At 53.6% G+C, this 115,343-nt stretch carries 98 protein-coding genes (1 of these 98 running past the window's edge); 45 read left to right on the top strand and 53 right to left on the bottom strand.

The genetic code is table 11. The features are described from left to right. Nucleotides 1–310, bottom strand: the 5' end (the start) of a protein-coding gene (rpsB, locus tag AYI87_RS05475; RefSeq protein ID WP_011866432.1) for a 30S ribosomal protein S2. The gene continues 419 nt to the left of window position 1, outside the view; 310 of the gene's 729 nt are visible here — the first part of the coding sequence; its start codon is at nt 308–310; the stop codon falls past the left edge of the window. Nucleotides 311–544: 234 nt separating this feature from the next. Between rpsB and map the strand changes: the two genes are divergently transcribed. The 4 genes from map to AYI87_RS05455 all read left to right on the top strand — a co-directional run bounded on the left by map (nt 545) and on the right by AYI87_RS05455 (nt 5,457). Beyond that, the gene (map, locus tag AYI87_RS05470; protein ID WP_260865088.1) at nt 545–1,387 is read left to right on the top strand and encodes a type I methionyl aminopeptidase; all 843 of its coding nucleotides are present in this window, start codon (nt 545–547) and stop codon (nt 1,385–1,387) included. Nucleotides 1,388–1,468: 81 nt separating this feature from the next. Then, nucleotides 1,469–4,042 (top strand): bifunctional uridylyltransferase/uridylyl-removing protein GlnD, encoded by a 2,574-nt coding sequence (gene glnD / locus AYI87_RS05465; RefSeq protein WP_144200296.1) that lies wholly within the window; start codon nt 1,469–1,471, stop codon nt 4,040–4,042. Nucleotides 4,043–4,077: 35 nt separating this feature from the next. After that, nucleotides 4,078–4,902, top strand: coding sequence for a 2,3,4,5-tetrahydropyridine-2,6-dicarboxylate N-succinyltransferase (gene dapD, locus AYI87_RS05460; protein WP_144200295.1), 825 nt, complete (start codon nt 4,078–4,080; stop codon nt 4,900–4,902). Nucleotides 4,903–5,112: 210 nt separating this feature from the next. Beyond that, complete coding sequence (locus tag AYI87_RS05455; protein ID WP_144200294.1) at nt 5,113–5,457, top strand: DUF3718 domain-containing protein; 345 nt, start codon at nt 5,113–5,115, stop codon at nt 5,455–5,457. 110 nt (nt 5,458–5,567) lie between these two features. Here the strand turns inward: AYI87_RS05455 and purU are convergent, their stop codons facing one another. From purU to AYI87_RS05430, 5 genes are all read right to left on the bottom strand, one after another. After that, a complete protein-coding gene (gene purU / locus AYI87_RS05450) occupies nt 5,568–6,401 on the bottom strand; it encodes a formyltetrahydrofolate deformylase (RefSeq protein ID WP_144200293.1) in 834 nt (277 codons plus the stop codon). A gap of 33 nt (nt 6,402–6,434) precedes the next feature. Then, nucleotides 6,435–7,907 (bottom strand): PTS transporter subunit EIIC, encoded by a 1,473-nt coding sequence (locus AYI87_RS05445; RefSeq protein WP_144200292.1) that lies wholly within the window; start codon nt 7,905–7,907, stop codon nt 6,435–6,437. Then, nucleotides 7,859–8,323, bottom strand: coding sequence for a flavodoxin (locus tag AYI87_RS05440; protein WP_144200290.1), 465 nt, complete (start codon nt 8,321–8,323; stop codon nt 7,859–7,861). Before AYI87_RS05440 ends, AYI87_RS05445 begins: the two co-directional genes overlap by 49 nt. A 383-nt stretch (nt 8,324–8,706) precedes the next feature. Further along, complete coding sequence (gene truC, locus AYI87_RS05435; RefSeq protein WP_144200767.1) at nt 8,707–9,528, bottom strand: tRNA pseudouridine(65) synthase TruC; 822 nt, start codon at nt 9,526–9,528, stop codon at nt 8,707–8,709. Nucleotides 9,529–9,538: 10 nt separating this feature from the next. Continuing rightward, on the bottom strand, nt 9,539–9,856 hold the full coding sequence (locus AYI87_RS05430) for a YqcC family protein (RefSeq protein ID WP_144200288.1): 318 nt from the start codon (nt 9,854–9,856) through the stop codon (nt 9,539–9,541). 135 nt (nt 9,857–9,991) lie between these two features. Here AYI87_RS05430 and AYI87_RS05425 point away from each other — a divergent pair, with 135 nt between their 5' ends. Then, nucleotides 9,992–11,005, top strand: a complete 1,014-nt coding sequence (locus AYI87_RS05425; RefSeq protein ID WP_144200286.1) for a DUF3549 family protein — start codon at nt 9,992–9,994, stop codon at nt 11,003–11,005. Further along, nucleotides 11,002–11,391 carry a DUF3301 domain-containing protein gene (locus AYI87_RS05420; RefSeq protein ID WP_144200284.1) on the top strand — a complete coding sequence of 130 codons (390 nt, stop codon included), beginning with the start codon at nt 11,002–11,004 and terminating at the stop codon, nt 11,389–11,391. Before AYI87_RS05425 ends, AYI87_RS05420 begins: the two co-directional genes overlap by 4 nt. 1,852 nt (nt 11,392–13,243) lie before the next feature. Here the strand turns inward: AYI87_RS05420 and AYI87_RS05415 are convergent. Beyond that, nucleotides 13,244–13,543 carry a DUF962 domain-containing protein gene (locus AYI87_RS05415; protein ID WP_011866444.1) on the bottom strand — a complete coding sequence of 100 codons (300 nt, stop codon included), beginning with the start codon at nt 13,541–13,543 and terminating at the stop codon, nt 13,244–13,246. Beyond that, complete coding sequence (locus AYI87_RS05410) at nt 13,536–14,186, bottom strand: GNAT family N-acetyltransferase (RefSeq protein ID WP_011866445.1); 651 nt, start codon at nt 14,184–14,186, stop codon at nt 13,536–13,538. The genes AYI87_RS05415 and AYI87_RS05410 overlap by 8 nt, the downstream gene beginning before the upstream one ends. Nucleotides 14,187–14,326: 140 nt before the next feature. Here AYI87_RS05410 and AYI87_RS05405 point away from each other — a divergent pair, with 140 nt between their 5' ends. Next, nucleotides 14,327–14,557: a DUF2789 domain-containing protein gene (locus AYI87_RS05405; RefSeq protein WP_144200282.1), complete on the top strand. Its 231-nt coding sequence runs from the start codon at nt 14,327–14,329 to the stop codon at nt 14,555–14,557. An 89-nt stretch (nt 14,558–14,646) separates the two neighbouring features. Here the strand turns inward: AYI87_RS05405 and AYI87_RS05400 are convergent, their stop codons facing one another. Next, nucleotides 14,647–15,018 (bottom strand): DUF3192 domain-containing protein, encoded by a 372-nt coding sequence (locus AYI87_RS05400; protein WP_144200280.1) that lies wholly within the window; start codon nt 15,016–15,018, stop codon nt 14,647–14,649. 148 nt (nt 15,019–15,166) lie between these two features. On the opposite strand from AYI87_RS05400, the gene AYI87_RS05395 reads away from it, so the two are divergent. Both AYI87_RS05395 and AYI87_RS05390 read left to right on the top strand, forming a co-directional pair. After that, nucleotides 15,167–15,502 (top strand): hypothetical protein, encoded by a 336-nt coding sequence (locus tag AYI87_RS05395; RefSeq protein ID WP_260865087.1) that lies wholly within the window; start codon nt 15,167–15,169, stop codon nt 15,500–15,502. Continuing rightward, entirely contained in the window at nt 15,502–16,275 is a 774-nt protein-coding gene (locus AYI87_RS05390) for a Zn-ribbon-containing protein (protein WP_144200276.1), read from the top strand. The genes AYI87_RS05395 and AYI87_RS05390 overlap by 1 nt, the downstream gene beginning before the upstream one ends. Before the next feature lie 54 nt (nt 16,276–16,329). Here the strand turns inward: AYI87_RS05390 and syd are convergent, their stop codons facing one another. Beyond that, nucleotides 16,330–16,992, bottom strand: a complete 663-nt coding sequence (gene syd, locus AYI87_RS05385; RefSeq protein WP_144200274.1) for a SecY-interacting protein — start codon at nt 16,990–16,992, stop codon at nt 16,330–16,332. Nucleotides 16,993–17,052: 60 nt separating this feature from the next. Here syd and queF point away from each other — a divergent pair, with 60 nt between their 5' ends. Together queF and AYI87_RS05375 are read left to right on the top strand one after the other, a co-directional pair. Continuing rightward, nucleotides 17,053–17,910, top strand: a complete 858-nt coding sequence (queF, locus tag AYI87_RS05380; protein ID WP_186300561.1) for an NADPH-dependent 7-cyano-7-deazaguanine reductase QueF — start codon at nt 17,053–17,055, stop codon at nt 17,908–17,910. A gap of 321 nt (nt 17,911–18,231) precedes the next feature. Then, nucleotides 18,232–19,422: an alginate export family protein gene (locus AYI87_RS05375; protein ID WP_144200270.1), complete on the top strand. Its 1,191-nt coding sequence runs from the start codon at nt 18,232–18,234 to the stop codon at nt 19,420–19,422. A gap of 186 nt (nt 19,423–19,608) precedes the next feature. Here the strand turns inward: AYI87_RS05375 and AYI87_RS05370 are convergent, their stop codons facing one another. From AYI87_RS05370 to fusA, 8 genes are all read right to left on the bottom strand, one after another. Next, complete coding sequence (locus AYI87_RS05370) at nt 19,609–20,505, bottom strand: 4'-phosphopantetheinyl transferase family protein (RefSeq protein ID WP_260865086.1); 897 nt, start codon at nt 20,503–20,505, stop codon at nt 19,609–19,611. A gap of 182 nt (nt 20,506–20,687) precedes the next feature. After that, entirely contained in the window at nt 20,688–21,968 is a 1,281-nt protein-coding gene (locus AYI87_RS05365) for a porin (protein ID WP_144200268.1), read from the bottom strand. Nucleotides 21,969–22,011: 43 nt separating this feature from the next. Beyond that, nucleotides 22,012–22,695, bottom strand: coding sequence for an ABC transporter ATP-binding protein (locus AYI87_RS05360; protein ID WP_144200266.1), 684 nt, complete (start codon nt 22,693–22,695; stop codon nt 22,012–22,014). Nucleotides 22,696–22,716: 21 nt separating this feature from the next. Beyond that, complete coding sequence (locus AYI87_RS05355; protein ID WP_222116768.1) at nt 22,717–23,982, bottom strand: ABC transporter permease; 1,266 nt, start codon at nt 23,980–23,982, stop codon at nt 22,717–22,719. Further along, nucleotides 23,969–25,201: an ABC transporter permease gene (locus AYI87_RS05350; RefSeq protein ID WP_144200264.1), complete on the bottom strand. Its 1,233-nt coding sequence runs from the start codon at nt 25,199–25,201 to the stop codon at nt 23,969–23,971. Before AYI87_RS05350 ends, AYI87_RS05355 begins: the two co-directional genes overlap by 14 nt. A gap of 53 nt (nt 25,202–25,254) precedes the next feature. Then, nucleotides 25,255–26,097: an outer membrane lipoprotein-sorting protein gene (locus AYI87_RS05345; protein ID WP_144200262.1), complete on the bottom strand. Its 843-nt coding sequence runs from the start codon at nt 26,095–26,097 to the stop codon at nt 25,255–25,257. A 136-nt stretch (nt 26,098–26,233) separates the two neighbouring features. Further along, nucleotides 26,234–26,593: a cupin domain-containing protein gene (locus AYI87_RS05340; RefSeq protein WP_144200260.1), complete on the bottom strand. Its 360-nt coding sequence runs from the start codon at nt 26,591–26,593 to the stop codon at nt 26,234–26,236. A gap of 241 nt (nt 26,594–26,834) precedes the next feature. Then, entirely contained in the window at nt 26,835–28,883 is a 2,049-nt protein-coding gene (fusA, locus tag AYI87_RS05335; RefSeq protein WP_144200258.1) for an elongation factor G, read from the bottom strand. Between the two features lie 412 nt (nt 28,884–29,295). On the opposite strand from fusA, the gene AYI87_RS05330 reads away from it, so the two are divergent. From AYI87_RS05330 to pfaD, 5 genes are all read left to right on the top strand, one after another. Further along, nucleotides 29,296–30,150, top strand: coding sequence for a helix-turn-helix domain-containing protein (locus AYI87_RS05330; protein WP_144200256.1), 855 nt, complete (start codon nt 29,296–29,298; stop codon nt 30,148–30,150). After that, on the top strand, nt 30,150–38,018 hold the full coding sequence (locus tag AYI87_RS05325; RefSeq protein ID WP_144200255.1) for a type I polyketide synthase: 7,869 nt from the start codon (nt 30,150–30,152) through the stop codon (nt 38,016–38,018). The genes AYI87_RS05330 and AYI87_RS05325 overlap by 1 nt, the downstream gene beginning before the upstream one ends. After that, a complete protein-coding gene (locus AYI87_RS05320) occupies nt 38,015–40,150 on the top strand; it encodes a PfaB family protein (protein ID WP_144200253.1) in 2,136 nt (711 codons plus the stop codon). The genes AYI87_RS05325 and AYI87_RS05320 overlap by 4 nt, the downstream gene beginning before the upstream one ends. Continuing rightward, nucleotides 40,150–45,936: a beta-ketoacyl synthase N-terminal-like domain-containing protein gene (locus AYI87_RS05315; RefSeq protein WP_144200251.1), complete on the top strand. Its 5,787-nt coding sequence runs from the start codon at nt 40,150–40,152 to the stop codon at nt 45,934–45,936. The genes AYI87_RS05320 and AYI87_RS05315 overlap by 1 nt, the downstream gene beginning before the upstream one ends. A gap of 122 nt (nt 45,937–46,058) precedes the next feature. Then, nucleotides 46,059–47,696, top strand: coding sequence for an eicosapentaenoate synthase subunit PfaD (gene pfaD / locus AYI87_RS05310; protein ID WP_144200249.1), 1,638 nt, complete (start codon nt 46,059–46,061; stop codon nt 47,694–47,696). Nucleotides 47,697–47,798: 102 nt separating this feature from the next. Here the strand turns inward: pfaD and AYI87_RS05305 are convergent, their stop codons facing one another. Continuing rightward, entirely contained in the window at nt 47,799–50,147 is a 2,349-nt protein-coding gene (locus AYI87_RS05305) for a penicillin acylase family protein (RefSeq protein ID WP_144200247.1), read from the bottom strand. Nucleotides 50,148–50,316: 169 nt separating this feature from the next. Here AYI87_RS05305 and AYI87_RS21395 point away from each other — a divergent pair, with 169 nt between their 5' ends. The 3 genes from AYI87_RS21395 (at nt 50,317) to AYI87_RS21390 (ending at nt 52,033) form a co-directional block, all read left to right on the top strand. Continuing rightward, nucleotides 50,317–50,568 (top strand): hypothetical protein, encoded by a 252-nt coding sequence (locus tag AYI87_RS21395; RefSeq protein ID WP_144200245.1) that lies wholly within the window; start codon nt 50,317–50,319, stop codon nt 50,566–50,568. A gap of 329 nt (nt 50,569–50,897) precedes the next feature. Further along, nucleotides 50,898–51,653, top strand: a complete 756-nt coding sequence (locus AYI87_RS05295) for a substrate-binding periplasmic protein (RefSeq protein WP_144200243.1) — start codon at nt 50,898–50,900, stop codon at nt 51,651–51,653. A gap of 248 nt (nt 51,654–51,901) precedes the next feature. After that, a complete protein-coding gene (locus AYI87_RS21390; RefSeq protein WP_260865085.1) occupies nt 51,902–52,033 on the top strand; it encodes a hypothetical protein in 132 nt (43 codons plus the stop codon). An 86-nt stretch (nt 52,034–52,119) separates the two neighbouring features. On the opposite strand, the gene AYI87_RS05290 is transcribed toward AYI87_RS21390, so the two are convergent. Beyond that, nucleotides 52,120–52,707 (bottom strand): hypothetical protein, encoded by a 588-nt coding sequence (locus AYI87_RS05290; protein WP_144200241.1) that lies wholly within the window; start codon nt 52,705–52,707, stop codon nt 52,120–52,122. A gap of 411 nt (nt 52,708–53,118) precedes the next feature. On the opposite strand from AYI87_RS05290, the gene AYI87_RS05285 reads away from it, so the two are divergent. Further along, on the top strand, nt 53,119–53,925 hold the full coding sequence (locus AYI87_RS05285; protein ID WP_144200240.1) for a molybdate ABC transporter substrate-binding protein: 807 nt from the start codon (nt 53,119–53,121) through the stop codon (nt 53,923–53,925). Between the two features lie 123 nt (nt 53,926–54,048). Here the strand turns inward: AYI87_RS05285 and AYI87_RS05280 are convergent, their stop codons facing one another. After that, nucleotides 54,049–55,386 (bottom strand): M20 family metallopeptidase, encoded by a 1,338-nt coding sequence (locus AYI87_RS05280; RefSeq protein ID WP_144200238.1) that lies wholly within the window; start codon nt 55,384–55,386, stop codon nt 54,049–54,051. A 223-nt stretch (nt 55,387–55,609) separates the two neighbouring features. Here AYI87_RS05280 and AYI87_RS21385 point away from each other — a divergent pair, with 223 nt between their 5' ends. After that, nucleotides 55,610–55,849, top strand: coding sequence for a hypothetical protein (locus AYI87_RS21385; protein ID WP_260865084.1), 240 nt, complete (start codon nt 55,610–55,612; stop codon nt 55,847–55,849). Next, nucleotides 55,846–56,424 carry a sulfotransferase domain-containing protein gene (locus AYI87_RS05275; protein WP_260865083.1) on the top strand — a complete coding sequence of 193 codons (579 nt, stop codon included), beginning with the start codon at nt 55,846–55,848 and terminating at the stop codon, nt 56,422–56,424. Before AYI87_RS21385 ends, AYI87_RS05275 begins: the two co-directional genes overlap by 4 nt. Nucleotides 56,425–56,492: 68 nt before the next feature. Here AYI87_RS05275 and AYI87_RS05270 read toward each other — a convergent pair whose 3' ends face one another. The 4 genes from AYI87_RS05270 to AYI87_RS05255 form a co-directional block, all read right to left on the bottom strand. After that, nucleotides 56,493–58,937: a TonB-dependent receptor gene (locus tag AYI87_RS05270; protein WP_144200236.1), complete on the bottom strand. Its 2,445-nt coding sequence runs from the start codon at nt 58,935–58,937 to the stop codon at nt 56,493–56,495. Nucleotides 58,938–59,233: 296 nt separating this feature from the next. Beyond that, nucleotides 59,234–59,764: an outer membrane beta-barrel protein gene (locus AYI87_RS05265; protein WP_144200234.1), complete on the bottom strand. Its 531-nt coding sequence runs from the start codon at nt 59,762–59,764 to the stop codon at nt 59,234–59,236. Nucleotides 59,765–60,010: 246 nt separating this feature from the next. Next, the gene (locus tag AYI87_RS05260; protein WP_144200232.1) at nt 60,011–60,781 is read right to left on the bottom strand and encodes a cytochrome b/b6 domain-containing protein; all 771 of its coding nucleotides are present in this window, start codon (nt 60,779–60,781) and stop codon (nt 60,011–60,013) included. Between the two features lie 190 nt (nt 60,782–60,971). After that, on the bottom strand, nt 60,972–61,976 hold the full coding sequence (locus AYI87_RS05255; RefSeq protein WP_260865082.1) for a choice-of-anchor H family protein: 1,005 nt from the start codon (nt 61,974–61,976) through the stop codon (nt 60,972–60,974). 261 nt (nt 61,977–62,237) lie between these two features. Here AYI87_RS05255 and AYI87_RS05250 point away from each other — a divergent pair, with 261 nt between their 5' ends. Genes AYI87_RS05250 through AYI87_RS05240 form a run of 3 tightly spaced genes read left to right on the top strand, consistent with a single transcriptional unit; the run spans nt 62,238 to nt 64,688 of the window. Next, nucleotides 62,238–62,555, top strand: coding sequence for a PepSY domain-containing protein (locus AYI87_RS05250; RefSeq protein ID WP_186300560.1), 318 nt, complete (start codon nt 62,238–62,240; stop codon nt 62,553–62,555). A 22-nt stretch (nt 62,556–62,577) separates the two neighbouring features. Continuing rightward, nucleotides 62,578–63,258: a response regulator transcription factor gene (locus AYI87_RS05245; RefSeq protein WP_144200230.1), complete on the top strand. Its 681-nt coding sequence runs from the start codon at nt 62,578–62,580 to the stop codon at nt 63,256–63,258. Nucleotides 63,259–63,275: 17 nt separating this feature from the next. Next, nucleotides 63,276–64,688 carry an ATP-binding protein gene (locus AYI87_RS05240; protein WP_144200228.1) on the top strand — a complete coding sequence of 471 codons (1,413 nt, stop codon included), beginning with the start codon at nt 63,276–63,278 and terminating at the stop codon, nt 64,686–64,688. A gap of 44 nt (nt 64,689–64,732) precedes the next feature. Here the strand turns inward: AYI87_RS05240 and AYI87_RS05235 are convergent, their stop codons facing one another. Then, complete coding sequence (locus AYI87_RS05235; RefSeq protein WP_144200226.1) at nt 64,733–66,034, bottom strand: diguanylate cyclase domain-containing protein; 1,302 nt, start codon at nt 66,032–66,034, stop codon at nt 64,733–64,735. Nucleotides 66,035–66,333: 299 nt separating this feature from the next. Between AYI87_RS05235 and AYI87_RS05230 the strand changes: the two genes are divergently transcribed. Then, complete coding sequence (locus AYI87_RS05230; RefSeq protein ID WP_144200224.1) at nt 66,334–67,767, top strand: DUF3300 domain-containing protein; 1,434 nt, start codon at nt 66,334–66,336, stop codon at nt 67,765–67,767. A gap of 142 nt (nt 67,768–67,909) precedes the next feature. Here the strand turns inward: AYI87_RS05230 and AYI87_RS05225 are convergent, their stop codons facing one another. Next, nucleotides 67,910–68,422 carry a YgjV family protein gene (locus AYI87_RS05225; protein ID WP_144200222.1) on the bottom strand — a complete coding sequence of 171 codons (513 nt, stop codon included), beginning with the start codon at nt 68,420–68,422 and terminating at the stop codon, nt 67,910–67,912. A gap of 194 nt (nt 68,423–68,616) precedes the next feature. Further along, nucleotides 68,617–69,195: a Crp/Fnr family transcriptional regulator gene (locus AYI87_RS05220; protein WP_144200220.1), complete on the bottom strand. Its 579-nt coding sequence runs from the start codon at nt 69,193–69,195 to the stop codon at nt 68,617–68,619. Nucleotides 69,196–69,387: 192 nt separating this feature from the next. Here AYI87_RS05220 and AYI87_RS05215 point away from each other — a divergent pair, with 192 nt between their 5' ends. Further along, on the top strand, nt 69,388–69,738 hold the full coding sequence (locus AYI87_RS05215; protein ID WP_144200218.1) for a putative quinol monooxygenase: 351 nt from the start codon (nt 69,388–69,390) through the stop codon (nt 69,736–69,738). An 84-nt stretch (nt 69,739–69,822) separates the two neighbouring features. Here AYI87_RS05215 and AYI87_RS05210 read toward each other — a convergent pair whose 3' ends face one another. The 8 genes from AYI87_RS05210 to AYI87_RS05175 all read right to left on the bottom strand — a co-directional run bounded on the left by AYI87_RS05210 (nt 69,823) and on the right by AYI87_RS05175 (nt 78,319). Then, nucleotides 69,823–70,890, bottom strand: coding sequence for a M43 family zinc metalloprotease (locus tag AYI87_RS05210; protein WP_144200216.1), 1,068 nt, complete (start codon nt 70,888–70,890; stop codon nt 69,823–69,825). A 559-nt stretch (nt 70,891–71,449) separates the two neighbouring features. Then, nucleotides 71,450–72,220: a hypothetical protein gene (locus tag AYI87_RS05205; RefSeq protein WP_144200214.1), complete on the bottom strand. Its 771-nt coding sequence runs from the start codon at nt 72,218–72,220 to the stop codon at nt 71,450–71,452. Between the two features lie 147 nt (nt 72,221–72,367). After that, nucleotides 72,368–73,585 carry an NADH:ubiquinone reductase (Na(+)-transporting) subunit F gene (gene nqrF / locus AYI87_RS05200; protein ID WP_144200212.1) on the bottom strand — a complete coding sequence of 406 codons (1,218 nt, stop codon included), beginning with the start codon at nt 73,583–73,585 and terminating at the stop codon, nt 72,368–72,370. A 41-nt stretch (nt 73,586–73,626) separates the two neighbouring features. Further along, nucleotides 73,627–74,235: an NADH:ubiquinone reductase (Na(+)-transporting) subunit E gene (nqrE, locus tag AYI87_RS05195; RefSeq protein ID WP_011866502.1), complete on the bottom strand. Its 609-nt coding sequence runs from the start codon at nt 74,233–74,235 to the stop codon at nt 73,627–73,629. Nucleotides 74,236–74,239: 4 nt separating this feature from the next. Then, a complete protein-coding gene (locus AYI87_RS05190; RefSeq protein ID WP_011866503.1) occupies nt 74,240–74,863 on the bottom strand; it encodes an NADH:ubiquinone reductase (Na(+)-transporting) subunit D in 624 nt (207 codons plus the stop codon). A 1-nt stretch (nt 74,864) separates the two neighbouring features. Continuing rightward, complete coding sequence (locus AYI87_RS05185; RefSeq protein ID WP_144200210.1) at nt 74,865–75,635, bottom strand: Na(+)-translocating NADH-quinone reductase subunit C; 771 nt, start codon at nt 75,633–75,635, stop codon at nt 74,865–74,867. A gap of 108 nt (nt 75,636–75,743) precedes the next feature. After that, nucleotides 75,744–76,958 carry an NADH:ubiquinone reductase (Na(+)-transporting) subunit B gene (locus AYI87_RS05180; protein ID WP_144200209.1) on the bottom strand — a complete coding sequence of 405 codons (1,215 nt, stop codon included), beginning with the start codon at nt 76,956–76,958 and terminating at the stop codon, nt 75,744–75,746. Next, nucleotides 76,958–78,319, bottom strand: a complete 1,362-nt coding sequence (locus AYI87_RS05175; RefSeq protein ID WP_144200208.1) for a Na(+)-translocating NADH-quinone reductase subunit A — start codon at nt 78,317–78,319, stop codon at nt 76,958–76,960. Before AYI87_RS05175 ends, AYI87_RS05180 begins: the two co-directional genes overlap by 1 nt. Before the next feature lie 470 nt (nt 78,320–78,789). Between AYI87_RS05175 and AYI87_RS05170 the strand changes: the two genes are divergently transcribed. The 4 genes from AYI87_RS05170 (at nt 78,790) to AYI87_RS05155 (ending at nt 83,499) form a co-directional block, all read left to right on the top strand. Then, nucleotides 78,790–80,079: an O-acetylhomoserine aminocarboxypropyltransferase/cysteine synthase family protein gene (locus tag AYI87_RS05170; protein ID WP_144200207.1), complete on the top strand. Its 1,290-nt coding sequence runs from the start codon at nt 78,790–78,792 to the stop codon at nt 80,077–80,079. Nucleotides 80,080–80,392: 313 nt separating this feature from the next. Next, complete coding sequence (locus tag AYI87_RS05165) at nt 80,393–81,181, top strand: AraC family transcriptional regulator (protein WP_144200206.1); 789 nt, start codon at nt 80,393–80,395, stop codon at nt 81,179–81,181. 112 nt (nt 81,182–81,293) lie between these two features. Next, nucleotides 81,294–82,202 (top strand): alpha/beta hydrolase, encoded by a 909-nt coding sequence (locus AYI87_RS05160; protein WP_144200205.1) that lies wholly within the window; start codon nt 81,294–81,296, stop codon nt 82,200–82,202. 184 nt (nt 82,203–82,386) lie between these two features. Then, nucleotides 82,387–83,499 (top strand): HD domain-containing phosphohydrolase, encoded by a 1,113-nt coding sequence (locus tag AYI87_RS05155; RefSeq protein ID WP_144200204.1) that lies wholly within the window; start codon nt 82,387–82,389, stop codon nt 83,497–83,499. 147 nt (nt 83,500–83,646) lie between these two features. On the opposite strand, the gene AYI87_RS05150 is transcribed toward AYI87_RS05155, so the two are convergent. Continuing rightward, a complete protein-coding gene (locus tag AYI87_RS05150; protein WP_144200757.1) occupies nt 83,647–84,375 on the bottom strand; it encodes a DUF599 domain-containing protein in 729 nt (242 codons plus the stop codon). A 529-nt stretch (nt 84,376–84,904) separates the two neighbouring features. Between AYI87_RS05150 and AYI87_RS05145 the strand changes: the two genes are divergently transcribed. From AYI87_RS05145 to rsmS, 4 genes are all read left to right on the top strand, one after another. Then, nucleotides 84,905–86,449, top strand: coding sequence for a S41 family peptidase (locus AYI87_RS05145; RefSeq protein WP_144200203.1), 1,545 nt, complete (start codon nt 84,905–84,907; stop codon nt 86,447–86,449). 5 nt (nt 86,450–86,454) lie between these two features. After that, nucleotides 86,455–86,859 carry a hypothetical protein gene (locus AYI87_RS05140; protein WP_260865081.1) on the top strand — a complete coding sequence of 135 codons (405 nt, stop codon included), beginning with the start codon at nt 86,455–86,457 and terminating at the stop codon, nt 86,857–86,859. 279 nt (nt 86,860–87,138) lie between these two features. Continuing rightward, entirely contained in the window at nt 87,139–89,532 is a 2,394-nt protein-coding gene (locus tag AYI87_RS05135; protein WP_144200202.1) for a TonB-dependent receptor plug domain-containing protein, read from the top strand. Nucleotides 89,533–89,673: 141 nt separating this feature from the next. Next, complete coding sequence (rsmS, locus tag AYI87_RS05130) at nt 89,674–89,859, top strand: pleiotropic regulatory protein RsmS (protein WP_144200201.1); 186 nt, start codon at nt 89,674–89,676, stop codon at nt 89,857–89,859. A gap of 182 nt (nt 89,860–90,041) precedes the next feature. Here the strand turns inward: rsmS and AYI87_RS05125 are convergent, their stop codons facing one another. After that, nucleotides 90,042–91,883 (bottom strand): S8 family serine peptidase, encoded by a 1,842-nt coding sequence (locus tag AYI87_RS05125; RefSeq protein WP_144200200.1) that lies wholly within the window; start codon nt 91,881–91,883, stop codon nt 90,042–90,044. Nucleotides 91,884–92,238: 355 nt separating this feature from the next. Between AYI87_RS05125 and AYI87_RS05120 the strand changes: the two genes are divergently transcribed. The 3 genes from AYI87_RS05120 to AYI87_RS05110 all read left to right on the top strand — a co-directional run bounded on the left by AYI87_RS05120 (nt 92,239) and on the right by AYI87_RS05110 (nt 93,859). After that, a complete protein-coding gene (locus tag AYI87_RS05120; protein ID WP_144200198.1) occupies nt 92,239–92,487 on the top strand; it encodes a hypothetical protein in 249 nt (82 codons plus the stop codon). Nucleotides 92,488–92,568: 81 nt separating this feature from the next. Then, complete coding sequence (locus AYI87_RS05115) at nt 92,569–93,276, top strand: tRNA (adenine(22)-N(1))-methyltransferase (RefSeq protein WP_260865080.1); 708 nt, start codon at nt 92,569–92,571, stop codon at nt 93,274–93,276. A gap of 46 nt (nt 93,277–93,322) precedes the next feature. Next, nucleotides 93,323–93,859: an NUDIX domain-containing protein gene (locus tag AYI87_RS05110; protein ID WP_144200196.1), complete on the top strand. Its 537-nt coding sequence runs from the start codon at nt 93,323–93,325 to the stop codon at nt 93,857–93,859. Between the two features lie 95 nt (nt 93,860–93,954). Here AYI87_RS05110 and AYI87_RS05105 read toward each other — a convergent pair whose 3' ends face one another. The 3 genes from AYI87_RS05105 to AYI87_RS05095 all read right to left on the bottom strand — a co-directional run bounded on the left by AYI87_RS05105 (nt 93,955) and on the right by AYI87_RS05095 (nt 96,709). Then, nucleotides 93,955–94,869 (bottom strand): pseudouridine-5'-phosphate glycosidase, encoded by a 915-nt coding sequence (locus tag AYI87_RS05105; protein ID WP_033537497.1) that lies wholly within the window; start codon nt 94,867–94,869, stop codon nt 93,955–93,957. Beyond that, complete coding sequence (locus tag AYI87_RS05100) at nt 94,863–95,954, bottom strand: PfkB family carbohydrate kinase (protein ID WP_144200194.1); 1,092 nt, start codon at nt 95,952–95,954, stop codon at nt 94,863–94,865. The genes AYI87_RS05105 and AYI87_RS05100 overlap by 7 nt, the downstream gene beginning before the upstream one ends. Before the next feature lie 302 nt (nt 95,955–96,256). Next, nucleotides 96,257–96,709 carry a YaiI/YqxD family protein gene (locus AYI87_RS05095; RefSeq protein ID WP_144200192.1) on the bottom strand — a complete coding sequence of 151 codons (453 nt, stop codon included), beginning with the start codon at nt 96,707–96,709 and terminating at the stop codon, nt 96,257–96,259. Between the two features lie 173 nt (nt 96,710–96,882). Between AYI87_RS05095 and AYI87_RS05090 the strand changes: the two genes are divergently transcribed. Together AYI87_RS05090 and AYI87_RS05085 are read left to right on the top strand one after the other, a co-directional pair. After that, complete coding sequence (locus AYI87_RS05090) at nt 96,883–97,581, top strand: DUF2461 domain-containing protein (protein WP_144200190.1); 699 nt, start codon at nt 96,883–96,885, stop codon at nt 97,579–97,581. A 12-nt stretch (nt 97,582–97,593) separates the two neighbouring features. Continuing rightward, nucleotides 97,594–98,463, top strand: coding sequence for an SPFH domain-containing protein (locus AYI87_RS05085; RefSeq protein ID WP_260865079.1), 870 nt, complete (start codon nt 97,594–97,596; stop codon nt 98,461–98,463). Between the two features lie 123 nt (nt 98,464–98,586). Here AYI87_RS05085 and AYI87_RS05080 read toward each other — a convergent pair whose 3' ends face one another. Beyond that, nucleotides 98,587–99,177 (bottom strand): TetR/AcrR family transcriptional regulator, encoded by a 591-nt coding sequence (locus tag AYI87_RS05080; protein WP_144200188.1) that lies wholly within the window; start codon nt 99,175–99,177, stop codon nt 98,587–98,589. Between the two features lie 160 nt (nt 99,178–99,337). On the opposite strand from AYI87_RS05080, the gene AYI87_RS05075 reads away from it, so the two are divergent. Continuing rightward, nucleotides 99,338–99,973 (top strand): glutathione S-transferase, encoded by a 636-nt coding sequence (locus tag AYI87_RS05075; RefSeq protein WP_144200186.1) that lies wholly within the window; start codon nt 99,338–99,340, stop codon nt 99,971–99,973. A 154-nt stretch (nt 99,974–100,127) separates the two neighbouring features. On the opposite strand, the gene AYI87_RS05070 is transcribed toward AYI87_RS05075, so the two are convergent. From AYI87_RS05070 to AYI87_RS05035, 8 genes are all read right to left on the bottom strand, one after another. Next, on the bottom strand, nt 100,128–100,556 hold the full coding sequence (locus AYI87_RS05070; protein WP_260865078.1) for a hypothetical protein: 429 nt from the start codon (nt 100,554–100,556) through the stop codon (nt 100,128–100,130). A gap of 11 nt (nt 100,557–100,567) precedes the next feature. Beyond that, nucleotides 100,568–101,419, bottom strand: a complete 852-nt coding sequence (locus AYI87_RS05065; protein ID WP_144200182.1) for a hypothetical protein — start codon at nt 101,417–101,419, stop codon at nt 100,568–100,570. A gap of 745 nt (nt 101,420–102,164) precedes the next feature. Continuing rightward, on the bottom strand, nt 102,165–102,551 hold the full coding sequence (locus AYI87_RS05060) for a carboxymuconolactone decarboxylase family protein (protein WP_144200180.1): 387 nt from the start codon (nt 102,549–102,551) through the stop codon (nt 102,165–102,167). A 290-nt stretch (nt 102,552–102,841) separates the two neighbouring features. Next, nucleotides 102,842–103,702, bottom strand: coding sequence for a patatin family protein (locus AYI87_RS05055; protein WP_186300572.1), 861 nt, complete (start codon nt 103,700–103,702; stop codon nt 102,842–102,844). A 102-nt stretch (nt 103,703–103,804) separates the two neighbouring features. Continuing rightward, complete coding sequence (locus AYI87_RS05050) at nt 103,805–104,281, bottom strand: MarR family winged helix-turn-helix transcriptional regulator (protein ID WP_144200176.1); 477 nt, start codon at nt 104,279–104,281, stop codon at nt 103,805–103,807. A gap of 258 nt (nt 104,282–104,539) precedes the next feature. Continuing rightward, nucleotides 104,540–105,328, bottom strand: a complete 789-nt coding sequence (locus AYI87_RS05045; protein WP_144200174.1) for a helix-turn-helix domain-containing protein — start codon at nt 105,326–105,328, stop codon at nt 104,540–104,542. Nucleotides 105,329–105,366: 38 nt separating this feature from the next. Further along, nucleotides 105,367–105,810, bottom strand: a complete 444-nt coding sequence (locus tag AYI87_RS05040; protein WP_144200172.1) for a carboxymuconolactone decarboxylase family protein — start codon at nt 105,808–105,810, stop codon at nt 105,367–105,369. Nucleotides 105,811–105,977: 167 nt separating this feature from the next. Next, nucleotides 105,978–106,193: a hypothetical protein gene (locus AYI87_RS05035; protein ID WP_144200170.1), complete on the bottom strand. Its 216-nt coding sequence runs from the start codon at nt 106,191–106,193 to the stop codon at nt 105,978–105,980. Nucleotides 106,194–106,199: 6 nt separating this feature from the next. Here AYI87_RS05035 and AYI87_RS05030 point away from each other — a divergent pair, with 6 nt between their 5' ends. Together AYI87_RS05030 and AYI87_RS21185 are read left to right on the top strand one after the other, a co-directional pair. After that, on the top strand, nt 106,200–107,639 hold the full coding sequence (locus AYI87_RS05030; protein WP_144200168.1) for an RsmB/NOP family class I SAM-dependent RNA methyltransferase: 1,440 nt from the start codon (nt 106,200–106,202) through the stop codon (nt 107,637–107,639). A gap of 341 nt (nt 107,640–107,980) precedes the next feature. Continuing rightward, nucleotides 107,981–108,151, top strand: coding sequence for a hypothetical protein (locus AYI87_RS21185; protein ID WP_186300559.1), 171 nt, complete (start codon nt 107,981–107,983; stop codon nt 108,149–108,151). A gap of 88 nt (nt 108,152–108,239) precedes the next feature. On the opposite strand, the gene AYI87_RS05025 is transcribed toward AYI87_RS21185, so the two are convergent. Then, nucleotides 108,240–108,773, bottom strand: coding sequence for a YfaZ family outer membrane protein (locus AYI87_RS05025; RefSeq protein ID WP_144200166.1), 534 nt, complete (start codon nt 108,771–108,773; stop codon nt 108,240–108,242). A 300-nt stretch (nt 108,774–109,073) separates the two neighbouring features. On the opposite strand from AYI87_RS05025, the gene AYI87_RS05020 reads away from it, so the two are divergent. Continuing rightward, on the top strand, nt 109,074–109,562 hold the full coding sequence (locus AYI87_RS05020; protein WP_144200164.1) for a glutathione peroxidase: 489 nt from the start codon (nt 109,074–109,076) through the stop codon (nt 109,560–109,562). 893 nt (nt 109,563–110,455) lie between these two features. Here the strand turns inward: AYI87_RS05020 and AYI87_RS05015 are convergent. Next, nucleotides 110,456–112,276, bottom strand: a complete 1,821-nt coding sequence (locus tag AYI87_RS05015) for a M1 family metallopeptidase (RefSeq protein ID WP_144200162.1) — start codon at nt 112,274–112,276, stop codon at nt 110,456–110,458. A gap of 251 nt (nt 112,277–112,527) precedes the next feature. On the opposite strand from AYI87_RS05015, the gene AYI87_RS05010 reads away from it, so the two are divergent. Continuing rightward, nucleotides 112,528–113,400, top strand: coding sequence for a collagenase (locus tag AYI87_RS05010; RefSeq protein WP_409928963.1), 873 nt, complete (start codon nt 112,528–112,530; stop codon nt 113,398–113,400). Nucleotides 113,401–113,411: 11 nt separating this feature from the next. Here AYI87_RS05010 and AYI87_RS05005 read toward each other — a convergent pair whose 3' ends face one another. Next, the gene (locus AYI87_RS05005) at nt 113,412–114,344 is read right to left on the bottom strand and encodes an alpha/beta hydrolase (RefSeq protein ID WP_144200160.1); all 933 of its coding nucleotides are present in this window, start codon (nt 114,342–114,344) and stop codon (nt 113,412–113,414) included. Between the last annotated feature and the right edge of the window lie 999 nt (nt 114,345–115,343).

Here is a 115,343-nt window from a genome sequence, read left to right as displayed (position 1 = left end):
AGTTAGTCAGCATGCCGCCCAACCAACGGTTGTCAACGTAGTATTGATCACAAGAAATAGCAGCTTCTTTGATCGCTTCGCTTGCAGCGCGCTTAGTACCAACGAAAAGTACTTTACCTTTCTTAGATGCTACGTTGCTGATGAACGCTAGTGCTTCATTGAACATAGGCACAGTGTGCTCTAGGTTAATGATGTGTACACCGTTACGAGCGCCGAAGATGAAAGGCTTCATCTTAGGGTTCCAGTAACGAGTTTGGTGACCGAAGTGAACACCGGCCTGAAGCATGTCGCGCATTGAAACTGTAGTCATTTTTTTACCTTAAAAAATTGGGGGTTAGACCTCCACGCATCCCATATCTCCGACCTAAATAGGCACCCCGAAGAACGTGTCGATACGTGTGTGATTTAGTATTTAGTCATAGCCATGTATAATGGCCGCCACATTCGCTCAAAGATGGGGTCATAATGAACCTCATCGGCAAGAGTCAAACATAACGGCGCGCTTTATACCATAATATCGGCGCCAACACAAATTTTTAGCGCCTTGAGGCGCCCCAAATTCGACTACCGACACAACAGAGAAAGCTTAATGAGTATAGTGATAAAAACAGCCGAAGAGATCGAAAAAATGCGCGCGGCAGGCAAGCTGGCCGCCGAGGTATTAGAGATGATTGCCCCCCATGTTAAGGCCGGGGTAACCACAAACGAACTCAATGATATCTGTGCAAAATATACCGAAGAGCAAGGCGCAATTTCGGCCCCGCTGGATTACCATGGCTTTCCTAAATCTATCTGTACTTCCATCAACGAAGTGATCTGCCACGGCATTCCAAGCGATCGCGCCCTGAAAGATGGCGACATTATCAATATCGACATCACAGTGATCAAAGATGGTTACCATGGCGACACCTCTAAGATGTTCCTTATCGGTGATGTTAGCGCCAAAGATAAGCGCCTGTGCCGCGTGGCTCAGGAGAGCCTGTATGAGGCGATCAAGAAGGTGCGTCCAGGCATGAAACTGGGCGAGATCGGCACCATCATCGAGAAATATATCAAGAGCAAGAAAACCGGCTTGGAAAAATACAGTATCGTCACCGACTACTGTGGCCACGGCATCGGCGCTGGCTTCCACGAGGAGCCACAGGTGATGCACTACAAGAACAATGACAAGACGCTACTGCGTCCTGGCATGTGTTTCACCATAGAGCCGATGATCAACGCCGGTCGTCACACCAGCGTACTGGACAAAGACGACAACTGGACTGTGACCACCTCTGACGGTAAAAACTCGGCTCAGTGGGAACACACTTTGCTGATCACCCCAACGGGTGTAGAGGTGCTGACCCTGCGCGAAGAAGAAAACTTCCCCCGCATCATCAACCACTAATCGCACACGCAGCTAAATTGTGGTTTACTCCCATAGCAGGCCATCCGGCCTGCTATGCTCGCTCTGAGGTTAAGGACTGCAATGAACACTGCGCTAACAGCTAAGAACGCCCTAAAACAACAAAATCAAGAACTCCTAGAACGTTTCAGCGCCGGCGAATCTGTGACCGCCCTGGTCAGCCAACGCTGCCGTTTCGTCGATGAACTCCTTATTGCCCAGTGGCAAGCCCATCAGCTCGATACCACGCCCGTGGCGCTAATCGCCGTCGGCGGCTATGGTCGGGGGGAACTGCATCCCCAATCCGATGTGGACCTGCTGTTTCTTATCCAAGGGTCGCTCGAATCCAACGACGAAGCTAAACTCAGTCAGTTTATCGCCTTCCTCTGGGATGCTGGCCTCGAGGTGGGTCACAGCGTCAGAACAATTGATGAGACCATAGCTCAGGGCAAGGCCGACATCACCATCGCCACCAACCTGCTGGAAGCCAGATTACTCTGCGGCCCCCAGGCGATGTTTAATACTCTGTATGACAAGGTGCGTGAAGGCGATTTCTGGCCCGCCAGCGACTTCTTTGTCGCCAAGCGCGATGAGCAGGTGACGCGCCATGCCAAGGCCAGCGCCTTCGATCTCGAGCCTAATCTCAAATCCTGCCCGGGCGGTCTGAGAGACATTCAGACCATTACCTGGGTCGCGATGCGCTACTTCGATGCCAGCTGCGCCGAAGAGCTGGTCGCCCACGGCTTTCTGGAGCAGGATGAACTCGAGGAGCTGCTGGAGTGTCAGGGTTATCTGTGGCAGCTGCGCTTTGCCCTGCACCTGATCTCGGGGCGCGACGAGAACCGCCTGCTGTTCGACCTACAGCGTCAGGTGGCGGAGCTGCTCGGCTACAAGGATGAGACCCAACTTGCCGTCGAGCAGATGATGAAGCGCTACTATCGCACGGTGCGCCGGGTGATGGAGCTCAACCAGATGCTATTGCAACTCTTTAAGCGCGCCACCCTGGGCCACACCAAGGAGCTGGAGATCCAGCCCATAGACGAGGATTACCAACGCCGCGGCAGCTTTATCGAATCCCTGCAGGCGGATCTGTTCCATGACCCGGTAGAGATCATGCGCCTCTTCCTGCACACGGCGCGCAACTCTAACATCAAGGGGATCTACGCCCCTACCCTGCGCAGCCTAAGGCGCGCCCGTCGCGCCCAGCAGACGCCGCTGATGGAAAATGAGGACTGCCGCAAGGTGTTCCTGGAGATCTTGCGACACCCAAGGGGCATAGCCTCTCTCTCCCTGATGCACCGCCACGGCATACTGTCGGCCTACCTGCCTGCCTGGCGCAACATCGAGGGGCAGATGCAGTTCGACCTCTTCCACGCCTACACGGTCGACGAGCATACCCACAGACTGCTGCTCAACATCGACAGATTCTCACAGACGGAGCAAAAGGATGAGTTCCCCTTAGGCTCCATACTGATCAATCAGCTGCCGAAGAAGGGGCTGCTGGTGCTTGCGGCCATCTTCCACGATATCGGCAAGGGACGCGGCGGCGATCACAGTAAACTCGGCGCCGTGGATGCCCAAGAGTTTTGCGATCTGCACGGCCTCAACAAGCATGATGGTCGCCTGGTGAGCTGGTTAGTGGAAAACCACCTGGTGATGTCGGTCACCGCCCAGCGCCGGGATATCTCGGATCCCGATGTGGTGGCCGAGTTTGCCGACAGGGTGCGCGACGCCGTGCATCTTAGCTACCTCTACTGCCTCACGGTCGCCGATATCTGCGCCACCAACGAGAAGACCTGGAACAACTGGAAGGGCTCGCTGCTGCGGGATCTCTACTTCTCCACCCAAAGGGTGCTTGCCCGGGGCAAGGAGAAGCCGGTGGATATTCGCGCCCGCGTGCGCGAGCATCAAGGCAAGGCGAAGAAGGAGCTGCTGCGCCGCGGGATCAAGGAGAAGAGTCTTGATACCCTGTGGCAGCGATTCAAGGCCGACTATTTCCTGCGTCATCAGCCCAATCAGGTGGCCTGGCACGCCGAGGCGATACTCAAACACAAGCACGATGAGGCCTTGGTGTTGATCTCCAAGCACACCACCCGCGGCGGCACCGAGCTGTTTGTCTACAGTCAGGATAAGCCTAAGCTGTTTGCCACAGTGATGGCCGTACTGGATAACAAGAATATCAATGTCCATGACGCCAGCATCATGACCTCAAAAGATGGCTACGCACTGGATTCTTTTGTCATTTTAGAGCAAGATGGCAGCCCGGTGTCGCAGATCTCCCGCATCCAGGGGATCAAGAAGGCACTGGTGAAAGCCTTAAGCAATGACACGGCGAAATTGCCGAAATTTAAGAAGCTGCCGCGTAAGATGAAACCTTTCAGGGTACCGACCCTGGTAAGCTTCCTGCCGGCGCGCAAACAAGGCACCAGCATGATGGAGCTGATCGCCCTGGACAGCCCAGGATTATTGGCCAAGGTGGGTGACATCTTCTATCGTTGTGAGATCACCCTGTTAGCGGCGAAGATCACCACCATAGGCGAGCGCGCCGAAGATTTCTTTATGTTGCAGACACAAGATGGGCAGCAACTGAACGAGACACAACAAGAGGCGCTCAGTGAAGCACTGGTCAAGGCGCTCGATACGCAAAACCAAGTTTAATCAACAGACAAATTTATGATAATTGGGAGACGTTAATGGAGGCTTTACGCCAACGTATAGAAGCAGCTTTTGAAGCTCGCGCAGAAATCACCCCTACCACGGTCGAGCCGAGTGTTCGCGCCGACGTTGAGAAAGCCATCGCCATGCTAGACACAGGTGAAGCGCGCGTCGCCGAGAAGATCGACGGCCAATGGCATGTACATCAGTGGCTAAAGAAAGCCGTATTACTCTCTTTCCGCATCTTCGACAACCAGGTGATCGACGGCGCGGAAACCAAATTCTTCGACAAAGTACCGATGAAATTTGCCGACTATGACGAGGCACGTTTCAAGCAGGAAGCGATCCGCGTGGTACCACCTGCCGCGGTGCGTAAAGGCTCTTTCATCGGCAAGAACACAGTGCTCATGCCGTCTTACGTTAACCTCGGCGCCTATGTCGACGAAGGTACCATGGTAGACACCTGGGCGACCGTAGGTTCTTGCGCCCAGATTGGTAAGAACGTGCACCTTTCAGGCGGTGTCGGCATCGGCGGCGTGTTAGAGCCGCTGCAGGCGGGCCCTACCATCATCGAAGACAACTGCTTCATCGGTGCGCGCTCAGAGATCGTCGAAGGCGTAGTGGTCGAAGAAGGCAGTGTTATCTCTATGGGGGTATACATAGGCCAGAGCACCCGCATCTATGACCGTGAAACCGGCGAGATCCACTATGGCCGTGTGCCAGCGGGTTCGGTTGTCGTATCAGGTACCCTGCCCTCTCAGTGTGGCAAGTATAACTTATATGCCGCCATCATAGTGAAGAAGGTCGATGCCAAGACCCGCGGCAAGGTAGGTATCAACGAGTTACTACGCATCGTCGATTAATCCCTGTCACACCCCAATCTTAAAAAGCCAGGTATTCACCTGGCTTTTTTACCTCTAAAGGGATATCCAGACATATTCTGTTACTCCCAGACATAGCCTGATCCACTCCTCACATACCGATACATTTCGCGACAAATAGCTAACAGCTTTTCGCTAAATAAAGGGCTTTACTCATAGTCGATCCCAACAGAAATATGCTAGGAGCACAAAATGAGAAAGTTACTAACGATTGCCGCCATCGCATTAGCCCCACTGGCTTTTTCTTCTCAAGCCGCCATGTCGCCTCAGATGGAAAAAACCTTAGTTGCCGTATGCAAAGCCGGCGCAAGCAACAGCATTATTGAATTTAACGGTACGATGAAAGAGTATCGCATCAACAAACAGCGCGTCTTCCCACGCCTAGTTTGCAATGATCAGAGCTTCCATCAATTCGCCCTGAGCAAAGGCGCCGATCGCACTGCCGCTAAGATTGAACGCTACAGCTTAGGTACAGTGACTATTAAAGATCTCGCCATGAACTATGGTGACGAAGAGACTTTAGCCGTTAACTTCTAAGTTAATAAGCTTGGGCATTAAGCTGACCTGCAGCTTAAAAACCAATAAAAAAGAGCCTATAGGCTCTTTTTTATTGGTCATGGAAAAATGGAGTGCTCCATAATTGCAAGCTAGAAGACCACAGTCTTATTACCGTAGACGATCACCTCTTCCTGCAACACCAATTGCAACGCCTTACTCAGCACACTCTTCTCCACATCCCGGCCACACCTGGCCAGCTCCTCGGCGCTGTAACTGTGATCCACAGGGATCACATCTTGCTTGATAATTGGCCCTTCATCCAGGCAGTTGTTTACAAAGTGGGCCGTGGCGCCAATGATCTTCACCCCACGCTCCCACGCCTGACGATAGGGCGAGGCGCCGATGAAGGCTGGCAAAAACGAGTGATGGATATTGATGATACGGCTTGGATATTGCTCAACAAACTCTGGGGTCAGCACCCGCATAAATTTCGCCAGCACAAGATAATCAGGGTCATGTTGCGCAATCACGGCTAACATCTCCTGCTCATGCTCATGACGCGTCTTACCCTCATGAGAGACACAATAGAAAGGCACCTCAAACTTATCGGCAAGCGGCTTGAGGGTGTCGTAGTTACCGACGATAGCGGCGATCTCCACATCCAGGCCACCATAATAGGCCTTCATCAGAATATCCCCGAGGCAATGGGCCTCCTTGGTCACCATCACCACCACACGCTTCTTGCCCTTGACCACCAGCTTACGATGACGCTGTTCAGGCAGCACCTCATCGATATCGGCCAAGAACTTTGCCTCATCGAACACCCCCTCCAATTCGGTGCGCATGAAGAACCGCCCCTGAGCATTGTCGACAAATTCACTATTCTTAACGATATTGAGCCCGTGGGCATAACAGACACCCGTGATCTTAGTGATAAGTCCTGGTGCGTCGGCACAATCTGTGATTAATACTCTCTGTTGCATCTTCTCTACCTCTAAATGTCTAACCTTTCAATTTCACGATTTGTGCCTATCTAGATAGCGCTGCAATAAGCGCCTGATACTCTCCGCTTTCGTGCCATAAACCAACTGAACGCCGTTGCCAACCAATACCACGCCCTTGGCGCCCAGCTTGTTGAGCTGGGGCTTATCCACCAGCTCGGCATGTTTCACGCTGATACGCAGTCGCGTCAGGCAGGCGGTTAACTCATTGATATTATCCTGTCCGCCCAACGCGGTGATCATAGAGATCAGCCCGGCCCGCTGGCCGCTGCCCGCCTCCATGCGTCCCGGCGTCTTGAGGTTAAACGCCAAGATGGCGCCGCGAAACACCAGATAATAGATAACCGCCGTGATGGGGCCAAGGATCAAAAACCATTCTACATTTCTGGACTGTCCCAGCAATAGACTGAAATCGACTAAGCCATGGGAAAACACTACGCTATGGTGGATATCGAGCGAAATCGTCACTGCATAGGCGATCCCCGTCATCAGGGCATGCAGAATAAACAGCAGCGGGGCGACAAACATGAAGGCAAATTCGATGGGCTCGGTGACCCCGGTCAGCCAACAGGCAGTAGCTGCCGACAGCATGATCCCGGCGACCCGGTTGCGCTCATGTTTATCGGCACAGCGCCAAATAGCCAGCGCGGCCGCCGGCAGGCCCCACATCTTTATTAGATAACCACCAGCCAGATTACCTGCCTGTGGGTCGCCGGCCAGATAGCGGGCCACTTCGCCTCTGACCCATTCATCGCCATTGAAATACTGCCCCATCTCAAGGTAAAAGGGCGCATTCCAGATATGATGCAGCCCAAGCGGGATCAGTAAGCGTTCCACCATGCCATATACGGCAAAGGCCGAGGCGGGCTCCTGATAGACGGCCCAGTTAGAGATCTGCTCGATCCATATGGATAGCAAAGGCCACAGGAGCAGAAACAGGTAGGCCAGCAAGATAGCCATTGGCAGCATTAATAGTGGCGCCGAGCGGCGCCCTTCGAAGAAGGAAAATACCGCCGGCAGGCGTATACGCTCGCTGTGCTTAACCGCCAGACAAGTGAACGCCCCTACCATCATGCCACCGGCAATGCCTGTGTCTATGGTGGCCTGCCCCAAGATCATCTCGGTCGGCAAATGATAGATCTTCGCCAGCGCCGACAGGCTAGAGAAGAAGACCCCATAGCCGAAAACCGCACTGAAGGCGGCGATCCCCTGATCTCGACAGAAACCTATGGCGATGGTGACCGCAAACAGCATGGGCATCATGGAAAAAACCAGGTTACCCACGGTCCACATGAGTGTGGCGAGATCCGCCGAAATAAAAGGAATGGGGTTGGTCGCCAGGCCAATCATTACCCCCGCCGCGGGCAAGATGGCGATAGGCAACAGCAGGGCCTGGCTCAGCCGCTGGGCAAACTTAAACCATTGACGACTGATCCGGCTCAGTCGGCCGCGTGGTCGTTGATAAGTTGGGTCCATTGGGTTAACCATGCTTTTGCTTCTACTTCCGGCTCCATCGTCTCACAGGCATCTATCTTAAGCAGTTCGCCTATGCGCGTGCCGCCAAGCTCAGTTAACAACTCATCGAAACGTATACCGGCAAAACAGAAGGTCTCGTAGCTCGAGTCCCCCAACGCTACAACACCATATTCCAATTTTGGCAGGTAAGGCGCCTCACCTCTGAGGGTCTCAAACCAGGGGCTGATATCATCGGGCAGATCGCCCTGCCCCGTGGTAGAGGTGACCACCAGCAGCAACTCATCCTCGGGCGGTACGAAGCCGTTGAGGGTCTCTGGCGTCATCAGAGTGACCTGGATATCTTTGGCCATCAGCTCTTCTTGCAGGGTCTCGGCAACAAACTGTGCATTGCCATAGACAGTTCCATATACCAGATTCACTTTTCTCATGTTTTACTTAGCCCTTAGCGCATTAATTACTTATACTCTAAACATACTTTATTGAAAGCTTGATAGCTACACTAGGTTATTGAGTTTCAAGGATCAATTCGATGCGACACTCGAGCCGACAGAAACATCTAAAGCATGTTCACCGCAGCGCGCATATCAGGCGCATGTGTTATTTCAGAACCGTTCAGTCCCTCTCGCTCAACCCGCATCCCCCATCAGAAATTGACCTCCCCGAAGAGAGGCTATCGCCCCTCACAGCGATTAAATCGGCCTGCGCGCTGGTCAAGTAACGCCTAAAGCCCGGACCTTAAGGTATCGAGTCACGGGCCGGTTGGGTTAGGCGACAAGAATGTCTCTAGGTGTCTGCGATTATACTTGAGCCGTTAAGCCTCACAGATAAGAAACGCATCTTCTCCACTCAGCTGCTTATCATCCCAACCCAGCAGTTCAAATAGCGATAACCATTCGGCCTCTAGCTCAGTCTCCACCGCAATTCGCTTGCCGCTTCGTGGATGATTGAACTCGAGTTTCTTGGCGATCAGCCATAAACGATTGATACCACTATACACGCGCATGAAACGGTTCTGCTTGCCGTCACCATGGGTGGTATCACCAATGATGGGATGGCGCAGATGGGCCATATGCCGACGCAACTGATGCTTGCGCCCCGTATGGGGAGTTAGCTGAACCAAGGCATAGCGACTGGTGGCATAGCGGCCAGAAGGATAAGGGATCTCACAATTGAGTAAGGGCTGATAACTGGTCTGCGCCTCCTGCGCCGCCTTATTGGGGTCGACATTCTTGTCACCCAGCTCATCGAGCTCCTGCTTCAAAGGGTAATCCAGCAGCCCGGGCTCGTGCATGTTCCCCCTGACCAGGGCAACATAATGCTTTTGCACCGACTTGCTGGCGAACTGTTCACACAACTGATTCGCCATCTCACTGCTCTTGGCAAACAGCAGTACACCCGAAGTCGGCCTGTCGAGACGGTGGACGGGAAACACGTGACAGCCCACCAAATCCCGCGTCATCTGCATGGCGAAATATTTTTCCCGCCGCGCCAGATAACTGCGGTGCACCAGCAGACCAGCGGGCTTATGGATGGCGACAAGATCGTCATCTTCATAGAGAATCTCGATTGTCGGTGCCGCTTCTACGGCAAGGCTGTCATCGTCTCCAGCTAGTTGCTCGTTAAGATTTTCCATGGTTTCAGGGTTATTTAGATCCACTCAAATGCTCATCTAATTGATTAATAATGGTGATTAATACTCGCATCTCGCCCCGACCCTGCCACACATACTCAGCCATGGGGCCTAAAGCTATCTGACTGGGTAGCGTGCCATTGACCGCAATGATCTCGCCCATCTTGGGCAGAAAGATAAACTGTAGCCACTGCTCAAAGGCCATGGACTCGCAGGCAAAGGGGGTCGGGTCGGCCATCGCCTCCGCTGAAGGCGGCTGGTCTTGCCACAGTTGCAGTCGTTTCAATTCGGCTTCGATAAGCCTTAGCTGTTTTTCGGTATAGAGAGACACACTTTCCTCAATGATATCTTTCGCCGTGGCGCCTAGGCCTGCGAGCTAATTCGGCCGAAATTGTACCATCTCACCTGACTTCTCCCTATAATAAGCGCCATTTAATCTGTTCCCTGTAAGTAAAACGGCATTCAAATGACTGAAATTACGACCCTGACTCAATTTCTCACCACTGCTAATACCCAGTTCCAGGTCTATGATCTCGGCCGCCGGGTACAGCATATCGACATGATGGCCTTCTCCCAAATTGAGGCCCTCCAAGCGCCTTATCCTTCGCCAATACAGGGTCATGCGCAATTTGCCATCGTATTCTGGGACAAGTCTAACCAACACTTCATCTGGTTCCTCAAGTTACCTCTGGATGAACGCGGCCTGCTCTCGCCGGCGCCGAGAACACAGTTTATCCGCATGGTGATTGAGGCCCTGGGCAGCGACCCGACCCAGGCGCTCTCACAAGATCAGCAGGACAAGCTCGCCAACCACCCCTTCGCCTTTAAACCGAGTGCGGAGAAACTGGCGCTGTTCAACGCCTTGGTGCGTAAACAGCTGGGCCTACCCGCCTCGGCGCAATATGAATTTGCCTATCAATACCTATCGGGACAAGTTTCATCTGAGCGTTGGCAAGATGTGGGGTTACAGGGATTAGCGGATATCTGCGTGCGCAGCGCGGCGCTCGACCACTGTGAGCAGCTGCTTAACGCCTTTGAACACAGCGCGGACGAAGTCAAGATAGCCCTGTGCCAACAGCTGGAGCACATCACACTCGAGGCGCCTTTAGCCGAGCGGCTGTTAAGCGCGTTTTATCAGGCCAGTCCCGAACAGAGACTCTACTATCTGCGCGCCCTAGCCTCAGCGCCAGCCCTTACACAGCAAGCGATACAGTACCTGGATGAGCAAGATGCGCTGGATGACAACGCCTTGATCACCATAGCGGGCCGAAATTGGACCGCATTAAAAGACGATCGGACTCGCAAGATCTATCTCGAGGCCTTAGCAAAACAACCCCAGGGCTTCTTTAACCAGATCTTTGCTGATATTGTGGCAATTCCAGCGATACGAACTCAACTCTTGATGGCATTAAGAGACAGCGAGCGCAGCCAAGCCCTCGCCAATGCCATAGGTGGACTCTTTAGGGTGACCAAAGCATGATGACAGACTTTTTAATGATCGCCGCGCTGGTGATCATTGCCGCCTTCTTCTGGCAATTACGCCAGATGGCCGAGCTGAGCCGGGTATTTGCCAGCAGTGAATGCAAGAAACAGCGAGTGCAGCTCCTGGCTATCGCCATGGAATCGGCTAGGCCCAGCGTGGGGGGCACTAGCGGACTGACTTGGAAAGCCAAGTTCTTGATGGAGTTCAGCACAGACGGTATCAATCAATACCGCGCCCATATCTGGATGCATGGTAAGAAGATAGAGAAGATTCATTGGCCTATCTTTCCCGAACCCGAATGGTTGCAAGCCCCAGAGGCAAAAGGTTCGGTCGGCGGCAGTTGTGGCAGTCGCGGCGGTTGTAACTCTGGTGGCTGCAAATAAGCCATCAAGCACGCATCGACGGCTACCTCGCATTCCAATGCTTACTCACGTTATTGCTCAACAGGCAGCCATGCCTAACTCAAGGCACCTGCTATTACAACAGAGCTATTGTTCTAAAACCCAGATAAAGAAAAAGCGCGGCTCAATTAAGAGTCGCGCCTTCTATCTTTTCGCTAAGCAATCCAGCTATTTTAGTGCTCCCTGCTCCATCCTTGCGAATTTATGCTCCTTGCATCTTCCTTGGTCCATCTATTCCTTGTACCTTTTAGCACTTCCATACTAAGGTACTGTCCCTGAGCTTGGTCATCCATTTACCAAGTTTGCTTAATCCCTAAGCATGTCCAGTCTCTTCCTTGGGATTCCTTTCCTACACTCCTTGTCATCTGCCATCCTAGACAGAAATCCATCATCCGTGAGTGTTTGGCCTTCCCTAGTTGTCGACTCTTCCGTGAGTTGCCATCCTTGTACCATCCTTGCCATCATCATCCTGATAATGTGTAGGTCATCCTGACCTTTCCTTGCACATTCATCCTTGAACACTGTTAATTCTAGCGACCCTGTCGCCCATTAACAGGGATGGAAAAAATTCTGCTTAAAGAGTCACATTATTGCCATCTTATAAAAAACCCATAACCACATGAATTTAATGACAAATAAATACTGTTACAGATATAGATAGCATGTGATCAGCTTTATCTCGCACATCAATGTAAGAGATGTCTCACACGGCGGCGGGCACTTTCTGTGAGCTAAGGCCAACTCCAGTAAAACCTTACAGTCAGTGCTCCCAGATCTCTAGATTCGATAGCTAAAAAATAGGCTAAAAAAATTGAGCAAAAAAAGAAAAGGCGCACTATAAGTGCGCCTTTCTATACTCTTGTGTTAGCTATCCTGCTATCGCCGTGCTCCCTGCATCATCCTGATCACATCAGCGTCCTGCCGTCTCCAATTCCTGAGACATCCTGTCTTATTCTTCCCTGGGTGGTCGACTCATTCAACCACGCTCCCACATCCTATGGGCTCCAACGCTTCCTGCCACTATCCTTTAATGCTTACTCTTACCTGTTCCCTGTTCCCTGGTAAGCAATTCCTTGATAAACAGTCCTTGGTTTCACCCACAATCCGTTGAGTGACAATCACTCAAGTCCATTTTGCGTTAATCCCTACCGCCTATTGTCCTAAAGCATCCTGCTCTCATTCCTGATGGTAAGATTCTCGCGTCCTCGACAATCTTGCTATCCTTAGCTTGGCTTTCCTTCGCCTTAGCTATTCCTTAGCTATCCTTTACCATCCGCATTGATTAAGTAAGCTTCTTAACTTGAGTTCAGTATACTTAGCGCAGCGCCAGAATGTACGCCATCAGAAACAATTGTAAATCGATTAAATTTCAACCACCGACAAAGTTTGGGTTAACTTATTGAACATTAATGACATTCAAATATCCGCAGGAAAAAACAGGTGTGATTTCAGGAGAAAGGCTCACATGTTTGTAAGCGATCTCTCACAAGCTACCTAGCAAATTGTGAGTCGCCTCATTCTTAGCTAAGTTTATTAACCGCTGCGCTCGTCATTCATTGCTTGCAAGTCAAAGGTTCAATAAGCCGAGGCCTAGCCGACTCTGAAAGCTAATGGTCAGCTAAGCAATTAATAGCTAGGCCAGATTTATTAGATAAAAATTATTAGGTGAGAAATTATTAGGTGAGAAATTATTAGGTGAGAAATTATTAGCTGAGAAGCTATCAAGTGGGAGCTTATCAAACGATTATCGGCTAAATCTCTAGTAACTAGGCTCTTAATAACCGAGACCATAGTGTGTAGGCGCTCAATATCCAGATAACTAGTGGTTATGCCATCATCGACGGCCCGTTAGCCACTGAGCCAACATAACCCAGTCGGCAAAGAAGCTGTATAAGGGGTACTCGAAGGTTGCGGGCCGGTTTCGCTCAAACACGAAATGCCCTATCCAGGCTGCGCCATAACCCAGAACAGGCAGCAGCCAGAGCAGCCAATACTTGGCTAGCACTATGGCCACCACCAGGAGCGCGATCACCGACAGGCTACCCACATAGTGCAGGGCGCGGCATCTGGGATCCCTATGTTGCGACAGATAGAAGGGATAGAAGTCTTTGAAGTTGGTGTAGCGCTTACTCAATCTCAGGGCTCCGATAGAACAGCAGCTCGCCCGGCACCCCGCCTATGACGAGGCGTTCGATGGGCGCAAAATCCATGGAGGAAAACAGATGGGCATGATCATCTTGGGTCACATAAACCCCCACCCCTTCGAGCTCTGGTTGCTCGTCACACCAGCTCATCACAGCCTGGATCAAACGTCTACCTAACCCCTTATGCTGCTCGATCGGTGTGACTGCAATGAACTGCAATATGCCGCATTGAGTGCTGGGTAGATGCTCTAGAATCGAAGATTCTTTCTTCATCAGTGCCTGGGTCGATTGCCAGCCGGCGCTCAGCAACATCTTCAGGCGCCAATGCCAGTATCTGGCCTCCCCCAATGGCACCTGCTGGGTCACGATACAGGCCAAGCCAATCAGACGCTCCTCCTCAAATAGGCCGATCAATGCCTGCTCCTCTTGCCACAGGGTGTGCAACTCCTCGCGAATGGCACCGCGTAGCTTCTGCTCATATTGCGCCTTGTCTCCCTTATGCAGGGCAGCAATAAAGAAGGGGTCGTCATGGTAGGCGTTATAGAGAATCGAGGCGGCGACGCGTAGGTCTTCGGCGGTTAAATAGACAGCTTTATAGGTTTCGTTAACAGGTGGGGTAGCTGTTGTCATCATTGCTGTTATTCCTTGATCCAGATCAACATGGTCCAATGTAACAAGCTTGTAAAAAAGTGCAAACTTTAATCGATTCGAAACTTTATCAATTTATCGCATACTAAATAGAAGCACCTCATCATCAACAAGCGAGGGATAAGATGGACATCACACAACCGGATCTAGCCACCCTATTTGACCAACTCGGCCTGCCGAGTGAACCCGATGCCGTTGAGGCTTTCATCAAGCAGCATTCCATCGCCGCGGAGATCCATATCGCCGAGGCCCCCTTTTGGACCCAGGCCCAGAGGCACTTTTTAGCCGAAGCCTTAGCAGAAGATGCCATGTGGACAGAGGTGATCGACCATCTCGACGCCCAGCTTCGTTCCTAGAGGCGAGGCTTACACACAAAAGACTTACGAATGGCTCAAACGAAAAAGGCAAGCCGAGTTGGCTTGCCTTTTGGCGAAAGATTATCACATTACATGTTGTGGTAGGCCTTCTCCCCCCACCCCACGACGCGATTATCTGTGATCACGATAGGCGTACATTCATCCTTGGTGGTGGTGCCATCTTCCCGCGTACGCTGGGTACGATAGTAGAGTACGTTGATCGTCTTGTCTTGCTTGGTATAGGCCTCGTTAAAATCGGCGGTGCCCATAAGTGTCATCACCTGATCGCGCGTCATCCCCAAAGATAACTTAGACAGGTTCACACGATTTTGCTCCTGTACGCGCTCCCAAGAATTGCCCGTACTCCAGCCCTTGTCACCTTCACCCACATTCAATACACACCCAGATAGCACTAAACTGGTAGCGCCGAAGACCAATGCTGTTATTAATTTTGTTTTCACTTTCACGTCCTGTTTATCTATTATAACTGGATTCAGGTAAAGCAAAGCTTATGCCAAACAGATATATCTATAACTTTCAATATCTTAGATAAAACCCAAGGTTCAAGAGTATGTCTGTCAGGCTAAAAAGTAAGGAATTTCACCAATCATGAGTCCACTCGAACAGGTGCTGGTCGCCGCACGTAAATTGAGTCTGGCGGGTAAGCCTCCCAGCCTGGCATTGATCAAGGCAAGTCTGGGCAACTCGCTTCCCATGCCTATCCTGGTTCAAGGATTACAACGCTTTAAATCTATGTCAGCCGATGAGCAGGCGGCGATAGTGGTAACCTCGAGCGCGCCAGCATCAAACGTTCAGAGCGACGACGCTACGCCGACGCTGGACCAGCTGGCTGAGCAGGTTGCCAGGCTCACAGCCAATCAACAGGCCTTGGTTCAGCGTATCAGCGAACTCGAAGCCAAATTGAACGACAAGGACGCTCACTGATGCACGTGGTGGAACTCAGATTCGAGTGTTTTGACAACACCACCATCACGGCCGCCGAACGCGCGATTAATGGTCTGCTGGAAGCCTACCGGGCCAATGGCCAGGTACTGGGCCGTGAATTTGCCGTGGCCTTCAACGAAGGGGAGTTCAGGGTGCGCCTGCTGCTGCCAGAAAAGAGTAGCTTGGCCAAACGTTTCAACAGCCCCTGGGTCAATTATGCCCTCGAGGAACTCACCCAGGCCAAGCTGCTACATCCGAGGGAAAAATATATCGGCCAGGACATCAACTCTGAAGTCAGCAGCACAGAGCCCCCCAGCTGGCAACTGCTCTACACCAGCTATGTACACATGTGCTCGCCACTACGAAACGGCGATACCCTGCAGCCCATTCCCCTGTATCATATCCCTGCGACCTTCAACGGCGATCACAAGCGGGTGCTCAAGTGGCAAACCGAATGGCAGGCCTGCGATGAGCTGCAGATGGCGGCGGCCACCAAGGCGGAGTTCGCCGCCTTAGATGAATTGAGCCAGTGTGACAGCGATCTGTTTCGCCGCGGCTGGGATCTGCGTGGACGCATCGAATACCTCACCAAGATCCCCACCTACTACTATCTCTACCGCGTGGGCGGCGAGAGCCTGGCCGCCGAGCAGCAAAGGCCCTGTCCACGCTGCGGCAACAGCCACTGGCTATTGGAAACCCCTTTGCTGGATCTTTTCCACTTCAGGTGCGACAACTGCCGCATCGTCTCCAACATCTCCTGGGATCACCTCTAATGGCGGTTCGCGCTCACTCTCTTCTCGCGAGCTAATTATCTTTTAACACGCCGACTATCTCCCTGAGCGTAAGTGCCGCCACATGGTCTTGAGTCGCTGCCAAATCCCGGGGTGATCTGTCTCGGGCATAGCGACTTCGACCGGTTTCTGCGGCGGGCAGACTCGCGGGCGAAGAGAGGCGATAAAATCCTCCAGGCTATCTGCCAATTGCCTATGGGGCTGCTCGCCTGGGATCTCTATCCAGACGCTGCCATTCTCGTTATTCACCACCAGCATCTCGTCACCTTCCCCCAGCACGCCGATAAACCAGGTCGCAGGCTGTTTCAACTTCTGCTTCATCATCAGGTGGCCGATAAGGTTTTGCTGCAGATATTCGAAATCTTGTTGGTTCCAAGGCTGCAACAGCTCACCCTCACCAAAGTCTGAGTCAAACATCAGCGGCGCCGAAAAATAGCGCCCGTAGAAGGCCTGTATGCTTGAATGCAGTGTGATGGAGAGGGCATGCTCTATGTTATCGAACAGCCCCTGGCTGTCGCGTCTTACTGCCTGCCACTGCACCGACCGCTCGGGCGAGACTTCGACTATCTCCTGATCACAGTCTAAGACACAGGGAGAGACCTCCCCCAGCGGAAAATAACGGGGCGATTCCCCCAGTTTATCGCTATAGGCTTGATGATAAAGCGTAAAAAATTGATCCAGTGCAGGCAAAGAAGACACTTAGCAGTTACCCGAATTTTAAGTATAATGTGCGCCTATTTTGACATGGAAAAACGATTGATGACACAGGTTCATGACCCTTATCGCGACGCCCCCGCGTTGTCCAAACTGACCTTAGGTAAATCGACTGGCTATCAAGCCCAATACGATGCCTCCCTGCTACAAGGCGTACCACGCCAGCTCAATCGGGATGCCATCGCCTTAGGCGATACCCTGCCCTTCCATGGCGCCGACATCTGGACCGGCTATGAACTCTCCTGGTTAAACGCCAAAGGCAAGCCCATGGTGGCCATCGCCGAGTTTATCCTCGACTTCAACAGCGACAACCTGATCGAGTCCAAGTCTTTCAAGCTCTATCTCAACAGCTTCAACCAGACCCGTTTCGACTCCATCGAGCAGGTTCAGCAGACCCTGGCCAAAGATCTGTCTGCCTGCGCCGGCGGTGAGGTAGTGGTGAAGATCATCGAGCCAAAGCAGTTTGCCCACCAGCGTGTAGTTGAGTTGCCTGGCACCTGCATCGACGATCTGGATATCGAGATTGACAGCTACGAATTCACAAGCGACTACCTTATCGATAGCACAGATGACAAGAGCGTGGTGGCCGAGACACTCACCTCTAACCTGTTGAAGTCTAACTGCCTGATCACCTCTCAGCCCGACTGGGGCAGCGTGATGATCCGCTACCAGGGCCCAAAGATAGATCGTGAGAAATTGCTGCGTTACCTCATCTCCTTCAGGCAACACAATGAGTTTCACGAGCAGTGTGTCGAGCGTATCTTCGTCGACCTCAAGCGCCTGTGTCACTGCGCCAAGCTGACCGTCTACGCACGCTACACCCGCCGCGGCGGCCTAGATATCAACCCCTATCGCAGCGACTTCGAAAATCCACCCGAAAACCATCGACTGGCACGCCAGTAAACTGATGGAAAAAGATTGAGCCCGCATTAAGCGGGCTTTTTGTTATAGAGCCCCAATGAAGTAACAAAAGCGCTACGCTCACCTCACGTGCCACCTCATCTCAATTCATCTCACTTCAATGCATGCAAAAAATATTATTTAGCACTCCCTAAAAATACCACTTTAGAGATACCTCTAATTTAGTATAAGCTTATGATCTTTATCACAAATCTTGACACAAAAAATCAATCACTGTGCAACATTGTTTTAGATCAACAAACCGATCCTTTTGCAGCCCTATAACAGCTCTTGAGCAATGACCAAACAAAAGGATCACAATTAATGAAACTTCACGCCCTCAGCCTCGCCGTGCTTGCCAGCTTGTCCGCCTCTGCCCTTGCAACAGAGAACGTCGATCCCCTCAAGAAAGCCTTTATCGACGACTCTCAAGTCAAAGTGCAGTTTCGCCTACGCTATGAAGATGTGGATCTGGCCGATGTCGACCAGCAAAATCAAACCACGCTGCGTACCCGCCTGACCTATCAAACCGGCGACATCTACAAGCTATTTGCCCTGGCTGAAGTGGACGACGTGCGCTCTACCGACGATGAGCCACTGATTGCCGACTATGAATATACACAAATCAATCAGGCCTTTATCGGTTACCGCGGCCCGGCTAACACTTTGGCCCAATATGGCCGTCAGCGCATCCTGCTCGACAACCAACGTTTCGTCGGTGGTGTTGGCTTCCGTCAAAACGAACAGACCTATGATGCCTTCTCGGTAAAGAACACTGCGGTAGAGGGGCTTACTGCTTACTACGCCTATGTGAATAACGTTAATCGTATCTTCCCGGAAGGGTCGGGTAAGGATGAGCACAAGAATAAGACCCACCTGGTTAACGTTAACTACAAAGGGTTAGACTTCGTTAAGCTCAGCGGTTACGCCTATCTCATCGACAACGTCAATGTGGCCGCCTTCTCCACCGATACCTATGGTCTGCGCGCCACAGGCGATATCAAGCTGGAAAAACTCAAGTTTAACTACGAGGCGGAGTACGCCCAGCAGTCTGAAGGCGGCGACAACCCTGTCAGCTACTCTGCGCCTTACTATAAGCTGGGTGCCGGGGTGAACTTTGATGCCTTCGGCGCGAAAGTCGGCTACGAAGTATTGGGGTCTGACGATGGCAAAGCGGGCTTTATCACGCCACTGGCCACACTACACGCCTTTAACGGCTGGACAGATAAGTTCCTCTTCGGCGGCAAGGGTAACTGGGAAAACGGTATCGTAGATACTCACGTGATCCTGACCGCCAAACTCGCCGGACTCAAGCTACTGGCCAAGTACCACAAGTTTGATTCAGACTACGGTGACGTGGATATGGGTAAGGAATGGGGCGTATCGGCCACCTATCCTTTCGCCAAACACTATAGCCTAGGGGTGAAATACGCCAGCTTCAGCGGTGCCGATGCTGGATATGCCTTCTCTAACGACACGGACAAACTCTGGTTGACCTTCCAGGCAAACTACTAAGCCCTTTGTCCTATCGCCCTAGACGGGCGATAGGTGCCAATACTCCCTGAGTAACAACAGATTTTGCGGGAATATCACAGGTGAAAACCTCAGTCTTCCCGCTTTTTTTAGCGGTAAATATCCTGCGAGCTTTTGGTTCAGTTGCAATCTTTCGCTCGGGTGAAGCCTTTGGCCTGGTAAGGCTTATCACTCAGGCAACAAGGCCTGTGCACTCACCATCTCACAGCGTAAATCTAACGGCTGCGCCGAGGAGAGGCTCAGCGCGAAGCGATACTCATCACCCAGTTGCCACAGCATACTCTGCCAGCCCGCAGCCGGTTGAGCCTGTTGTAGGTCATCCTTTACGTCTGCTTGCTCAGATCTCTCCTGTCCAAAAGCTTCTTGCTGAGAGTCTTCTCTTACTAAAAACAGGCGCGCCGCCTGCTCGAGCCGGGCTTGCCTGGCATCCAGGTCTTTAAAATTTAGCGCCTGATGCTGAATCTCACTCAACTCGAAATAGAAAGATTTGAGCGAGAGTGCCAGCCCAAGCCCCTTAGCCTTGATATAGGACTCCTTCAACGCCCAGAGATCGAAGAAACGCTGACGCTGACGCGCGCTCGGCAGCGCCAACAGGGCATCTCGTTCCTGGCGGGTAAAGTAATGATTCAGGATGGCATGAATGTTGGTGTTCTGCCTCAGACGCTCGATATCGACCCCGAGTTCCAGCCGCGGCGATTTAGCGATAGCCAGCAACATATAGTCGCCACTGTGGCTAAGGTTAAACACCAGCTGGCTGCGCGCAAAAAAAGCTTTGCTGAGCACAGGCTTACCCTTATCCAGGTAATCGAAGCGCCACTCACTCGGGGCAATAGCGCCATCTATGTTCGCATTTAGCAGGCTGTGAGCTTTTGACAGCAGCGCGCGCAGATAGCACCTGACCAGGAGCCCCTTCTCCCTCGCCGGCGCCATTCGATAACGCATCACTTTCTGCTGCTCATCCAAAGGTAAGGTATCGAGCAAATGCGCTTGCTGGTCACTACTGAGTCCCGGCAGGTTCAAGGGGCAAAGATAAAGATGTAGGGGGATAGCGTCGCCAGCGGCCATGTTCAACTCGATTAATTTCCTGCGCTTAATGTCCAGCAGAGGAGGAGAAAAGATAAGAGGCCCAAGCCTAGCATCTCAGGCTTTGGAGTACCACACATGCCTTTTAAGCTGAGCCTTTCAAGCGGCGCCGTTCAAAGGGAGTCGTTCAAGCAAGGCCTTAAGCATAGAATTAGACAGGCCAACTAAAAGCTCCACTTAAGCTGCAGATAGCCCAGGGTGGAAGCCGACTGGCCGAACAGGCTGGTGTTCGAGCCGTCGAAGCGCTGCGCGATCAGGCTAAGTTGCCAGTCATCCGCCAGCGAATACTGGTAGGTTAAGCCGACAAAAAAGGAGTCATCATCATAGTAGCTGGCATTGGCACTGAGACGGCTGAGCGGCGTCAGATCAAAACCCAGATCCAGATAATAGGTCCAGGTGGTGAAGCTCAAGGTACGGGCCGAGAGCGGCAGATTCAGGTAGATCAAGGCGCTGTCGACGCTCAGGGGCGACGAGATATAGAGGGCGGCGCCCAGTACGCGCCAGTTGGCATCAGTGGCGAAGCTGTAATCCATCTCCAGGGTCGCGACAGTGGTGGCCGTAATCGTCTGTGTCGCGCTTGCGAACGACTGAGTAGTCCTAGACTCGGCATCGACAGGCGCCACAGACGATGTATATAACGGATCGAAATGGGTCACCTCGCCACGCAGCCCAGCCCCCCAAATATCACCAGCAAATCCGCCGCCAAACACCCTGTCATCTCGGGTCTCGCCGAGTATCAGCTGCCAATCCCAGCCCAAGTCATACCCCAAGTCACAGCCAAAAAAGTTATGCCCAAGATAGCGCCCGGCGTACTGACGATTCGTTCGGCTTATTGATACACCGTCGTTTATTGCGCTATCCGCCCCCTGGCTATAGACAAACTCCAGCTGGCTGGCGTAACCCAGTTGGCGGCTAAGCTTAAGGGCATCGACCCCGCGACGCTCGGCATAATCGACATCATAAATAGAGTAGGCATTAAAGATATCGTTGGGATTCCACAGGGTGCTCATGGCCCAGTTGACTCTAAAGCGCCCGGCGACCAGCTCCCAGTTATCAGCAAACTCCCAGCTTAAATAAGCGCGATCTAACTGGCTGTTGCCGATCCAGCCGTCGCTATCGAGCCAGTTGGCCGACAGATCCCAGTAGCCGGGATCCCAGGCAACCAGCTCGCCATAACCCTGCAGCCTGCTGCTGTCCCCGACCATGAGGCGATTACGCAGGCCGACATTCACCCTAAGCGTCTGCCAGCGATACTCGGCGTCGATACGATTATGCAGCAGGCTGTCCCAAAGCTGCTCGCCCTCAGCGGGGGCAATGACAGAGCCGAGATAACTCACATAGCCCTTGACCTGCCAGGGCTGATCTGGCGTAACGCCTGGAATGGGCGAAGCCAAAGCGCTAAGACTCAACTGAGCCGCCCAAAGGCAGACGGTGGCAGTCAACATTGGCCTTAACCCTAGCTTTAGCATAAGCACTCAGCCGCCCGATTCATTGACGGCGATCCTCGACCAGGCGGCCATCTTCAAACACTATCACCCGCTTGGCCCTGGCGATCACCCTGGGATCATGGGTCGAAAAGATAAAGGTGGTGCCCTCCTGCTCATTGAGCGACTGCATAATATCCAGCAGCTCGGCGGTGCTCTTGGCATCCAGGTTAGCGGTGGGCTCATCGGCCATCACAAATCTCGGCCTGGGAGCCAGTGCCCGCGCTACGGCCACCCTCTGCTGTTGCCCGCCCGACAACTTGGCGGGGATCTTATCCTTCTGGGCTGTCAGCCCTACCTGGGTAAGCAGCGCCATGGCCCGCTCGCGACACTCGGCCTCGCTGTGGCCCTGCAACTGCATGACAAACTCGACATTCTCTAGCGCCGTCAGCACCGGCAGCAGGCTATAGTCTTGAAAGATAAAACCCACATGGTCGCGGCGAAAGGCGATTAGCGCCTGCTCGCTCAGGTGGGTGATATCCTCGCCGTCGATAAATACGGCGCCGCTACTCGGACTGTCGATGCCGCCTATCATGTTAAGCAGCGTGGTCTTGCCTGAGCCGGAGGGGCCCATGATGGCGACAAACTCCCCCTGGGCTATATTGAGGTCCAGAGACTTTACCGCCGCCACCGGAAAGTCACTCTCGGGGTTATAGATCTTAGTTAATGCTTGAATCGCTATGGTCATTAAATATCTGACTCCTTTGGCCTAATGCTTCTGCGACATGGCGTCTACCGGACGCTGCTTGACTATCTGCCGCGCCGGATAGAGGGCCGCCAGCAGGCTTACAATCACCACCATCGCCAGGGTCGAGAGATACTGGCCCAGGGTGACCTGGGGATATAGGGTGGTCGATACCCCGAAGGCGCCGAGTCCATCGGCCATGTTACCAAGGGGGATGCCTGTATTTGCCAACAGCGCGATCACCAACATGCTGAGCAAGAGGCCAAGTAGCGCCCCCGTCAGCCCAAGCAGCAGAGACTCCAGCAGGATCAACCCCATTATCTTGCGCTTCACCATGCCGATGGCCATCAGCACACCAAACTCCCGCGTACGCTCAAACACCGCCATCAACATGATGTTGGCGATCCCCAGCCCCAGCGCCGAGATGAATATCAGTAAGATCACTGCGTTGCTGGTGTTCATCTGAGCGATAATGGTGGCCAACATGGGCTGGATCTCTTGCCAGTCGCGCACCCTGTCCTGGGGCGCCAGCACACTCGACAACCTCCTGGCAAGCTCCCTGGCGCGGCTATTGTCCAGACTGTCGCTCTTCGTCAGGCGAATGGCGATCTCATGCACGCCATCCAGCCCCGCCAACGCGGTCAGATCGGCGCGGCGCACATAGGCGTTGGCCTCATCAAAGGTGCTGGAGGGCGAGCGATAGAGGCCCGCCACCCGAAACGCCGCGCCACTTACCGCCTTGTCGGCGTTGCTGAAGGTGAGCACCACCTTGGAGCCCAGCCTCAACTTGAGGCGGCTCGCCGTCTTCTCTGAGATCACTATGGGGTGGCGTCCACCGGCCTCGAGCCAGCCGCCCTGGGTGATATTGTCGGCGATGGGCGTCACCCTAGCCTCGGCGGCCGGATCGACGCCATTGATGCGAATACCGCGACTCGCCCGGGGCGAGGCCAGCATGCCCTGCACCACAAAGCGCGCCGAGACACCTTGCACCTCAGAGATCTGACTAAGCTCAGCCAGCACGGGCTCAGGCGCGCGTATCCGGCTATTGATATCCGGGTCGAGCAGATAATCCTTGTTATGCACCTGCAGGTGGCTGGTCTGCCAGGCGACAGCGTTATCTATCATGTTGGCGTACATGCCCGTCATGAAGCCTAACATCACCACCACGCCCACCAAGCCAAACACCATGGCGCACACCATGATGCTGGTACGCAGCCGGTTACGCCACAGATTGCGCCAGGCCAAAAGGGTCAACATGGGCGGATGCCAGCCAGAATTATCCTTGGTCATCATCGCCTCCTTTGAGGGCCGCAACCACCACCAGATGCTGGGTGCGCCACAGAGGATAGCAGAGGCAAAGCGCCATCAGGCTGAGGATGATGATCACCTGATTGCGCACCAGCGCCAGCGATACCTTCATGGGCATCACAGGCTCCCAGCCCATCTCGAGCATCATCTTGGCGGTCTCGCCAGTCAGAGAGATAGGGTGATAATAGAAGTAACCTATCACCACGCTGCTGACTCCAAGCCCCAGGGCCGTCCCCAAGGCGGCAATCAACAAGGATTCGATCATCACCAGGCGCAGTAAGGTCAGGCGCGCCATTCCGGTCGCCAGCATGACGCCAAACTCCCGCCTGCGCTCCAGCGTCATCATCAAGATGGTGGCAAACAGGGCGAAGCCGACGATGAGATAGAGCAGGCAGATCATAAACAGGCCGCCGGCCCTATCCAGGGCGATCTGCTGCGCCATCTCAGGGGCCAGCGACTGCCAGTCCCGCACCTTGACCCTATCACCATAAAGCGCAGAAAGCCTCTCGGTCAGAGGCGCCACCTCATCTAAGTTGTCGCTATGCAGCACCCAGGAGGTCACCTGTTCACCGGTTGAAAACAAGCCTTGGGCCGCGCTTAGGGGCATATAGACCAACTGATTGTCCAGCTGCGCCAGGGGGAAATGCAGTATGCCGGCGATAGGATAGACTCCGGCCGCCGTCTGGCCATGGTAGCCCTGACCATAAAGCACCAGCTCATCGCCGACACCTAGCTTTAGGTACTCCGCCAATCCTTGTCCCAGCAGCACCTCCTTGGCACCAGGGGTTAAGTAGCGACCGGCCACCAGCTTGTCATCTATGCCCGAATAGTCGCTCTCCAGCTGGGGGCGTACGCCGTACACCAGCACGCCTTTGGAGCGCTCCTCGCTTGAGGCCAACAGGAAAGATTCGATTCTGGGCAGGGCGTAGCTGATGTGGGGTAAGGCCTTGGCCGGGGCGATAAAGTCATCATCGCCGGGCAGTAGATCTTCGATGCTCTCAGTGGTGGCATACTCTGGAGATTGCAGCTGGATCAGGCCGGTGGAGAAGCGGGCACTGTTGTCGATATTGTGCTCGTAACTGCCCTCCTGCATGCTGCGCATAAAGAGGGAGAGAAACAGCGCCAGCGCCAGGGCGAAGGCAGTCAGCAGGGTGCGCCGCTTCTGCCGCCAGAGATTTCGCCACGCCAGCTTAATCAACATGCCTCACCTCTATTCTTGTATCTAATGCTTAGCGTCTTAGATTTATCTCTGTGTTAATCCCGCAGCGCCTTCATCTGCTGCTGAGAGAAGAAATCATCACCTATCTCAAAATCAAATGCTGCCTCATGGGTGATAAGCTCGGTGTGCTGCCCAGGTTTATCGGCCGGGATCATCACCATTTGGGTGGCCAACATGCGCCCGCCCATCTCCTGAATACCCGAGGTGGTCAGGGTGTTTACCAGCTCATCGAACTCGTCGAAAAATTCCACTTTACGCTGCAAATAATCGCGACTCGAGATCCACAGACGAATACGGCTCCAGACCACAGGAGCATCTGGTTTGGCAAAGGCATCGATGACGAAGCAGTCATCCCCCTCTATCGATTCGTGCTGCACCAGCTGATGTCGATAATCGACCACTATGGAGGACTGATTGATAAGGTCGTCATTGGTGAAGTCTGAGCCCATCCAGGACTGGCTCAACATGGAGGGGGCTATCTTGATGATGCGCTCGATGGCGGGCACCCAGTTCCACATCTCACGGTAGCGTTTGAGAGACACGCTGCCCTTGTCCTTCGCTGGCGCCGTCACCAGTACCAGCGACAGCTCCTGTCCCTTGGTCCAGCTCTTCATGCTCATGGAGCGCGTCCAGTCCGGACGCACGATATTCATGGTCGCCACCACATAGCTGGACTTACCGCGCATCTGCTCGTCGGCGCGGCGCACTATCTCGCGTGCCTCCAGGGCGTCGCTACTTTTTATAACCGCAGTCTCGGCAACCCTAGCCTCTGCAAGCAAACTCCCAGGAGCTAGAGTTTCGGCTATCGCTGAAATTGGTGCCATACACACCAGGACAAGGCCTAGCATGCCCGCTAACCAAGGTCTCGCTCCATCCATGTCGACGCCTCCAATAATTGCTCAAATGCCGCGCTAAACACTAAAACTTTAGACTATAACTAGTTGTCTTAAAAGGAAACAAACGAAAGTGTGACCCGCTTTTTTCCCCTTACTCTTAACTTACTTAAACCTTTTCCTAAGCCTTTTCCCTGTCACCATGGCTTGGCGGTGTAGAGGTCACCAGAAATTCCAGCACCTGCTCGCCGCCGTTGCGCAGGCAGTGAGCCTGACCCGGCGCCACATGCATCCCCTGGTGAGCAGTGAGTCTATGCTCGATACCCTCCACCTCAAGCAGTGCCGTGCCCGACAGGATGAAGAAAAACTGCTCCGCCACCTTGTGGTAGTGACGCTGCTCGCCCCTGCCCACAGGTACCCGCTCCTGAATCACGCTCAGCGCAGGACGCTTCACCAGATGCCAGCCATCACAGGCTTTGCCTTCCATATCCTGTTCGCCCCAAAGATAGTGCTCACTGTTGTCGCGACTGACCACCTTCATCTATGCCCGCTCCTCATTTTCGCTGCTAGATTAATTTATGATGCGACCAAGCTAATCCTAAGACTCTGCGAGTGCAATAAGCGTCGGGGCATTTAGCTAATGCAACTCAGCGCTGGCACAAGAAAAAAGGAGAACTTAGTTCTCCTTTTCGCGACTCACTTTCTTGATTCAATCATCAAGGCGCATTTTTCAATGACTCATGTTTCAAAAGCAGTAAATAACACTAATGCCTGATCGAGTTTTAGTGGGCCTTTGCCGCCGAGACCAATGCCTTCTGCACATGATCCGGCACCACATCATAGCGGCTAAAGGTCATGGCAAACTGACCGTCGCCGCCGGTTAAGGATTTCAGCCGGGTCGAGTAATCGTCGACGGTCGCCAGCGGCGCCTCGACCTCTACTTCCACCTTGCCATTGCCCTGGGCCTGGGTGCCGCAGATGATGCCGCGATTGGCGCTGATATCCCCGGTAATGTCACCCACATGCTCCTGGGCCACCTGCACCTGCATCTCAACGATCGGCTCCAGGATCACAGGGTTGGCTTCCTGCACGGCATCGAGGAAGGCCTTCTTACCCGCCATCACGAAGGCGATCTCCTTCGAGTCGACACTATGGTGCTTACCGTCCAGCAGGGAGACGCGCACATCCTGCATCGGGAAGCCCGCCACGGCGCCGCCGTTCATCGCCTCTTTCACCCCTTTCTCGACGGCAGGAATGTATTGGCTCGGCACAGAGCCGCCCACCACCTTGCTGACAAACTCAAACCCTGCGCCTCTCGGCAGCGGCTCGACAGTGAGCTCCACCTCACCAAACTGGCCGGCACCGCCAGACTGTTTCTTGTGACGGTAACGCGCAGTGGCGCTGCGGGTAATGGTTTCGCGATACGCCACCGCGGGCACATCGGTTTCCATATCCACGTTAAACAGGTCATGGGCCTTCTCCAGCGCGATCTGCAGATGCAAGTCTCCCTGACCTTGTAGAATCGTCTGCCCCTCCGCCTCGTTCTTGGCGATGTGCAGGCTAGGATCTTCCACCACCAGCTTATTAAGCACCTCGGCAATCTTCTGCTCGTCGCCGCGGCGCTTCGCCGACACCGCCAGACCGAAGATAGGTTGTGGCAGCACCAGCTCAGGCAGGTGGAACTCATCTTCGTCGTGACTATCGTGAAGCACGGCGCCCACGGTCAGCTCGTCCACCTTAGAGATGGCGCAGATATCGCCGGGCACCGCCGAGGTCACGCTGATCTGCTTGTCCCCCTGCAGCTTAAACAGGTTGCCCACCTTGATGGGTTTGCGACCATCGCCGATAAACAGTTTCATCCCCAGAGAGATGGTGCCCTGATAGACCCTAAACACTCCCATACGGCCGAAGAAGGGATCAATGGCCACCCTAAAGACATAGGCCAGAGCGTGATCTTCGCTGGACTGAGTCACATCCACCGGCAGGGCCGACTCACCCTGCCCCTTGATGAACTGGGGCGGGTTGGCCTCTAACGGATTGGGACTGAGTTTAATAATCAGCTCTAACAGCGCGCTTATGCCGACTTGCTGCTCGGCGCTGGTGAAACAGACGGGCACCAGATGGCCCATGCGCAGCGCGGTTTCCAGCGGTGCATGCAGCTGCTCGGGCGTAAGGTTTTCCCCCTGCTCCAGATACAGCGCCATAAGCTCATCATCTTCCTCGAGCACAGTATCCACCAGCTCATCGCGGGCGCTGGCTACATCGTGGAACAGGGCCTCGCCCTGCAACTCAGGCTGCGGATGCAGATAACAGTCGATCACGTCATCCAGGGCGGCGTTAGGCAGATTCACCGGCAGGCAGCGATGACCAAACTTGGTTTGGATCTCATCGAGTAGCCCAGGCAGATTGGCGCCATTGCCGTCGATATGGTTAATCGCGATCAGCACCACCTTACCCTGTGCCCTGGCCGCCTCGAAGGCGCGCTGGGTGATGGTTTCTATGCCGGTGGCGGCATTGATCACCAAGAGCACAGACTCCACGCCACTAAGCGGCAATAGCGCACGGCCGAAGAAATCGGGCAGACCCGGGGTGTCGATGAAATTGATATGATGATTGTCGAAATCGAGATTGAGGAAGGAAGGTTCTAGGCTATGTCTGTGGTCTTTTTCTTGGGCAGTGAAATCAGCATGATTTGTGCCCTTGTCCACCCTGCCTTTTTGGGCGATCGCCTCGCCCTGGAACAGCAATGCCTCGAGCAGAGTGGATTTGCCCGCCCCTGTGTGTCCGAGCACCGCCAGATTCCGGATCTGCTCCGTGGTAAACTCAGCCATATCGGCCTCCTTTGATCTGTTATATCAATAGGTAACAGCACCACGACCTCTTTCCCTGCCACTAAAATCGTGTTTGCTGCAAACAAAAACAATGTGTTGTGATCGGTCTATTAACAATCAGTATAGGCCTGTCAACCTGCCTTGCTTTTGATCGAGATCACGCTTTAACTCACAGGGTTAATTTAGCTAACGCCTGTCACAAACAGCGAACATATGTAAGCTAAAATGGCCGGTGCCGAAGACTTTTAAGTCCCAGGTGATTGTATTGGCCCTCAAGCTACTGTAGTCTGCTGCTCTATTAGCGATAGAACAAACGGCCAGAGGTGAAAATACCTAGGGGAATTCATCCTCGGTAGCAGCGGCCATTTTATGATTTGTCCCAGTAGATTATTGATGGAAACCGATAATATCTATGCGCGAAAAGCCTAACCACAAGACGCAGCACCGGGACACGCAAACCGCGGCGCGAAAACTCAGCGCCAGTGAATATAGGCACAAGAATGCCACCACCACGCCTGAGATGAGGCGCTTTATTCAGGACTCAGATCTGCCTGTGAGTCAGCTGGCAAAGGTGCTCAACATCAGCGAGGCGACGGTGCGCAAATGGCGCAGGCGTGACTCGATTAACGACACACCCAACACGCCCCACCACCTCAACACCACACTGACCCCTATGCAGGAGTATGTGGTGGTCGGCCTGCGCTACCAGCTTAAGATGCCGCTGGACAGACTGCTGAAGGTGACTCAGGAGTTTATCAACCCCAATGTGTCACGTTCAGGGCTCGCCCGCTGCCTCAAACGCTACGGCGTGTCGCGCATCGGCAGTATCGAGCCACCTCAGGTGCCCGATCACTATTTTAACCAGCTACCCATCGCCCAGGGCAGTGACATAGTCACCTATACCTTAAACCCAGAGACACTGGCTCGCACCTTAGCCCTGCCGCAGGCAGATGGCGATAGCGTGTTGCAAGTGGCCTCGCTCACGCTACCGCCTCAGCTCACAGACGCACAACCAAATTCTGTATTGCTGGGCATAGATCCCCATAGTGACTGGATCTACTTAGATATCTATCAAGACGGTAATACCCAGGCCACCAAGCGCTACATTACCCATGTACTGGGCTTTGGCCCCTTTCATCTGCGTAAGTTATTGGTGCGCAACTACCACACATTTTTACAGCGCTTCCCCGGTGCCACCATGGCACAGCTAACACCCGGCGCTGACATTCAAACACCTGAGCTTCAGGTGGTTAACGGAGACTCATAATGAGCCAAACCGATACAACAAGCTCGACGCACAGCGAAGACAAGCGACTCAATAAGCGTCTAAAAGATATGCCCGTTGCCATTGTTGGCATGGCCAGCATCTTTGCCAACTCGCGCTATCTCAACAAATTTTGGGATATTATCTGCGACAAGATAGATGCCATTACCGAGGTGCCAGACACCCACTGGCAGGCAGAAGATTACTATGATGCCGACAAATCCACGCCCGATAAGAGCTACTGTAAACGCGGTGGTTTCATGCCTGAGGTTAACTTCAACCCTATGGAGTTTGGTCTGCCGCCCAACATTTTGGAGCTCACCGACACCTCGCAGCTGTTGTCTCTCATTGTGGCCAAAGAGGTGCTCGCCGACGCTAATCTGCCTGGCGACTATGACAGAAATAAGATAGGTATCACCTTAGGGGTGGGCGGTGGTCAAAAGATCAGCCACAGCCTCAACGCCAGATTGCAATATCCTGTGCTTAAGAAGGTGTTTAAACACAGCGGCATCAGCGACGCCGACAGCGAGATGCTGATAAAGAAGTTCCAGGATCAATATATCCACTGGGAAGAGAACTCTTTCCCCGGCTCGCTGGGTAATGTGATCGCCGGACGTATCGCTAACCGCTTCGACTTAGGCGGCATGAACTGCGTCGTCGACGCTGCCTGCGCCGGCTCTCTGGCCGCCATGCGTATGGCGCTCAGCGAGCTGGTAGAAGGCCGCTCTGAGATGATGATCACCGGCGGCGTCTGCACAGATAACTCACCCTCTATGTACATGAGTTTCTCCAAGACCCCCGCCTTTACCACCAACGAAACCGTGCAACCATTTGATGTCGATTCAAAAGGAATGATGATAGGCGAAGGGATTGGCATGGTGGCGCTTAAGCGTCTGGAAGATGCCGAGCGTGACGGCGATCGCATCTATGCAGTGATCAAAGGCGTTGGCGCCTCATCGGACGGTAAGTTTAAATCTATCTATGCGCCGCGCCCAGAAGGCCAGGCCAAGGCATTGAAACGCGCCTATGATGATGCGGGATTTGCGCCGCACACTCTCGGCCTTGTCGAGGCTCACGGCACTGGTACCGCCGCTGGCGATGTGGCCGAATTTAACGGCCTGACCTCTGTGTTTAGCGAAGGCTGCGACAGCAAACAACATATTGCCCTGGGGTCGGTGAAATCTCAGATAGGTCACACTAAGTCCACCGCCGGTACCGCTGGCCTTATCAAGGCGGCGCTGGCGCTACACCACAAGGTGTTACCGCCCACTATCAATGTGAATCTGCCTAACCCTAAGCTAAATATTGAGCAGTCGCCCTTTTACCTCAATACCGAGACCCGCCCTTGGCTGCCGCGTCCCGATGGCACGCCACGCCGCGCCGGGATCAGCTCTTTCGGTTTTGGTGGCACCAACTTCCACTTTGTGCTCGAAGAGTACCAGCGCGAACATAGCCGAGATCAGGGCAAGCTGACCCAATTCCGCCAGCGCGCCGTGCCTCAAAGCTTGCTGATCAGCGGCGCCGATAAGGCTGACCTGCTCAAAAACCTGCGCCAGCTGTTAACGACAAACGCAAGTGAGTCTCTGGAAATCCTGGCCAAGCAACACCCGCTGCGCGCCCTGACGGCCGATGCGCCGCGACTGGGTCTGGTTGCACGAAACAGAGATGAACTCAATAAACTATTGAGTCAGGCCGAGGCCAAATTACAAGGCGATGACCAGGCGCAATGGTCACTACCGGGAGGCATATATTACCGCAGCGCCGCGCCAACAGAGGCTAAGGTTGCCGCCCTGTTTGCCGGTCAAGGGGCCCAATACCTTAATATGGGGCTTGAGCTTGCCTGCCACTTCCCTGAGATGCGCGAGCAATTTGTACTGGCCGACAAGGTGTTTGCCAGCCAGGATAAGACGCCGTTGTCGCAACTTGTGTACCCGGTGCCAGTCTTCACGACTGAGGAGCGCAAGGCACAAGAGGCACTACTGACCAATACCGCTAATGCCCAGAGCGCCATCGGCGCCATCTCCATGGGGCAATATGCTCTGCTGAGCGCCGCGGGCTTTGAAGCCGATATGGTCGCCGGTCATAGCTTTGGTGAACTTAGCGCCCTGTGCGCTGGCGGCGTGATCAGCCTGGAAGACTACTACCAGCTGACATTTGCCCGTGGCGATGCCATGGCCAGCCCAAGTGTCGAGAGTGCCGAGGGTGCCGATCGCGGTGCCATGTATGCCATCATCACCAAAACCGCCGAAGATCTGACTCGACTGGAATCAACCCTTACCGCCTTTGAGGGGGTTAAGGTCGCCAACTACAACGCACCGACTCAGCTGGTCATCGCCGGTCCAACCCAGGCCACGGCGCAAGCTGCCAGCGCCCTGAGCGAACTCGGCTTTAAGGCGATTGCCCTGCCTGTTTCCGGCGCTTTCCACACCCCACTCGTGGGGCATGCACAAGCACCTTTTGCCAAGGCGATCGATAAGGTGAAGTTTACTAAGCCGCAGCGCCCTGTGTATGCCAATGCCAGCGGTGGTCGCTATGCCAATGTCGCCAAGACCATCAAGAGTGAGTTTAAGCAGCACATGCTGCAATCGGTGCGCTTTAGCGAGCAGTTAAAGGCGATGTATGACGATGGCGCGCGGATATTTGTCGAATTTGGCCCTAAGAATATTCTACAAAAATTGGTCGAGGGTACCTTGAGCGAGCAGCTTGACTCCATAAGTACCATCAGCATAAACCCTAACCCTAAGGGCGACAGCGACCTGCAACTTCGCCAGGCGGCGATTCAGCTGGCCGTCAACGGCATAGCGCTCGAGCAACTGGATCCCTATTGCGCCGAGCCGGCGCCGATTGAGCCAGCATCGCCAATGAACATCACCCTCAACGCGACCAACTATATTAGTCCGGCGACCAAAGCCAAGATGGAAAAGTCCCTCAATGCAGGCACTATTTCTTCCAATACCCTGATTGAAGAGAAGATCGTGGAAGTGGAAAAACTGGTCGAAGTGGAAAAAATTGTAGAAGTAGAGAAGATAGTGGAAAAATCAGTCCCAGCACAGCAGGTCTCTCCAGCCCATACAGCCGTCGAGAGCCACACCCAAGCAAGCAGTCAGCTACAAGCTGGCAATGGCGATGCCCTGAGCCAATTCTTCGCGGCGCAGCAACAAACGGCCCAACTGCATCAGCAGTTCCTCGCCATTCCTCAGCAATATGGTGACACCTTCACTCAGCTGATGACGGCGCAAGCTCAAATGGCCGCTGCCGGTGTGGCGATCCCAGAGAGTCTGCAACGTTCAATGGAGCAGTTCCACCAACACCAGGCCCAGACACTACAGAGCCATACCCAGTTCCTTGAGCTGCAGGCCCAAAGCCATCAAAGCGCCTTAAGCCTGCTCAGCCAAGGAGCTGTGGCTGAGCAGGCGAGCACGCCTAGCCAGGTTGCATTCACACCAGCATCGACGCCGGCGCCAAACCCAGTAAAAGCCACTGTGCCCACGGCCGCGCCTGCAGTTACGCCAGCACCTCAGGTACAAGCGACGGTTAATCCGCCAGTGGCTACACCAGCTAAAGTGCAGCAAACTGTGCAGCCTATCGCCCCTCAGCCAATGGCACCTGCGCAATCACCTGCCATTGAGCCTGTGAGCATGGCGCCAAGTGTTAACCTGGGCAGTGAACAGGTGCAGCAGACCATGCTAAACGTTGTAGCCGATAAAACCGGTTACCCAACCGAGATGCTGGCCCTTGAGATGGATATGGAAGCCGACCTTGGCATCGATTCTATCAAGCGGGTGGAGATCTTAGGCACAGTACAAGATGAGCTGCCAAACCTACCCGAACTCAGCCCAGAAGATCTGGCCGAGTGCCGCACCCTAGGTGAAATCGTCGACTATATGAACAGTAAACTGTCCGTCGCAGGCGCTCACATTTCAGAAACCGCCGCGGGCGCAATTCAACAAGCCGGCACAGGCTTGTCATCGACGCAAGTCCAAGAAACCATGCTGAACGTGGTGGCCGATAAGACAGGTTACCCAACCGAGATGCTCGCCCTTGAGATGGACATGGAAGCCGACCTTGGCATCGATTCTATCAAGCGCGTCGAGATCTTAGGCACAGTGCAGGATGAGCTGCCAGGACTGCCTGAACTCAGCCCAGAAGATCTGGCCGAGTGCCGCACCCTGGGTGAGATCGTCGCCTACATGAACAGCAAGCTCCCCGCCGCTGGCACTCACATTTCAGAAACCGCCGCTGGCGCAATTCAACAAGCCGCCACAGGCTTGTCATCGACACAAGTCCAAGAAACCATGCTGAGCGTGGTGGCCGATAAGACAGGTTACCCAACGGAGATGCTGGCCCTCGAGATGGATATGGAAGCCGACCTAGGCATCGACTCTATCAAGCGGGTGGAGATCTTAGGCACGGTTCAAGACGAACTGCCAGGACTGCCTGACCTTAGCCCGGAAGATCTGGCCGAGTGCCGCACCCTGGGTGAAATTGTTAGCTATATGAACAGCAAGCTGCCCGCCGCAGATGCTCATAGTCAACAAGCCGCAGGCGCTCATGTTCAGCAAGCCGCAGGCGCTATGACCAGCCAACAACCGACAGCACAAACTCAAGCGGGCTTGTCATCAACACAGGTGCAGCAGACCATGCTGAGCGTGGTGGCTGATAAGACAGGTTACCCAACTGAGATGCTGGCCCTCGAGATGGATATGGAAGCCGACCTAGGCATCGACTCTATCAAGCGGGTCGAGATCTTAGGCACGGTTCAAGACGAACTGCCAGGACTGCCAGACCTCAGCCCAGAAGATCTGGCCGAGTGCCGCACCCTGGGTGAGATCGTTAGCTATATGAACAGTAAACTACCCGCCGCAGGCACTCTCATTTCAGAAGTCGCCACAGGCGCTGTTGCTACCCCAGAGGTTCAAAACACAGCTACTAGCGGTTTATCTTCGACACAAGTCCAAGTGACCATGCTGAGCGTGGTCGCCGACAAGACAGGTTACCCAACTGAGATGCTCGCCCTTGAGATGGATATGGAAGCCGACCTTGGTATCGACTCAATTAAACGGGTCGAGATCTTAGGCACAGTGCAGGATGAGCTACCGGGACTCCCGGATCTCAACCCAGAAGATCTGGCCGAGTGCCGCACCCTGTGTGAAATCGTCGCTTACATGAATAGCAAGCTGCCGGCCGCAGGCGCTCCTGTTCAACAAGCCGCCGCAGGCTCTCATGGTCAACAAGCTGCCGCGGGCGCTATGGCAGAAACGACGGGCAAGCAAGATGAGAGCGCTACGGTTCCCCAGGTGCAAGCCATCTCCGCCCAACCTTTAGTCGAATTACCGCCTCACAGCGAGGTGGCGCTAAAAAAGCTTGAAGCGGCGAAGCCAGATGCCGAGGGTTTCGCCGCCAATGCTACCCTGGTGATCCAAGATGATGGTCACAATGCCGGGGTACTGGCCGAGAAACTCAGCAACAAAGGACTCAATGTCGTGGTGGTGCGACTTCCTCAGGGGATGCCACAGTCACCGCTGAGCAGCGCCGTGTCTAGCGTGCAGCCAAAAGGGTTAAGCGAAGCCGACATTCAAGAGAGCATGGCTGAGATCCTGGCCGAGCATGGCGCTATCACAGGCTTTGTTCACCTGCAGCCCATGGCTGACACTGGGGCTACGCCAGCGCTTTCGCTAACCGAGACAGGCTTTAACCATCTCAGCTCAGCCTTCCTGTGGGCTAAGCACCTGCATGGTCAACTGAGTCAACAAACTGGACGCCGCTGTTTCTTCAGCGTCAGCCGTATCGATGGCGGTTTCGGCTACCTATCACCTGAACTGCTGGCCAAGAGTGAGCTCAATCAGGCAGCACTGTCTGGCCTGACTAAGACACTAAGCCACGAGTGGCCTGAGGTGTTCTGCCGCGCGCTGGATCTCGCCCCAACGATGAGCGCCGCTCAGCTGGGCGATGCCATAGCGGCTGAGTTATTCGATGCCCAGAGCCAGCTTAGCGAGGTGGGGATAAGTGTCGATACCGACGGACAATTGTCCCGCCACGCTTTACAGCCAGGACAGGCAGCGATGCAGACCCAAGCCGCCAACCTAGACAGTACAGATAAAATACTGGTGACCGGGGGTGCAAAAGGGGTGACCTTCGAATGTGCCTTAGCGCTGGCCAAGCGCTGCCAGTCGCACTTTATCCTAGCAGGTCGCAGCCAACATCTCTCGGCGACAGAAAGACCAAGCTGGGCACAAGGTAAGTCTGTCGATCAACTCAAGCAGGCTGCTATCGCCCATATTATGGCTAGCGGTGACAAGCCAACGCCTAAGCAGATAGATGCCTTAATCTGGCCGATCAAGAGCAGCCTTGAGATTGACGCCGCCCTGAAAGCCTTCGAGGCGGTAGGTGCATCGGCCGAATATCTCGCCATGGATGTGACCAACAGCGAGTCTATCACCCATGCGCTGGGGATCATCACCCAGATAAGCCCTATCACTGGCCTTATCCACGGCGCAGGTGTATTGGCCGATAAGCATATTCAAGACAAGCAGCTCGACGAGCTAGCGCGTGTTTATGGCACTAAGGTCAGAGGCTTACAAGCTCTGCTCTCTGTACTTGATATGACCCAGCTGAAACTGGTTGCCCTCTTCTCTTCGGCAGCGGGTTTCTATGGCAACACAGGTCAGAGTGACTACGCCATGGCGAACGAGATCCTCAACAAGGCGGCACTGCAACTGACTCAGTTAAACGAGCAGACCAAGGTGATGAGCTTTAACTGGGGCCCTTGGGATGGCGGCATGGTCAATCCTGCGCTGAAGAAGATGTTTGTCGATCGCGGCGTCTATGTGATCCCACTGCAGGCGGGTGCCGAGCTGTTTGCCACCAAGTTGCTAAGCCCAAGTGGCGCGCAGCTGCTGGTAGGCAGTGATATGCAAGGCAACACAGCTAAAGCCGATGAGGCAAACTCAGTAAAAAAGCCTGATGCGGATGAGGTGCACGTCGCACAGCATCCGCTGCCGCCTGTCACCTTAACGCGCCAGTTAACGCCCGCGACCATGGCCTTTGTCTCAGACCATGTGATCGGCGGTAACCCGGTATTACCGACGGTTTGTGCTATCCAATGGATGCGTGAAGCCGCTCGGGCGCACATTGGCGCTCCGGTAAAGGTGCGCAGCTATAAGCTGCTCAAAGGCATTATTTTCGACACCGAAGCGCCGCAAACCTTAGTGCTTACGCTAACCCCTGAATATACGGGCGATAGCCTGACGGCCATTCAAGCCTTAATAAGCAGCGAGGGACGGCCGCAGTACCAGGCGAGCCTTTGTTTGATGGATAGCAAGGACAGCTCGGCGCCAATCAAGGCCTTCGAGGGGCAGTACAATGGCGAGGCGGTCACCGATGCCAGCACGCTCTACAGTGACGGCACCCTGTTTCATGGGCCAAGACTGCAGGGATTGGAGAAGGTACTTAAGTTCGATGAGCAGGGGCTTATCGCCTCTGTTAGCCTGCCCCAGGTGCACGAAGCCGACTGCGGCGAGTTTGTACCTAGCCTAAGCAGCGCAGGCTGTCAGCCTTTTGCCGAGGATCTCTTGCTCCAAGCCATGTTGGTCTGGGCAAGGCTCAGCTATGGGGCGGCCAGTTTGCCATCGGCCATCGACGAGTTCATCAGTGTGCAGCCGATGCACGGCGGCGAAACCGGCTATATCGAGCTGAACGTGGTCAAGAGCAATCGCAGAAGCCTGACGGCCGATGTGGCGCTTTACCATCAAGATGGCCGCCTGAGCGCCCTGATGAAAGGGGCCAGGATCACCATCAGCTCAACCCTCAATGCCGCCTTCGTGCCACACGGCGCGCGCGGTGAAACGGCCAACGAGGAGGCGACGCAGTGACCCAGGAGTTTGGCCAAAAGGTAAGCAATGCTAACGCTAACAGCGAAGGCGCTACCCCACTGCGGGTAGCCCTCTTGCTGTTGCCAAAAGATGCCGCTTTGCCCGATACCTTAGCCAATCAGCCAGTTCGAGAGCTGCAAGTTGACCAAACTGAGACTGACCTTACTGAGAATAAGCTGGCTCAGACGCTAGAGCAGGCAGTGAGCTGGGTCGCCACAGGCGATCTGGTTTGCCTGCAAGGCGCCCAGCAAACATTGCTGCTGATGCCAGCGCTCAAGGCGGCGCAGCACAAGCTGCACCCTCATGCCCATCTGGCGGCGCTGCAATATGGTCAAAACCAGAGCAGTGCACTGCAAGGCGCGCTGGCACAGGCCAAACGCCAACCGGATAGTGTTCAGTGTAGAGCGCATATCAATGACATGAACAAGGGCTTCGACGCCTTGTGTCGCCTGATCGCTGATATTGCACAGCGAACCATTAGGCGTTCAGAGAGTCGGCGTCACTATTGGTTTACCGAGCCCTATCAAGGGCGAGTGGCGACGCTTACCCTGGAGAATACCCAGCCTCAGCAAGGGAAAGCGCAAACTCATCTGGCCATGGTGCTGACACAAGGCACAGGCCGGCTCAAGGCGCGTTCGCTACTATCGGCCAGCCAGCTGTTCTTTCTGCTACCCGGTAGCAGTGAAGCCGCGCTCAACCAAGGTCTCTGGGCCCTGGCGGCAGCCTTGGATAAGCTCGCCTTATCACAGAGCGAGCCCTTAGCGCGGGAGATGGCGATCATTGAGCTGATGCAGCAAAATCTCGATGCCTTTGTCACCAGCGGCCCGACACGTTTTGTGATCTGTTTACAGGCCATAAGTATCGAGGCGCTTGGGCAGGAGATCACCGCCATGAGCCAGGCGCTGGCCAAGGTCTGTAAGGAGAAAGGGGAATACCGCACGCCATCGGGTAGCTATTTCAGCGCCGCGCCGCTGGGTCAGGCCAAGCTGGCCTTCGTTTATCCCGGCGTTGGCACCATCTACCCAGATATGCTGCATGAGCTGCACAGCTACTTTCCGGCCCTGTTTAGCCGCTTGCAGCAGCAAGGAGATCTCAAGGCGATGCTGCAGGCCGATATGATCTATCAAGAAGAGAAGGCCGACTCTCAGCAGATGCCTCTAAGCAAGATGGCCATTGCCGGTGTGGGCGCCAGCTACCTGATGACCAAGCTCTTGGTGGATGAATTTGCAGTGCAGCCTCACTTTGCCCTGGGTTACTCCATGGGTGAAGCCGCCATGTGGGCAAGCCTGGATGTGTGGCAAGATCCCCATAGCTTGATCGATAAGACCCTGAGCGATCCCCTGTTTACCGAGGAGATCTCAGGTCCGCTCAAGGCGGTTCGTCGTCACTGGCAACTGTCAGAGAACGACCCTCTCGAATGGAACAGTTTTCTGGTGCGATGCCAAGGCGATGATATTCAGCCTTTGCTGGAGCGTTACCCCAGAGCCTATCTTGCCATCACCCAAGGGGATACTTGCGTGATCGCTGGCTGTCAGGCCAGTTGCCAGGCACTGTTACAGGAACGGAGTAAGCGTGGCATAGCCGCCAATCGCGTGACTGCCATGCATACGCCACCGGCCTTAAGCCTGCAGTCGCAGGTGCAGGCCTTCTATCATCAGACTCTCATGGCCGAGGCCGCCGAGCATCCGGTCAAATTTATCAGCGCCGCCAGCCTCATCGATGGCCAAGATGGCGCCGTCAACGAGAGTCAGGCCCTGAGTGCCGAAGCTATCGCGACCTCGATAGCCAAGACCTTCTGCCATCGCCTCGATTTTGAGTCGCTCATCCAGAGCGCAACCCATCAGGGTGCTGCGCTATTTGTCGAGGTCGGTGCCGACAGACAAAACTGCACCCTGATAGATAAAATTCTAAAAGCCAGCGAGACACCCCACGTCAGCGTGCCGGTCAATGCCCGCGGCGCAAACGAGGCGATCACCCTGCTCAAAGCCTTGGGCACACTGATCAGCCACAGAGTCCCCGTCAGCCTCACCGTGCTGCAACTTGGACTCAAGCGTGAACTGGCTAAGCTGCAACAGCGCAGCGCTCAAGGTGAGCCCCCGCTCGCCAATACCCTATTTCAAGAGGAAGTCTAATGCCTTCAAATGAAGCGCCTTCTGCCAAACAAGTGCCCCCAAAGACCCCAGGTCATGGCAAGATTGCCATCGTGGGTCTGGCAAACCTCTACCCGGATGCCAAGACCCCTAAGCAGTTTTGGCAAAACCTGCTCGACAAACGCGACTCTCGCACCCAACTCAGCGATGACAAGCTCGGCGCCCACTTAGCCGACTATCGTGGCGAACAGGGCGAGGCCGATCGCTTCTACTGCGATAAGGGCGGGTATATTGAAGATTTTCACTTTAATCCCTATGGCTATAAACTGCCGCCCGAACAACTTAAGGGGATGGACGATAGCCTGCTGTGGGCGCTGGACACCAGTCGCAATGCCCTGCTCGATGCGGGCATTGCCCTGGACTCTCCTCAGCTATCACGCTGCGGCATCATCATGGGCACCCTCTCTTTCCCTACGGCCAAATCGAATGAGTTGTTTCTGCCCCTCTACCATAAGGCGGTAGAAAAAGCCCTTAAGCAGAAGCTGGCCTGCCCAGACTTCAGCCTGAGCGACTACAACGCCCATCGACCCGCAGCCAACACCGTAGACGTTGCCAATGGTGCCATCGCCCACAATGCCTCTAAGCTAGTGGCCGATGCCCTTGGCCTTGGGCGCGTTCAACTTAGCCTGGATGCCGCCTGCGCCAGCTCTGTCTATTCGCTGAAACTGGCCTGTGACTATCTCAACACAGGCAAGGCCGATCTCATGTTGGCAGGCGCAGTCTCCGGCGCCGACCCTTTCTTTATTAACATGGGCTTCTCCATCTTCCACGCCTACCCAGAGCATGGCTTCTCGGCCCCCTTCGATCGTAATACCAAGGGGCTGTTTGCCGGAGAAGGCGCCGGGGTACTGGCACTCAAACGCCTCGAAGACGCCGAGCGTGATAATGATAAGATCTACGCCATCGTCAGCGGCATCGGCCTGTCTAATGACGGCAAGGGACAGTTTGTGCTCAGCCCCAACAGTAAGGGGCAGGTCAAGGCCTTCGAGCGTGCCTATCGCCACAGTGGCGTCGATCCTAAACATATCGAAGTGATCGAATGCCACGCCACAGGCACTCCGCTGGGTGACAAGGTAGAACTGGCCTCTATGGAGCAATTTTTTGCCCCTAGGCTCGAAGGTGCGAGCGCGCCCATAATAGGCTCGGCCAAGTCCAACTTAGGGCATTTACTTACCGCCGCGGGCATGCCGGGGATCATGAAGATGATCTTTGCCATGAATCAGGGCCAGCTGCCCCCAAGCATCAACCTCAGTGAGGCCATCGAATCGCCAAACGGCCTATTTGGCGCTCATACCCTGCCCAGTCAGGTGACCCCTTGGCCGGTTAAGGTCGATAACGCGGCGCGATTAGCCGGGGTGTCGGTATTTGGCTTCGGCGGCTGTAATGCTCATCTGTTATTAGAATCCTATACGCCCACCGAGTGCGAGCCTTCAACCACAGCGACATCGCCGCAGTTAACTGCGCCTTGTCACAACGGCTCGACACCGCAATTTGTGATCAGTGGTATTGCGGCGCATCTCGGCCCTCTTGACAGCATTAACGCACTCGACACCTGTATTCGCCAAGAGCAAGAGGCCTTTGTGCCCCTGCCACCAGCGCGCTGGAAAGGGTTAGATCAACACCCAGAACTGCTAGCGCAATTTGGCCTGAACTCGGCCCCCCAAGGCGCCTATGTAGATAGCTTCGAGCTGGATTTTCTGCGCTTTAAACTCCCCCCCAATGAAGACGATCGCCTTATCGGCCAACAGCTGATGCTGATGAAAGTCGCCGACGAAGCCATACGCGACGCAGCGTTACAGCCAGGGCAAAAAGTGGCCGTCTTGGTCGCCATGGAGACAGAGCTGGAACTGCACCAGTTCCGCGGCCGGGTAAACCTGCACACTCAGCTCAAACAGAGTCTGGATGCCATGGGCGCCAGCCTGAGCGACAGCCAGTATCGTGAGCTTGAGGCCTTAGCCATGGACAGCGTGCTCGACGCCGCCAAGCTAAACCAATACACCAGCTTTATCGGCAACATCATGGCCTCGCGTATCGCCTCCCTATGGGACTTCAGCGGTCCGGCCTTCACCATCTCCGCTGGCGAGCAATCTGTGGGCCGCGCCCTGGATGTGGCGGAAAATATCATGGTGCAGGAGCAGCTTGATGCCGTGGTGATCGCCGCGGTCGATCTCTGTGGCAGCCTGGAGCAGGTGATGCTGAAAAATGCTATCGCTCCCGTGGCCAGTCAGAGCCATCCTAACGGCTGGCGACTGGCAGAAGGCGCCGGCGCCCTGGTGCTGGAAACCTCATCCCACCAAAGCCAGCGTGGCGCTAGCGCCTATGGCAAGATAGAGAGCCTCAACTTTGGTCCTCAGCATCAGTTAGCGCGCCTGTGCGATGAGCTATTGACTCTCAATGGCACAGATGCCGATCAGATCTCACTGGTCGAGATGAATGTGGCGCCTTGCAGCCTGCATCAGCCCCAACAGCTGATAGCGCAGCTGCCTACGGCACAGGCTCGTCTGGTGCAGAGCGACCAACAACTGGGCCACAGCTTTGCCGCCGCCGGCATGACCAGCCTTATCGCCACACTGCTGCGCATGACACAAGAAAACGCGGACAATGCCCTGGTCGCCAACTTCAGCGAAGATCAGAGCGCCTTGGTGCACCTTACTCAAACTCATGCCCAACGCAGCGCGCTGACCCAAAGGCTAGACCAGGATCTCACCACCCATGAGGGACGTAGCCTGATCAAGCGGGTCACCCTGGGTGGACGCGGCATCATAGAACACATACTGACTCAGCCGCTGACGCAACTGTCAGCGCTGCAAGACAAGTTGGCCGCGGCCAATGGACAAGGTCAGACTAAACCGAAAAAAGTGGCCAAGCTTATAAGCTATTTAGGCCCGGTTAATTCGAACACGACTCAAGCATCACAGTTTGCCACGTCGTCGATGACAGGCGATGCAACAGGTAACTTACCCACTATGACCCAGCATTCAGCTCAGCCACCAGGCTCACCGATCAGCAACTCTGATCTCAGCGCCTTTCATGACAATCAACAAAAGGCCCGTCAGGCCCATCTCGCTTTCCTCAAGAGCCGTGAATCAGGCCTGAAAGTGGCCGACCTGCTGCTTAAGCAGCAACTGGCCCAAGCCATAGGTAGCCCATCGGCGTCAGCTGCGGCCTCAAGCGTCACCCAGATGCCGCTCAGACCAAGGCACGATCTGGTCGCGCCATACCGCGCGCCAGTTCCGGCCCACAAGCCCTGCATCTGGGACTATCATGATCTGGTGGAATACGCCGAGGGCGATATTGCCAAAGTATTCGGCCCAGAGTATGACGTCATCGACAGTTATTCACGCCGGGTGCGCCTGCCCACCACAGATTATCTGCTGGTATCACGGGTCACAGAGCTTGATGCCAAACTGGGCGAATATAAGCCCAGCACCATGACCACGGAATACGACATTCCAGTGGATGCTCCCTACCTGGTCGATGGTCAGATCCCTTGGGCGGTCGCGGTGGAATCGGGTCAGTGTGACCTCATGCTAATTAGCTACCTGGGCATAGACTTCGAGAACAAGGGCGAGCGAGTCTATCGCCTGCTTGACTGTACCCTCACCTTCTTAGGGGATCTCCCCCGGGGCGGCGATACCCTAAGGTATGAGATTAAGATCAACAACTTCGCCCGCAATGGCGATACCCTGCTGTTCTTCTTCTCCTACGAATGTTTCGTCGGCGATACCATGATCCTCAAGATGGATGGCGGCTGCGCCGGTTTCTTCACCGACGCCGAACTGGCTGACGGCAAAGGAGTGATCCGCACCGAAGAGGAGCTGCTGGCTCGCAGTCGCGCCACCAAGCAGACCTTTAATCCACTCCTGGACTGTCCGCGCAGCCAATTCAGCTATGGCGACATCCACAAGCTGTTGTCGGCCGATATTCAAGGCTGTTTCGGTCCATCCCACGCAGGCCCGGCGCAACCCTCACTCTGCTTTGCCTCGGAGAAGTTCTTGATGATCGAAGAGGTCAGCAAGGTAGAGAGAAACGGCGGCGCCTGGGGCCTTGGCCTGGTAGAGGGCCACAAACAGCTCGAGCCTAACCACTGGTATTTCCCTTGCCACTTCAAGGACGATCAGGTGATGGCCGGCTCCCTCATGGCCGAGGGTTGTGGCCAGTTGCTACAGTTCTACATGCTGCACCTTGGCATGCACACCCAGACCCAAAATGGTCGTTTCCAGCCTCTGGAGAATGCCTCGCAGAAGGTGCGTTGTCGCGGCCAGGTGATCCCGCAATCGGCCCGCCTCACCTACCGCATGGAGGTGACCGAGATAGGCTTCAGCCCGCGCCCTTACGCCAAGGCGAATATCGATATTTTGCTAAATGGCAAGGTGGTGGTCGACTTCCAAAACCTAGGGGTCATGATCAAAGAGGAATCTGAGTGCACCCGCTATCCAGATCTAGACACTAAATCTACCAACGAAAAGCCAGCCGAGGCGACACAAGCCAAAAAGGTTCAAGGCGCATCAGCCAATGCACCTCTAATGGCTCAGATCCCCGATCTTAACGCCGCACCCAACAAGGGGGTAATTCCGCTAACGCATGTGGAGGCGCCTGTCATCCCTGACTACCCGAACCGGGTACCCGACACTGTGCCTTTTACGCCATATCATCTGTTCGAGTTTGCCACCGGCGATATCGAAAAATGCTTCGGTCCAGAGTTTGCCATCTACCGCGGCATGATCCCGCCGCGCACTCCTTGTGGTGATCTGCAGCTCACCACGCGTGTGATAGAGGTTAACGGCCAGCGCGGCGACTTCAAGCGCCCTGCCAGCTGTATTGCCGAATATGAGGTCCCCAAGGATGCCTGGTATTTCGATAACAACAGCCATCAGGCGCTGATGCCCTACTCTGTGATGATGGAGATCGCCCTGCAGCCAAACGGCTTTATCTCAGGCTACATGGGCACCACACTCGGCTTCCCTGGCCTGGAGCTCTTCTTCCGTAACCTAGATGGCAGCGGCGAACTGCTGCGTCAGGTGGATCTGCGCGGCAAGACGATCGTCAACGACTCGCGCCTGCTCTCTACCGTGATGGCGGGCACCAATATTATTCAGAGCTTCAGCTTCGAGCTGAGCACGGATGGCGAGCCCTTCTATCGCGGCACAGCGGTATTCGGTTACTTCAAGGCCGAGGCGCTTAAAGATCAGCTGGGGCTGGACAATGGTAAGGTCACTCAGCCTTGGCATCAGGCCAAGGGAATAGCGCCGGACATAAGGGTCAACCTGCTGGATAAACAGAGTCGTCACTTCAATGCGCCGACAGGTCAGCCCCACTATCGTTTGGCAGGCGGTCAGCTGAACTTTATCGACAGCGTCGAGATTGTCGATAACGGCGGCACCCACGGCCTGGGCTATCTCTACGCCGAGCGCACCATAGATCCGAGTGACTGGTTCTTCCAGTTCCACTTCCATCAGGATCCTGTGATGCCTGGTTCATTAGGCGTTGAAGCTATCATAGAAACCATGCAGACTTATGCCATCAGCAAAGACTTGGGCGCCGGGTTTACCAACCCGAAATTTGGTCAGATCCTCTCCAATATCAAGTGGAAGTATCGTGGTCAGATCAACCCACTGAACAAGCAGATGTCGATGGATGTCAGCATCACCTCGATTAAAGAAGAAGCCGGTAAGAGAGTGATCACAGGTAACGCCAGCCTGAGCAAGGATGGCCTGCGGATCTACGAGATCACCGACATCGCAATCTGCATCGAAGAAGCGCAGTAATTAAGGGGATACTGAGCGGACCGATATCCCGCTCAGCCAACAATCATAATAAAAGCGGCTGGCTTAGGAGAGGTGCAAGGCACTGCCTAAGTCGGCCATCATAAAATAAGGTTCTTGTTTAAATGAATCCAACTACCGCAAACGAGCAGCTTTCTCCCTGGCCATGGCAGGTAAGCGACAGCAAGATAAGCTTCGACACGGCCGCCATGGCGACTGCGCTTAAAGATTTCAGCCGCGCCTGCTACCTGGTCAACGACAGTGACCTGGGCGTGGGCATCGCCACCGAGGCGAGCCTGATGACCAATAGTCAAGGCTCGGGCGCTCAGGCCTCGGGCCACCCGGTCAGCGCGTTCACCCCGGCCCTGGGCACTGAGAGCCTGGGCGATGGCAACTTTCGCCGGGTGCACGGCGTCAAGTACGCCTACTATGCTGGCGCCATGGCCAATGGCATCTCGTCGGAAGAGCTAGTGATCGCTCTGGGCAAGGCGGGGATCCTCTGCTCCTTTGGCGCTGCAGGACTCATCCCAAGCCGGGTCGAGCAGGCGATCGAGCGTATCCAAACCGCGCTACCTAATGGCCCCTACATGTTTAACCTGATCCACAGCCCGAGCGAGCCTGCGCTTGAGCGCGGCAGCGTCGAGCTCTTCCTCAAGCACAAGGTCCGCACGGTCGAGGCCTCGGCCTTCCTGGGACTGACGCCGCAGATCGTCTACTACCGCGCCGCTGGCCTGAGCCGTGACGCCAACGGCCACATCATCATAGGCAATAAGGTGATCGCCAAGGTGAGCCGCACCGAGGTGGCCGAGAAGTTTATGCAACCAGCACCTATAAAGATGCTGCAGAAGTTGGTGGACGAGGGCTTGATCACCCATGATCAGATGGAGATGGCCCAGGCTGTGCCCATGGCGGATGATATCACCGCCGAGGCGGACTCGGGCGGCCACACGGATAACCGCCCTCTGGTGACCCTGCTACCGACCATTTTGGCGCTCAAGGAGGAGATCCAGGACAGGTATCAATATGCCACGCCACTGCGCGTCGGTTGTGGCGGCGGCATAGGCACCCCAGATGCTGCCCTAGCCGCCTTCAACATGGGCGCGGCCTACATAGTCACAGGCTCCATCAACCAGTCCTGTCTCGAGGCGGGCGCCAGCGAACACACCCGCAAGCTGCTGGCCACCACAGAGATGGCCGATGTCACCATGGCGCCGGCCGCCGACATGTTTGAGATGGGCGTTAAGCTGCAGGTGGTCAAGCGCGGCACCCTTTTCCCCATGCGCGCCAATAAGCTGTATGAGATCTACAGCCGCTACGATTCGATAGAGGCGATACCTGTCGATGAGCGCGACAAGTTGGAGAAACAGGTGTTTCGCGCCAGCCTGGATGAGATCTGGGCCGGCACAGTCGCCCACTTCAACGAGCGCGACCCTAAGCAAATTGAGCGTGCCGAGGGTAACCCCAAGCGTAAGATGGCACTGATCTTCCGCTGGTACCTGGGGCTGTCGAGCCGCTGGTCAAACACCGGCGAACAGGGCCGCGAGATGGACTATCAGATCTGGGCTGGCCCCGCGCTGGGCGCCTTCAACCAGTGGGCCAAGGGCAGCTATCTGGATGACTACAGTAAACGTCACGCGGTGGATCTGGCCAAGCACCTGATGTATGGCGCCGCTTATCTTGCGCGGGTCAACGCCATCAAAGCACAAGGGATCAAGCTGCCTGGCGAGCTCTTGCGTTACAAGCCCCAGGTGGCGCTGGCGTGAGCCTGACCACCAGCTAACTCGGACTCTAGCTAGATCAAAAAAAAGCCACCCCAGGGTGGCTTTTTTTGTTGGCTTAAACATCTAATGCCGAGACCCTATGAATCAATCTTGCGCCTGGCTCGGCGTCAGAGTCAGCTTGGCCTCTATCTCTCCCGGCAGCAGCGGCGTCGCCGCGCCGCGGGCATACTCGCTAAAGCCTGCGCGGTAGTATTTCGATAAGGGGTGGCCAGACTGGCCGCCGGGGATCGCCATGATGGCCCGCTCTTCATAGCCGGGCTGCACGATGAAACGCTGGGAGGCGCCGAAACTCTTGCGCTGCACCGCCGGCATGAAGGTATCGCCAAAACCGGCCACCTTGGGCATATCCAACCAGCGACTCAGCAGCGGGAACTGGCGACTAAAGGGATGCTGTATCGCCAGCGTATTCACCCGGCCCCAATTAAGCGCGCTCAGCTCGCCATCCTCGCTGTATTTATCTAGCAGTTCGTCGCGGGCGGCGACATAGCTGGCGATCACCAACTCATCCCAGCTGATAACATCTTGTGGCAGCCAGTCGACAGGCTGCTGCTTGAGCAGTTGCCAGATGGCGGGTTCCAGATAGCGCTTGAGCACAGAGAGACTCAGCTGGGCGCTATTTAGCTCGGCTTCCACCGGCGCAAAGGCACTATCCAATATCTGACTGCGAAACGCTTTCACCAAGGTAAAGCCCACCGACTCGGCGCAGGCGCACTCCTGCCAGTCACGCAGCTGCACTATATCCTTGGCAAAACGCTTGGGCTCACGCATCAAGCTCTCCAACAGATAAGCCTGCCAGGGGCGGTAGAAGCGAGCCTGATTATCGAGCTGAATGCGATAGAAATCGCTCTCATCGAACAGCTCCTGCTCCAGCAGCCGGTCGCGGATCTGCGCGCTTCTGGCCCCCAGGGCATAGCCGCCATCGCCGTAACGCTCCGCCTCCTGAGTCGACATCACCCTGGCATTGGCGCTCCATAACCTGTCGCTCGTGGGATCCTGTAGCGACGGCAACGCCTCGTCTCTCTCTTGCCACTTATCCCAGACTATCTCCTCACTTGGCAGGGCGATATCGCTGGTATTGGTTCGGGCAGGGACGGCGCCGGCAAGTTGCCAGGCGGCGTGGCCCTTGTCATCGGCCAGCATCAGGTTCTGCACCGGGATACCGAAACCGCTGGCCTTAGCCATCGCCTCTGGCACATTATCTATCTGCTCCAGCGCCATCAGCTCCATGTTGACCGCATACTCCTGATGGGCTACCCAGGTGAGGGCATAGGCCTGTTCCCCCAGGCGGCGAACCGGACCGAAGCGCGACAGCGTGATGGCATAGTCCTGCTCACCCTTTGGCAGCTTGATAGTCTCGTGGACCACCTCAAGCGGCTCATCCTCGGCCAGCGCAACCCAGTCGGCGGTGTCGATATAGGCGTTGGTAAAGCCCCAGGCCAGCTTGCCATTGCTGCCTACCACAATCGCCGGTGCGCCGGGCAGTGACACGCCGGTCACCTGCACCGCCTTGCCCTCACCATCGGGATAGTTTAGCTGCGCGCGGTACCAGATGATGGGCACGGCGAAGGAGAGGTGCATGTCGTCTGACAGCATGGCGCTGCCGGTGCGGGTCATCTTGCCGGTCACCGCCCAGTTGTTGCTGCCCACTTCGACCGGCTCCTCTATGGTCACCGCCAGTCGTTGGGCCAGGGTCGAGGCCGTGCTCTGTTGTAGACTGACGCTTGGACTTGGGCTTGGACTCAGCTTTGGAATTGTCGGTGGATCGGAAGGAAACAGGCTGTTATCCAGTGCCGCCTGATAATTTGAGGTCTGGGTGATAAAACTGCGCATCTGCGAACCGAAGCGGCGCTCGATATGATCAAGCGCGAGATCGCGCTTGAGGCCATTGCCCTGCAGATCCAGATACATGCTGTAGATCACCAGCAGGCTGTCGGCGGGTTGCCATGGCTCACGCTTGGCGCGGGTCAACAGATACTCGAACGAGGGCAGTGACTGGGCGGTGAGCGCGCGATTGACGCCGTCGGCATAGCGCTGCAACAGCTGTTGCTGGGCGGTGGGCAGATGGCGATAGATATTGTCGGCGCGCTTTCTCAGCTGATGAAAGCGGCGCGATTCATCGAGTTTTACCGCAGGCTTGCCGAACAGCTCGGCCAACTCGCCGGCAGAGTTGCGCCTGAGCAGATCCATCTGAAAAAACCTATCCTGACCATGGGCAAATCCCAGAGCAAAGGCAGCATCCTGACGATTCTCGGCATGGATCACCGCTGTGCCCAGGCGATCCCGCCCTATGCTGGTCTTGGCCGAGATCTGACTAGTTTGAACCTCGCCAGAGAGTTTGGGTAAGCTAAGGTGCAGCGCGACGTACAGGGCGATTGAAACGAGAAAAAGTAAGGCCAATCCCGCAACAGTTATTCGTTTTATTATTTTTATCATGAAGTAAGGTCGATCCTTGATACCAAGTCACTACTATAGCGAGATTCGGTTTACCTTCACAAGGAATCAATTGACCGCTTTCCAACGGAAGATTCGCACGGGAAAATTCGAACCACTGGCAATTAGTTGGTATCCTACACCTAGTTTTTCACATCCTCCTTTTTAGCCCATGCCCCGCCCCAACAAGAAAGCGCCCAGTCGCACCGTCGAAATTTTCTGTGCCCAGTGTAAGACCCGGCTGTTTAAGTATCGTAAGGGCGGTAAAGGTGCCTTGGTTAAATGCTTCAAGGAGCGCATCGTAGAAGATGATACGCACACGCCCTGCCATTGCCCAAACTGCGAGCAGTGTTTTGCCCGCGATACCTTGATTAGAGGCGTACCCGCTTTTAAGATAATTGGTGGCAAGGCGACAATGAAATAGCTAACCATTTGCAAGATAAGCTAAATTTGTCATTCAGCCTAAGCCACTCTCGGCGCGACTGGGCACAACTTGACGCAAATCGATAAAAGTTGGCAGTAAAAAGGGATTCAATGCGTAATAGGGATGATTGGTTCATGGGATTAACCAAGCGAGCACAAAGTATGTTACAGGCAAGTCCAGGGAATACTGCTGGCCTGACGGGGCAAAAGGCTCGCCTCACACGCATCCCTCATAAGCCCTCCTTGTCACTAGCCCATACACTCGCGCTTACACTCACACTCACATTTTCTCTAACACTCAGCGCTAACACCGCTTCCTGCGAACTCACCATGGGCTATCGCACCAGCGAGCGCCTGCCTTACATACATGCCGAGCCGAATAACCAGGGGCTCTATCTCGCCCTGTACCAGAAGGCGGCAGAGCGGATCGGTTGTACCCTCAAGGTGCTCAGGGCTCCCAAGAAGCGGATACTCAGAGAAATGCGTCTGGGCAAGGTGGACTTTTATCCGGGCTTTGGTTTTACACAAAAGCGTAATCAGTACAGCTACTTCATTGCCAATGGCCTCTATGAACGTTACACAGGCATCAGCCACAAAGACTTAGCACAAATCAGCTCCCTTAACGAGTTGGTCGGCACCCCCTATGTGCTACTCATCTCACCCGGGGGCTATGATCTCGATGGCATTCCTAAGGGCATAATCACCCGTCGTCCCCCGGAGATGGATGCCGCCCAGGCCTTTGAGCTACTGATTGCCCGCAAGGGCGACTTCTTCAGCTATGATGAGACCACTTTAAGGTTTGAGCTGGCCCACCATCCTCATCCCGAGCTCAAGCTTCACCCAGAATGTTGCGAGCCGATACGCGACATGTATCTGGGGTTTTCACGGGCGAGTCGCTATTTTAAGGCCTCACCCAATCCTGATTACGATCCCGGCCAAGCCGATTCCATCGCCAACAGAAGACTGTTGTTGATGCCCGGCAGTAAGGCTCACGCCCTGGCCGACGAACTTGAGAAAATGCGTGCCAGCGGTGAGACAGAAAGGATAAGAGAGAGCTTTTTCGCACCAAGTCAGGTCAGCCACTGACATGACTTCTGCCTCACACAGTCAATGACTTGAATGGCTTGAATGACTGAAAAATGGCTTGAGCAATAGCTTAGGCAGTGCCTGCGACTTTATTGTGTCACAATCTGCGTTTATGCTATGACTGGCTGCAAACTAAGACCCAATCCAAGCTTGGCCTGTTGCATCGATAGCTAACTAGACTAAACTGCGTCGGTGAAGGCTAATGGATGGGCAAAACGGAATGTGTAAATTAGCATGAGGAAACAAGGATGAACTCACTACTCAAGGCATGGGACGCCACCCCCGAATTACTAAAACCACTTATCGCTCTGGCGTTATTGGGACTCTTGTGTCTCACCGCATTTTTCTTCGGCCGGATGATCGGCCTGATGCTCTACTAAGCGCTAACGAATCCTCAGGCTAGCGTCAATCTCCAGTCTAGCATCAATCGCCAGACGCGCTGGCGATTGTCTTTTCAAGGCAGAGATCACTGCCGGTTTTGCATGAAATCTTCGCTGAAGTCGGTCGGCCAGTACCTATAGCCTTGTACGGTCGCCTGCGCCGCCGCTCCCATCAAGTTAACCTGATAGGTTTTTACCCCGTCGAGATCCACCGACTGATTGGCCGACACCTGATCGCCACTCTCCTCATATTTGGCACTGGCCTCCGCCTGGGCCTGGCCCTCATAGCCTGAGTCCTTAAATCTTTTCAGCGCATCAGGCTTCATGAAGGCCTGCACGAAGGCCACCTGTTTCCAGCCGATCCCGGCACCAACGCCGCCTGTCGCAAAACGATAGTAGCTGTTCTTGCCGCCTTCGCTGAGTACACAGATGCCGCCCCCCGTCGATAACGCAAACAGATAACTGTTGCTGCCGGTACAGACCACGTGGGCGATCGAATTCGCCACCGCGCGCTTAGCCCCCGGATGCTGTGCATAGATACTTGTCAAAGCCTCCTGGGTCTCCTGACGGGCATTGGCCTTCTTCGACTCAGGCGTATTGCCTGTAGCGCAGCCAGTAACAAGTGTTACCCCGATAAAAGCCAAAAGTGTTTTTCTTGTCGAAATTGTAAACATACCAACTCTCTATTAACGCCTGCGAGAAATACGCAAAATAATATTAACCAATTGAATTTTAATAAAATATTTTTTTTCGGTGTAATATATCCAGGCATTAAAACAATGCAAAACAGATGGTCAATTGTGAGAGCTCAGCAGCAAATCTACCCGATGAAATAATAGATAAGCCTAAAGTGTATGATTGATGCAGATAGTTTGAGTAAGAAAAAGTTAAGCTGTGGTTGATGCAGGCTGTTCATCAGTGCGCCATCCATAACTTGGCAAATCCAAGGCGCGACATTTTGTCTCGCCCGCCACTTAATTCAGCGATCCCTGTAGCAAGTTAACTTGCCGGCTAAATCCGTCTATTGCCCAGGGGCAAAATCTCAGGTTTGATAGGCCAATCTATGACAAACAGGGATTTTAATCATGAAATATCAGTGGTTTCTAGGCACGCTTTTCATCGCAGGCATGAGCGCTCAGGTGATGGCCCATGAGGCGCCCATCGAATTTCGCGCCGCGGGCAGCCTCAAGGCCGCCATGACAGAGGTGATTACCGCCTATCAGGCCAAGGGCCATAGCGAGGTCGCCCCTCAGTTTGCCCCATCTGGACTGCTTAGAGCGCGTATCGAGTCCGGTGAGAAGGTGGATCTCTTTGCCTCGGCCAACATGAAGCATCCTACTACTTTGAGCCAAGCTTCCCGCAGCGGCGATGTGGTGATGTTTGCCCGCAACAAGCTCTGCGCCCTGGCGCAGCCTGAGGTCGAACTCTCAAGCGATACTCTGCTGACCCAGATACTCAATAGCAAGATACGTCTTGGCACCTCGACCCCTAAGGCAGACCCCGCCGGTGACTACGCCTTTAAGGTATTCGAGCGCGCCGAGGCCATCTCATCCGGCGCCCAGCAGCAGCTGGAAGCCAAGGCACTTAAGCTAACCGGCGGCCCGGACAGTGCTAAGCCACCTAAAGGCCGTAATCCCTACGGCTGGGTGATGGAAAACAAGCAGGCGGATATCTTCCTCACCTACTGCACCAACGCCGTGCTGGCGCAGAAAGAGGTCAAGCCCCTCAAGATAGTGCAGCTGCCTGAAAACCTGAGCGTCGGTGCTAATTACGGCCTGACCGTCATTCAGGATGCGCAGCCCCATGCGGCGGATCTGGCGCTCTTTATTCTGTCACCACAGGGGCAAAAAATTCTGGCCAGCTACGGCTTCGACACCCCAACCTTGCCCTAGCAACTACTCAGTCCTAGCAACTCCCCTTCCTTAGCAACTAAGTCCTTACAGCAAAAAGGGCTGGCACATGCCAGCCCTACCTTAAACACTTCTAGTGGTCTTAAATATCGACCCGTTAACGCGCTATTCCTTAAACAGATCTAAGGCCGCACGGCTCATCGCCTGCACTCCCGCCTCGATGGCGACGGGGTAATCGGGCGCAAACTTGCTGGAATGCAGCGAGGGGAGACTCGCGCCCGATACCTGACTGGCCGCATAATCGGCCGCGGGCACAGCGCCTAGCCAGAACAGGGTGATTGGCCTTTTGGCGGGCGTTAAGCCATACAGACCAAAATCTTCTCCCGCCATCACAGGCGATGCCTCCAGGACATTATCATCTCCCAGCTGCTTGGCGATGCTGGCCCTGACCTTAGCTGTCTGCTCCGGGTCGTTATAGGTCGATGGTATGCTCTCCTCCTGATGCACATACACATCAGGCCACTCGGCCTCGCTCAGTCCCGCACTGATGGCGATCCCCTTAGTGAGTCGCTCGATGGCGGCTATCTGCTGCTCGCGCACCTTAGGATCGTAGGAGCGCAGCGTCAGCTGCAGCTTCACCTCGTTGCCTATGATGTTGTGTTTCGAGCCGCCGTGAATCGAGCCCACGGTGATCACATTGGGCGATAATGGCGAGACCTCCCGGCTGACGATTGTCTGTAAAGCAAGCACTATGCGCGCCGCTAACACCACAGGGTCAACCGTCGTATGAGGATAGGCGCCATGACCGCCGCGCCCCTTCACGCTGATATCCACCGAATCCACGTTCGCCAGGGCATAGCCCGGGGCGATGGCCACCTTACCCGCTGGCACAGAGGCGCTGACATGCAGCCCAAGAATATGATCGGGTGTCGGGAACTGGCTAAACAGCCCCTGTTTGAGCATCGCCTTGGCACCGCCCCCCACCTCTTCGGCGGGTTGAGCCACCAGCATCAAGGTGCCCTGCCACTTATCTTTCTGCCGAATCAACTGCTGCGCCGTGCCCACCAGATTGGTCATGTGCACATCATGGCCACAGGCGTGCATCACCCCCACCTGATTGCCCTGGGCATCAAGAGTGGTGACCTTAGAGGCGTAGGCTTTACCCGTCTCCTCGACAATCGGCAGGGCATCGGTATCGGCGCGGATCATCACAGTGGGCCCCTTACCGTTGCGGTAGATGCCAACTACGCCATGGCCGCCAAAACCCCGAGTCACCTCTATACCTAAGGCCTCAAACTCGGCCGCCATCCTCGCGCCACTCTGCTGCTCATGATAAGAAAGCTCGGGAGCTTGGTGCAGCTCGAGATAGAGACTGGAGAGCGCCGGCATGGCTTGCTTGACCGACTGCGCCAGCGCCTCGTCTTGGGCCCAGAGGCTTTGGCTGGTGCAGAGGGCAACCAGGGCGCCCGCTAAACAGGATTGAAGAATGATCTGGCGTAACATGCTTGACTCCATTGCCTAAAATTTTTCCTCTAGGTGATCAGCATAGCGACTCTTAGGGCGGAAACCAATCTAGCCATTATGCTATTTCCCATGCACCACCGGCGAGACATAAGAGAGTTTTGCCTCTCCCTTGCCATTTGCCGGGCAAATCGGTAGTTTCATATGCCTGTACCCGGACACGCACACGTCCAGCTAGTCACAAGAATAATGAAAGGACTTTTTGATGGGGAATATTCTTTGGGTCGCCTCCTATCCCAAATCGGGCAACACCTGGGTTCGCGCCTTCCTTGAAAACTACATCCAAAACGCCGAAAAAGGGGTCGACATCAACACCATGCACAAGATCTCGACCGCCGAGTCGGCAGCGCACCGCTTTCAAGCGCGCCTGCAAGACGGTCGTAAGACGACAGACCTCAGTCTGGATGAGATCTGCGCCCTCAGGCCCGCGGCACCACCTTCGTGAAGACCCATAACTATCTGGGCACCTATAAAGAGTATCCGCTGCATAACTCCTCGGTGACCTCGGGCTCCATCTACATAGTGCGAAACCCCTTAGACGTCACCGTCTCTATGGCCAACTACTTCGGTTACAGCATAGATGAGACCATCGCCTACATGGCAGAAGAGATGACAGGCACCCCCAACGAGCCCGAAAACGTGCCACAGGTGATCACCTCATGGTCAATGCATGTCTCCAGCTGGACTCAAAACCCTGAAGAGGCCAAGCTAGTCCTGCGCTACGAAGATATCTTAGATGACCCCAAGAAGGTGTTTCGCAAGATAGAATCTTTCCTCGGCCTGAAGAAAGACCCCAATCGCCTCAAGAACGCCATCAAGCACTCCTCCTTCGCCCAGCTTAAGGCCCAGGAAAGCAAACGCGGCTTTGTGGAGAAGCATGAAAATGCCAAGTCTTTCTTCCGCCAAGGCAGCAAGAACCAGTGGCGTCAGGTACTGAGCGACGAGCAGGTGGCAAAAATCGTTGAGTACCACGGCGAGCAGATGGCGAGATTCAAATATCTGCCGGGTAAATTACGCTAGGATTTACCCACAAAAAAACGCAGCCTGGCTGCGTTTTTTATTACCTATCTAGCTGGTGAGCGGGCTAGTTATAAACGATAGCTGAGGCTCAGCTTGGCGTTGCGTTCGGCGCCTGGCATACCGCCGAGGAACATGGCTTTCTCATAATAGTGCTCATCCAGCAGGTTATTCACATTCAGCTGCACTGTCCAACTGTCGGCCTGATAACTCAGCGCCGCATCCATCACGGTATAACTGGGCACATAACCATTAGGGATCCCAAACGATGCCGAGTGGGTGCTGCGCTCATCCACATATTTTGCGCCCAGGCTGACACTGAGCGGACTCGGCAGCTTAAACCAGTCGGCATCATAGGTCACCCAGGTACTGGCCGTCACGTAAGGGACACCTTTCTGACGAGTATCGAAGCTAGTGCTGTTAGGATCTTGCTTGTCTCTGGCGTCCTGATAGACACCATTGACATTTATCGCCCAGCGCTCACCAAGGTGAGCATTGAGATCCAGCTCAACCCCTTTGGTCTCTTCCTTGCCGTCATAGAAATATTGCGCCACATCTGGGCCCGATACCCCCGCCTCATAGTCCTTGTTGTTGTATTGCAAGTTCGTTCGTGAACTTTCAAACACCACAATCGAGGCCAGCAACTGATCATCAAAGGCTTTAAAACGTACCCCTATGTCGTTGCTGATAGACTCCGAGTCTTCTCTATCGGCACCATCGCCCTTTAGGCTGCCCAGCACGCTATAGGCGGTGCGCCCCTTGGCGTGATTGATAAAGAACGACAGATCACCGGTTGGCATGTAGGTAATGCCCAAGTTATAGGTCATCCCATCATCTGAGGTATCGGCTTCCGGCGTAGGCTGTGCGAGACTGGCGCTGTAGCGCGCATCGACGCCATAATGCTCGTAACGCTGAGAGATATCATTGAAGGCGACGCCAATTCGCGTCGTAATACCAAAATCAAAGTAACCCACATGTTGCAGGCCCACGCCCCATGCCTGCACCTTCTTGTTATAGTTGCTGGTCATCAGAGGGTCATAATCTTCGAACTGTCCCTCCGCCCAGTTGGGCGAGCGAATATCGAAGATATAGGGCAGCTGGCCCTGATAGATCACCTCACCGGCCTTATTCTTGATCACCTTGTCCGCGTCATAGATGGAGTATTGCTTGAAGCGAATATTGCGATCTTCAAAATTGGCGTTAACTAACAGCTCGTTATCTATTCCCGCGACGCTAAAGTCATAACGCAGATCGGCAAAATACTGCCACGAAGTCTCGTCGGCCTGAACCTGACGATACTCCTGGCGACGTGCGGCGAAAGGATACAGACGATCATCTACCACCAGAGGCGCTCGGGGGTCGCTGTTGATCACCCCGTTGCGGTTCCAATAAACATAGTTATAGGCACCTGTTTGACGGGCAAACCCCGACTGATAGTCGCGATACTGCAACTGCTGATTGAGAAAGAGATTGTCAGCGAAAAAGATATTATGGGTCAGCTTAAACCTTAGCTCTTCACCCTCGTTGTCTTTCGCCATCGGCGAAATGATCCCCGCTTCACCTAAGGCATAGGGGGTCAGGCCATCACCGGCAGATAACGAGTCAGCCAATTGCTTACGCTGTTCATCGCTCAGCTGTAATCCCGCGCTAGAAACATCGTTGAGCAGATCTTGCCAGCTAACCTCACCCGCAGGCTTACCCCCAACCGACGCGGCATTGTAAATACGAATAGGATGTCCGATAGAGTCTACCGCTATCGCATCTTTGATGTAGGCGGCACTGAGCATGATATCTTGCTGATCGCTCAGTAGATATTTTAATGAAGCGTAAGCCTCATCCCTGTCGGTACCTATGTCTCGATACCCCTCGCTTCTGGCATGCTTTGCCACCAAACGATAGGCCGCCTTATCTGTCAACGCCGCCGTGCTGTCGAGCCCCAGTGAATAGCTGTCCCACTGACCAACTTCGGCAGTGAATTGATGACTGGCATTAAACTGAGGCTTCTTCTCAATCAGGTTGATAACGCCGCCGGCGCTGCCCATGCCATAAAGCCCGGTTGCAGGGCCTTTTAACACTTCAACCGACTCGACATTGGTCAATGAGCGTGTCGGATTAAAGGTATTCCCGAGACCGGCACCACCATACATGCCATCATAGGTATAATTGGCCCCCAGGCCACGGATAACGATATTGTCGCCTATGCCGTAGTTGTTTCCCGCCTGGGTCACACCACTTATGTTGCGCAGCAGCTCCTGCAGCTCTGTTGCCCCCTGGGTTGTGATCAACTCCTCATCGACCACCACCACGGCTGCAGGCGTCTCCATGAGTGACATATCAGATTTAGTGGCTAGGCCAGAGTTCATTACGACCTTGTTCTGCCGACCATATACGGTAATGCGTTCGACCTCTACCGAAGCTTGTTGTTCGATACTGGTATTGTGTTGCTCTGCCTCTGCCGATACCGACAAGGATACGGCACATCCTAGCGCGACTGCTGATAAGCGCATCTGTTTCATTTGTTTAGAATTCCCCTAAAAATTGCACGCAAATGATAACGATTATCAATAAGCTTTCAATATGGAGAAGCCAAGGGGAGAGAGAAGCAGAAGCTTTGTAATTGTTTAAGAAGGAGTTATTGTGGATTTTTTACATTGTAAATGCGCCTTAGATGACGTTTTACAAACTTAAAGCGCAAAAAATGCAGCCCTGGGGCTGCATCTTATTTATCAACATTCACTATCTAAAAATGGGCGTGAGTCTAAAAATGGAGGTGAGTCTATAGTTGGGCTAACGCCTAACGTTAATCTAGCGCCTAAAACTGATAGTGCACGCCTAGATAGACATTACCCCAGTCGCTTTCCACCTGCTCATCGAGCCCGGTCGCATCGAGATCGGTATAGAGCATCTCATAGGCAATACGCACGTTAATGCCATTGTCGAAAGCCATGTTAAAGCCAGTGCCCCACAGCCAGCCGTTGCCGTCGTAGTCCAGATCGGCCTCAACCTTAGTGGCCGCCATACCCGCCTTGATGAACATAGAGTAAGTATTATTGAAATAGTGGTGGAACTTGGCCGCGATAGACAGCTGATTGGCCTTCACATCCCCCACATCGACAAAGTTGTCGGTGCGAACATAAGTGCTCTCGACGGCGAAGTTTTTACTGAAATAGTAACCACCATAGAGACCATAGCTGATGGCCGACTCGTCAAATTCTCCCGCCTCTAGCGTAGAGTGGCCCGCCAAGGCCCCCAGGTAATACCCCTTAATATCGGCAACCGCCATCGCAGATCCCGACGCGATAAGACTCGCCAAACACAATACCAGCATAGATGCGCGCTTCATGCTTCCCCCGGAAACGAAACATTTACAAGTAGCTAACATACTAGACCAAAAATCGCATTAAATTAAGTCTTTAATTGCTGCTTTGATAAAAAACCAACCAAGCTTTATCCGCTAGGCAAATAGGTAGAATCCAGGGCATAAAAAAATGCAGCCGGGGCTGCATTTTTCTCATACTTGCTTCAAACTCCGATGAACAGATGCCGTATGCTTAGGCTATAAACCTGCTATGGTCTCTATCTATCGCAGTTAGTGCTTCTCATCCTCGGCGGGACCGCTGAGGGGCTTGTTACCCGATATCATCGCCGACACTAGGCCAGGCTGATGTTTAATCTCGGCCACTATCACCCCGGCCACATGCAGCACTATCATCAGGATCAGCAGATAGACGCTATACACATGCACCTCGCCGGCCAGCGACTTATAGGGCTTTAATATCGCCACCTTCTGCGCATCGACGCCGGTATCGTCATAGGGTTTGATGCTGGCACCATCGACCCCGGGCTGGGCGATATAGTCGCTGACCGCACCGCCAAAGGGTGGGTAATAGATATCGGTCCCGGCGCGCACCAGGCCTGTCACCATTATGGTCACCAACAGCAGCATCATGGCAAAGATGGCCAGGCGCCCCATGGGATTATGATGCAGATATTGAGGCGACTCCCCCTTGGCCAGCTTGGCCTTGTAGCCAGATAATCCCTTGAGATCCGGGAGCAACTGACTCAGGCGGGCGCTATGACTGCCGATGACCCCCCAGATCAGTCTGATCACCAGATTAATGGCAAACAGGTAACCGACCCAGACATGCAGTTTCTTCAGGCCTATCTTGGCTTCCAGGCCGCTGATGCCAATATCGCCCTTAAATAACATCACCATGCCGATGAAGATCAGCACCATGACTAAGCCAAGGTTTATCCAGTGAAACAACCGCGTGGGCTTATCCCACACCTTGTAAACCTTCACCTCTTGACTGACTGCCCCTTGATTGTCAGCCACTTGATTAATCGTCCCTTTTGACATCGTCTCCCCCATTTCAGACGTTTATCCAGTGGCTAATAATATACGCCTGTTGGGGGCAAAATTTTGTGAAATATGCTTCATGGCGACGTCACATAACCTTAATTTGGCTGTGGTTATTAAAAATGGTTTTAAAAAACGAATGCTAAAAACGGTTATGTGACGTTAAAAGGAAGAGACACATAAAGGATATCTACGCCTGCTGACGACGTCGCACCAGGCTCAGTCCCGTCAGGCCCATTAGTCCCATCAGCCAGGTCGCAGAGAGGCTACCGCCACTCACCTCGACTTCGGTGACGACCTCTTCGACCACATACTGGTCGCGATCGGCGCTCTCAAGCGGCAGGCCATAGAGATCATCCAGATCATCGCTGCTGATGGTGGCGACGATATCGCTGTAACCCACCTCATAGAGATCGATCAACACATCATAATGGTCCGTCGGATAACCAGTATGCAGCGTGGTGAGCACCTCAAAATCATCGTCGCTGGCATCATCCACTATGGTGAACACATCTGTGGTGTGGTACAGCTCCCAGGGGCCGCCATTACGGCTCAGATAGAGGTCGGCATAGACGTTGGCATGTTCGCCCAGATAATAACTGTGGACGTCGGCATCGAAGGTCACGCTGAAGGTGCGATAGAAGCCGTCATAATCGATATCTTCAAACAGGCGACTGCTGGCCTCATAGATAGCAAATTCATGGTAGATCCCCGCCTCGAGGCGCTGAGCGGAGGACTTGAGCTGTTTAGTACCAGCCTGATCTAAACCTTTCTCTGAGCCTTGCTCTGCGTTAATAGTCAGCGCCTGGCGCTCGGCAATCACCTGCTCACGCGTCTTACGCGGGGCAAGTTCCACCTCCTGCAATTTAAGCTGTTCGGCGCTCGCCTGCTGCGTACTGGTCATGGCCTGCCCGGCGCGGCTAAAACCTTGGGCCAACGTCTGCTCATCCTGCACTACGCTGGTCGATGCCGAGCCGACCAGGGCGCTTATGTCACCTGTATTTTCTCCGAGATTGTCGGCCGCCATGGCTGCGCCGCTGCCCAGCATGGTCATTAAGGCAGTGGCCTTGATGGCGCTATACAGCTTACCCAGAGCTGAGGAGTTTATAGTTGAGAGCGTCTTGTTTGTTGGCGTATTAGTTGTTGGCGTATTAGTTGCCAGCTGCTGGCTCGTTTTCATCGTGAGTCTGTTCATAATCAATCTCCATAAAATGGACTGCGTCTTGCTTAAGGCCATTAGATGCGATCGAAAATGAACGTAAGCTGAACATTAAAAATCAGCTTATTCAAGGAGATGGCGCAAAGTTGAACATTCAGCTCTTGTTCATCTGCGCAAGATAACAATGAAGAAGCACGCTTGCCTTTCCCCCTGGCGAGCATGGAGAATCGCGGCATATGTTTCTTATTTTTATAGGATCTTTTACACTGTCCGAAGAATTCAACACAGGTGATTTTGATGAAACCAGCCTTAGTATTGCTCGCCATAGCGTCACTCCTGTTTCCCCTACAAGGTTACAGTGCGGGCTATGGAATATCGGCGGCCAGTAGCAGCATCTTGATGGCGGCTCAGAAAAATACTAATCAAAATCTGCGTGTTAAAAATCGTCAGCAGGCCACTCAGATGGTAAAGGGACGCTTTAACGCCAAGGTCCTGAGCGTGCAATCATCACGGGTCAATGGCAACCCAGGCTACCGCGCCAAGTTGCTCAGTAAAGATGGCGTGGTCTTCTATGTCGCCATCGACGCCGTCACAGGACAGATGAGCCGACAATAACCTGCTAAGAAAGGACACACCAATGCGATTACTACTGGTTGAAGACGATTTAGCCCTTCAGGACAACCTGAGACAACACCTGCTCGATGCCAACTACACCTTAGACATCGCCAGCGACGGCGAAGAGGGTCTGTTTCAGGGACGAGAGTACCCCTACGACGCCGCCATTATCGACGTTGGCCTGCCTAAGTTAGATGGTATCGCGCTGATCGCCAGGTTAAGAGAAGAGGGAATAGACTACCCCATACTGATCCTGACCGCCCGCGACAACTGGCAAGACAAGGTCGAAGGCCTGGATGCCGGCGCCGACGACTACCTGACCAAGCCGTTTCATCCCGAAGAGCTGGTCGCCAGGCTCAAGGCGCTGATCCGCCGGGCGGCGGGCAAATCCAGCCCAGTGATTCAAAACGGGCCCTACTCACTCAATACCAGCAGCCACGAGATCAAATTTGGCGACCAGGATGTCAGTCTGAGTGGCTCCGAGTACAAGCTGTTCGAGTATTTCATGCTGCATATCGGCGAGGTGAAGTCCAAGAGCATTCTCATCGAGCACATCTATGATCAGGATTTCGACTTAGATTCCAACGTCATCGAGGTCTTTATCCGCCGCCTGCGTAAGAAGCTCGACCCCGACGGCCAATATGGGCTTATCGAGACATTACGTGGCCAGGGCTACCGCCTGAAGCCACTGGATAACAGTTAAGCTTTCGAGGCCATCTGATGAGCAGCCAGCGCGCCCCACAGGGCAAACTCAACTCCCTCAGGGTTCGTTTGATCCTCAGCGCCCTGCTGCTGATATTGCTGCTGCTGCCTACCATTGGCTTCGCCCTCAACAACGCCTTTAAACAACAGGTTATGACCAACGTCAGAGAGCAGCTAAGTGCCTACCTCTATTCTGTACTGGCGGTGGCCGAGATGGACGATGGCAAGCTCTATATGCCAGAGGTGCTGCTGGAAAATCAGTTCAATGTCATAGGCTCAGGCCTCTACGCAATGATCGACCGCGCAGGCGATCGCCGAACTGAAAGCGCTCTCCAGGGTGATAGCCCAGCCAGCATTGAGCCACTCTGGTCATCCAACTCCTTTCTTGGATTGAATCTGACGACGCCCCTGCCCCATCCTAAGGTGGGTCGCAGCGAATTTGGCGAGCTGATGCTAGAGCAGCAGCCCCATCTCATCTACAGCTTTAGCGTACGCTTCGCCCCCGGCGAGACCCAGCGCCAGAGCGCGCCTATCACGGTCCACATCATTAAAGATCTCGACGGCGTGGCGCAGCAGCTCAACGCCTTTAGCCAACATCTGTGGAGCTGGTTGTTCGTGCTGATGCTGGTGCTGCTGGCAATTCAATTTGCCTGGCTGGCCTGGACATTAACCCCCCTGGCGCGCTTTAGAGAGGAGCTGGAGCAGGTACAGTGTGGCGAGGCGGAGCAACTCAGCGGCCATTACCCCAATGAATTGCAGGCGGTGGCAAAACAGCTAAACACACTGCTGAGCACAGAGCAGCGCCAGCGCAGTCGTTATCGCAATGCCCTCTCTGACCTGGCCCACAGCCTCAAGACGCCGCTGGCGGTGATCCAGAGCCAAAAAGATCTCAGCCCCACCTCTCTGGAACAAGTCAGGCAGATAAATCGCACCATAGGCCACCAGCTTAAACGAGCCCAGAGCGCCGCCGGTAACGCCTGGCACCTGGGGATTAAGATCAGCCTGGTCTCCGACAAGCTGCTGCGCACCCTGGTCAAGATCCATCCCGGGGTAGCGCTCAGCTATGGCAAGGCCCCAGAGGAAAACCAGATCTTCTACGGCGACCAGAGCGATCTAACCGAGATGCTGGGCAACCTGCTGGATAACGCCTGTAAAGCCGCAAAATCACAAGTTGAACTCAGTGTTGAAACGCGCGAAGGCAAACTCATTATCAGCGTCGAAGATGATGGCGAAGGGATTAGCCCGGCGCAGCGACAAACCATCTTAGAACGGGGAAAGCGTGCCGATACCTATGCTAAGGGCCATGGTATAGGTTTGGCTATAGTTCGCGACCTGGTGGACAGCTATCAGGGCGCACTATCCATAGATGAGAGTAAAAACTTAGGTGGCGCCAAGTTTGAGCTTGTGTTTAACCAGCAATTTGCGAACTAACGCTGGTCTCTGGATTTCCAGGCACAGCTCAAGGTTAATACACCTTAGGCTATTGTATTGTCTTCAAGCATCTTGGGCTCGAAATAGACCAATCGTTGCAGCCCTTCTCGCTTAGAGACGTACATGGCAATATCGGCATATCGAATCAAGGTTTCGCTGTCTTGGCTGTCTTGGGGCATCAAGGCGGCACCGAGACTAAAATGCAGCGGATGCTCTTCCCCCTGATAACTAAAGCTACCACGCATTTTGTCCACAACCCCAGCTAAGGTCTTATGAACTTCTTCGACGCTGCAGAGATCATTGAGCAAGATTAGAAACTCGTCACCTCCATAGCGATAAATACCGTCGCTGCGCCTCAAACTCTGGGTTAATCTTATTCCCAGCGCCTTTAGTAGCTCATCACCACACTGATGACCATGTTCATCGTTTATCTGTTTAAAATTGTCTATATCCAAAAACACTAATGCCAAAATTGTCTCTTTGCACTGCGCCTGCTCTATTGCATCGCTTAAATCTTTAAACAGACAGACCCTATTATTGACCCCCGTGAGCTCATCGAGATGCGCCTGTTTATGCAGCTGTTGGTGCTTTTGAAACACGACTTCACTCATTTTATAAAATGAAGACATCAAATAACCGATCTCGTTGTTGGGCAAGAAATCGGTCAGGTGTTGGCGTTCCCCCGCCTCCATTCGCTTTGTGGCTTCGATTAATTTACTCAAGGGGGCAAACAAGCCTTTTCTGATCAGCACAAAGATTGCCAGTGCCAAAAACAGGGCCACTATGATTTCAATGATGAAAATGGTCTTAATATCCCCTCTAACCGAGGTGAAATCGGCAATGCGAAGTTCAAGTAAGCGCTGCTCTTCGCGGTTAAACTCATCGAGATAATGACGAATATTGTCCATATACTCTTGACCCACATCGCTGCGCACCAGTGCCATAGCTGCCATAGGATCTTTTTCGAAAAGCGCTATTGACTCCTTTAACTCGGCGATTTTGCGCTCAATCTCTGTGCTTAAGCGCGCCAGCAGTTGTTGCTGTTTCAGATTGTCCCGGGTAAGCAATGTGATTTGCTTTAGCAAATCATTGATAGTGTGAAGCGAAAGATGATAAGGCTGAAGATAATGCTTTTGGCCTGTGAGCAGGTACCCCCTCTGTCCCGTTTCCGCATTGGCCACCGCTAATAGAAGTTTATCTGAGTAGGACAGCAAGGTATGGGTATGATTAACCCAACGCAGTTTCTGCTCACTCTTTTGCTCTAAAAAGTAAGCCATGAATATATTGGCAAATACAAACAGGAATAACAGCGTCAGCAAACCTAATAGTTTCTTCTGAATACTCACCTAACACCAACTCCATGCCTGTCCATAACGCTCCCCCAGCAGAGAGATATGATTCCACTAAAATAAACTTTGTTTGTCATCTGTCCATATCGTCAAGAATTCACCGAATGAATTAGGCTAATAATCTGATATGGTTACAACTATAGTTGCTTTTCATTCGCTTCGCCCTGCGCTTTTTCTATCACATTACAGACAGTAAGTAGTACATAAAACAAGCATAAAATAGCTTTCAGCTAATGTTCATCTTGGGCCTTTTATTATCTGAGTAAATCCAATGACAGATAAGCCTAGGAGACGTTATGAAAAGCATCAGACAATGGACTTTGCTCCTGCTCATTGCCCTTTCACAGTCACTGCTTACCCCTTCAGTGTCGCGGGCAGAAGACGCTGTTCAAGAGATCCAATTTAGTGATGCCGAGCTGGCACAGATGCTGGCCCCCATCGCCCTGTATCCCGACAGCCTACTCACCCACATTTTAATTGCCTCCACCTATCCGCTAGAGGTGGTGCAGGCCAATCGTTGGCGCAACAAAAACAAGTCGTTAGAAGGCGCTGAGGCGGTTAACCGCGCTGAGAAACAGGACTGGGATCCCAGCGTCACCGCCTTGGTCGCCTTTCCCGATCTGCTGCAACGCCTGAGTGACGACCTCGAGTGGACCCAGAAGCTGGGCGACGCCTTCCTGCAGGACGAGGAGCGAGTGCTGGACAGCATTCAGAGCCTGAGACAGCAGGCCGAGCGCGCCAATGCCTTCGACGACATGGAGAATATGAAGGTCACTAAGGTCAATCGCCAGATCGTTATCGAACCTGTGCAGCGAGAGGTGATCTATGTGCCTTACTATGACACCCGAGTGGTCTACGGCCATTGGCACTGGTACAACTACCCGCCAGTATATTGGGCCTATCCGCCCCATTATGCCCGTTACTACCCGGGTCATATTTCGGGACACTTCTACTTCAACAGCGGCATACATATCAGCTTTAACTACTTCTTCAGTGCGTTTAGCTGGCGTCAACGTCACATAGTGGTGACCCATCACCACCACACGACTCGCTACCGCCCTTACAGCCGAATCGTGACCAGCAGCGGCGCCCAACGTTGGCACCACAAGCCGGTGCATAGACACGGTGTTGCCTATCGCTCGCCAAAGGTTAAGGCCCGCTACGACAAGTATCGTCCTAACCGTTATGACGTAAAACACAATAGCAGCGTGAATCGCTATTCCAATTCAAAGCAGGCCAAGCCGAGTCAGGCCAAGCACTACAACGCGGCGCAGGTTCAAAAGCGCCGCGAGCAGAACTTCAGCCACAAATTGAGCGATGCCCGCAGCCAGCATGACCGTCATCAAAACGCGCATAAGACGCCGACCAAGTATTATGAGAAGCGCGACCGACTCAGCCTGAATGACAAGGCCAACCGCTCATCGAGCAATAAAGCCGACAACAGGACGAAAGAGTGGAATAGAGAGAAGCGCCCTCAGCGAAACGACAGCTATCAGCGTGAGATGAAAAGCCATCAGCGAAACGACAGCTATCAGCGTGAGAAGAGTCATCAACAGCAAAGCTACCAAAGAGAAAGGAGCCCTCAGCGAGAAGTGAAAAGCCATCAGCGAGACAATAGCTACCAGCGTGAGGTAAAGAGCCATCAGCCAGTGAAGAGCCATCAGACCAATAACGGTCGCGGTGCCTCATCTCACAATCAACAGGGCCGAACTAAGCAACGTGATAACTAAGCGGTAAGTCGCTAAGTAACTATATAGCTAAGTAGGGAGCAGTTAAGTTAGGAGCTCGCCTAGGAAAGAGCAAGCATTAAGGCGGTGGCAATCACCGCCACCATTTTTCTCAAGCCAGATTTCAATACTCGGATCCCGCACCTTAATCTACCAACCTAGGCCGCCACGGCAAGCCATAGAAACGGTAGTAACCCACCAGATTACTGCCGATAAACAGCAGCTCCATCACCACAGCCGTGGGCGAACCCACCAGATAATTGTTAAGCAGCCAGATGCTGGTGCCCACTATCATCAGCTGTCTCAGGCGTTGATCCCTTGGACAGAAAGCGGCGATGGTCTGAGTACAGCTGCCGACAAAGCTTATCAGGCTCAGGGGGCCGGCATAGGTAAATAGGGCGATCAGGCTATTAATCCCCAGAAACAACCAGAGCAGGCGCCGCGAGTGCGAAAATACGGTTACCAGGTAACGAATTGCGGCAACCAACATAAGCCCGGCGGCCGTCCACTGGAGCAGCAGCGCAAAATGAACGCTGATTAATACCCCAGACAGTGCGAGGCAGAGCACTATGTGGCGCTTCTGCTTGAATTGAAAAGAGAGAATGTCTGTAATGATCGCTACAGCGATCAAGCATTGAGACAGAAGAAACAGCGACATACACCACCTAAGATTTCAACATGCTAAAGAAGGCGCTAGTATGATTCAGCCTTGATTCAAGGCGCATTAACTTAAGATAAGCCGGGAAGAATCTTTTCGATGCTTATATGTACTAGCTTATACCAAGGCATGGAAAGTGTCGCACCGATATCTTGTCACCTATATCAACAAATCTGTCTTGTAAACTAGTCCTCTCAGGCTAGCCTGCCCTTGAGCCGCGACAGACTCACGGGCGTGATACCTATATAGCGAGCCAGCTGCACGTTACTCAGGCGCTCGACCCACATGGGTCTGTGGTTGACCAGGTAGAGATAGCGCTCCTCGGGACGTTTGAGCAGCAAGAATGCCTCCTTCTCCTCCTTGTACAGCAGCTGTCGACTCAGCAAGGCGATCAGCACGGCTTGCCAGCTCGCCTGTTTGAGCAACGCTAGGGGGAAGCGCACCAGGGTCGTGTCAGTCACCGCCTCCAGCTGATAGGGCGCCGCATCCCCCGTCAGCAGGCTGTGATAGAGCAGGCAGAGCTCCCCTTCGAAATAAAACTCCTTCGAAAACAGGCCGCCACAATCGCCATAATACTGAGCGCCCAAGATGCCATCGACGATGAAATAGCCATGCTCCTGGCAGGCCCCCTGGTGCAGCAGTATCTCCCCTCTAGGCGCGCACATGCATTTGGCCTGACTCAGCGCCTCGCTAAATTCATTATCTGCCAGCCCAAGCTGATCTAGTCGCTCAGCAAAAACGCTAAGGGCATCTTTAGCTTCTCTCTGTGTCACTCTGTTTCCTCTACGCTCTGTCAGGGCCCTGATGATAGCACTCTCGGACCGCACTGAATAACCATTGCCCTATTCGCCAGAAACCTACGAGCATATCAGTGAAACGCCTCCTTTAAACCACGCCGCATTTTAGGCTAGACTCAGAGGCCATCTATGATTTTATTTAAGTTTTTAACCAGCGGAGAGCCTCAGATGTCAACACGCGTTTTTGTGATAGCCCAGTTTCGCCCCAAGGCGGGCAAGGAAGCCGAACTCTTTGAAGTACTCAAGGCACTGGAGCCCGACTCACTGCGGGAACAGGGGTGTATTCAGTACATTCTCACCCGTCAGATAGACCATCCGAGCGCCAGTCGCACCGACTACCCTATCGTGTTCAATGAGATCTGGGCCGATGGCGAAAGCTGGGCGGCTCACGGCCGTCGCCAGCAGATCAAACACTTCTTCGACACTCAGGTGAGCTCCCCCATCGGCCTGGTGGATGATGCCATAGTGACCGCCTATACCGACGAGGGCTACGAATACGACGCCCCGGTATTTATCTAGCCATTTGTCTAATCCTCGCCTAAAGAGATGAAAAAAACGCAGCCTAGGCTGCGTTTTTTTAAGCGTTTTTGATGGCTTTCGCTATTAGTTCGCCACACCTGTCGCGGCCTGGTTTTGCACCGACCAGAGGGTCACGCGAGCCTGACTGTCGAGGCCATTAACCATGCGCGCCACCTGATCTTGGGTGAAGTTGGCGTATTGATCTGAGTAGGCCATAAAGTTCTGCCAGTTAATGGTCTGCCCCATGCAGTTGACTATGCCGCCATCACCCGGGTTCATCTGCCAGCTGTTTTGCTGTGGCGTGTCGCAGTTCTCATCGCCCGTGGTGCCGCAGCGGCGCTCCATGCCACGTTTACAACCGCCTTCGAAGGTGTGGATCAGATCCAGGAAGTGGCCGAATTCATGGGTCAACACAGAGCGAAAATTCTCATCGGTATTGCTACCAAGGTAGGCGCCGTTGTAGGTCACCCGTGCCAACCCCTCGTCTGACATAGTGGTATCCGGGTACCAGGCCACTCCTGAATTGTTGGTGACGCCATCGGCATAGAGGTCGTTCTGAATGTAGACATTCATGTACTTGTAGTTATCCCAGTGATCCCGCTTCACATCTGAACTGGAATAGTTACCCGCCCCAGACGATGCCGGATGATAAACGATACCCGAAGTGGGATTTCCCTGAGGATCGATACTGGCTAGGCGAAACTCGATATTGAGCGCCTGCTTCACCCCTTGGAACTCAGCATCTATGTCGGCGAAATCGGCGGTGCGCCCCTGAAAGTCTTCGTTAGTCTTGTTGAGGGCATCTATGATCACCGCATCTGTCACCGTCTTACCGTTGAACTGGGTGCCATACACATGGAACACCACAGGGATCACGTAACTTGGGGTCGCCGACAAGGCCAGCGCCGAAGGGGTATCGCCCGTCGCCACACTGGCGTCATCACCAGGCTTAGCCATGGCGCGCTTACGCTCAAACAGCTTGGCATGGCGCGCCTTGGCCTCATCTAAAGCGGCGGGGAAATTACGATAATGCTGAGCGTTAATCTCCCCCGCCTTACAGTGATCGGCGGCAAACTCGGGCTGCTTGGCGCCAACGCCTGCGCTAGTTGTCAACAGGGCGGCCAGGATAGATAAAGTCAATTTGTTGGTCATGTTATTAGTCACTCTTATTGTTAGCTTTTTAGGGTAAATCGCCCTCTCCCTGGCGTGTTCGCTTCCTTTCGGGCGAATAACAACATTACCTATTGAGATAAAATATTCTGTATACAATATACTCAAATAAAAGTAGGAGTAAACCCAAATGTGAATATTTTGTAAATCCGTAATTTCACAGAGACAACTGGGTTGCAGTGACTCAACGGCAACTCAGCTAAAAGCTAAAGAGACAGAAAAGTATGTTGATTGAACGGGGAATATTGCTGGCTAAGCGATAGCTAGCGCCAGCAATTCTTGTAGTATCAAGCTGATTTTATTCAGGTAAATACATTAAGAAGACATAAGAAAGCACAAGTGCGATCGCCTGATGCACTATCAGAGAAGAGCGTCGCCAAAAATAACCCACGACCAAATAGAAAGCGCAGACAAATAGAAAACGCAAAAAAAGAGAAAGCGCTGGTAAAGATAAAGCCTTGGCAGCAACTCGACTCGACCTAATGGGCTAAATATTTGGGCTTGTCTAGCGCCTTACTTCCCTGCTATCGACCAAAAGCCACTAATAACCAGTCTGGGCGCCAGCCCTCGCCCTGAGCAGTTTAAACTTATGAAATCCCAGGTTTCTCAGCCTTTGTAGATCGAAATCTATCATGCCCTGCATCTCTCTCGCCTTAAGATCTTGGGAACACTTAAACTCGCCCCCCAGCCCCTTATTAAACTTAGAGATAGACTTGTAACAGATACGCGCCAGGCAGGTGTAGGCACAGCCCGCATTGGCAAACAGACGAATACGCGCTTTATGAGGTAGCGCGGCCAGGAAAGCCTCGTCATCGTTGAGCACCATAGGAAGCACCAGGGTGTCGTAGAGCCCAAAGGCCTCTTCGATCTGCTCTGGTTTTAGCAGGTTCTTAATCACGCTGGCTTCGATGTCATAGTCGGGAAATTCCTGCTTGATCCAATAAGCGAGGTCGTCATTGGTGCAGATAATAGAGTTGCGCTTGTGATGATACTTAGCCAGCAAGGCGCGATTGGCGTCAAACTCCTCCTTAGTGGCAAAGTGATTGGTAAAGGGAATTCTAAGCCCTATACCATGATCCGCCAGCAGGCCAGTGTCCCGCTCGGACAGCTGGCGCATCAGATAGAAACGCCCGCCATATAGGGTCGATGGCTCGACGAAACCAAATACACTCTCAATCTGCCCAAGGGGCACCGCGGCAAAATGTTGTTTTAAAAACTTAATCACCGACTGATGATCCGCCTTACCCCGCGCGGAGATGGTATAGGTACTCTTGGGTGTATTGTTCTCGCAGCTCTCTGGCTTGTCGCTCATATCATTGCTTAGTTAACCTTTAGATAACAAAACAATATAAAGCTATGCCTGCTAGACCACTATGACATAGATCAAATAGCGACCCGTCCCACCTCGACATAAAAAACGCAGCCATTGGCTGCGTTTTTGTCTTAGAAAGACTAAGGATTAATCGCCGAAGTCATCCAGTAGTATGTTTTCCTGCTCAACCCCAAGACTTTCAAGCATGTTGATCACCGAGGAGTTCATGATCGGAGGGCCACACATGTAGAACTCACAGTCTTCCGGCGCCTTGTGATTCTTCAGGTAGTTCTCATAGAGCACATTATGGATAAAGCCTGTGTAGCCGTCCCAGTTGTCCTCGGGAAGCGGGTCCGACAAGGCCACGTGCCACTCGAAGTTATCATTTTCCGCCGCCAACGCGTCGAACTCCTCCTGATAGAAGATCTCACGACGTGAACGGGCACCGTACCAGAAGGTCATCTTACGCTTGGTCTGCTCACCCTTGAGCTGGTTGAAGATGTGTGAGCGCATCGGCGCCATGCCGGCACCACCTCCAATAAACACCATCTCGGCATCCGTCTCCTTAACGAAGAACTCACCAAATGGCCCTGAGATGGTGACCTTGTCGCCCGCCTTGAGATTAAAGATGTAAGAGGACATCTTACCCGGTGGCAGCCCCTCTGATGGCGGGGTGGCGATACGCACGTTCAGCATGATCACCCCCTTCTCATCCGGGTAGTTAGCCATAGAGTAGGCACGCAGCACGTCTTCCTCTACGGTCGAGACCAGATCGAACAGGCCATACTTTTCCCAGTCGTCGCGGTATTCGGTCGGGATATCGAAATCGCTGTATTTCACCTCGTGAGCCGGCGCCTCAATTTGAATATATCCGCCCGCCTTGAACTTCACATCTTCCCCTTCGGGCAGCTTGAGCAGCAGCTCCTTGATGAAGGTGGCCTGGTTATCGTTGGAGATCACCTCACACAGCCACTTCTTAACGCCGAAGATCTCCTCTTCCAGCTCAAGCTCCATATCAGTCTTCACCGCCACCTGACAGGCCAGACGACAGCCCTCTTTGGCCTCTTTCTTGTTGATATGGTCACGCTCGGTCGGCAGGATATCACCGCCACCCGACTTAACCTTCACCCGGCACTGACCGCAGGTACCGCCGCCGCCACAGGCCGAAGGAATAAAGATATTCTTGCTCGCCAGGGCGCCCAGTAGCTTATCGCCCGCCGCCGTGGTTATGCTCTTGTCATCATCATCGTTGATGCGGATGCTCACGTCACCGTTGATCACCAACTTGCTCTTGGCGACTAAAATCACCATCACCAGCACACACACCACTATGGTGAACATGCCTATGCCTATTGCCATTTCCATCTAATAACCCTTTTCTTAATGCACTGACACTAGCACGCCCGTTACAGCGAGATGCCGGAGAAAGACATAAAGCCCAATGCCATCAGGCCCGTGGTAATAAAGGTGATACCCACACCTTGCAGCCCGGCTGGAATGGCGTGAAACTTCATCCGCTCACGCAGTCCCGCCAGCAGCACGATAGCCATCGCCCAGCCAAGGCCTGAACCGGTGGCAAACACCACAGACTCACCCAGGGTGTAGTCGCGGTTCGCCATGAAAATCACCCCGGCGAAGATGGCGCAGTTCACCGTCAGTAGCGGCAGAAAGATCCCCAGGCTGTCGTACAGGCTAGGAATATACTTATCCAAAAACATCTCCAGGATCTGCACCAAAGCCGCGATCACACCGATGAAGGTGATGAGCTTAAGGTAGCTCAGATCCAGCTCGGGATAGCCCGCCCAGGCCAGGGCGCCCGGCGCCAACACCTTAGAGTAGATAAGCTGGTTCAGCGGCACCGCCAGTGTCATCACCACGATAACCGCAATACCCAGACCGAAGGAGGTCGATACCTTCTTCGACACGGCCAGGAAGGTACACATGCCCATGAAGAAGGAGAGCGCCATGTTGTCGATAAAGACGGCCTGAACAAAGAGATTGATATAGTGTTCCATAGCCTTAACCTCGCTTACGCTGGATAACATTGATGGCCCAGATCAGTAAGCCAATCAGGAAGAATGCACTCGGTGGCAACTTGAACATCTCGTTGGCCAGATACCAGCCATCGTTCTCGACCGTCTTTAAGATCTCATGGCCAAACAGGGTACCGGCGCCCAACAGCTCACGCACGAAGGCGACGCTCAGCAAGATAACGCCATAGCCCATGGCATTACCCATGGCATCCACCACAGCCAGATGCGGCGGCATCTTCATGGCGAAGGCTTCGGCGCGGCCCATGATGATACAGTTGGTGATGATCAAGCCCACAAACACCGACAGCTGACGCGACAGCTCATAGGCCACATCCTGCAGCACCATGTCGACGATGATAACCAGGGAGGCGATCACCGTCATCTGAGCGATGATGCGCACGCTGTTAGGAATAAAGTTACGGATGCTGGAGATGATCAGGTTAGAAAACACCAACACGAAGGTCACCGCCAGGGTCATCACCAATGCGGTCTGCATCGAGTTGCTCACCGCCAACGCCGAACAGACCCCAAGCACCTGCATGGCCACGGGGTTATTGGCGAAAATCGGGCCGGTTAGAATGTCCCGGGTCGCCGTCATACTCTTACTCATCTTAAACCTCCGACGCTTTTAGCTTGTGAAGGAAGGTCTGATAACCTTCGACCCCGAACCAGAACTGCATGGCACGCTGTACGCCGCGTCCCGTCATGGTCGCGCCGCTCACGGCATCTACACCATGGAGATCGCCGGCCTTAGCACCGCCCTTGACCACCTTGAAGGAAACCTGTCCCTTCTCGTCAAACAGCTGCTTGCCCTTAAGCTTGTCGGTCCAGGCCTTGTCGTCGAGGAAATCGCCGATACCCGGTGTCTCACCATGCTCGTAGAAGACCACGTTTTCTATGGTGTTCAGATCCGGCTTGAGCGCCACATAGCCATAGATGATCGACCAGAGCCCCTTGCCATAGATAGGCAGTACCACGGCATGCAGCTCGCCCTTGTCGTCAAACACCTTGAACACGCGGGCCTGATTGGCGCGGGTCTTGATTTTGGCGATATCTTTCTTCGGCTTGCTCGAGGTCTGCGGATTGATGGCCGCCATACGGTCGTCGAAATCCAGCACGTTCGCCTGGCTATCGATGACGCCGCTGTCCAGCTCCACCAGCAGAGGCTTCACCGACTGCTCGAAGATGGCGCGAAAATCTTTGTCGCCGCTGATATCGATATCGGCGGCCAGCAAGACGTTGCGCTTAAGCTCGTCGCGCTTCTTCACCAACTTACGTTCTTTGAGTACCTCGGCCGTTCCTGTGATCATAAAAGAACAAGAGAGGCAGAGGACGAGTGTGAAGATCATGGTCCCCACAACGGTATCTTTCTTAAATGCCATTAGCGTTGCTTCTCCATAGTGGCGCGCTCTCTGGAACGACGAAACAAAAAGGATGCGAAGATTGACGACCAGAGGTTGGCGGTCTGGATCCTTAACATATGTTCTGACTTATAAGGCATTGCGTTTCAGCCTCCGCTTCATGTTGCTGCGCGCCACCAGGTAATCGAAGAGCGGTGCCCACAGGTTGGCAAACAGAATCGCCAGCATGATCCCTTCAGGCATCTTGAGATTCAGCACGCGGATAAGCACTGTCATGAAGCCGATCAGGGCGCCATAGGCAAACTTGCCCTGGCGGGTATAGGCGGTAGTCACAGGATCCGTGGCCATAAACATCATCCCCAGGGCAAAGCCGCCGGTGACCAGATGCCAGGTCCAAGGCATGGCAAACATCTCGTTCTTGGCCGAACCGATAAGGTTGAACAGCACGGCAGTTGCCACCATACCGGCCATCACACCGGCCACCACGCGCCAGTCGGCCAGGCGAGTCAACAGCAGGAACAAACCGCCGATCAGAATGGCCAGGGTGCTGGTCTCGGCGATAGAGCCGACGGTGAAGCCGAAGAAGGCATCCCACCACAGCGGATCGCTAAAGGCCTGATACCAGGTGTAACCCTCGAAACTCATCTTGCCCGCAGCAGTCTGAATCAAGGTTGTCGCGCCAGAGAAGCCATCGACCGCCACAAACTGGGCAATCTGCGCCACCTCGGTCGGGTAAGCAAAGTAGATAAAGGCGTAACCAGCCAACGCAGGGTTGAGGAAGTTATACCCCATGCCACCAAACACCTCTTTGGCCATGATCACCCCGAAGGTGATACCAAGGGCCACGATCCACAGCGGTATCGATACCGGCAGGATCAGGGTAAACAGCAAGGCGGTGACGAAGAAGCCTTCATGCAGCTCTTGGCGACGCACCTTGGCGAACACCATCTCCCAAAACAGGCTCACCAACAGCGCGGTGAGATAGATGGGCAGGTAGAAGCTCAGGCCATAGCCAAACAGGCCAAATAAACCGCTCTGCTCGCCGAGGCCGCCGGTAATGGCATTGAAAGGCAGTAGCTGCCAGACATCGGGCGTGGTCAAGCCAGAAGCCAGCGCCAGCTGCGCCTGCAGACCCAGGTTATAGATACCAAACAGAATCGCTGGCAGCAGACACAGGCCCACCAGGGTCATGGTACGTTTTACATCGATCGCATCGCGAACATGCACCTTACCTTTGGTGCTGCGGCCATGGGCATAAAGCAGCGAGCGCAAGAAGCTACGCATCGACGAGCCGTGGGCATAGTAATTCTCTTGCACATCTGGCTTTTTGTCTTGCTTACTCATTAACCTTCCCTCTCAATAATATCTAGGCAGATGCGAAGTTCCCGTCCGAAGTCATACTTGCCCGGACAGACAAAAGTACACAGGGCCAGATCTTCTTCATCCAGCTCTAGGGCCCCCAGGGCCTGCGCCTCATCTGTGTCGCGCACCACGAGATCACGCACCAAAAGGGTCGGCAGGATATCCAGCGGCATCACGCGATCCAGCTGACCGAAGGCCATCATGGCGCGGTGTGAACCACCGGCGTGAGTGGTCAGGTCGAACAGACGCTTAGTCGCCTTGAAGCGAGAGGTCACGGCGCGGGTGATAGAGAACTTGTCTGCGCCGCCGCGCACCCATGGCAGTAGCTGATGTTTAGCGTCTTCCGCCAGCACGGAGATCTGCTGATGGAAACGGCCCAGATAGTCGTGAACGCCAAAGGCGGTATGGCCGGCCAGCACAGAGCCTGACACCACACGGTTGCTGCCTGGCTTGATCTCACCCTCTACCAGGGTGCTGAGCTGAGCGCCCAGCTGAGTGCGCAGCAGTCTTGGATTGAGCGCCGTCGGGCCACCCAGGGCCACCACGCGATCTGTGTAGAGCTCACCTGTCAGGAACAGCTTGCCGTAGGCGATCACATCCTGATAGCCAAGGTGCCATACTGGGCGTTCCAGACTGGCAGGTGCGATAAAGTGAATATGGGTGCCCACCAGACCTGCGGGATGCACACCGGCAAAACGATGGCTCTCGACACGCGCGAGGTCGGCGCCAGGCAATGCCTCGCCGGCATCGTGACACAGGTGGATCTTGCCAGAGGTGAGATAAGTCAGTACCTCAAGTCCGGCAGCAAAGGCCTCGCGCTGCTCGGCGATGATCACGCGGGGATCGGCCGCCAGCGGGTTGGTGTCCATGGCGTTGACGAAGATGGCGGCAGGTTCGCTGTCGAGCAGGGGCACGCGCGAGAAGGGGCGAGTGCGCAGCGCGGTCCACAGACCACTCTCGACCAGGTTTTGCTGCACGGCTTCACGGCTGAGGCGGCTCAGATCCGAATAGGCCTTAAAGGTGACTTGCTCATCGCCCTCGACCTGGATCACCACAGACTGTAACACGCGACGCTCGCCGCGGTTGATCTCGACGACAACACCACTGGCCGGTGCGGTGAATCCTATGCCCGGCGCCTTCTTGTCTTCGAACAGGGTCTGACCCTTCTTCACCCGATCGCCGACCTCCACCAAGAGGGTGGGTTTCAGGCCAACATACTCTTCACCCAGGAGTGCCACCTTTGCAGGACGAGCGCAGCAATCTATCTCTTGCCTCGGCTCGCCGGCGATAGGCACATCTAGGCCCTTCTTTATCGTCTTAATCTTGTCTGGAAAACCTGCCATCGCAAACATCAACCGTTACTAAATTGGGATGCCTCATGGTAAAAGTTTGTTAACCGGGATTCCGCTATTGAGGTCACATTCCGACACGGGCTTGTAACTTAGCTACAGTTTTTCCGCCGGATTTGTGATCCTGATCGCTGGCGAATCCTAAGAACTGTTAACAATGTAGTTTTATAACAATAAAACAGGTAAAGGGGATGCCGCTTATTTAGTAGGGGCTAAAACATTCAATTTGGGACAAAAATTGCTCGACTCGAGTGATGTCATCCGGGCTCATTTTTGCCTGTTTTGATGCTATAGGATCCAGAGGAAAAAGGCAGATAACCAATCCGCTCTCGAGCCAGTTCGACCATAAAACTCACCTCATCGCACAAATCACCTGCAAATTAAAAAGTTTTAGACATCTAGAAGTCTAAATGCTATGGTCATTTTTCGATCACAGGTTTTCGTTAAGCGATAGGATGAATTAGATGAAACTCGAATCTCTAGCCCTGCATCATGGATATACCTCGGAAGCGACCACCAAGGCGGCGGCCGTGCCCATTTATCAGACCACCTCTTATACCTTCGACGACACCCAGCATGGTGCCGACCTGTTTGATCTTAAGGTGCCGGGTAACATCTATACCCGTATCATGAACCCCACCACAGATGTGCTCGAGCAACGCCTGGCCGCCATCGAAGGCGGTATCGGCGCCCTGGCGCTGGCCTCCGGCATGGCCGCCATCACCTATGCGATTCAGGCCCTGACTCAGGTGGGCGACAACATCGTCAGCACCAGTCAGCTCTATGGCGGCACCTATAATCTGTTTGCCCATACCCTGCCCAGACAAGGTGTCGAGGTGCGTATGGCGGCCTTCGACGACTTCGATGGCCTGGAGACCCATATCGATGACAAGACCAAGGCACTGTTTTGCGAGTCTATCGGCAACCCGGCGGGCAATATCGTCGACATCGCCCGCCTGGCCGAGATAGCCCACAGGCATGGCGTGCCGCTGATCGTCGACAATACGGTCGCCACTCCGGTGCTCTGCCGCCCCTTCGAGCATGGCGCCGACATCGTCATCCATTCACTTACCAAATATATTGGCGGCCACGGCACCACCATAGGTGGGGTGATCATCGACTCGGGCAAGTTCGACTGGGCGGCCCAGCCTAAACGCTTCGCCCTGCTCAACGAGCCAGACCCCTCCTATCATGGTGTGGTCTATACCCAGGCGTTTGGTCCGGCGGCCTTCATTGGTCGCTGCCGCGTGGTGCCGCTGCGTAATACCGGCGCCGCCCTCTCACCCCAGAGCGCCTTCCTGTTACTGCAAGGCTTAGAGACGCTGGCCCTGAGAATGGAGCGTCACTGCGACAACGCCCTGGCCCTGGCCAACTTCCTCGAGCAGGACCCGCGGGTCAGCTGGGTCAACTATGGCGCGCTGGACAACAGCCCCTATCGCGACAACTGTGAAAAGATCACCTCGGGTAAGGCCTCGGGCATTATCAGCTTCGGCATTAAGGCGGAAGATAGCGAGGCGGCCAAGGCGGCCGGCGGACGTTTTATCGATGCCCTGCAGATGATCCTGCGCCTGGTCAACATAGGCGACGCCAAGTCCCTGGCCTGCCACCCGGCAACCACCACCCACAGACAACTTAACGGCGAAGAGCTGGCCAAGGCTGGGGTATCGGAAGATCTGATCCGCATCTCGGTCGGCATAGAGCATATCGAGGATATTATCGCGGATGTCTCTCAGGCGCTGAATAAGGCGATCTAATTTAAAGGCTCCTGCATAGCGCTTAGGTAACTGACTTAACAAGCCTGATAGCAGCTCAGGTAGAAAACCAGATATCGGCCCCAAGCATCGCCCTACGAGGCGCTGTCATTGGGGCCGTTTTTTATCTCCCCCCTTGAGTCACCCTTCCCTGGCAGTTAACACGGCCTAGTTAGTAAGGCTTGGCGCACGAAAATAAAGCAAGGCATTGAAAATATTGGGGTAACAACAAACCTTGGATTAGGCTATGATGCCGAAGCGGTCTAGATGCTAAAAAGGAGAAGGCAGGCATGAAGACGAAGAGGTCAAAAGCTTGATGATGAACAGGCAAGAGATCGAACATATCCCCGTCTTTAGCTCTCCATCTCAGCTATTTAAGCCGGTTGCTCGGGAGTATCCAGATGGTCAACTACTGGCGCCCCATTGGCACCACGCCGCCCAACTGATTTACGCCGAATCCGGCGTGATGGAACTGAGCTGCCAAGAAAGTTTCTGGATAATCTCGCCTCAGCAAGCGCTGTGGATGCCCGCCGAGCTGCCCCACAGACTCAAGGCTCGAGGCCCAGTCAGCCTGCGTAGCGTCTACTTTCAACCAGATGCCCTGCCCGATAGCTTCTCCAAGCAGCCCCAAAGTCTGGTGGTCAGTCCCCTGCTTAGCGAACTGATGAAGAGTGCGATGCCGGTGACCAGCAGCAGCCCGCCCAGCAGCAGAGAGGTGCACCTGATGCAACTCCTGATGAGTGAGATCGGCTGGGCACAAGAGATCCCCTTGAAACTACCCATGCCAAAAGATAACCGGCTACAGAAGATCTGCCTAGGCTTGCTCGCAGATCCCGGCAACGACTGCACCCTTAGCCAATGGGGGGAGATAGTCGGCGCATCACCCAGAACCTTATCCAGGCTATTTCAAACCCAGCTTGGGACGAGCTTCGCCATTTGGCGTCAACAGGCCAGAATATTCGCCGCCATCCCCAGGCTAAATCTCGGCGAGCCCATAGTACGGGTGGCGATGGAGATGGGCTATGATTCTGCCGGCGCCTTCGCATCGGCATTTAAAAAGATGATGGGAGTCACCCCGAGCGAGTTTCGCACGCAAGTTGTCTGATTAGCGAAGATACCTGTCCGTTCCAAGGCAGACCCCTTCGCCCTCTCGCCTTACTATTTTCTCGTTTCCCCATATTTGAGGTTCAGAGTTAATGAGTGATAGTGAGGTGACTATGAGTCAATTTACCCGCCACAGTGTTAAGGTGCCAGCCAACGGTGTCGAGCTAGACGCCTGGCTTTATCTGCCTGTCCACGAAGAAGCATCCCTGAATAAACCAGCCCCGGCAATTGTGATGAGCCACGGCTTCGCCGCCGTTAAAGAGTTGTATATCGACAAGTTCGCCGAGGCATTTGCGAAGGCGGGCTTTGCCGTGCTGCTCTATGACCACAGAAATTTCGGCAAGAGTGGCGGTGAACCCCGAGGCGAGATCATCCCCTATCAACAGATAGAAGATATGAGGGAGGTGATCAGCTGGCTGAGCTTTCATCCCGAGGTTAACGCCGAGCAGGTCGGCGTGTGGGGCACCAGCTATAGCGGTGGACATGCCATCATGGTGGGCGCCTTAGATCGCCGGGCGAAATGTGTCGTCGCCCAGGTGCCGACCATCAGCGGCTATCAAACATTCCTTCGCCGCGCAGGTTCACGACTCAGCGCCGTGCAAGAAGAATTTGAGCAAGACAGAACAAGGCGGTCCAAGGGCGAGACGCCCACTTACATAGGAGTGATCCCCCAAGAAGAGCAACCCGGCATCTATGCCAGCGATGAAGCCATGGCGTTTTACAGCAAAGCCTGGACGCTCGCCGAAGGATGGGATAATCGGGTAACACTCAGGTCCAGCGAAAAAGCGAGCGAGTATGAGCCCGGCCTCTGGATAGCGCGCGTGAGTCCCACGCCGCTCTTGATGATAGTCGCTGAAAATGACACTGTCACACCGACAGACTTAGCCCTATCGGCCTATAACAATGCACGCGAACCCAAGCGGCTCTGCCTGCTGCCAGACGGCCACTTCGACCCCTATGTGAAACACTCAGCGCGCTCGATGACAGCGGCGATAGCATGGTTGAGCAAATACCTGAAATAAGATTCGAATCAGGCTTTAGTGGCCGAGGTCGCAAAAACCCTTTACTCAGATTTCTTGATTAAGGTCATGGTTTTACGCCTTTTGCCCCTAAGCCATAGGTATAATGCTATCTCTGCCGATGTGTTGACTATAATGATGGGTAGCGATTTGCGCGCAAGCAGGCGACAGGCCAAGGGAGCGGCACATGTACTACACCTCGACGGACCTTAATCAGCACCCCTCTATCATGAGCAAGCTGTCACACCTTCACGCCACCACCCAGGCCAAGCTGCCGCAGATCACCCGTATCGCCGTCGCCCTATTCGACCAGGACAGCGACATAGTGCGCACCTTTATCTATAGCGGCAAGCCCTCCCCCCTCAACCACTATCAGGCCAATCTCAGCCAGTGCCTCTCGCTGCAAGAGGTTGCCCGCTCCAGAGAGGCCAGGATAGTGCAAGATCTTAGCATCTACAGAGACAGCCGACACGAGCACGCCATCAAGATCTATGAGGCGGGCTATCGCAGCAGCTATACCCTGCCCCTGCTTTCAGGCAATACCCTGCTGGGCTTTATCTTCTTTAACGGCGACGATGAGCAGGTGTTCGACAAGCGCTGCGTGGAGCATCTGGATCTTATCGGCAATCTGCTGGCACTGATGGTGATCAACGAGTTGAGCGAGGTGATCACCCTGGCCTCGACCATGAAGACCGCCATAGATGTCACCCATTTTCGCGACCCGGAAACCGCAGGACACCTGAGCCGCATGGCCCATTATTCACGGCTGATCGCCCAGCGAGTGGCGGATGAGAGAGGCTTAAGCGATCACTTCATCGAACATATCTTCATGTTTGCGCCTCTGCACGACATTGGCAAGATCACAGTACCCGACGAGATCTTGTTTAAGCGTGGCCCGCTCACCCCAGATGAGCGCACCGAGATGCAGAAACACTGTGAGTCGGGCCGGGATCTTATCGACAAACTCTTGTGTAACTATCGCCTGAGTAACCTAGACCATACCCAGATGCTGCGCAATATCGTGCTCTGTCATCATGAGGCGATGGACGGCTCTGGCTACCCGGCGGGACTGGTTGGTGAAGCTGTGCCGATCGAGGCAAGAATCGTGGCGGTTGCAGACGTGTTCGATGCCCTCACAAGCGAGCGCCCCTATAAGGCCGCCTGGACCAATAGCGATGCCTTTGCCGAGCTGGCACGCCTGGCGGGCAATAAGCTGGATGCCGACTGTGTCGCCGCCCTCCATGATGCCCTCCCAGAGGTGCTAAGGATACAAGCCACCTTCGGCTCCACCGAGTTTTAATGCTAGCAGCAACTAAAGAAACCTAAAGGTTTCAAGTAGTAATCATGACCCATAGACACCTAGTTGCCGCACTCTCTTTCTCATGTAATTCTTTAATGATCAGCAGCCTAAATTTTTAACCGCCTTAACGTTAAGCTATTTTTAGCGCTAGACAGTCTTAGTCGCTTTGGCCTGCTCACGCTCATCGAGGATCAACATTCCCTGGGTGATCGCCTGCACCGCCCTGGACTTAAACTCGCGGCGATACAGGGTATAGACCACCACCAGGCTAGAGACGATAAACAGCAACGGATGGAAGAACCAGCCCAGCACAGCCATGGAGAAATAGTAGGAGCGTAGGCCATAGTTATAGGCATGGGCCGCCCTGTCCTGCACTATCGCCATCTGCAGCGCATAGGCCTTTAGCTGCTCATCTTGACCACTCTTATCGACTGGGGTCGCCCCTACCATGACGTTGAGGAAACCATATTGGCGCATCGACCAGGTAAACTGAAAGAAGGCCATCACAAAGATCAGCGTCAATATGCCAAGCTTGAACTGGATCAGCATGTGAACCGGCGGCGCCGTCATGGGGATAGAGGCGATCACCGCCTCCAACCGCTCAACCTGAGCAAACAGGGTCAATACCCCGGCAAGCACCAGCATAGTGGTGCTGGCAAAGAAGGTGATGTTTCGCTCAAGGTTGGCCAGCAGCGCCGCCTCCGCCACCCTCACCTCGCGGCCTAGCAGCTGATACATCCAATGAATACGATGCTGATGCAGGCATCGGGCGATACAGTTAGTGTTCTTGGCCTTCTTGCGAGCAAAGCGGGCGTAACCTATCCAGCAGCTAAAGAAGCAGGTCACGGCGATAAGGTCGAGCAGGTAATTATTCATCATGGATTCAACTTGTTAACAAAGGGCAAAGTGGTCAATGGCTGCCAAGGTCCATTTAATCATAGCCCATTGATATTGCAACTCAATTTCCTCACACCTTAATGTCTACTTAGTGTGCTATTTGCGCGATCGCTCCCTCTGGCGGTTCATCGCCAGCAAAAGCATGACAAGTGACAGCTGGCAGTGGGCAGTTGGATGATGGCTATAAGGTGAAGTTAAATGGGCGCAAGTGAGAAAAGCGCAGGCAAATTCGAACGAGCCAAAAGCCTGCATATTCGACCATTTCTGCTGGCCTACCTGCGGTTTATCTGGATGCTCGCCCCATTAAGGTCGCCTTCTCGATGCAATCGGCTACAAATAGATGAAAAACGAGCAGGAAAACACAAGACCGTCCGCGACTTAGGCTATACCTGTATGCAATTCTTAGCTAAGATGGTCAAGAAATTGTTACACACATGTTTTACGGTATGAGACCCGCTAACAATTACGACACAACCAAACACAAGAGTTTAATAATAAAGGATTATTTATGAAGTCAATCTCAAATGCTCTGTTTACAAGCCTGATCGCATCAGGCCTCTTGCTCACTGGCTGTAGCGGCGGTGATAGCTCTGGCGGCGGCTCCATCGGCACGGTGAAATGGGTCGAGGGAGAATTCCCCCCCTATACACAATTGGCCAACCAATGCGACGCGGGTCTCAAGGAAAAACTGTGGTTACGTTCTTGGAGTAACGACACCTACCTCTGGTATAGCGAGATCATCGACAGAGATCCGGCGCCTTACCAGGTCTTAGAATATTTCAAGCTACTGAAAACCGAAAACCTGTCGGCCACGGGCAACCCCAAAGATCAGTTCCACTTCTCTATGCCCACCAGCGAATGGGAGCAGCTTAATCAATCGGGCGTATCTGTGGGCTATGGGATGACTGTTTACGTACAACAGGCCAGTGAAACTGCAGACAGGAAAATCACCGTCGCCTACACTGAGCCTAACTCTCAGGCGACCAGCGCCAATATCGCCCGCGGCGCCGTCATCGTCAGCATAGATGGCGTGAGCGTGAAAGATGCCAACGACACGGACTCGATCAATACCCTGAATAATGGCCTCTTCCCCAACGACGACGGCCAGGAGACACGCTTCACGATTCTAGATCTTGACGCCAGCCAGACCCGTGACGTGGTACTTACGGCGCAAGCCGTGGTCTCTACCCCAGTACAGAACACCAAGGTGCTCTCCACTCCGACTGGTAACATCGGCTACTTCCAATTTAACTCCCACATCGCCACGGCTGAGCGCGGCCTCTTTGATGCCATCGCCACGCTGGCCAATGCCAAGGTGGATGATCTGGTACTGGATCTGCGCTACAACGGCGGCGGCTTACTGGCCATGGCGAGCCAGCTGGGCTACATGATTGCCGGACAGCAGGCAACGCAAGATCGTATCTTCGAGAGCGTTAGCTTTAACGACAAGTACCCCACCAAAAACCCCGTCACGGGTGAAACCCTAACGCCTAGGCCTTTCTACAACGAGACCTTAGGCTTTAACCCAAGCCTGTTGGGAAGCGGGAAGAGCCTGCCAAGCCTTAACCTGTCACGAGTATTCGTGCTCACCACAGACAGAACTTGTTCCGCCAGCGAATCACTGATCAACAGCCTGCGCGGCATCGATGTCGAGGTAATCCAGATTGGCGGCACCACCTGTGGTAAGCCCTATGGCTTCTACCCGACGCCGAACTGTGGCACCACCTACTTCAGCATTCAATTTAAGGGGGAGAACGACAAGGGCTACGGCGACTATACAGATGGTTTCGTCCCCAGCAGCAACCCAACGCTACAAAGCGAAGTGCCAGGCTGTGACGTAGCAGATGACTTCAATCATGCCTTAGGCGATCAGGAGGAAAGCCAGCTGGCTGCGGCCCTCTACTACCGTGACAACAACAGCTGCCCAGCTCAGGTGGCGAAAGCATCACGTACCCAGGCGAAACCTCAGTTTGTCGATGCGGGTTATGTGCTGCAAGATACCCGCAATCAAAACCTGCTGTTTAATAACCGGATTCTGACTCAGCCTAAGTAGGATTTATGATGAAACGCATAGTTCGTATCATGCTCGGCGTCATGCCGTTAACGCTCCTTGGCTGCTCACTACAGGCACAAGATGCGGCTTTGGCAGATCCTGTGCCAGCCCCAGTGCCAGCATTAGTCAGTGAGCCGAGTGCTGAGAGTCTGGCTGAGCTGGAAAACACCATCGCCAAGCTGTTACAGATGCAGAAGGTGATCCTAGCCGCCGACGCGTTCACCCGAAACAGTCGATTGGCGCTGGAGCGCAATCCCCATAGGGATCCTAATGGTCAGCTGTTGATGGGCCGCAACTTTGAGCTTCCACAATTCGTCCAGCTTTGGATAAGCGGTGATGAGTGTTTTATCTCAGATACCGAGGAGCATCGCAGTGCGCCGCTAACAGTGACTCGCTGCTCTCCTGAATAGACTAATCAGCCTGATTATCTGCCCCTAAAGATGAGTCTTCTCCACGACGGCTGCTTACCCAAAGCAGCCGTCGTTTTTTATTATTAGTGCACTCATAGCTACTCTTATCTACTGGGCGCGTTAGGCGAGATAAAATTCTCCTTGGATACACTATCGCGAGTACTCAATAGAACCGTCTGCACTGAGTTAGTACATATCCTTCTAAATGTAACAATTGTTACAGTGATATTATCCCGCGCTTCTCATTATTGTTTTACATACCAATTATTAAGAGGCCTTATGCGCTTAGCTGTTTCCGCATTAGCAGTGTCATCTGCACTCATCCTTCCTGGCGTCCACGCTGAAGATCAACAAGCCAGCTTCGAAAAAATCGAGATCATAGGTTCACGTATCGCACTACGTACCGCCACAGATAGTGTGGCACCGGTGGACATTATTACCGCCGAGCAGCTCGAATCGACGGGGATGACAGAAACAGCTAAGGCACTGCAATTTGCCGCACCCAGCTACAGCTTTCCATTCTCATCGGTAACCGATGGATCAGATGCGGTGCGCCCGGCGAGCCTGCGCGGTCTATCACCGGATCACACCTTAGTCTTGGTCAACGGCAAGCGTCGTCACGGCTCGGCACTGGTCCATCTAAGCGGCACAGTTGGTAAAGGCTCATCTAACGTAGACCTGAACGCCATTCCGATGACCGCAATCAAGCGTATCGAGATCCTGCGTGACGGTGCCTCGGCACAATATGGCTCCGACGCGATTGCCGGCGTCATCAACGTGGTGCTAAAAGACAGTGAACAAGGTGGTAGCATATCGGCACAAGCCGGCCAAACCTACGCGGGTGACGGCGAACAGTGGCGACTGGGTGCCAACCATGGCATAGCCCTAGGTGACGATGGCTTCGTCAATGTCTCACTCGAAGCACACCATAAAGACAGCACTAACCGCGCTGGGCTAGATCCTCGCCAGCAGTATCCGCAGTTAGCCGATGGCTCAGCGGATCCTCGCGAAGCCAGCTTTAATCGCAAGAGCCACCAGGTTGGCGATGCCGAATACGACAACCTAGGCCTGTTTATCAACGCAGCCAAGGCCATTTCAGACAACGGCGAGCTATACGCCTTCGGTGGCGTAAGCCAACGCGAGACTAAATCTGGCGCCTTCTACCGCAGAGCCCTGGATAAGCGTAACTTAACCGAGGTGTATCCCGACGGTTTCTTACCCCAGATCAACCCTGAAATAATCGACACCTCGTTGGTTCTTGGTTATGAGTTCACCCTGGGTGAATGGAACATAGATACCTCCGCAGGCCATGGCGAAAACTCATTTAACTACAATATTGTTAACTCATTAAACGCATCTTTGGGCCCCGATAGCCCGACCGAGTTTGATGCAGGCACCTTGTCGACCCGTGAAACCAACGTAAATATCGATGCGTCGCGCTATTTCAACTTTGCAAACGACTCAGAGATCCTCTTTGCCGCGGGTGTGTCATGGCGTAAAAATGGCTACCAAATTGAAGCAGGCGAGACTGCTTCCTACATCAATGGCGGTTTCGATAATCGCGCCGCCGGCAGCCAGGGCTTCTCGGGCTTTACCCCAGAATCTGAAGTCGACGAGACCCGAGACAACACTGGCGTTTATGTCGAGCTTGAAAACCAGTTAACCGATGACTTTTTCTGGGCGGCGGCGCTGCGTTACGAAAATTATTCAGACTTCGGCGACAACACCAGCTGGAAGCTAGCGGGCCGCTACGACTTTACCGACAACCTGGCACTGCGCGGAACCATCAACACGGGCTTTAGAGCGCCTAGCGTGCAGCAGCTGTATTTCAGCAATATCTCTACCCTGTTTAACCCCGATCCTGTCACGGGTCAGTTGGTACCGACAGAATCGGGCACATTCAACACCCTGTCACCGGTAACAAAAGGCTTAGGGATCAATGAGATAGAGCCAGAGTTATCACAGTCTTTCAGTCTCGGTCTGGTCTATCGCAATGATGCAGGCCTGGCACTGACCTTAGACGCCTATCAGATCTCGATTGATGACCGAATCATCTTGTCGAGCTCAGTCACGCCGGATGATTCACCGGCGGTCGCAGAGGCCTTGGCCGGCACCAATGCCGAATCGGCACGCTTCTTCATCAACGCCGTCGATACCCGTACCCGAGGGGTTGATCTGGTAATAAGCCAGGATTTTGATATCGGCTCTTGGGGCGATCTGCAGGCCAACCTGGCCTATGCCTATAACAAAACGGAAATTCAAGACATTCATTTCCCGCAAGTGTTAGACGGCGTCGGTAAAGAGCTCTTCGATCGTATCGAACAAACCCGTATGACCTCGGCCACGCCAAACAACACAGGCAACCTGGGACTCACCCATAGGCTTGGCGACTTCAAAACCAACGTTCGCCTAAGCTACTTTGGCGATTACACTGTGGGTTACTCCTCAGGCGATGTCACTTATAGCGACCAATGGGTAATGGATTTGTCAGTGCAATATGCGGCAACTGAGGCGCTAAGCTTTACCGCCGGGGCGCAAAACCTGTTTGATGTCTACCCGGAGAAGCGTCCGGATAGCAATAACTTCAATGGTATCTTCGTCTATCCATTAACCAATACGCCATTTGGCTTTAACGGTGGTTACGTCTTCTTAGAAGCCAAATATACCTACTAACCCCCGTAGGTTCATCACACTAAAACAGGCCATTTATGGCCTGTTTTTTTATCTCGACCAGCCATTAAGGAGATAGCTTAGGCAACTTGTTCCCATCGCCACGCTGTGTGAGAATCGACAGCAGGCATTTGAGGGAAGAATATGACACAAGCACCAGGTAACTCATCTACAGCTCAAACGGCTCTTGATGACGCGAGTGACGAAATAAAACTCGCCGTAGACCTTATTTATCTTCTGGAGAGTCATGAGATTGAGCCAGATGTGGCGCTGGCGGCTTTAGAGATAGTAAAGCAAGATCTGCAGAGAAAACTGAGCAAAGCAATTTGAATAACAAAAGTTGAGCAAGGCTAACAGTTTACGCCTTACATTCAGGGATTCACGCAATCACATGCGGCTCATTCATTGCTCCAATTCATTGCTCCCTTATCCTTACGCCCATCTATTGCTAAAGAATTAACCATAAAAAAACGCAGCCTAGGCTGCGTTTTTAGTGTTACTCAGGGAGTTGTTTAGAAGATCACTGTCTGCTCGGCAGTACAGGTAGAAGTACCTTCATCACAAGCCTTATAAACGTAAGTTCCGCCACCCTTAGTGTTGATGGTGTCAGTGTAGGTGCTGCTAGCCGAAGTGGTCGCAAGCTTGCTGCCATCACGGTAAACATCTACGTTTGCACCAGCGGCACCAGAGAAGGTCAGATCCACTGTCTTAACGCCCTTGTTCTTGTAGCCGTTGGCCGACAGAGTGAAATCACCACCAGTGTTTCCGCCACCATTGTCTCCACCACCATTGTCGCCACCGGCACAGCCGTTAGCGGTCAGGTAAGCATCGGCAGCCGCAGCCTGAACGATACCGTAACCGAAGTACTCATCTTTACCCGGTGCACCGCTGTCCATGGCAGTCGCTTTCAGCGCAGCACGGATCTCGCTACCTGTACACTGGTTGTGGTTAGACCAAACCAGCGCCGCAATACCAGATACCGCAGGTGTTGCCATAGAAGTACCGCTCATGAAGCCGTAGTCGGCAGTACCGATATCTACAGTTGCAGTGCTCGCCGCAAGCAGCGCCGCACGATCTTCCTGTGCAGTGCCTACTGCTGGGATAGAGGTAGTGTTGGTGTCACCTAGAGTGCCGTACAGCATGCCAGGCTCGTTGTTGATGATGATCGCACCGACACCACCCGAGTTTTCACAGTTAGCGACCTTGTCGTGGAAAGAGATCACGCCGCGGTCGATCACACAGATGTTACCGTTAGCGCCAGCATCGGTCGCTTCGGCAGTGCCCATGTAATAGGTGTTGCCTGAAACTGTGCCTGAGTTTTCCATCGCGCTGCTGGCAAATGAAGCGCCGTCCGCGGTCAGGTTAGACGCAGTCGCCATGCCTGCAGGGTAAGTTGACAGTGTGTCCACACCACCGGCAGTCACTTCCACACAGATAGTCTCGTCTGAAGTCGCCTTAGGACCACGACCCGAAGTACAAGATGGGAATTGAGAGAAATCGGCGATGTTGTTGTTTGCATCGTTCGCGCCCACCATCATGACCGATGGGTAACCCGCTGGGTATGAACGTACGTTGTTGCCATCGTTACCTGCAGCGGCAACCACTAGACCGCCTGCATCGACGAAGGCTTGGAAAGCGTTAGATTCGGTAGAGTTAGCTCCGCCGCCACCTAAGCTCATGCTGATGATGTTGGCACCAGCCGCGCTACACAGGTTAGTGGCGTGGGCCAGATCAGATGAGTAGCCCCATCCTTCAGCGTTGAATACCTTGATGATGTGCATATCGACACCAGGCGCCATACCGATCACACCAACATTATTGTCGGCTGCACCGATAGTACCGGCAACGTGAGTACCGTGTGGGCCGCCGTTGACGTTCCAGTTGCCTGTACCCGAATCGTTGTCACCAGTGATCTTGTTCCATTCGAAATCTGGGTTAGACGCGTCAAGACCCGAGTCGATGATACATACCTTCATGCCCGCTGCGGCGTTGAAAGTCAGCTGGTTAGCCTGTGATTGGTATACAGCATAAGGTGTTACCTGCTGCGTCATTGGGTTGCCCGCATCATCGCTAAAGCTCATCAGATGACGACGCTGGTCCGCCTCGACTAATTTAACATGTGGGTTGTTTAACAGTCCCTTGACCTGGGCCAAATCTTTGCCCGCAAAGGTTGCAGCGATAAAGCCTTCACCATCGACATGGATCTGTGCGCCTAACTGCTTAGCCAGTGCCTTAACGACACCCTTACTGCCATTGTCTACCTGGATGATGTAACGATCATCATCGGCAAATGCCTGAGTTGATAGGCCAACACTTAATGCCATTACCGCACTTGCCAACTTAGTTAACTTCATAGAGGTCTCTCCATTATATTTATTTTGTTAAGAGTCTTTTTATTAGAACTTCCCTGAATAGCAAATGCCGCGGTATATCTCTCTTCAATTGCGACCTGATTTGGCATTTACTACCACACAACAAGGCACAAGCTATCACACCAACTTGATGGCAACAAGGTGTTAACAAAAAATAAACATATGTTGCACGGGCGTACATTTTACTCGGGAGTGGAATTCGCTGGCTGGCTTATCGCGCTGCCAGACAAGACGCTTTGCAATACAAATCCCGGCTTGTCGGCTGGTAAAAGCGCTGTTGCAACGCGCCAAGGCTGGTATACTAGGGCCTCATTTGCCACTATTGACGACATTGACGATGACAGACAACGCCAAGCCAGCAAACCAAGCAGTAGACTTCTCGGCCATCAACAAGAGCACGACCGCCTCCTTTAACGAGCAGAAGAATCTGATCAAGCGGCTATTTAAGGGCAACAGAGTCGATTGCCAAAAATGTAAACAACCACTGCAGCTGATCGTGCCCACCGAGAAGGCGCAAACAGGCCATTACGGCGTGTTTTGTAAGAAGGGTTGTACGGATATCGAGCTGGAAATCGATCTGCTTTAACTTTTGACCCCCTAGACCAAGCAACCCATTAAACACCGGCAATGTCGATACAACCGCCATTCCCGGTGACGAGTCTCCCCTTTGAAACTCAGTCAACGCCTCTCTCACCTGAAGGACATGGTCGATGGCCACTACGCCCATATCTGGGACTGCTGCTGCGATCACGGCCTGCTCGGCGCCGCCCTGCTTAACAAACAGGTGGCCGGTACCCTGCATTTTGTCGATATCGTGCCTGGCATCATGCAGACCCTGCAGGGCAAACTCGAGCGCTTCTTCCCACTAAACCAAGATGCCACCAGCCCTCAATGGCGGGTGCACTGCATGGATGTGGCCAAGCTGCCGCTGGCAGACTTTCCGAGCGCGACGCCGCAGCTGGTGATCATCGCTGGGGTCGGCGGCGAGCTGACTGGCGAGCTGGTCAGCGCGATTCAAGCCCGCGCCGACGCCCTGGGGCAAAGCATAGAGTTTCTCCTCTGCCCCGTGCATCACACCTATCAGCTCAGAGACAGGCTAAGTGCTATGGGGCTAAGGCTTGTCGATGAAAAATTGATTAGCGAGAACAGGCGCTGCTACGAGCTTTTGCATGTGGCGCACCGGGGCGAGCGTCCCATCACGGCGATTGGCGACAACCTCTGGTCACAGGCGCCGTTTGAGTTGCAGCAGGCCTACCTAAGGCGTCTGCTGAAGCACTATCATCAGGTGGTCAGAGGCAGTAAGCAAGAGCAGAAACCGCTGCTCGAGCGCGCCATCTCAGATTATCAGGCGCTGCTGGACTTGCTTAGCGCCTAGCCTGTTATCTTTGGCATTCCTTTTTCATCTTCGAGTGAGTCAACTTATGCGCCTGCTGAAATCCACTATCCATCCCGACCTTAACGCCGCCACGCCGGAGGAGCTAGCCGGACAGGGCTTCATCCGCCGCGCGGCGCGCGCCATAGTACTGAGGGGTAGCCAAATATTGATGCTCTACACGGCGCGTTATCACGACTACAGCATTCCCGGTGGCGGCGTGGATGAGGGCGAAGATATTCGCCAGGCGCTGCTGAGGGAGCTGGAAGAGGAAACCGGCGCCCATACTATCGAGATCTTGAGCGAGTTCGGCCGCTACCAGGAGTTTCGCCCCTGGTATAAACCCGGATTCGATTTTGTCCAGATGGAGTCTTACTGCTTCGTCTGCGCAATTGGTGAGGAGCTGGGCGATACCAGGCTTGAGAGCCATGAGCTACAAAACGGCATGCACCCGGTCTGGATAGAGATTCATGAGGCGATCGCCCACAACGAGCACACCATGGCCCATAGCGAAAAGAAGGGATTGTCTATCGAGCGCGAGACCTATCTGCTACGACTGATCCGCGATGAGCTGCTCACTTGCTAAACAGCTTACGAATTAAGTCATCTCAAGATAAACCACCCGTAAACCCACAAAAAAAAGAGCGCCGCAGCGCTCTTTTTAATTCCTAGCAATAGGTATTAACGACTGTATTCACAGGCGATCTGCGCCGCCAGTTTGGCGTTGTTAAACACCAGCTGGATGTTGGCCGCCAGGCTGCTGCCTTCGGTCTTCTCGGCGACCTTGGCCAGCAGGAAAGGCGTCGATGCCTTACCTGAGATCCCCTTGGCGTCCATCTCGGCCACCGCATCTTTAATCACCTGATCGATCATCGCCTTATCCAGGGCATATTCGGCCGGGATAGGGTTAGCGACCACCACGCCGCCCTTGAGGCCCATCTGCCACTTGGCCGTCATCGCATCGGCCACCTGCTTAGGCGTATCCAGGCGATAGTCGACACCAAAATCACTCTCACGGGTGTAGAAGGCGGGTAGCGTCTCGGTTTCATAGCCGACAACCGGCACGCCTTGGGTCTCTAAGTACTCCAGGGTCAGACCGATATCCAGAATCGACTTGGCACCGGCGCAGACTACGGCCACATCTGTGTTGGCTAGCTCCTGCAGATCCGCCGAGATGTCGAAGGTCTGCTGGGCGCCGCGATGCACGCCGCCGATACCGCCGGTCGCAAACACCTTAATGCCTGCCATCGCCGCCAGGATCATGGTAGACGCTACCGTGGTCGCGCCATCGGCCTGCTTAGCCACGATGAAGGGAATGTCGCGGCGGCTGGTCTTGATCACCGCCTGACCCGCCTTACCCAGATACTCGATCTCATCGTGAGTCATGCCGACTTTGAGGCGTCCCTTGAGGATGGCGATGGTCGCAGGTACCGCGCCGTTATCACGAATGATCTGCTCCACCTTGAGGGCGGTCTCGACGTTTTGCGGGTAAGGCATACCGTGAGAGATGATGGTCGACTCCAGTGCCACCACGGGACGACCGGCATCCAGCGCCGCTTTCACTTCTGGGTTGATATCTAGGTACTGCGCTAACATAGAGACTCCTTGATAACTCGGTTAACTGATATTTCAGACATATTTGGGTTGATCGTTGCCAGATCCGACAGGGCAACTACCGCCGCCGCCATGGCAAACTCGGTCGACTGACGGGTCGACCAGCCTTGAATAAATCCGTGGGCCAGGCCCGCCAGGAAGGCATCGCCGGCGCCGTTGGCGTTGACCATCTCCACCGGAATGGCCGGAATATGGGCCTGCTCCTCACCATCGCTGTAGAAGACACCGTCGATGCCCAGGCTCAGGAAGACGCGCTTAACCCCCTGCTCGTGGAACCAGTTCGCCAGCACTGGCAGCTCACCATAGTTGGCGATGGAGATCCCAGAGAGCTGCTCGGCCTCTTTGAGGTTCGGCTTGAGGGTGTGGACGGCGCTGAGATAGGGTTTGATCTTCTCCGCCTTGGCGCAGGAGACGGTATCGACAAACAGCGGGATGTCGGCGAAGTTGCTGAGCAGATAAGCCAAGGCGGCCTCGGACAGGTTGGCATCGATAATCGCCAGGCTGGCGCGCTTGAGCATCTCCTGCTGGCTCTTGAGCTGCTCGACCCCAAGACGCTCCAGAATCGCCATGTCATTGATCGCCACATGCATGTCGCTGTCACCGTCGAGCACAGAGAGGTAGGTAGAGGTCACCCCATCGCTTAGCTGCAGGCTGGGTTTCATGTCGATGCCGGCGCGCTGACAGTGCTCGACGATCTGCTGACCATAGGCATCTTTGCCCACGGCGGTCATCAGGCGGGTATCCGAGCCCAAACGGGCCAGGTTCTCGGCAATGTTACGCCCCACCCCACCTGGGCTGCAGCTGACACTTCCCGGGTTGGAATCACCTACCCGCAGGCTAGACGCCGGACGACCGAGAATATCCATGTTGGCGCCGCCGATCACCATGGCATACTTGGCTTCGGCCAGGATATAGCCCTTGCCACGAATCACCCCCTTGTTGGTGAGATTCATGATATGCCCCGCCACGGCGGAGCGGCTGATCCCTAAACGGTCGGCCAGCTCCTGCTGGGGGATCAAAGGGTCTTGCTTGAGTAGTGCTAAGATTTCTAATTCACGTTCCGTCATTTAGGCGATCTCACTAAGCATGGGTAGTGTCTGCATGGGTACTGTCTGGCTATGCAAAGCTATAGCAAGCAAATATAAAGCAGCAAACAAATGTTTGCATACCAAACTTTTGTTTTACGTTAATCGATTTCGCCAGCGAGCGCAAGGTAAACAAAATCGGAATCAAGTGGTTATGTGAGGTGCGCCACACAGCCCTGCAAGCTATTTCCCAATCGGAGAGGCACTTTGGCGTCAGCAAGCACTAACTTGCAAGCATAAAAAAAGCGCCAGATTGGCGCTGATTAAACGACGGGCTGAGCAGCCTAACGCTTGTGATACTTAGTGATCAGGCGATCCAGCTGATTGCCGAAGGCCTGCTTCTCGCTCTGGCCTATGGCCGCTGGGCCGCCGGTCTGCACGCCGCTGGCACGCATGGTGTCCATGAAATCGCGCATGTTGAGAATAGACTTGATGTTATGCTCGGTATACAACTCGCCCCTGGGATTCAGCGCTAGGGCGCCCTTGTCGATCACCTCCGAGGCCAGTGGAATATCGGCGGTGATCACCAGATCGCCAGGCGCCGCGCGCCGCACTATCTCATTGTCGGCCACGTCAAACCCAGAAGAGACAGTCACCAACTGAATAAAACGCGATGGCGGGATCCGCATGGCATGGTTGGCCACTAAGGTCACGGCAATCTCGGCGCGCTCGGCGGCGCGAAACAGTATCTCTTTAATCACGCCTGGGCAGGCATCGGCATCGACCCAAATCTTCATCTCTTCTTCCTGTCATCACTGTCAATCATGGCTGCGAGCACTATAGCATAGCTATCGCGCTTAATAACGAGTGACCTTATCGCTTAGCGAGCGGCATTAACACTCCGGGGATCTCTTATGGTAATTTATTCAATACATTGATTTTAAATAGATAGATTTTAAGTAGATAGATTATGACCACATCAGCCACCAAGGAAGCGCTTTTCAGCCCGGACTGTCTCGAGTTTCTCGCCAAATTGGCCAGCAACAACGAGCGTGACTGGTTCAAGGCCCACCAGGCCGAGTATGAGGCCAAGGTTCGCACCCCGGCGCTTAACTTTATCGGCGCCATGGCGCCCCATATCCAGCAGCTCTCGCCGCGCCTCACGGCCGTGCCCAAGAAGGTCGGCGGCAGCCTGATGCGCCCCCAGCGCGATGCCCGTTTCAGCAGCGATAAGACTCCCTACAAGGTCAACGTGGGCATTCAGTTTCGCCATTTTCAGGGCAAAGATGTGCACGCTCCCGGGCTCTACCTGCATATCGCCAACGACGGCTGCTTTCTCGGCGCCGGGATCTGGCACCCAGACAGCAAGGCGCTGAGCCAGATCCGCAGCTGCATCGACGATAACCCCAATGCCTACAAACAGGCGCTCAAGCAGCTAAGCGCCGCCGGATTTGCCATGGAGGGTGACAGCCTGCAGCGACCGCCCAAGGGCTATGACAAGCATCACCCCATGTTAGACGAGCTCAAGCGTAAAGACTTTATCGCCATCAAGCCGCTCGACACTCAGCAGCTGTTTGCCAAAGATTTCGACACCTGGTGCGCCGAACAGTTTAACCAGGTCAACAAACTCATGGGCTACCTCTGTTTCGCCCTGGATCTTGATTATTAAAAAGGATTTTTGATGTTTAATCGTAAAACCAACAAGACTTTCGGCCCACGCCTAAGCGGACTCGGCCGTCTGAAATTTATCGCACCGCTTGTGGTGGTATTGCCCCTTGCCGGCGGCCTCACGGGCTGCACCAACCCCAACACCCCGGCGGGGGAAGAGGGTTATGTGTTTGAGAAGCCACGCATCTTCGGCGCAGGTGGTTATCGCGGCACCCTCATCGGCCCCAGCAACTATGGGGTCTCCCTGTGGCGCAACGAGGTGATTAACATCGACATGCGCCCCAACACCTACACGGAGAACTTTAAGATCCTCGCCAAGGACGATCTCAACATCAGCTTCAACTTTCATGCGGTGATCGCCATCAAGTCGGGCACGGTGAAAGAGGTGGTGGAAAAATATGGCGCCGAGAACTGGTACGTGCGTTTCGTGCGCGAGACCTTCCGTACCTATGTGCGCGACGAAGTGCAACGCTATGACAGCGTGGCGCTCAAGGAGAACCGTTCGGAGATCGCCCAGGCGGTGTCGGTCAAGCTCAAGGATTACCTCAAGACCTCGCCCTTTCAACTCAACAATGTGATCGTGGGTAACATCAACTACCCCGACATAGTCGCCATCGCGGTCGAGAAGAAGCTCGCCGCACAGCAGCTGCTGTCGGAAAAAGAGACCCAGAAGGAGATCGCACAGAAGGATGCGGAGATCCGTATCGAAGAGGCCAAGGGGATCGCCCAGGCGCAGAAGATCATCAATGAGACCCTGACCCCCAACTATCTACAGCACGAGGCGATTAACGCCCAGCTCAAGATGGCCGACTCGCCGAATCACACTACCGTCTACATTCCGGTTGGCACCAACGGCATCCCTCTGATCAAGGGCGCTAAATAGCAGTAACGGAACCCAAAAAGCCTGTCGTCCTTTAGGCGACAGGCACTAGAAGCGTCAGAGATAAAGCATTAGTAAGGCCTTGATTCGATTGCCTTAAACAAACTAGTTAGCGAGCAACTTTAGCTAACCACTCACAGCTAGCGATTTAAGATAACCCATAAGCACCTCACGGGCCTGGGCGATACGCGCCTGCTGCCTCGCCTTGCCCAGCACACGTATTCCCTGCATCTGCATCACCAGAAAGCTTGCCAGCTGCGTACATTGGACACCTGCCAACAACTCACCGCGTTGCTGCGCCCCTTGCAGCACCCGCTCGAAGGTCTGATGCAGCTCGTCAAACAGGCGAGTACAGATCCCCTGCACCACCTCATCGCTTAGGTATTTTTCCAGCACGGCATTTTGCAAGAAACAGCCGAAGGGCTGGTTAGACTGCCTGACGATAAACTCCTCCAGATAGGTCACCAACTCATCTAGGCCAGCCGTCTCGACAAACAGGGGGGTGAGATTGGGCATGGCATGGTTATCGAAGTAGTAGGCCAGCGCCTCACGATACAGGCTCAGCTTGTCACCGAAGCTGTTATACAGGCTAAAGCGGTTAATCTTAAGATGGTCTACCAGATCCGCCACCGAGGTATCGGCATAGCCTTTCTGCCAGAAGAGCTCCATTGCCTCTACCAGCTTCTCCTGCCTATCAAAATTACAACTTCTCGCCATAGATGATTTTGCTCAATATTAGTCAAAAGTGTTCGCAACAAGTTTCTTGACCGAACGTTCAGTTATGAATTAGATTCTATTCTAAACGAGCGTTCAGTTAAAGCAAAAACCTTCGACTGAGGCCACCACAACAACTTCCAAAAGAGTCAGAGAGGGATAGATGAAACTCTACGAATTAGCCATGACCCCCAGCGCCAGACGCGTCAATATCTTCCTTAAGGAACTTGGTCTAAACGAACAAGAGCTAGATCTTGAGCGTGAGAGCCTCAACCTGCGCGCCGGTGACAACCTGAGTGATGAGTTTAAGGCCATCAGCGTCAACGGCCGCATTCCGGTACTCGAACTCGACGACGGTCAGACCCTGTGTGAATCTGTGGCCATCTGCCGCTACTTCGATGAGATCATTGCTCCAGCACACTCGCTGTTTGGCGACACGCCGCTAGAGAAGGCTCAGGTTGAGATGTGGCAGCGGATCTGCGAGCTGCAAGGCCTGTTCGTCGCCTTCCAGGCCTTTAGAAACATCACCAAGGTGTATGAAGACAGAGAGCGCTGCGTCGAGGCATGGGGCCAAGAGTCCCGCCAGCGCGTGATAGAGTTTCTGCCGACGCTAGAGAAGCAGCTCGGCCAACAGCCCTTTGTCGCCGGACAAAATTTCTCCATCGCCGACATCACCGCCTATGTGATGATGAGCTTCATCAAACACCTGGAGATCACCCCAAGCGACGACCAGCCCCACCTCACCGCCTGGCTCAACAAGATGGAACAACGCCCGTCGATCATAGCCGTCAACGGCTAACACAGCATCAGTCCTAAAGGGCTAAAACAAACAAGGCGAGCCCAAGCCAAAGCTCGCCGTTCAATTAGCGCCGCGATACGCCTTGTAGGAACGCACACTATGTTTGAGCGTAGGCGAATCAGCACGCGTTTACTAGCCAATCTTGAAGACTTTGTTAACCGTCAAAGTCGATGATGATAAGCACACTCTTTGCAGTATCATAAAGAACCATAAGTGAGTACACAAAAACACCTATAATGACAACATTTAGAAGTAGTTCCACGTTATCTATTGCAATGATGTGCTCTGAACCTTTAATGCTGAGTATGCCGATAGCTATAACGATCAATGCAATTTGTTCTTTGATTGAAAGTAACATTTGGTCACGTGTACGTTTGAAACAACCAGCACTACCTTTAGAGTCTACCATTTCACGTACTTTTGTTAGCACTATCCCCATTGTTGTAGCATTGATAGCTAGTAGAGCGATAAGTATCGTAACTAGGTTTTGTGCCAGAAATTTATGTAAAAAATCAGATCCCAGCCATGAATTAGTCAGCTCAGCTATGAAGCCAACACCTAAGGCAATGAATGTGGTTTTCACAACGTGTCCAATCATTTAAGCAACTCTTTCAATAAGTTAGAAATTTGTTCCGCGTTACCTGTTATTTCCATATCACCTAATGTTATCTCTTTGACTGTTCGAGAAGTCTGATGAAGTTTCTTGATTCCATCTATCTTCAGTGAAATATTACCTCCCCCCTCACTACTATAGTCAACCAAACCTTTCAACGCAGAGTTGTCTTCTTCTAGATGTAATGCAGAATCTGGTTCAGATTCAATTTTTAAATTATTTCTTGTAGAGTTCGTACATTTAGCAAATAGCTTAAGATCATCCGGTAGAGTGCCTGAAATATTTGCCATATTTGGAGTTATAATTTCAAATTCAACTGACTTTACTTTTCCACGGTATTGTCTTAATAGAGTCCAAAACTTTTGTTTTTCAAATAATGGTTCGTATATCGCTCGAAGTTGAAAATGAGTCAACTGCGGCTCTAACTTTTCCAATATTAACTTTGCTACAGTTTCACATTTGGCAAAAGCAGTCGTTCTTTTTTGAACAGCTATGTACTGCTTATCTGGGTGGTTCCAGATAGCTACAAGGATCGATGGCCAACTATCAATAGTTTCGTCTTTAAAGTCACGAGTTTCCCTATGAAGGGTCTTATTGTGAGCTATTCGATATAAATAAAAATCATCGTGATTAAGTAATTGCTTTACCACAGTCTTATGCCGTTTATTTGAAAAGTCTTCCTGACCTTGCAAAGCTTCAGCAAAAAACCTGTTTTTGTGTTTTATCAACTCTTCAACATCATGAATTCCATTGAAGAAATCACCTTGAAAGTATCGGTCAACGGGAAGAATCTGATACCTAAATAATTCAAATGTATTCGTTTTACTACTCATAATATTCCGATATTATCCCTTAACGGTTATCGCTTATTAGCGAATAATGCCACCTATATAAATCAACATTACCTAATTGTACGTCATAACAATAATAAATAGGGTTAGAGTTAACTTTTCAAGGGATTTGATTGACACATACTAGGTAGCTTTTTCATTCCCTGAATGGCGTAGTCGATGTTTGATTCGAGGTGGCCTAGCTCTGTCCTTAATTGATGATACTTTAATCTATCTTCTAGTTGTCATTCAACATAACATGTCACATTTAAATGCATTTTTTCCTTAAAACTAATAACTTGTATCAGTAAAAAATAGATGAGGCTCAATCGAAGAGACGGTAGATACCGAGTGTAGATACGCCGGTGAGCTTCCGAAACAGGGATGTTTCGGTAGAGCCTAAAGGGATTTATTCACGGCGTCTCACAGGTGTATCTGCACATCCCTCGCCGGGCAGGCGTTAGATAATCATGAAGCTATGGTTTGAAGTCCCCTTCCAAATACCTGCATTCATTAGGCACTTCGGTAAAAGCATCAACTCGCATGAGTAACGTAAAATCGAAGAGATAACATACAAAGGTGTGAGCAAATCCATCGCTCTTTCACATCCATGTGATCGCGACATAGCTACATCCATGCACAGCACCCACCGCAGGTTATAGGTTACAGTGAAGGTACGACCTTCAACGCCCCTTCCAATAACAATCCCGGTAATCGCAACAACAGAAACAAAAGGGCAAGAGTCCCCTTATGACTCTCCTTCCAACCACTCGCTAATCACCTCATTCGCCGCGCGAAACGCCTCAACCCCAGCTGGCATGCCGCAGTAGACGGTAGAATGCAGCAGCACCTCCTGGATCTCCTCGACGGTGCAGCCGTTACGCAGCGCGCCGCGTACATGGCCCTTGAGTTCGGTGGAGGCCTTGAGTGCAGCAAGGGTGGCTATGGTGATTAGGCTGCGGGTGCGTCTGTCGAGTCCCTCTCTGGCCCACACCTCGCCCCAGGCGTTGCGGATCACCAGCTCCTGCAGCGGCTGGGTAAAATCGCTGGCCGACGACAGCGCCCTGTCGACAAACTCATCACCCATCACCTCGCGCCTGATGGCTAACCCTTGAGCATACTTGGCCTTATCCATAGAGACTCCTTTAACATCATGATTATAAACACTCGTTTAAAGTGCTTGTAAAACCGCCAAAGGTCAACCCCATTCCTGAGCCATGAACCTGAGCTAAGAGGCAAGAGGCATGAACCATCAATCATAACCATGAACCTGAAACATGCGTCATGAGACTAAAGAGCTGCGCGGATTAAAGAGAAAGGTTAAACAGCAAAAGGAACAAGGTTAAGACTGCAAGGTTAAGACTGCAAGGTTAAGACAGATTAGGGTTCACCTAGTGAACACGAATCGCAACAGACGACGAAGAGTTAGCTATTGGCGATAAAGGCCAACAGGCTTGGGATAAAGGCTTCACCCTCGCTAAGGCCGCGACGATAGACGGCTTCGACCTTACTCACGTCCCGTTCCAGACGCGATAGCCCCAGCGGCGTGGCGGGCTGCAACACCAGGGCACTGCCATCGGCCTGGGCCTTGGCCAAATCATCGAGCGCCTGATTGTAGACTTGGTGGCGGGCGAGCAAGGCGCTGGCCACCTTGGGATAACGGCGATAGAGACGCTTCGCCAGCCATTTGGCCTTGAAGGCCGATTTACAATAGTCCTGCTCCTGGGTCAGGATCACCACCTGACGCTTAAAGCCATCTTCACGGGCCTGTGCCAGAGGGATCGGCGCGCCTATGCCGCCATCGAGATAGGGCGTGCCGTCGATGACGGTAGGTTTTGAGATAAACGGCAGGCTGCTCGAAGCAATAAGCACCTCGAGAAAGGTATCGTGATCGGCAAAGTCCGCCATACCGAAGAAGTCGGTCTCGCCTGTCAGGCAGTTAAAGGCGCCCACCTTAAACTCGGCCTCGCTACTGGCGAAGGCGTCGAAATCATAGGGCACCAGCTCATGAGCCATACGGCGATAGGTAAAGTCGGTGTTGACATAGTTGCCGGTGCGCAGCAGGTGCTTGAGCCCCATGTAGCGCTTATCGGCAAGAAAATTCTGTTGAATGGTGAGGTTACGCCCCATCTGGCGCGACAGATAGGAGGCTGGATAGATGGCGCCGGCGGATACGCCCACCAGATACTGAAAATGGATCCCCGCAGCCAAGAAGGCATCGAGCACGCCCGCAGTATAGATGGCGCGCAGGCCACCGCCTTCGAGTACCAAGGCGCAGTTATCCACCTTAAACTCGGCCGCTGCTGACGTTTCAGAGCCTGGCAAGGGTGAACCTGGCATTCCTGCTCCCGGTAATGCTGAGTCTTGTAGCGGCGCGCCCAACACGAGTTACTCTTCCGCCTGGATCTGTCCCACCAGGAGTACAGGGGCCGCATCCAGCTCCTGGGCATCCATCATGGAGGCAATACGCTCGACGGCCGAGAGCAACTGGCTCTGCTCCCAGTCTTCAAGGTTTTGATAACGCTTGATAAAGTGATCCTGCAGCGGCTTAGGCGCGGCCTTTAAGATCTCGATGCCCGCCTCGCTGAGAGACAGGTGCCACTTACGCTTGTCTGACACGCTACGGGTTCTCACCACCAGATCACGCGCCTCGAGGCGGTCGATAATGGTGGCAACCGTGGCGGGGCTAAGAGCCACTTCCTGAGCGATCTCCTTGGCCAGCGGACGGTCGTAGGCGGCAATGGTCTGCATCACCATTAACTGAGGGCCCGTTAGGCCAGACTGCTTATTCAGCTGGCGAGAATGTATGTCGATGGCGCGGATCACACGGCGCAGCGAAATCAGTAGTTGTTCGTACTTTTCCATAATCTCCTCTCGTTTCAGCCGCACCATACCAGAAATATTTTCCAGACTCATGCTCTATTAGCAAAAAAGCAATACAAGCTTATCACTTGCGCTGCTTTTGCACTAATGCCAAGGGCTTATCTATGCTGAGGTTTTTTAAATATCGAGAAAGATGGGCTAAGCACAACGCTTACAAGCCGACGAAGGCTTGGGGCGCTAGGCACTAGGTATTGGGTATTGGGCATTAGGCATTAGGCATTAGGCATTAGGCATCAGCCCTTAGCCGGCATCTTGAGTCAGACACTGGCGATAACGCTTGGGGGTGATCTTAATCAGCTGTTTCAGCTCCCGGGTCATATGAGCCTGATCGGCAAAACCAAGCGCTAAGGCGATATCGGCAAGGGGCGCCAGAGGTGAGAGTTTCAAGGCCAGCAGGGTCTGCTTCGCCCGCATCAGCCGCTGATAATATTTGGGGGTCATCTCGAGATAACGGCGAAAATACCTCTCTATCTGCCGCTGACTCATGGCCCCATTGTCAAAGGCCGTCATGTCGGCATCGGGCCTGTCTAGCGCCTGCAATACCTCGTTGATCACTCGTGGCAATGGCTGGTTTAGCGTCTGATTGGCTCGCAGCCAGCGATAAGTCAGGCTTAACCGCTGACGATGGCCACGACATTCGCGCAGCGATGCCGCCAAGGCCATAAGTTCTGCGTGTGAGGTGAGCGGCGTAATGGCCTCCCTCCCCTGCTCGAAGGCGAAACGCTCCATCATCCAGGCCCGCCCGGCGCCGGGCAGGAAACGCACGCCAACGGCCTGGGCGCCGGGCGGCAGCGTCACCCTGGTAGTCTGCTTGTTGACGGGCAGGAGATAGACTCCGGCGGGCACCTCCTGCTCGTCATAACCCAGCGGCGCACCAAGATTAATCAGCAGGCCGCTGGCCGCATCGCTATGGAGCCAGGCATGCAACTCATCGGCCTCTGCCGGGCACGAAACTGACCAGATCCCCTGAACTAAGTCAGACAGCGCGCCCTTAGGGCAGAAGAGGTGAAAGTCTAAGTCGCTGCTCACGTTTGCTCCCTTTAAATTCTGGTCTCAAACATGTCTGCCTAGATAAGGCTAGGCTTGAGCGCCTTACAGAGACGATTCCAACTATTGATCGCGTTGATCCCCAAGGTCAAATCGACCAACAGCTTGTCGCCAAAATAGCGCCGCGCTTGTTCACGGGCCTCGATAGAAATGTGCGGCAATGCCAGCTGCTCGGCCCAGGCGAACGCCTCACGCTCCGCCTCGCTGTAATAGGGTAGACCACGCCAGGCACTGAGGCCGACGATCTTCTCCAGACTTACGCCCAGCTCCAAGGCAACCTTGGTATGCATCTCAATACAAAAGGCGCAGCCATTCGTCTGAGAGATATGCAGTTTCAACAGTTCAAGCTCCGCCAGCCCCAACTTCTCATGGTCACTAAACACCTGCTTTAGATAGTTTTCTTGGCTGTATAAGATGCCCAGGGCTTCTGGCGCCAGCGTCATGTAATCGATACTTGTACTCATTTGGGTTCCTCCGATAGTCGAGTAGCATCAAGATACCCAGCATCTGATTCGCGCTATTGCAGATTTTCGACATCTGGCGAACTTAATACCAATCGTAATAAGTAATTGATCATTCTAGCTTGTTAAAACGCTCGATAACTGTATTAGCATTTTTAATTGTAGAGTAGCTACTTATCTAAAAATCCTGCTTTGTTCTCAAGCGTTTTTCCTGCGCTATTTCTGATCACATACTTACTGTGATTGGTATAACCTGCCGGTGTGAATGAGGCGAGATTGGCGACTAAAACCAAGGCTTCATGGGTCGTTTCGCGTGCCCCGGCGGTAGCAAATATGCCGACATCTGGTAAACTTGCGCCCTCAGAAACAGATCTCAGCTTAGGCATACACTCATGGGCGACTCCACAACTTCGGCAACCACCTCTAGCAAGGCTCCTCTGGCGGTCGCCAGCATCGACAGCGAGCAGCTTCATCAGGCGCTAAACGCCCAAAGCGGCGCCGAGAAACGCGCCCTGAGTTACAGCCTGACCATACATCAGCTATTTTGTCAGACCCTGCAGAGTAAGCTGCCTTGCGATCGCATTCTGGCCGACTATTTTCGCGCCCATAAGAAACATGGCTCCAAAGACAGGCGAGTGATCCGCGAAACCCTGTTTGGCCTGTTTCGCTGGCATGGCTGGCTCAAGTTAATTCCGTTAAAGGATGATAGCCAGCAGGCGATCACCCAGCAGTGGTTTGCCCAGCTGGCCATGACCGCCGCCCTGGAGGCTCATTCCTGGCAGGATATCGTCTCGGCCTGGCGCGGGTTTGCCAGTTTAGATGAGCCAGCAATAACTGCTCATGCAGACTCAGGTTCTGGTTCTGGCTCAGATACTGACGCTCTTAAGATCAAGCAGGCCATGCTAGAGGCCAATTTCCCAGTTCAAGTCTTCCCCTTGACTGCCCTGGCGCCGGACTGGTTCTGGGCCCATTTCGATCAAGACCTCGAGATGCAAGAGCGCTTAGTATGCAGCCTGAGCAGCCGCCCACCTATCTGGGGTCGTCTGCAGGGGATCTCCCTGGCTAAGGCCAAGGCCAAGTTGGCAGAGCAAGAGATAGTGGCTAGCGGCAGCGACTACTTTAAAGATGCCATCAACCTTGGCCATAAGAGCATCAACCTCAATGGCGTGGCGCTCTATGGTGAGGGTAAGCTGGAGATCCAGGATCTCGGCTCTCAGGTGATAGGCAATATCTGCGCGCCCAAGGCCGATGAATCTTGGTGGGACGCCTGTAGCGGCGCCGGTGGTAAGAGTCTGCAGCTGCGCTCACTGATGTTGCAACAAGATAGCGAGGCCAGCGGCAGCTTGGTCGCCTCTGACATTCGCCGTAAACCGCTCGAAGAACTCACTAAGCGTGCCAAGCGCGCCGGTTTTAGCCAGATCAGCACCCAGCCCTGGCTGTCGGGTGCCCTGCCGGTTGCCGCCGGTCATTTCGACGGCGTGCTGGTCGATGCCCCCTGTAGCTGCACCGGCACCTGGCGACGCAACCCGGATATGCGCTGGCTGGATGACGCCAGTGCCATCACAGATAAAGCGAGCCTGCAGCTGGATATATTAAGCCGCGCCTGTGAGGCGGTAAAACCCGGCGGCGTCCTGGTCTATGCCACCTGCTCTATCAGCCCGGTGGAAAACCAAGAGGTGGTCGAGGCCTTCCTGGCCAAACGACCCGACTTCAGCCTGCAGACACTGACCCATCCTTTCACCAATGAGGCGACACAGATGCTGACGGTACTGCCCTATCAGGCTGATAGCGACGGCATGTTTGTCGCTAAGATGATCCGCCAGGGCGAGTAGTCTTCCCCGTCTCTCAACACGCTGCGCCGCACTCTTGCGGCGTGCTCTTTCTCCGAGCGCTTTCTCAGAGCGCTTTCTCCGTGCTCTGGCTCTGGCTCTGGCTCAGTGCACTGGCTCAGGGCTCTGGCTCAGGGCTCTTGCTCCGTGCGCTGGCGGCGCACGTGTCACCTGTTCGTCTCATCTCTGTCACCTAAGCGTCATCTTAGCTTCTTACCATGCGACTTCGGCTTGATTAATGACAAGATACTGGCCTCAGCAGATTAGTCATTGAAAACTCGCCACAAAAGATTAATCACAGAAGATTCGTAACATTAGATAAGTCACAAGAGACAGGTGAGATCATGTCACACTATGATGAATTTGAGATGGCATCGGAGCAGACACCCACTTGGGAATTTGATGCCCAGGATAAGCTACGCAGCAAGCGTAGCAAGCAGAGACGCCGCCATCAGGCAAACCAACCAAAGCGTTATGACCATGATGACGAGTTTGACGAAGAGATCTGGCGCTAGCCACTCTTGAGTAAATACCTAGCTTAGGAGAAAGCTTGGGTGAGCATGAGGCCACGCTCACCCAATTTGCCGAGCAGCTAATCGCCGATTAGAAGTGGGCGCTGGCGCCGATATAGAAGCCACTGTCGAAGGTGTTATCGGGGCGATTATCGTACTGCAGGCGTATGTTACGGTAGCCGGCAAACAGTCCCAGGCTCGGATTAACCTGAAACTGGATCTTACCATCCAGCTCGTACTGGCCATCGACGCTGCCGAAACTCAGCACGGAAGGCGCATAGTAGGCCGAGGTTTTAAGGGCAATGTTTGAGCCCAGATCTAACGAGTAACGACCACCGATCGCCACCACGCTGCCATTGCTGCTGTTTTTCGCCCAGTAATGGGAAAACTTTGGCCCTACCTCGAAGTGATGCGCCCCGGCATCGTGACTCATATGGGCCGCGGCCGAGACAGTGTGCCCCTCATGATTGGAATATAGATACCCCATCACCAGATTGGCCGACGGATTAAGATCCATCTGCAGATCCGTAGAGATCACATCATCATTTATTCCAAGATTAAAGTCGTTGGCCTGGGCCGTGAGGCTCAAGGAGCCTAAGAGCAGTAGCGCAAATTTGGTTTTCATCTTCACCCCTTAAAATACGGTTTTTATTCGGCCAAGAGGGTATCAGACTGTATTTTTGCTCACCATTAAATATACTTCATCAAATTGTTTTTAAAGGCATTACTAACAAACTCGCTGCATATTCACCCCATAGAACTTACAAGCCCATCGAGTCAGACACAAAGGTCACCTAAGCCTGCTCGATGCCGACCCGCAGCAGGTTAACGCTCCTGCGAACTGATCCTCCTCGAAACGGCAATTTAAATTGCGCACAATCTATTTTATTGCTAGGCTTATAGCATCATCAGGAGGACGCCTATTATGTCGATTTACGATTTTTCACTCACCCGCATCGATGGCAGCACCCAGCCGATGGCGGATTACAAAGGTAAGGTACTGCTTATCGTCAACACGGCCAGTAAATGTGGCTTCACCCCTCAATATCAGGCGCTACAGGCGCTGTATGAGCAGTTCGGGCCTGAGCATTTTGCCGTGCTCGGCTTCCCCTGCAACCAGTTTGGTCAGCAGGAGCAAGGAGATGAGAGCGAGATCAGTCAGTTCTGCGAACTCAACTTTGGCGTCAGCTTCCCGCTCTTTGCCAAGATAGAGGTGAACGGCGACAAGGCTCATCCTCTGTATCGTTATCTCAAGCCTGAAGCCAAGGGGGTGCTTGGCAGCGAATCGATCAAATGGAACTTCACCAAGTTCCTGGTCGACGGACACGGATGTGTGCTGGAACGCTTCGCTCCCACCACAAAACCTGAATCTTTGGCAGAAAAAATTGCTGCTTTAGTGAGCCAATCCAAATAGATAGGAAAATGTTGGAAATATTTTCAAACATTTTTGGTTATTTTTTGAACTTTTTAACGTTTGAAAACTCCAATTATTGAACGCGAAGATTTGCTTTTTCATGTTCATCATTCTCCCTGGGACTTCTAGCGCAGTCCCCCTAGATCTAGATGGATCGACAGGCAACCTCCTTGGTTGCCTTTTTTTATAAAAATCATCCATATCAATCTATTAGGTTTCAAATTCCTATAGCTTCCAGCCCAACACCCAGAGCAATTTATGCCTATTCCCGACGGCAAGATGACGACCTGGCATCTATACTAAAAGGTTAAAATTGCCCCTTTGGCGACGGATAGGAAAAAAATTTGAATTTTTTACAAGCTTTATTGAACTTATCTGCTAAGGGAGACTCTGAATAAGTGAACGGATTAGCGGGTTGGGTAATTTAGCTAACGAATAATTCGGTAAGCTTACCTGGCTCAAGTTACATTGTTCATCATCATCTCCCTTTGGTGACCCTCTAGGTCCCAAGAGCATCTACCTCGCTAGCGCATTGAGGTTTATGACTCGACACTTATTTGATTCATGGCAACCTTTGGTTGCCATTTTTTTTGCCTATTTAGACGCTTTGGCGCCTAGCTTCCCAGCTAACAGGAAAAAATCGGCCTTTATCGAAAATTTTTTAACTAATTGTCGCACCGTGGGGAACTAACTCGATATTGGTGACTCTGAAGAGATGTAACAGATTTTTCATCATTGTTTGTTCATCATCTCCCTTCGAGACTGAGTTGGTCTCAGGAGGCAAGAAATTTCGCTAGCGCACAGATTTCTTTCTCCAAATAGATAGTTGTGGCAACCCCTTGGGTTGCCATTTTTTTATCCTACTTCTTTCGTTCTACTGCAATCGATCTGTCTTACTGCAATAGCTGTTTATCCAGCTGCACCGACAGCGAAGGATGGTAACCCGCCCTCGCCTTCTGATAGATGCGACGCAGCTCCTCGCCGTAGCCGGCCAGCAGCAACTCGTTATACAGGGGACGCACAAACTTCCCCCGCCCTATCTTCATCAGATAAGCCTCGACGAAGGGCAGTACGGGATCGTAATGATTACGTATGGCGACCCGATACCAGTCACAGGCGATCTCGGCATTGGTGCTGCGGCTGAAATCGAAGCTGGTATCTAAGTCGATCAACGCCTCTTGCTCGAGTACCTCGGGCAGGCTGTTTAGGAAATACTGCCAGTGGTGCACCCGCCAATTGGCCGTATTGGCCTTATTGATCGGCTCTCCACCGAGCCAGGCGGCGCGCAGGGCATCGACCTTCTCCAGACTGTCTGAGCTAGGCGGCACGAACCATGCGGGCATCCCCTCGCCATAGACCCACTCGAGCAACTCGGTCTCGGTTATCTTATTGCCGTGCTGGATAAGCAGTGTCTGTCTGGCGTAATCGACGAAGGTTTCAGTGGTGATCGCCTCGAAGGCAAAATGATTCACATACTCGAACAGGAAACGGTCGAAGGCGTCACGCCCCAGACGATGCTCCAGCTCGTGAACAAACATGGACGCCTTATCATAGGTGAAGCGGTTAAAGGCATCGTTAGGGTCACCCGCCTGCACATTGGCCGGCAGAGTCTGCGCCTTGAGTGGCATGCTGACCAGCTCCTCTTTGAGTCGGCCATATTCCAGCACAACCTCAAGCTCGGCCAGTTCCTTACCATACACGGCCTCGACGATGCGGTTAGTGAAATAGGTGGTAAAGCCTTCATTTAGCCAGAGATCCCGCCAGGTGGCGTTGCTCACCAGATTGCCGGTCCAGGAGTGGGCCAGCTCGTGGGCGACGGTAGAGACCAGGCTCTTATCGCCGGCGATCAGTGTGGGGGTCATAAAGGCGAGCCTTGGGTTTTCCATGCCGCCAAAGGGAAAGCTAGGCGGTAGGATAAGCATGTCGTAGCGATCCCAGGCATAGGGGCCTAGTAGGGACTCGGCGATCTCCACCATCTTCTCGGTATCTTCAAATTCCTTCAGCGCCGCGGATAGCACCTCGGGCTCGGCATACACGCCTGTGCGCGAACCTATGGCGCCAAAGTGCAGATCCCCAACGGCAATCGCCAGCAGATGAGTCGGTATAGGCTTTTCCATCTCGAAGCTAAATTCACCCGTTAACGGCGCATCACCGTGGTTCATGGCGCTCATCACGGCGCGCATCCCAGGCGGCACAGTGATCTTGGCATCGAAGGTGATTCTCGCCTTGGGGCTGTCTTGCAATGGGATCCAGCTGCGGGCATTAATGGGCTGCGACTGACTGAAGAGAAACGGCAACTGCTTACCACTGGTCTGCTCCGGTGACAGCCACTGCAGCCCCTGAGCTGCGGGCGAGGTGTGATACTGCACTGTGACCTGTTTACTTGGCGAGCTCAGTTCGATCACCAGGCGCTGCCCGCGCACCGCATCTTGCTTATCCAGTCGATAGACCAAGGCATTGCCGGCCTCGTCCTGCACACCGGTGATGGTAAGCTCGCGGGTATCCAGATAGAGGATACGGCAATCTTGCTCGCGATAGTCTAAGTTAAGCCGGGCGCTACCTTTGAGTTGCTGCGCCGCAAAATCGACCTCGAGGGCCAGGCTCAAATGCGTGACCCGCAGGGCGTCCACATTGGCAAACGAATGATGATCTTGTTGATTATCCCACTGAGTGACCACAAGGATTCCTTTTTTATGATGGAGGGCTGGTGCCATTTTAGTCCCGCAGGCCAAGAATGTCATGGCCACCCGATATAGCGACCTGACTAAATAAAACCTAAGGCGATTGGCTCAAACAAATGGCCATTACAAACGGGCTAAGCAAACGGCCTATACGGACCGCCTATACAATCTGCGTAGAAATTGACTTCGATGAATGAAGGTGAAACAATCGGGATATTTTATACAAAAATAACAATAAGGAAACCTCTGTGTCTCAATCATCTCTCATAGGTTTTGTGGTTGCCCTGCCCCTGCTGACCAGCTTTGCCCTACAGGCAGGCGAAACCTCGCCGGTTGCGCCCTTGCAAGCCGTATTAAGCCAAAACCACGACTGCAGCCCCACCATCACCATTCGCTCCCAGGCGCTTACAACAGAGCAGATAACCCAGGCCTGCGCCCTGATGCAGAAGCAGGAAGCCAAGTTCCACCAACTATTTGGCACCCAAGGCAAGCCGGTCGCCAATGACAACAACCAACGCATGCGCGCCAATGTTTATCACAGCCGCGACGACTATACCCGCTATGTCACGGCACATTTCGACGTGCCCAGCGACAACGGCGGTATGTTCCTGGAAGGACTCCCCCACCAGGCAGGAAATCAGGCAGAGTTTGTCGCCTATGAGCGCGGCGGACAGATCTGGAATCTGGCCCACGAGTATGTGCATTACCTGGATGGTCACTTCAATCTCTATGGCGACTTTTGCGCCTCGCTGCACGACTCCCACAGCGCCCCCGAGTATTGCCCTGAGCCAGCGCCGCTGCTGCCTCACCTAGTGTGGTGGAGCGAAGGATTAGGGGAATATATCTCTCAGGGAGACAACAACCCGGCGGCCATCGCCATCATCGCCAAACAGCACTTCGAGCTCAGTGAATTGTTTAACACCAGCTACGAGCACAACGGCGGCACAGATCGCGTCTATCGCTGGGGCTATCTGGCGGTGCGCTTCATGATGGAGCGTCACAAAGACAAGATAGACACCATGCTGGGCTTTACCCGCAAGGGCGATTACCCAAGATATCAGGCATTGGTAAAGCAGTGGGGCAGCAGCATGGATGCGGAGTTTCAGGCCTGGCTTAAGGCGCTGAATGCCACCAGCACAGCTAAACAAGCCTCTTAAAGCCGAGCTTCCTACTGAGTACTGCCTTCTCCATCGCGCGCCAAGAGCCAATAGAGGCCTTGGCTTGCAGTGGTGGGAAAGGCGGTTTCGTGGCGCGCCCCCGCTATGATAATGGTCTCGAGTACCAAGTTATCCCCCAGCTGGCGCCTTATATGGCGACCAAGTTTATCCGCCCCGGCGACCATGTCGTGTTGCATCCCCGCCTTAGCAGGTGTCTCCAGTGCGCCGACCGCCAGGAACACTCGCCGCGCCTGTTTATCATCGGCTCTCGGCTTTGCCGTCAGGGATAACAGCTGCTCGCCGTTAAACCACACCGAGGGGCTGCCCAGCACATAGTTATCAAACAGATTCGGCTTCTCCAGTAGCAGGTAGGCCCCAAGCAGGCCGCCGAGGGAGTTGCCCACAAAGATGCGCTCCTTGTCATCCACCCGATAATGTTCGGCCATGAAGGGTAACACCTGAGTCTCTAGATAATCGGCGTAGCGACTGGCGCCGCCGGTTGCCAGCTTCCAGCTCGAATCGTTAAAGGGCGTATAGTCGCGCACCCGGCTCTGCGGCCCCTTGTCCCCCTTAGCATAGGAGAGCCCGACTATGATGGCCTCACGCATCTTGCCGCTATTCATGGGGAAGCGGGTCATGCCCGAGACAATCTGAAAGGCATAGGGCGCATCGGAGACATAGACCACAGGGTAATGTCTCGTACTATCGGCTTGATAAGAGCGCGGCAGCTTGACCCAGAGCGGATAGATGCGCTTACTCACGGGATCGGTCAGCTCGAACACAGCGGTACGGGGGATCTCTACCTTAGGCGCTTGCGACGTTGAATTAAGCTCCAGAGAGCCGGGCGCCGCTTGCTCGGATACCGCTACCGGAGTGGACGCCTGAGTGGCCATAGAGAAAATTAAGAAGATAGCCAGCGATGTGACCAGATGGGGGAACTTCATGTCGGCGCAATGTCCTTATTGATGACGAAAGATGAGTAGTGAGTCAGGCAACAGACTACTTTAGCCGGTGCTAAACATGAAGCTTTTTATTGATTTAATAAGGTTTTTTAAAAAGATGAAAATATTTCAGAATTTTTCTGAACTAATCCCGATGAAAGCACTCTGATAATATGAACAGAATTTGCATCGATTAGTTATCCCAGTGACAGGTCTTAATTAATCATCAGTGTGTTTACCGTTCATCATCATTCCCTTTAGATAGTTTCTAGCGCAACTATCCTTAGATTCCGAATTTGGAACTTAAGCGACCTCATCAGGGTCGCTTTTTTTTATCCTGAATTTACTGACGTTTGCCTTCGAATGAAGGACTGACATTCGGGCTTGCAACATCTTGCTGTATAGATTTTTACTTCGCTGAGGGTAGCGTTTACCTTCAAGGTCTTGAATTGCCTGCGGCAAGCTTTATGTGCAAACACATTTGTGACTCGATGAGTAAAGCGCAGCTTCGTGCCTATTAACGAGAGACATGGACGCCAAACAGACCATTAGACAAAGATGTTGTTCAAGCACTTCCATGTGAGCTCGACGAGAGCATATGACCTCCAAGGATGGAAGGAATGCCAAAAAGTATCAGGGAACATTTTCGACCCAGCCTAGGAAGTTCACAAATGTGTTTACACCAGTATCTATAGTCTCTTCGATTTAACGTTATTGCACAGCCAAGCTTTAAAAACATTCTTGGACATTCTCGAGTTAAAGTCTTAACTCTAACTTGTGAGTTTCAGATAAAAATTTCTATGAGTTAACGCTTTGCTAAGGGGTAATTGACTGTTGGCTATACTTGCGCGAAGCGCCAAGCCAACTGTTAATTGTCCCAGTGAGTTTACGAACAAACTTGAGCAACTTGTATGGTTAATCCTGTTCCATTTTAGGGTAAATTGGAGGCCCACCCTCAATGGCCGTTGAGGGTCTTTATGCAGTAGCTCGATTGAATGGCGG

The sequence above is a fragment of the Shewanella sp. KCT genome, assembly GCF_007636505.1.
GTDB lineage: Bacteria > Pseudomonadota > Gammaproteobacteria > Enterobacterales > Shewanellaceae > Shewanella > Shewanella halotolerans.
Note: the sequence above shows the minus strand (reverse complement) of the source record. Positions and strands in the feature narration are given on the sequence as shown.

What these genes read in the sequence shown, in the direction of transcription:
- glnD (WP_144200296.1), top strand. Translation starts at nt 1,469, where the DNA reads ATGAACACTGCGCTAACAGCTAAGAACGCCCTAAAACAACAAAATCAA.
- dapD (WP_144200295.1), top strand. Translation starts at nt 4,078, where the DNA reads ATGGAGGCTTTACGCCAACGTATAGAAGCAGCTTTTGAAGCTCGCGCA.
- AYI87_RS05455 (WP_144200294.1), top strand. Translation starts at nt 5,113, where the DNA reads ATGAGAAAGTTACTAACGATTGCCGCCATCGCATTAGCCCCACTGGCT.
- purU (WP_144200293.1), bottom strand. Translation starts at nt 6,401, where the DNA reads ATGCAACAGAGAGTATTAATCACAGATTGTGCCGACGCACCAGGACTT.
- AYI87_RS05445 (WP_144200292.1), bottom strand. Translation starts at nt 7,907, where the DNA reads ATGGTTAACCCAATGGACCCAACTTATCAACGACCACGCGGCCGACTG.
- AYI87_RS05440 (WP_144200290.1), bottom strand. Translation starts at nt 8,323, where the DNA reads ATGAGAAAAGTGAATCTGGTATATGGAACTGTCTATGGCAATGCACAG.
- truC (WP_144200767.1), bottom strand. Translation starts at nt 9,528, where the DNA reads ATGGAAAATCTTAACGAGCAACTAGCTGGAGACGATGACAGCCTTGCC.
- AYI87_RS05425 (WP_144200286.1), top strand. Translation starts at nt 9,992, where the DNA reads ATGACTGAAATTACGACCCTGACTCAATTTCTCACCACTGCTAATACC.
- AYI87_RS05420 (WP_144200284.1), top strand. Translation starts at nt 11,002, where the DNA reads ATGATGACAGACTTTTTAATGATCGCCGCGCTGGTGATCATTGCCGCC.
- AYI87_RS05410 (WP_011866445.1), bottom strand. Translation starts at nt 14,186, where the DNA reads ATGATGACAACAGCTACCCCACCTGTTAACGAAACCTATAAAGCTGTC.
- AYI87_RS05405 (WP_144200282.1), top strand. Translation starts at nt 14,327, where the DNA reads ATGGACATCACACAACCGGATCTAGCCACCCTATTTGACCAACTCGGC.
- AYI87_RS05395 (WP_260865087.1), top strand. Translation starts at nt 15,167, where the DNA reads ATGAGTCCACTCGAACAGGTGCTGGTCGCCGCACGTAAATTGAGTCTG.
- AYI87_RS05390 (WP_144200276.1), top strand. Translation starts at nt 15,502, where the DNA reads ATGCACGTGGTGGAACTCAGATTCGAGTGTTTTGACAACACCACCATC.
- queF (WP_186300561.1), top strand. Translation starts at nt 17,053, where the DNA reads ATGACACAGGTTCATGACCCTTATCGCGACGCCCCCGCGTTGTCCAAA.
- AYI87_RS05375 (WP_144200270.1), top strand. Translation starts at nt 18,232, where the DNA reads ATGAAACTTCACGCCCTCAGCCTCGCCGTGCTTGCCAGCTTGTCCGCC.
- AYI87_RS05370 (WP_260865086.1), bottom strand. Translation starts at nt 20,505, where the DNA reads ATGGCCGCTGGCGACGCTATCCCCCTACATCTTTATCTTTGCCCCTTG.
- AYI87_RS05365 (WP_144200268.1), bottom strand. Translation starts at nt 21,968, where the DNA reads ATGTTGACTGCCACCGTCTGCCTTTGGGCGGCTCAGTTGAGTCTTAGC.
- AYI87_RS05360 (WP_144200266.1), bottom strand. Translation starts at nt 22,695, where the DNA reads ATGACCATAGCGATTCAAGCATTAACTAAGATCTATAACCCCGAGAGT.
- AYI87_RS05355 (WP_222116768.1), bottom strand. Translation starts at nt 23,982, where the DNA reads ATGACCAAGGATAATTCTGGCTGGCATCCGCCCATGTTGACCCTTTTG.
- AYI87_RS05350 (WP_144200264.1), bottom strand. Translation starts at nt 25,201, where the DNA reads ATGTTGATTAAGCTGGCGTGGCGAAATCTCTGGCGGCAGAAGCGGCGC.
- AYI87_RS05345 (WP_144200262.1), bottom strand. Translation starts at nt 26,097, where the DNA reads ATGGATGGAGCGAGACCTTGGTTAGCGGGCATGCTAGGCCTTGTCCTG.
- AYI87_RS05340 (WP_144200260.1), bottom strand. Translation starts at nt 26,593, where the DNA reads ATGAAGGTGGTCAGTCGCGACAACAGTGAGCACTATCTTTGGGGCGAA.
- fusA (WP_144200258.1), bottom strand. Translation starts at nt 28,883, where the DNA reads ATGGCTGAGTTTACCACGGAGCAGATCCGGAATCTGGCGGTGCTCGGA.
- AYI87_RS05330 (WP_144200256.1), top strand. Translation starts at nt 29,296, where the DNA reads ATGCGCGAAAAGCCTAACCACAAGACGCAGCACCGGGACACGCAAACC.
- AYI87_RS05325 (WP_144200255.1), top strand. Translation starts at nt 30,150, where the DNA reads ATGAGCCAAACCGATACAACAAGCTCGACGCACAGCGAAGACAAGCGA.
- AYI87_RS05315 (WP_144200251.1), top strand. Translation starts at nt 40,150, where the DNA reads ATGCCTTCAAATGAAGCGCCTTCTGCCAAACAAGTGCCCCCAAAGACC.
- pfaD (WP_144200249.1), top strand. Translation starts at nt 46,059, where the DNA reads ATGAATCCAACTACCGCAAACGAGCAGCTTTCTCCCTGGCCATGGCAG.
- AYI87_RS05305 (WP_144200247.1), bottom strand. Translation starts at nt 50,147, where the DNA reads ATGATAAAAATAATAAAACGAATAACTGTTGCGGGATTGGCCTTACTT.
- AYI87_RS21395 (WP_144200245.1), top strand. Translation starts at nt 50,317, where the DNA reads ATGCCCCGCCCCAACAAGAAAGCGCCCAGTCGCACCGTCGAAATTTTC.
- AYI87_RS05295 (WP_144200243.1), top strand. Translation starts at nt 50,898, where the DNA reads ATGGGCTATCGCACCAGCGAGCGCCTGCCTTACATACATGCCGAGCCG.
- AYI87_RS21390 (WP_260865085.1), top strand. Translation starts at nt 51,902, where the DNA reads ATGAACTCACTACTCAAGGCATGGGACGCCACCCCCGAATTACTAAAA.
- AYI87_RS05290 (WP_144200241.1), bottom strand. Translation starts at nt 52,707, where the DNA reads ATGTTTACAATTTCGACAAGAAAAACACTTTTGGCTTTTATCGGGGTA.
- AYI87_RS05285 (WP_144200240.1), top strand. Translation starts at nt 53,119, where the DNA reads ATGAAATATCAGTGGTTTCTAGGCACGCTTTTCATCGCAGGCATGAGC.
- AYI87_RS05280 (WP_144200238.1), bottom strand. Translation starts at nt 55,386, where the DNA reads ATGTTACGCCAGATCATTCTTCAATCCTGTTTAGCGGGCGCCCTGGTT.
- AYI87_RS21385 (WP_260865084.1), top strand. Translation starts at nt 55,610, where the DNA reads ATGGGGAATATTCTTTGGGTCGCCTCCTATCCCAAATCGGGCAACACC.
- AYI87_RS05270 (WP_144200236.1), bottom strand. Translation starts at nt 58,937, where the DNA reads ATGAAACAGATGCGCTTATCAGCAGTCGCGCTAGGATGTGCCGTATCC.
- AYI87_RS05265 (WP_144200234.1), bottom strand. Translation starts at nt 59,764, where the DNA reads ATGAAGCGCGCATCTATGCTGGTATTGTGTTTGGCGAGTCTTATCGCG.
- AYI87_RS05260 (WP_144200232.1), bottom strand. Translation starts at nt 60,781, where the DNA reads ATGTCAAAAGGGACGATTAATCAAGTGGCTGACAATCAAGGGGCAGTC.
- AYI87_RS05255 (WP_260865082.1), bottom strand. Translation starts at nt 61,976, where the DNA reads ATGAACAGACTCACGATGAAAACGAGCCAGCAGCTGGCAACTAATACG.
- AYI87_RS05250 (WP_186300560.1), top strand. Translation starts at nt 62,238, where the DNA reads ATGAAACCAGCCTTAGTATTGCTCGCCATAGCGTCACTCCTGTTTCCC.
- AYI87_RS05245 (WP_144200230.1), top strand. Translation starts at nt 62,578, where the DNA reads ATGCGATTACTACTGGTTGAAGACGATTTAGCCCTTCAGGACAACCTG.
- AYI87_RS05240 (WP_144200228.1), top strand. Translation starts at nt 63,276, where the DNA reads ATGAGCAGCCAGCGCGCCCCACAGGGCAAACTCAACTCCCTCAGGGTT.
- AYI87_RS05230 (WP_144200224.1), top strand. Translation starts at nt 66,334, where the DNA reads ATGAAAAGCATCAGACAATGGACTTTGCTCCTGCTCATTGCCCTTTCA.
- AYI87_RS05225 (WP_144200222.1), bottom strand. Translation starts at nt 68,422, where the DNA reads ATGTCGCTGTTTCTTCTGTCTCAATGCTTGATCGCTGTAGCGATCATT.
- AYI87_RS05215 (WP_144200218.1), top strand. Translation starts at nt 69,388, where the DNA reads ATGTCAACACGCGTTTTTGTGATAGCCCAGTTTCGCCCCAAGGCGGGC.
- AYI87_RS05210 (WP_144200216.1), bottom strand. Translation starts at nt 70,890, where the DNA reads ATGACCAACAAATTGACTTTATCTATCCTGGCCGCCCTGTTGACAACT.
- AYI87_RS05205 (WP_144200214.1), bottom strand. Translation starts at nt 72,220, where the DNA reads ATGAGCGACAAGCCAGAGAGCTGCGAGAACAATACACCCAAGAGTACC.
- nqrF (WP_144200212.1), bottom strand. Translation starts at nt 73,585, where the DNA reads ATGGAAATGGCAATAGGCATAGGCATGTTCACCATAGTGGTGTGTGTG.
- nqrE (WP_011866502.1), bottom strand. Translation starts at nt 74,235, where the DNA reads ATGGAACACTATATCAATCTCTTTGTTCAGGCCGTCTTTATCGACAAC.
- AYI87_RS05190 (WP_011866503.1), bottom strand. Translation starts at nt 74,863, where the DNA reads ATGAGTAAGAGTATGACGGCGACCCGGGACATTCTAACCGGCCCGATT.
- AYI87_RS05185 (WP_144200210.1), bottom strand. Translation starts at nt 75,635, where the DNA reads ATGGCATTTAAGAAAGATACCGTTGTGGGGACCATGATCTTCACACTC.
- AYI87_RS05180 (WP_144200209.1), bottom strand. Translation starts at nt 76,958, where the DNA reads ATGAGTAAGCAAGACAAAAAGCCAGATGTGCAAGAGAATTACTATGCC.
- AYI87_RS05175 (WP_144200208.1), bottom strand. Translation starts at nt 78,319, where the DNA reads ATGGCAGGTTTTCCAGACAAGATTAAGACGATAAAGAAGGGCCTAGAT.
- AYI87_RS05170 (WP_144200207.1), top strand. Translation starts at nt 78,790, where the DNA reads ATGAAACTCGAATCTCTAGCCCTGCATCATGGATATACCTCGGAAGCG.
- AYI87_RS05165 (WP_144200206.1), top strand. Translation starts at nt 80,393, where the DNA reads ATGATGAACAGGCAAGAGATCGAACATATCCCCGTCTTTAGCTCTCCA.
- AYI87_RS05160 (WP_144200205.1), top strand. Translation starts at nt 81,294, where the DNA reads ATGAGTCAATTTACCCGCCACAGTGTTAAGGTGCCAGCCAACGGTGTC.
- AYI87_RS05155 (WP_144200204.1), top strand. Translation starts at nt 82,387, where the DNA reads ATGTACTACACCTCGACGGACCTTAATCAGCACCCCTCTATCATGAGC.
- AYI87_RS05150 (WP_144200757.1), bottom strand. Translation starts at nt 84,375, where the DNA reads ATGAATAATTACCTGCTCGACCTTATCGCCGTGACCTGCTTCTTTAGC.
- AYI87_RS05145 (WP_144200203.1), top strand. Translation starts at nt 84,905, where the DNA reads ATGAAGTCAATCTCAAATGCTCTGTTTACAAGCCTGATCGCATCAGGC.
- AYI87_RS05140 (WP_260865081.1), top strand. Translation starts at nt 86,455, where the DNA reads ATGATGAAACGCATAGTTCGTATCATGCTCGGCGTCATGCCGTTAACG.
- AYI87_RS05135 (WP_144200202.1), top strand. Translation starts at nt 87,139, where the DNA reads ATGCGCTTAGCTGTTTCCGCATTAGCAGTGTCATCTGCACTCATCCTT.
- rsmS (WP_144200201.1), top strand. Translation starts at nt 89,674, where the DNA reads ATGACACAAGCACCAGGTAACTCATCTACAGCTCAAACGGCTCTTGAT.
- AYI87_RS05125 (WP_144200200.1), bottom strand. Translation starts at nt 91,883, where the DNA reads ATGAAGTTAACTAAGTTGGCAAGTGCGGTAATGGCATTAAGTGTTGGC.
- AYI87_RS05120 (WP_144200198.1), top strand. Translation starts at nt 92,239, where the DNA reads ATGACAGACAACGCCAAGCCAGCAAACCAAGCAGTAGACTTCTCGGCC.
- AYI87_RS05110 (WP_144200196.1), top strand. Translation starts at nt 93,323, where the DNA reads ATGCGCCTGCTGAAATCCACTATCCATCCCGACCTTAACGCCGCCACG.
- AYI87_RS05105 (WP_033537497.1), bottom strand. Translation starts at nt 94,869, where the DNA reads ATGTTAGCGCAGTACCTAGATATCAACCCAGAAGTGAAAGCGGCGCTG.
- AYI87_RS05100 (WP_144200194.1), bottom strand. Translation starts at nt 95,954, where the DNA reads ATGACGGAACGTGAATTAGAAATCTTAGCACTACTCAAGCAAGACCCT.
- AYI87_RS05095 (WP_144200192.1), bottom strand. Translation starts at nt 96,709, where the DNA reads ATGAAGATTTGGGTCGATGCCGATGCCTGCCCAGGCGTGATTAAAGAG.
- AYI87_RS05090 (WP_144200190.1), top strand. Translation starts at nt 96,883, where the DNA reads ATGACCACATCAGCCACCAAGGAAGCGCTTTTCAGCCCGGACTGTCTC.
- AYI87_RS05085 (WP_260865079.1), top strand. Translation starts at nt 97,594, where the DNA reads ATGTTTAATCGTAAAACCAACAAGACTTTCGGCCCACGCCTAAGCGGA.
- AYI87_RS05080 (WP_144200188.1), bottom strand. Translation starts at nt 99,177, where the DNA reads ATGGCGAGAAGTTGTAATTTTGATAGGCAGGAGAAGCTGGTAGAGGCA.
- AYI87_RS05075 (WP_144200186.1), top strand. Translation starts at nt 99,338, where the DNA reads ATGAAACTCTACGAATTAGCCATGACCCCCAGCGCCAGACGCGTCAAT.
- AYI87_RS05065 (WP_144200182.1), bottom strand. Translation starts at nt 101,419, where the DNA reads ATGAGTAGTAAAACGAATACATTTGAATTATTTAGGTATCAGATTCTT.
- AYI87_RS05060 (WP_144200180.1), bottom strand. Translation starts at nt 102,551, where the DNA reads ATGGATAAGGCCAAGTATGCTCAAGGGTTAGCCATCAGGCGCGAGGTG.
- AYI87_RS05050 (WP_144200176.1), bottom strand. Translation starts at nt 104,281, where the DNA reads ATGGAAAAGTACGAACAACTACTGATTTCGCTGCGCCGTGTGATCCGC.
- AYI87_RS05040 (WP_144200172.1), bottom strand. Translation starts at nt 105,810, where the DNA reads ATGAGTACAAGTATCGATTACATGACGCTGGCGCCAGAAGCCCTGGGC.
- AYI87_RS05035 (WP_144200170.1), bottom strand. Translation starts at nt 106,193, where the DNA reads ATGCCTAAGCTGAGATCTGTTTCTGAGGGCGCAAGTTTACCAGATGTC.
- AYI87_RS05030 (WP_144200168.1), top strand. Translation starts at nt 106,200, where the DNA reads ATGGGCGACTCCACAACTTCGGCAACCACCTCTAGCAAGGCTCCTCTG.
- AYI87_RS21185 (WP_186300559.1), top strand. Translation starts at nt 107,981, where the DNA reads ATGTCACACTATGATGAATTTGAGATGGCATCGGAGCAGACACCCACT.
- AYI87_RS05025 (WP_144200166.1), bottom strand. Translation starts at nt 108,773, where the DNA reads ATGAAAACCAAATTTGCGCTACTGCTCTTAGGCTCCTTGAGCCTCACG.
- AYI87_RS05020 (WP_144200164.1), top strand. Translation starts at nt 109,074, where the DNA reads ATGTCGATTTACGATTTTTCACTCACCCGCATCGATGGCAGCACCCAG.
- AYI87_RS05015 (WP_144200162.1), bottom strand. Translation starts at nt 112,276, where the DNA reads ATGGCACCAGCCCTCCATCATAAAAAAGGAATCCTTGTGGTCACTCAG.
- AYI87_RS05005 (WP_144200160.1), bottom strand. Translation starts at nt 114,344, where the DNA reads ATGAAGTTCCCCCATCTGGTCACATCGCTGGCTATCTTCTTAATTTTC.